81 protein-coding genes and 3 pseudogenes are annotated in these 89,703 nt (G+C 38.9%); 33 read left to right on the forward strand and 51 right to left on the reverse strand.

The annotated features are described in order from the left end of the window. Positions 1-547: 547 nt before the first annotated feature. Complete coding sequence (locus tag IC572_RS04285) at positions 548-1,327, reverse strand: hypothetical protein (RefSeq protein WP_187855185.1); 780 nt, start codon at positions 1,325-1,327, stop codon at positions 548-550. Between the two features lie 124 nt (positions 1,328-1,451). On the opposite strand from IC572_RS04285, the gene IC572_RS04290 reads away from it, so the two are divergent. From IC572_RS04290 to IC572_RS04350, 13 genes are all read left to right on the forward strand, one after another. Continuing rightward, on the forward strand, positions 1,452-1,940 hold the full coding sequence (locus tag IC572_RS04290; RefSeq protein WP_187855186.1) for a peptidylprolyl isomerase: 489 nt from the start codon (positions 1,452-1,454) through the stop codon (positions 1,938-1,940). A 17-nt stretch (positions 1,941-1,957) separates the two neighbouring features. After that, the gene (locus tag IC572_RS04295) at positions 1,958-2,188 is read left to right on the forward strand and encodes a carbon storage regulator (protein ID WP_120883386.1); all 231 of its coding nucleotides are present in this window, start codon (positions 1,958-1,960) and stop codon (positions 2,186-2,188) included. Next, positions 2,188-2,991 (forward strand): 4-(cytidine 5'-diphospho)-2-C-methyl-D-erythritol kinase, encoded by an 804-nt coding sequence (locus IC572_RS04300; protein WP_187855187.1) that lies wholly within the window; start codon positions 2,188-2,190, stop codon positions 2,989-2,991. Before IC572_RS04295 ends, IC572_RS04300 begins: the two co-directional genes overlap by 1 nt. After that, entirely contained in the window at positions 2,988-3,446 is a 459-nt protein-coding gene (gene smpB / locus IC572_RS04305; RefSeq protein WP_000766500.1) for an SsrA-binding protein, read from the forward strand. Before IC572_RS04300 ends, smpB begins: the two co-directional genes overlap by 4 nt. A gap of 2 nt (positions 3,447-3,448) precedes the next feature. Beyond that, complete coding sequence (exbB, locus tag IC572_RS04310; protein WP_000659259.1) at positions 3,449-3,901, forward strand: TonB-system energizer ExbB; 453 nt, start codon at positions 3,449-3,451, stop codon at positions 3,899-3,901. Between the two features lie 10 nt (positions 3,902-3,911). Beyond that, positions 3,912-4,313: an ExbD/TolR family protein gene (locus IC572_RS04315; RefSeq protein WP_000755082.1), complete on the forward strand. Its 402-nt coding sequence runs from the start codon at positions 3,912-3,914 to the stop codon at positions 4,311-4,313. A gap of 71 nt (positions 4,314-4,384) precedes the next feature. Next, complete coding sequence (gene rpmH, locus IC572_RS04320; RefSeq protein ID WP_001847286.1) at positions 4,385-4,519, forward strand: 50S ribosomal protein L34; 135 nt, start codon at positions 4,385-4,387, stop codon at positions 4,517-4,519. After that, positions 4,479-4,964 (forward strand): ribonuclease P protein component, encoded by a 486-nt coding sequence (gene rnpA / locus IC572_RS04325; RefSeq protein ID WP_187855188.1) that lies wholly within the window; start codon positions 4,479-4,481, stop codon positions 4,962-4,964. The genes rpmH and rnpA overlap by 41 nt, the downstream gene beginning before the upstream one ends. Then, positions 4,951-5,304, forward strand: coding sequence for a membrane protein insertion efficiency factor YidD (gene yidD / locus IC572_RS04330; RefSeq protein WP_187855189.1), 354 nt, complete (start codon positions 4,951-4,953; stop codon positions 5,302-5,304). Before rnpA ends, yidD begins: the two co-directional genes overlap by 14 nt. Before the next feature lie 5 nt (positions 5,305-5,309). Then, a complete protein-coding gene (gene yidC, locus IC572_RS04335; RefSeq protein WP_187855190.1) occupies positions 5,310-6,959 on the forward strand; it encodes a membrane protein insertase YidC in 1,650 nt (549 codons plus the stop codon). 13 nt (positions 6,960-6,972) lie between these two features. Further along, positions 6,973-7,770 carry a Jag N-terminal domain-containing protein gene (locus IC572_RS04340; protein ID WP_187855191.1) on the forward strand — a complete coding sequence of 266 codons (798 nt, stop codon included), beginning with the start codon at positions 6,973-6,975 and terminating at the stop codon, positions 7,768-7,770. Next, positions 7,763-9,115 carry a tRNA uridine-5-carboxymethylaminomethyl(34) synthesis GTPase MnmE gene (gene mnmE / locus IC572_RS04345; RefSeq protein ID WP_187855192.1) on the forward strand — a complete coding sequence of 451 codons (1,353 nt, stop codon included), beginning with the start codon at positions 7,763-7,765 and terminating at the stop codon, positions 9,113-9,115. Before IC572_RS04340 ends, mnmE begins: the two co-directional genes overlap by 8 nt. A gap of 202 nt (positions 9,116-9,317) precedes the next feature. Then, entirely contained in the window at positions 9,318-11,552 is a 2,235-nt protein-coding gene (locus IC572_RS04350) for an outer membrane beta-barrel protein (RefSeq protein WP_187855193.1), read from the forward strand. Between the two features lie 16 nt (positions 11,553-11,568). Here the strand turns inward: IC572_RS04350 and IC572_RS04355 are convergent, their stop codons facing one another. The 8 genes from IC572_RS04355 to dnaE form a co-directional block, all read right to left on the reverse strand. Further along, on the reverse strand, positions 11,569-11,739 hold the full coding sequence (locus IC572_RS04355; protein ID WP_187855194.1) for a hypothetical protein: 171 nt from the start codon (positions 11,737-11,739) through the stop codon (positions 11,569-11,571). Positions 11,740-12,375: 636 nt separating this feature from the next. Continuing rightward, complete coding sequence (locus IC572_RS04360; RefSeq protein ID WP_187855195.1) at positions 12,376-13,287, reverse strand: LPP20 family lipoprotein; 912 nt, start codon at positions 13,285-13,287, stop codon at positions 12,376-12,378. 9 nt (positions 13,288-13,296) lie between these two features. Further along, positions 13,297-13,641: a hypothetical protein gene (locus IC572_RS04365; RefSeq protein WP_187855196.1), complete on the reverse strand. Its 345-nt coding sequence runs from the start codon at positions 13,639-13,641 to the stop codon at positions 13,297-13,299. Positions 13,642-13,648: 7 nt separating this feature from the next. Beyond that, positions 13,649-14,176 (reverse strand): LPP20 family lipoprotein, encoded by a 528-nt coding sequence (locus IC572_RS04370; protein ID WP_000795968.1) that lies wholly within the window; start codon positions 14,174-14,176, stop codon positions 13,649-13,651. 23 nt (positions 14,177-14,199) lie between these two features. Next, positions 14,200-14,832, reverse strand: a complete 633-nt coding sequence (lpoB, locus tag IC572_RS04375) for a penicillin-binding protein activator LpoB (RefSeq protein WP_000925190.1) — start codon at positions 14,830-14,832, stop codon at positions 14,200-14,202. A gap of 402 nt (positions 14,833-15,234) precedes the next feature. Next, a complete protein-coding gene (locus IC572_RS04380) occupies positions 15,235-15,549 on the reverse strand; it encodes a thioredoxin family protein (protein ID WP_050842016.1) in 315 nt (104 codons plus the stop codon). 55 nt (positions 15,550-15,604) lie between these two features. After that, a complete protein-coding gene (locus IC572_RS04385; RefSeq protein ID WP_187855197.1) occupies positions 15,605-16,393 on the reverse strand; it encodes a pseudouridine synthase in 789 nt (262 codons plus the stop codon). Next, positions 16,375-20,010, reverse strand: a complete 3,636-nt coding sequence (gene dnaE, locus IC572_RS04390; RefSeq protein ID WP_187855198.1) for a DNA polymerase III subunit alpha — start codon at positions 20,008-20,010, stop codon at positions 16,375-16,377. The genes IC572_RS04385 and dnaE overlap by 19 nt, the downstream gene beginning before the upstream one ends. A 148-nt stretch (positions 20,011-20,158) precedes the next feature. On the opposite strand from dnaE, the gene IC572_RS04395 reads away from it, so the two are divergent. Further along, the gene (locus IC572_RS04395; RefSeq protein WP_187855199.1) at positions 20,159-21,211 is read left to right on the forward strand and encodes a cytochrome-c peroxidase; all 1,053 of its coding nucleotides are present in this window, start codon (positions 20,159-20,161) and stop codon (positions 21,209-21,211) included. A 297-nt stretch (positions 21,212-21,508) separates the two neighbouring features. Here IC572_RS04395 and IC572_RS04400 read toward each other — a convergent pair whose 3' ends face one another. The 5 genes from IC572_RS04400 to IC572_RS04420 are packed head-to-tail and all read right to left on the reverse strand — an operon-like array spanning position 21,509 to position 25,506. Next, the gene (locus IC572_RS04400; RefSeq protein WP_045003238.1) at positions 21,509-22,096 is read right to left on the reverse strand and encodes an META domain-containing protein; all 588 of its coding nucleotides are present in this window, start codon (positions 22,094-22,096) and stop codon (positions 21,509-21,511) included. Between the two features lie 11 nt (positions 22,097-22,107). Beyond that, positions 22,108-22,785, reverse strand: a complete 678-nt coding sequence (locus IC572_RS04405) for a hypothetical protein (RefSeq protein ID WP_187855200.1) — start codon at positions 22,783-22,785, stop codon at positions 22,108-22,110. 2 nt (positions 22,786-22,787) lie between these two features. Further along, complete coding sequence (locus IC572_RS04410; protein ID WP_000439506.1) at positions 22,788-23,603, reverse strand: MlaD family protein; 816 nt, start codon at positions 23,601-23,603, stop codon at positions 22,788-22,790. Then, positions 23,588-24,373, reverse strand: coding sequence for an ABC transporter ATP-binding protein (locus IC572_RS04415; protein WP_101025040.1), 786 nt, complete (start codon positions 24,371-24,373; stop codon positions 23,588-23,590). The genes IC572_RS04410 and IC572_RS04415 overlap by 16 nt, the downstream gene beginning before the upstream one ends. Continuing rightward, positions 24,373-25,506 (reverse strand): ABC transporter permease, encoded by a 1,134-nt coding sequence (locus IC572_RS04420; RefSeq protein WP_187855201.1) that lies wholly within the window; start codon positions 25,504-25,506, stop codon positions 24,373-24,375. Before IC572_RS04420 ends, IC572_RS04415 begins: the two co-directional genes overlap by 1 nt. Positions 25,507-25,639: 133 nt before the next feature. Here IC572_RS04420 and IC572_RS04425 point away from each other — a divergent pair, with 133 nt between their 5' ends. Next, a complete protein-coding gene (locus IC572_RS04425) occupies positions 25,640-26,335 on the forward strand; it encodes an outer membrane protein (RefSeq protein WP_187855202.1) in 696 nt (231 codons plus the stop codon). 4 nt (positions 26,336-26,339) lie between these two features. Here the strand turns inward: IC572_RS04425 and ilvE are convergent, their stop codons facing one another. The 25 genes from ilvE to IC572_RS04545 all read right to left on the reverse strand — a co-directional run bounded on the left by ilvE (position 26,340) and on the right by IC572_RS04545 (position 53,634). Continuing rightward, complete coding sequence (ilvE, locus tag IC572_RS04430; protein WP_187855203.1) at positions 26,340-27,362, reverse strand: branched-chain-amino-acid transaminase; 1,023 nt, start codon at positions 27,360-27,362, stop codon at positions 26,340-26,342. Between the two features lie 51 nt (positions 27,363-27,413). Then, positions 27,414-28,160 (reverse strand): outer membrane protein, encoded by a 747-nt coding sequence (locus IC572_RS04435; RefSeq protein WP_120884609.1) that lies wholly within the window; start codon positions 28,158-28,160, stop codon positions 27,414-27,416. A gap of 114 nt (positions 28,161-28,274) precedes the next feature. Further along, positions 28,275-30,944, reverse strand: coding sequence for a DNA polymerase I (gene polA / locus IC572_RS04440; RefSeq protein ID WP_187855204.1), 2,670 nt, complete (start codon positions 30,942-30,944; stop codon positions 28,275-28,277). Between the two features lie 65 nt (positions 30,945-31,009). After that, positions 31,010-31,651, reverse strand: coding sequence for a restriction endonuclease subunit S (locus IC572_RS07920; RefSeq protein WP_415751474.1), 642 nt, complete (start codon positions 31,649-31,651; stop codon positions 31,010-31,012). Continuing rightward, positions 31,596-32,216 (reverse strand): restriction endonuclease subunit S, encoded by a 621-nt coding sequence (locus IC572_RS07925; RefSeq protein ID WP_332246572.1) that lies wholly within the window; start codon positions 32,214-32,216, stop codon positions 31,596-31,598. The genes IC572_RS07920 and IC572_RS07925 overlap by 56 nt, the downstream gene beginning before the upstream one ends. Next, positions 32,213-34,252, reverse strand: a complete 2,040-nt coding sequence (locus IC572_RS04450) for an HsdM family class I SAM-dependent methyltransferase (protein WP_187855205.1) — start codon at positions 34,250-34,252, stop codon at positions 32,213-32,215. The genes IC572_RS07925 and IC572_RS04450 overlap by 4 nt, the downstream gene beginning before the upstream one ends. Before the next feature lie 32 nt (positions 34,253-34,284). Continuing rightward, positions 34,285-34,860, reverse strand: a complete 576-nt coding sequence (locus IC572_RS04455; RefSeq protein ID WP_187855206.1) for a ComF family protein — start codon at positions 34,858-34,860, stop codon at positions 34,285-34,287. Further along, entirely contained in the window at positions 34,848-35,423 is a 576-nt protein-coding gene (gene tmk, locus IC572_RS04460; RefSeq protein ID WP_187855207.1) for a dTMP kinase, read from the reverse strand. The genes IC572_RS04455 and tmk overlap by 13 nt, the downstream gene beginning before the upstream one ends. Position 35,424: 1 nt before the next feature. Continuing rightward, positions 35,425-35,898 carry a pantetheine-phosphate adenylyltransferase gene (gene coaD / locus IC572_RS04465; protein WP_165535938.1) on the reverse strand — a complete coding sequence of 158 codons (474 nt, stop codon included), beginning with the start codon at positions 35,896-35,898 and terminating at the stop codon, positions 35,425-35,427. Beyond that, a complete protein-coding gene (locus IC572_RS04470) occupies positions 35,898-36,461 on the reverse strand; it encodes a UbiX family flavin prenyltransferase (protein ID WP_000780111.1) in 564 nt (187 codons plus the stop codon). The genes coaD and IC572_RS04470 overlap by 1 nt, the downstream gene beginning before the upstream one ends. A gap of 9 nt (positions 36,462-36,470) precedes the next feature. Continuing rightward, positions 36,471-37,103, reverse strand: coding sequence for a flagellar basal body P-ring formation chaperone FlgA (flgA, locus tag IC572_RS04475; protein ID WP_232263337.1), 633 nt, complete (start codon positions 37,101-37,103; stop codon positions 36,471-36,473). Positions 37,104-37,123: 20 nt separating this feature from the next. Next, a complete protein-coding gene (gene uvrD / locus IC572_RS04480) occupies positions 37,124-39,169 on the reverse strand; it encodes a DNA helicase UvrD (RefSeq protein ID WP_187855209.1) in 2,046 nt (681 codons plus the stop codon). Beyond that, positions 39,169-41,703, reverse strand: coding sequence for a tetratricopeptide repeat protein (locus tag IC572_RS04485; protein ID WP_187855210.1), 2,535 nt, complete (start codon positions 41,701-41,703; stop codon positions 39,169-39,171). The genes uvrD and IC572_RS04485 overlap by 1 nt, the downstream gene beginning before the upstream one ends. Positions 41,704-41,712: 9 nt before the next feature. Next, a complete protein-coding gene (gene serS, locus IC572_RS04490; RefSeq protein ID WP_187855211.1) occupies positions 41,713-42,960 on the reverse strand; it encodes a serine--tRNA ligase in 1,248 nt (415 codons plus the stop codon). After that, complete coding sequence (locus IC572_RS04495; protein ID WP_187855212.1) at positions 42,961-43,758, reverse strand: carbon-nitrogen hydrolase family protein; 798 nt, start codon at positions 43,756-43,758, stop codon at positions 42,961-42,963. Positions 43,759-43,761: 3 nt separating this feature from the next. Continuing rightward, positions 43,762-44,022, reverse strand: coding sequence for an exodeoxyribonuclease VII small subunit (locus IC572_RS04500; protein WP_187855213.1), 261 nt, complete (start codon positions 44,020-44,022; stop codon positions 43,762-43,764). A gap of 9 nt (positions 44,023-44,031) precedes the next feature. After that, positions 44,032-44,772 carry a bifunctional demethylmenaquinone methyltransferase/2-methoxy-6-polyprenyl-1,4-benzoquinol methylase UbiE gene (gene ubiE, locus IC572_RS04505; protein ID WP_187855214.1) on the reverse strand — a complete coding sequence of 247 codons (741 nt, stop codon included), beginning with the start codon at positions 44,770-44,772 and terminating at the stop codon, positions 44,032-44,034. A 26-nt stretch (positions 44,773-44,798) separates the two neighbouring features. Then, positions 44,799-45,245 carry a protoporphyrinogen oxidase HemJ gene (gene hemJ, locus IC572_RS04510; RefSeq protein ID WP_000506448.1) on the reverse strand — a complete coding sequence of 149 codons (447 nt, stop codon included), beginning with the start codon at positions 45,243-45,245 and terminating at the stop codon, positions 44,799-44,801. A gap of 10 nt (positions 45,246-45,255) precedes the next feature. Beyond that, on the reverse strand, positions 45,256-45,828 hold the full coding sequence (locus IC572_RS04515; protein ID WP_187855215.1) for a YigZ family protein: 573 nt from the start codon (positions 45,826-45,828) through the stop codon (positions 45,256-45,258). After that, positions 45,815-46,945 carry an ABC transporter permease gene (locus IC572_RS04520; RefSeq protein WP_187855216.1) on the reverse strand — a complete coding sequence of 377 codons (1,131 nt, stop codon included), beginning with the start codon at positions 46,943-46,945 and terminating at the stop codon, positions 45,815-45,817. Before IC572_RS04520 ends, IC572_RS04515 begins: the two co-directional genes overlap by 14 nt. Next, on the reverse strand, positions 46,942-48,039 hold the full coding sequence (locus IC572_RS04525) for an ABC transporter permease (protein ID WP_187855217.1): 1,098 nt from the start codon (positions 48,037-48,039) through the stop codon (positions 46,942-46,944). Before IC572_RS04525 ends, IC572_RS04520 begins: the two co-directional genes overlap by 4 nt. An 11-nt stretch (positions 48,040-48,050) precedes the next feature. After that, a complete protein-coding gene (locus IC572_RS04530; RefSeq protein ID WP_120809055.1) occupies positions 48,051-49,040 on the reverse strand; it encodes an HlyD family secretion protein in 990 nt (329 codons plus the stop codon). Between the two features lie 11 nt (positions 49,041-49,051). Beyond that, positions 49,052-50,584 carry a TolC family protein gene (locus IC572_RS04535; protein WP_187855218.1) on the reverse strand — a complete coding sequence of 511 codons (1,533 nt, stop codon included), beginning with the start codon at positions 50,582-50,584 and terminating at the stop codon, positions 49,052-49,054. Further along, positions 50,581-51,930 (reverse strand): hemolysin family protein, encoded by a 1,350-nt coding sequence (locus tag IC572_RS04540; RefSeq protein WP_038418193.1) that lies wholly within the window; start codon positions 51,928-51,930, stop codon positions 50,581-50,583. Before IC572_RS04540 ends, IC572_RS04535 begins: the two co-directional genes overlap by 4 nt. A gap of 102 nt (positions 51,931-52,032) precedes the next feature. Continuing rightward, complete coding sequence (locus IC572_RS04545; protein WP_187855219.1) at positions 52,033-53,634, reverse strand: inorganic phosphate transporter; 1,602 nt, start codon at positions 53,632-53,634, stop codon at positions 52,033-52,035. Positions 53,635-53,774: 140 nt separating this feature from the next. Between IC572_RS04545 and IC572_RS04550 the strand changes: the two genes are divergently transcribed. The 10 genes and pseudogenes from IC572_RS04550 (at position 53,775) to IC572_RS04595 (ending at position 62,735) form a co-directional block, all read left to right on the forward strand. After that, positions 53,775-54,044 (forward strand): NifU family protein, encoded by a 270-nt coding sequence (locus IC572_RS04550; RefSeq protein WP_000569296.1) that lies wholly within the window; start codon positions 53,775-53,777, stop codon positions 54,042-54,044. 11 nt (positions 54,045-54,055) lie between these two features. Continuing rightward, entirely contained in the window at positions 54,056-54,667 is a 612-nt protein-coding gene (locus IC572_RS04555) for a hypothetical protein (RefSeq protein WP_060473700.1), read from the forward strand. A gap of 3 nt (positions 54,668-54,670) precedes the next feature. After that, the gene (locus IC572_RS04560; protein WP_187855220.1) at positions 54,671-56,014 is read left to right on the forward strand and encodes a UDP-N-acetylmuramoyl-L-alanyl-D-glutamate--2,6-diaminopimelate ligase; all 1,344 of its coding nucleotides are present in this window, start codon (positions 54,671-54,673) and stop codon (positions 56,012-56,014) included. 2 nt (positions 56,015-56,016) lie between these two features. Beyond that, positions 56,017-56,967 carry a transaldolase gene (gene tal, locus IC572_RS04565; protein ID WP_187855221.1) on the forward strand — a complete coding sequence of 317 codons (951 nt, stop codon included), beginning with the start codon at positions 56,017-56,019 and terminating at the stop codon, positions 56,965-56,967. A gap of 54 nt (positions 56,968-57,021) precedes the next feature. Further along, complete coding sequence (locus IC572_RS04570; protein ID WP_000889304.1) at positions 57,022-57,558, forward strand: 50S ribosomal protein L25/general stress protein Ctc; 537 nt, start codon at positions 57,022-57,024, stop codon at positions 57,556-57,558. A 9-nt stretch (positions 57,559-57,567) separates the two neighbouring features. Next, a complete protein-coding gene (gene pth / locus IC572_RS04575) occupies positions 57,568-58,128 on the forward strand; it encodes an aminoacyl-tRNA hydrolase (RefSeq protein ID WP_163498357.1) in 561 nt (186 codons plus the stop codon). Positions 58,129-58,137: 9 nt separating this feature from the next. Beyond that, positions 58,138-59,205 carry an LptF/LptG family permease gene (locus IC572_RS04580; RefSeq protein WP_127922120.1) on the forward strand — a complete coding sequence of 356 codons (1,068 nt, stop codon included), beginning with the start codon at positions 58,138-58,140 and terminating at the stop codon, positions 59,203-59,205. Positions 59,206-59,261: 56 nt separating this feature from the next. Further along, a pseudogene (locus IC572_RS07775) lies at positions 59,262-59,336 on the forward strand (type II methylase); the annotation flags it as partial. Continuing rightward, positions 59,321-61,543: a DNA cytosine methyltransferase gene (locus IC572_RS04590; protein ID WP_332246573.1), complete on the forward strand. Its 2,223-nt coding sequence runs from the start codon at positions 59,321-59,323 to the stop codon at positions 61,541-61,543. The pseudogene IC572_RS07775 and the gene IC572_RS04590, both read left to right, overlap by 16 nt. After that, complete coding sequence (locus IC572_RS04595) at positions 61,536-62,735, forward strand: AlwI family type II restriction endonuclease (protein WP_415751475.1); 1,200 nt, start codon at positions 61,536-61,538, stop codon at positions 62,733-62,735. Before IC572_RS04590 ends, IC572_RS04595 begins: the two co-directional genes overlap by 8 nt. Positions 62,736-62,796: 61 nt before the next feature. On the opposite strand, the gene IC572_RS07875 is transcribed toward IC572_RS04595, so the two are convergent. Then, positions 62,797-63,960 (reverse strand): outer membrane protein, encoded by a 1,164-nt coding sequence (locus tag IC572_RS07875; protein WP_187855222.1) that lies wholly within the window; start codon positions 63,958-63,960, stop codon positions 62,797-62,799. A 181-nt stretch (positions 63,961-64,141) separates the two neighbouring features. On the opposite strand from IC572_RS07875, the gene IC572_RS04605 reads away from it, so the two are divergent. Further along, the gene (locus tag IC572_RS04605; protein WP_187855223.1) at positions 64,142-64,579 is read left to right on the forward strand and encodes a CopD family copper resistance protein; all 438 of its coding nucleotides are present in this window, start codon (positions 64,142-64,144) and stop codon (positions 64,577-64,579) included. On the opposite strand, the gene IC572_RS04610 is transcribed toward IC572_RS04605, so the two are convergent. Genes IC572_RS04610 through gltS form a run of 4 tightly spaced genes read right to left on the reverse strand, consistent with a single transcriptional unit; the run spans position 64,576 to position 69,908 of the window. Next, positions 64,576-66,927, reverse strand: coding sequence for a heavy metal translocating P-type ATPase (locus IC572_RS04610; RefSeq protein WP_187855224.1), 2,352 nt, complete (start codon positions 66,925-66,927; stop codon positions 64,576-64,578). The two genes, IC572_RS04605 and IC572_RS04610, sit on opposite strands and share 4 nt — an antisense overlap. Positions 66,928-66,952: 25 nt before the next feature. Next, the gene (locus IC572_RS04615) at positions 66,953-67,669 is read right to left on the reverse strand and encodes a tRNA1(Val) (adenine(37)-N6)-methyltransferase (RefSeq protein ID WP_000375233.1); all 717 of its coding nucleotides are present in this window, start codon (positions 67,667-67,669) and stop codon (positions 66,953-66,955) included. Continuing rightward, entirely contained in the window at positions 67,651-68,685 is a 1,035-nt protein-coding gene (locus tag IC572_RS04620) for a bifunctional diaminohydroxyphosphoribosylaminopyrimidine deaminase/5-amino-6-(5-phosphoribosylamino)uracil reductase (protein ID WP_187855225.1), read from the reverse strand. The genes IC572_RS04615 and IC572_RS04620 overlap by 19 nt, the downstream gene beginning before the upstream one ends. Further along, the gene (gene gltS / locus IC572_RS04625; protein ID WP_187855226.1) at positions 68,682-69,908 is read right to left on the reverse strand and encodes a sodium/glutamate symporter; all 1,227 of its coding nucleotides are present in this window, start codon (positions 69,906-69,908) and stop codon (positions 68,682-68,684) included. The genes IC572_RS04620 and gltS overlap by 4 nt, the downstream gene beginning before the upstream one ends. A gap of 84 nt (positions 69,909-69,992) precedes the next feature. On the opposite strand from gltS, the gene IC572_RS04630 reads away from it, so the two are divergent. Next, complete coding sequence (locus tag IC572_RS04630; protein ID WP_187855227.1) at positions 69,993-71,192, forward strand: saccharopine dehydrogenase family protein; 1,200 nt, start codon at positions 69,993-69,995, stop codon at positions 71,190-71,192. A gap of 9 nt (positions 71,193-71,201) precedes the next feature. On the opposite strand, the gene ccoG is transcribed toward IC572_RS04630, so the two are convergent. Beyond that, a complete protein-coding gene (ccoG, locus tag IC572_RS04635; RefSeq protein WP_187855228.1) occupies positions 71,202-72,578 on the reverse strand; it encodes a cytochrome c oxidase accessory protein CcoG in 1,377 nt (458 codons plus the stop codon). Positions 72,579-72,683: 105 nt separating this feature from the next. On the opposite strand from ccoG, the gene plsY reads away from it, so the two are divergent. The 6 genes from plsY (at position 72,684) to nusA (ending at position 79,490) form a co-directional block, all read left to right on the forward strand. Continuing rightward, positions 72,684-73,346 carry a glycerol-3-phosphate 1-O-acyltransferase PlsY gene (gene plsY / locus IC572_RS04640; RefSeq protein WP_000446716.1) on the forward strand — a complete coding sequence of 221 codons (663 nt, stop codon included), beginning with the start codon at positions 72,684-72,686 and terminating at the stop codon, positions 73,344-73,346. Then, on the forward strand, positions 73,343-73,696 hold the full coding sequence (locus tag IC572_RS04645; RefSeq protein WP_187855229.1) for a dihydroneopterin aldolase: 354 nt from the start codon (positions 73,343-73,345) through the stop codon (positions 73,694-73,696). The genes plsY and IC572_RS04645 overlap by 4 nt, the downstream gene beginning before the upstream one ends. Next, on the forward strand, positions 73,680-74,006 hold the full coding sequence (locus IC572_RS04650; protein WP_187855230.1) for a Plug domain-containing protein: 327 nt from the start codon (positions 73,680-73,682) through the stop codon (positions 74,004-74,006). Before IC572_RS04645 ends, IC572_RS04650 begins: the two co-directional genes overlap by 17 nt. Before the next feature lie 170 nt (positions 74,007-74,176). Beyond that, positions 74,177-76,810 carry a TonB-dependent receptor gene (locus IC572_RS04655; RefSeq protein ID WP_187855231.1) on the forward strand — a complete coding sequence of 878 codons (2,634 nt, stop codon included), beginning with the start codon at positions 74,177-74,179 and terminating at the stop codon, positions 76,808-76,810. Between the two features lie 227 nt (positions 76,811-77,037). Continuing rightward, positions 77,038-78,210, forward strand: a complete 1,173-nt coding sequence (locus IC572_RS04660; RefSeq protein WP_187855232.1) for an aminotransferase class V-fold PLP-dependent enzyme — start codon at positions 77,038-77,040, stop codon at positions 78,208-78,210. A 92-nt stretch (positions 78,211-78,302) separates the two neighbouring features. Further along, positions 78,303-79,490 carry a transcription termination factor NusA gene (gene nusA / locus IC572_RS04665; RefSeq protein ID WP_187855233.1) on the forward strand — a complete coding sequence of 396 codons (1,188 nt, stop codon included), beginning with the start codon at positions 78,303-78,305 and terminating at the stop codon, positions 79,488-79,490. A 231-nt stretch (positions 79,491-79,721) separates the two neighbouring features. Here nusA and IC572_RS04670 read toward each other — a convergent pair whose 3' ends face one another. The 6 genes and pseudogenes from IC572_RS04670 to IC572_RS04690 all read right to left on the reverse strand — a co-directional run. Then, complete coding sequence (locus tag IC572_RS04670; RefSeq protein ID WP_187855234.1) at positions 79,722-80,495, reverse strand: MFS transporter; 774 nt, start codon at positions 80,493-80,495, stop codon at positions 79,722-79,724. Then, positions 80,485-80,922, reverse strand: a complete 438-nt coding sequence (locus tag IC572_RS04675) for a Panacea domain-containing protein (protein ID WP_187855235.1) — start codon at positions 80,920-80,922, stop codon at positions 80,485-80,487. The genes IC572_RS04670 and IC572_RS04675 overlap by 11 nt, the downstream gene beginning before the upstream one ends. Positions 80,923-81,147: 225 nt before the next feature. Further along, a pseudogene (locus IC572_RS04680) lies at positions 81,148-82,771 on the reverse strand (RNA-directed DNA polymerase). A 427-nt stretch (positions 82,772-83,198) separates the two neighbouring features. Further along, the gene (locus tag IC572_RS08005) at positions 83,199-85,919 is read right to left on the reverse strand and encodes an Eco57I restriction-modification methylase domain-containing protein (RefSeq protein ID WP_462936848.1); all 2,721 of its coding nucleotides are present in this window, start codon (positions 85,917-85,919) and stop codon (positions 83,199-83,201) included. Next, a complete protein-coding gene (locus IC572_RS08010; RefSeq protein WP_462936849.1) occupies positions 85,886-87,016 on the reverse strand; it encodes a DUF7149 domain-containing protein in 1,131 nt (376 codons plus the stop codon). Before IC572_RS08010 ends, IC572_RS08005 begins: the two co-directional genes overlap by 34 nt. A gap of 118 nt (positions 87,017-87,134) precedes the next feature. Beyond that, positions 87,135-89,579: pseudogene (locus tag IC572_RS04690) on the reverse strand (restriction endonuclease); the annotation flags it as partial. Between the last annotated feature and the right edge of the window lie 124 nt (positions 89,580-89,703).

Below are 89,703 nucleotides of genomic sequence, written 5' to 3' on the forward strand. Positions count from 1 at the left end.
GCCAGCGTTCACTCTGAGCCAGGATCAAACTCTCCATAAAAGTGTTTGTCCTAAAGCTCTTTTGTTTTTTGATAGGCTATCATTATTTCTAACAATAGCTTTAGCGTATCACAAGAACTCGTTTTATACTTTATTGAATAAAACGGGTTGTGTTCTTAAGTATTACAACAACAAAACAGAAAGAAACTTTTTAAAAAGGTTTAGCCAAACGCTAACCTAAAAATACTCTCATGCCATTCAGTCATCAATCATAATGATATAAATGATATGATCATCATAATCAATGAAATTGATTGGCACTGGTTGGATAAGAATTTCTTCTTATAAAAGAATGGGAATTGTTCAAACCCTCACTCTTTATAATAAGTTATCCTTAAATCATTTTAGAATATCCCTTTAAAAAGAACTTCTATCAATTTGCTTAGTTTTCAAAGATCGTTTGCTTTTAAACAGCTATCCTTGTAAGGTATCAAGCGGCTTTTTAAAAGCCCTTGCTGAAACAAGGAAATGAAAGTATAGTCATAGAAAGCTTAAGGTTTGCTTAAATCTAGGGAATGTTTGGGAAAATATTTTGATTTTTTAGAGCGCTTAAAAATTGCACGATCTTTTCTTTAGGGATAATCACTAAACTTTCTTGGTTTCCTAAAGTGCTACTAGCCATTCCCATAAACTCCCCCACTTCGCTAAAATAAGGCCTCCCTCCCCACAACACGCTCCCCTTTTTAAAAGAAGCATCAAGCGAAAGAAACTTTTTAGATTTCAAAAGTTCAGCCACAGAAATGCCCGTTATCTGTATAGAAAAATAATTCCCCTCATTCAACGCTGGGTAGTAGAGATCAGAATTGGGTGTTTTTTGATTGGTATAGGGATTTGAACGAAAAGTTTGAGCGTATTTTGTGTAAATCCTTGCATGATAATAGCTCTCTTCTCTTTTATGGCAATAATCGTCTCTAAAATCGGCGGTTTTTAAGAGCGAAAGCCCTTGATTCCTATCCATCGCCTCAAGGTGCAAACTGGCTATACAAATCAGTTCTTTAGCGCTGCTGTCTTGCATTTTGGCTAAAATCATTTTAGGGTACAAGCCATTAGAATAAAGCGTTTCAGAAGAAGCGATATAACGCCCGTTTTTGAGCAAAGTCGCATAGCCTTCTTTATAAGTCCCATCGCTAAAATACACTTTCAATAACGCAACAGAATAAACCCATGCAGGGAGCGTTGGATCAAGGGGCGGATCGTCTCTAACGATTTGAATGTTATTAGCGTTCATTACGCATGAGAATAAAACGATACAACAACTAACCGCTAATCTTTTATGCCAAAACGCCATTATCCAACTTACCGCTTAAATTTCAAAAGTATCCCACGACACTATCGGCTAAAATACCATTTGTTTTAATTTGTTGCTATAATAGATCATTTGAATGACAAAAAGCTTATCGCAAAGGTTTATGATGGATCCAATTAAAACTTATGAAATCAAAGAAGAAGAGCTTGCAAAAACCGCTTACGCCACGATCAAAACCAATAAAGGCCATGTCGCTCTAGAGCTTTTTTACAAAGACGCACCCCAAGCGGTCAGTAACTTTGTAACTTTGGCTAAAGAGGGTTTTTATAACGGGCTTAACTTCCATCGTGTGATCGCCGGCTTTGTGGCTCAAGGAGGTTGCCCTTATGGCACAGGCACAGGCGGGCCAGGACACCGCATTAAATGCGAAGTGGCCCACAACCCCAACAAGCACAAAAGAGGCTCTATCTCTATGGCGCATGCTGGGAGAGACACAGGAGGGAGTCAGTTTTTCTTGTGTTTTGTGGATTTGCCCCATTTAGATGGCGAACACACCGTATTTGGTAAAATCACTAGTGCAGAAGGCCTTAGCGTTTTGGATAAAATCAAGCAGGGCGATATTATAGAAAGCGTTGTGTTTAGCCCTTCTCTATAAGGAACAAGAGATTAAACATGCTCATACTCAGCCGCAAAGTTAATGAGGGGATTGTCATTGATGATAATATCCACATTAAAGTCATTTCCATAGATAGAGGGAATGTGCGTTTAGGGTTTGAAGCGCCTGAAAGCACCCTTATTTTGCGCGCTGAACTCAAAGAGGCCATTGTGAGCGAAAACCAAAAAGCTTCTGTGTGCGTAGATGAAAGCGTGTTAGAAAACATCAAAAAGGTCATTAAGCCTTGATGCATGTCTTTGAAGTTTATCCTAAAGTCAATATTTTTTTAAAGATCCTTCACAAAGAAGGGGCTTATCATAAGCTTATTTCTCGCATGTGTTTGGTCAAAGACAAGCTCAAAGACATTATCAGCGTCAAAAGCGCGCTTTCCTTTTCGCTAAAAGGGGATTTTGACTGCCCTTTAGAAGAAAACTCGCTCTTTAAAGCCCTCCAAATTTTAAAGAATTTTTTAAAATCAAAAAATTCCTCTCATTCTGCCATCAAATCCCTAGACACCCTGGCGATTGAAGTGGAAAAAAACATCCCCACTCAAGCCGGATTAGGCGGTGGGAGCGCTGATGCTGGGGGGCTATTGTATCATTTAAATCAGATTTTTGACTGGCGTTTGAGTTTAGAAGAGCTTTATAGCATGGGATCTTTAGTGGGCGCGGACACCAATTTTTTCATCTCACAATACAAAAGCGCTAACGCTACTTCTTATGGCGAAGTCATTGAAAATTTTGAAGAAGAGCCTTTAGAAAATCGCCTAGAAATCTATGCACCAAATCATGTTTTTTGCAGCACCAAAGCCGTTTATCAAGCTTATAAACCTGAAACTTATTTTTCCCAAGCTAAAGAGTGGCTTAAAAAGCCGAGTTTGGAATGCCTAAAGACTTATGATAGAAACGGATTAAACGATCTTTTAAAGCCGGCTTTACGTGCTAACCCTGCCCTCAAAGATATAGAAAGCGAATTAGGCAAGGAGTGGTTTTTTAGCGGGAGCGGGAGCGCGTTTTTTAGACTCAAGCCTGCGCTAAAAGGGGGCGAATGAAACTCATTGCCAGCAATAAAAAAGCCTATTTTGATTATGAAATTTTGGAAACTTTAGAAGCGGGATTAGTGCTTTTAGGATCTGAAGTGAAGGCTTTGAGGCAAACTAGGGTGAATTTAAAAGATAATTTTGTTAAAATAATCAAAGGAGAAGCTTTTTTATTTGGTGTTCATATATCATATTTAGATACAATCCATGCGTATTACAAGCCCAATGAAAGGCGAGAGCGTAAGTTGCTTTTACACAAAAAGCAATTATTGAAATGGCAAATTGAAGCGTCTAAAGAACGCTTGAGTATTGTAGGATTGAAATTGTATTTTAACCAAAGAAATAGAGCTAAAATCCAAATTGCTTTAGTGAAAGGAAAAAGATTGCACGACAAAAGACAAAGTCTCAAAGAAAAAGCACTCAATAAAGAAATTCTTGCCGATTTAAAACACCACTTTAAAGGATAATAATGAAAGAAATAGTAGATTATGGGATTATAGGGTTTTTGATCTTTTTATCAGTCATCGTTATAGCGATCGCAATAGAAAGGTTGTGGTTTTTTGCCACTCTTCGTGTAGATGATTACACAGACAGGCGTAAATTAGAATTAGCCTTACACAAACGACTGACTTTAGTGGCCACGATTGGCTCAAACGCCCCTTATATCGGTCTTTTAGGAACGGTTATGGGGATCATGCTCACTTTTATGGACTTAGGATCCGCTTCTGGCATTGACACTAAAGCGATCATGACTAATTTAGCCCTTGCTTTAAAAGCGACTGGCATGGGGTTATTAGTAGCGATCCCTGCGATTGTGATTTATAACTTGTTAGTGAGAAAAAGCGAGATTTTAGTCACTAAATGGGATATTTTCCACCACCCGGTTGACACGCAATCCCATGAGATTTACAACAAAGCCTAAGGATTGAGCGGTGAAAAAAGTAGAATCCATGAATGTGGTGCCTTTCATTGACATCATGCTTGTGTTGTTAGTGATCGTGCTTACAACGGCGTCTTTTGTGCAAACTTCAAAGCTCCCTATTAGCATTCCTCAAGTGGATAAGGATAGCACTGATTCTAAAGACGTGTTGGACAAAAAACAAGTTACGATCGCCATTTCTAATAAGGGTTCTTTTTATTTTGACGATAAAGAAATCAGCTTTGAAAATTTAAAACACAAGGTTTCCACTTTGGCTAAAGACACCCCTATTGTCTTGCAAGGCGATAAGAAAAGCAATTTGGATAATTTTATCAAAGTCGTGGATTTATTGCAAACGAACAATCTGAAGCAGCTTTACATTCTTGTTGAAGATAAAAAGAATCAAAAAAATTAGTTTTAGTCAATTTTTAGCATTCTTTAGCTAAAATCTACACTTATGTTTAATTTTTATCAAGGGAGTTTTAAATGAAACGCACTTACCAACCACATAACACACCAAGAAAGCGAACCCATGGCTTTCTTGTGAGGATGAAAACCAAAAACGGGCGCAAGGTGATTAATGCCAGACGAGCTAAGGGCAGAAAAAAGCTTTCCGTCTAAACCCTATGACTCTTTAAAAAACAAGAGTGAGTTTGACAGGGTTTATCAAAAGGGGTTTAAAAAACACAACCCTTTTTTTTCGCTCTTTGTTTTGGATTTGTCAAAAGAGCCGCCAAAAGGAAAAGAGGGTTTTAAAGATCCGCTCTTTTGTAGGTTTAAAGACAAAAAAACGCTTTATTTATTGGGCTTGAGCGTGTCCAAAAAAGTCGGCAACGCCGTGAAACGAAACCTTATCAAACGCCGTTTGCGTTCGCTTACATTAAAGCATGCCGCTCTTTGTCAAGGGCTTGCTTTGGTGTTTGTGCCTAGAAGCGATTGTTGCCATTTAGATTTTTGGGCTTTAGAAAAACATTTTTTAGAAATGCTAACTTCCATTAAAAACTATATGAACAAAGCCTTGAAAGACTTGAAAAAAGGAATAACTCATACCTATGCGAAACAATAAAACGCCTTTTTTGAGCGCGATTTTTACGGCATCAATTAAGGGTTACCAACGCTTTTTTTCGGCTTTCACCCCTTCAAGCTGCCGGTTTTACCCCACTTGCTCCAACTACGCTCTGTGGTTGCTCTGTTTTGAAAGCCCTTTGAGCGCTATGGGTAAGATCGCTATAAGGATACTCTCATGCAACCCTTTTTGCTCTGGGGGCATTGCTTATCCTACCACTCGCTTGAAACGCCCAAGCCTACTCCAATCCCATAAAGATTTTAATCGTAATTTTAAAACCATTACTTTTTGGCTCGTTCCCACAAAAAGCCGCACAACTTATTACATCATTAAGGTTTAATCACAATGGATAAAAACAACAATAATAATCTCCGCTTGATTTTAGCGATCGCTCTTTCTTTCTTGTTTATCGCTCTTTATAGCTATTTTTTCCAAAAACCAAACAAACCAACAACCGAAACCACAAAGCAAGAAACAGCCAATAATAACGCAGCTCCAAGCCCCACCGCGCCCAATACCATCACCCAAGATTTTGGCGTTACTCAAACCATCCCCCAAGAGAATTTGTTAAGCACGATTTCTTTTGAACATGCCAGGATTGAAATTGATTCTTTAGGGCGTATCAAACAGGTTTATCTCAAGGATAAAAAATACCTAACCCCCAAACAAAAGGGCTTTTTAGAGCATGTGGGCCATCTTTTTAGCTCCAAAGAAAACGTGCAACCCCCCCTAAAAGAGCTCCCCCTTTTAGCAGCCGATAAACTCAAGCCTTTAGAAGTGCGTTTTTTAGACCCCACGCTCAATAACAAAGCGTTCAACACCCCTTATAGCGCTTCAAAAACCACCCTTGGGCCTAACGAACAGCTCGTTTTAACCCAAGATTTAGGCGCTCTTACTATCATTAAAACCCTGACTTTTTATGATGATTTGCATTATGATTTAAAAATCGCCTTCAAATCGCCCAATAACCTTATCCCTAGCTATGTCATCACCAATGGTTACAGGCCGGTGGCTGATTTGGACAGCTACACCTTTTCAGGCGTGCTTTTAGAAAATAACGACAAAAAAATTGAAAAAATTGAAGATAAAGACGCTAAAGAAATCAAACGCTTTTCTAACACCCTCTTTTTATCCAGCGTGGATAGGTATTTCACCACCTTGCTTTTCACTAAAGATTCTCAAGGTTTTGAAGCCTTAATTGATTCAGAAATCGGCACTAAAAACCCCTTAGGCTTCATTTCCCTTAAAAATGAAGCGGATTTGCATGGTTATATTGGCCCTAAGGATTACCGCTCTTTGAAAGCGATTTCACCGATGCTCACTGATGTGATAGAGTATGGCTTAATCACTTTCTTTGCTAAAGGCGTGTTTGTTTTACTGGATTATTTGTATCAATTCGTGGGTAATTGGGGTTGGGCTATCATTTTTTTAACGATTATCGTGCGCATCATCCTTTATCCTTTAAGCTATAAGGGCATGGTGAGCATGCAAAAGCTCAAAGAATTAGCCCCTAAAATGAAAGAACTCCAAGAAAAATACAAGGGCGAACCCCAAAAGTTGCAAGCCCACATGATGCAGCTTTACAAAAAACATGGGGCCAACCCGCTAGGGGGTTGTCTGCCCTTAATCTTACAAATCCCGGTGTTTTTTGCGATTTATAGAGTGCTTTATAACGCTGTGGAATTGAAAAGCTCAGAGTGGATCTTATGGATTCATGATTTATCTATCATGGATCCGTATTTTATTTTACCGCTTCTTATGGGAGCGTCTATGTATTGGCACCAAAGCGTTACGCCAAACACCATGACCGATCCCATGCAAGCAAAGATTTTTAAACTCCTACCCCTATTATTCACAATCTTTTTAATCACTTTCCCTGCAGGGTTAGTCTTGTATTGGACCACGAACAACATCCTTTCGGTGTTGCAACAACTCATTATTAATAAAGTCTTAGAGAACAAAAAACGCATGCACGCTCAAAACATAAAGGAATAATAAAGGAACATTGATGCAAAATCCTATTGAAATCAAAGCCAAAACCTTAGAAGAGGCTCTCATTCAAGCTTCTATCGCCTTGAATTGCCCCATCATTAATTTGCAATACGAAGTCATTCAAACGCCCTCTAAAGGGTTTTTAAACATCGGTAAAAAAGAAGCCATCATTTTAGTGGGCGTTAAAGAAAGCGTTAAAGAGGTTAAAGAAGAGGGCGTTAAAGAAACCAACGCGAAAGAAAATCATCAAAACAATATAGAAGAAAAAAAACAAAAATTAGAAACAGAAACACCGCAAGAAGAAATCATTACCCCTAAACCCCCTAAAAAAAACCTTAAAGAAGAATCTCATAATGGAGACAAACTTCATGAAATTAAGCAAGAATTGAAAGACTTATTCTCTCATTTGCCTTATAAAATCAATAAAGTGGAAGTTAGCCTTTATGAACCGGGGGTGTTATTGATTAATATTGATGGCGAAGATTCCGCTCTTTTAATTGGCGAAAAAGGTTATCGCTACAAAGCCCTTTCTTACTTGCTCTTTAACTGGATCCACCCTGCTTATGGCTATAGTATCCGCTTAGAAATTTCCACTTTTTTACAAAACCAAGAAAAGGTTATGGAAGCGCAACTCCAAAGCGTGATCATGACCGTGCATGAAGTGAGTAAGGGGCAGATGAAAGCCCCTGATGGCGTTTTAACCTATATCGCTTTAAAGAAATTACGAAAAGCGTTCCCTAATAAGTATGTTTCTATCAAAACCAACTTAAACGATGAAAAATACATCGTCATCAACGACTTTAACAATGAATGACACCATCGCCGCTATCGCTACCCCTTTAGGCAAGGGAGCGATTAGCATCATTAAAATCAGCGGCCATAACGCTCTAAACGTCCTCAAACAACTCACCCAAAAACAAGACTTCACCCCCAGATACGCTTACGTGCGCGATATTTTTTCTAATGGCGTTTTATTGGACAAAGCGTTAGTCATTTATTTCAAAGCCCCTTATAGTTTCACTGGTGAAGATGTGTGCGAAATCCAATGCCATGGAAGCCCCCTTTTAGTGCAAAATATCTTACAAGCTTGTTTGAATTTAGGGGCTAGGCTTGCTAAAGCGGGGGAATTTAGCAAAAAAGCCTTTTTAAACCATAAAATGGATTTGAGTGAGATTGAAGCGAGCGTTCAACTCATCCTTTGTGAAGATGAAAGCGTTTTAAACGCTCTGGCCAGGCAGCTTAAGGGCGAGTTGAAAATCTTTATTGAAGAGGCCAGGAACGATCTTTTAAAGCTTTTGGCGAGCTCAGAAGTTTTGATTGATTATAGCGAAGAAGACATTCCTAGCGATTTTTTAAAGGAAGTGTCTTTTAATTTAGAAAAACAAATCGCCTCTTTTAAAGATTTATTGGATTTTTCTAACGCGCAAAAACAAAGGAATAAAGGGCATGCCTTAAGCATTGTTGGCAAACCTAATGCTGGCAAAAGTTCTTTATTAAACGCCATGCTTTTAGAAGAAAGGGCTTTAGTGAGCGATATTAAAGGCACGACAAGAGACACCATAGAAGAAGTCATTGAACTAAAAGGGCATAAGGTGCGCTTAATTGATACGGCTGGCATCAGAGAGAGCGCGGATGAAATAGAGCGTTTAGGGATTGAAAAAAGCCTTAAAAGTTTAGAAAATTGCGACATTATTTTGGGCGTGTTTGATCTTTCTAAACCCCTAGAAAAAGAGGATTTTAACCTTATGGACACCCTCAATCGCGCCAAAAAGCCTTGCATTGTCGTTTTGAATAAAAACGATTTAGCCCCCAGACTAGAGCTTGAAATTTTAAAATCTTATCTTAAAATCCCTTATTCTATCCTAGAAACCAACACCTTAAATTCTAAGGCTTGTTTGAAAGATTTGAGCCAAAAAATCAGTGAGTTTTTCCCCAAACTAGACACTCAAAACAAGCTCTTGCTCACTTCCCTAGCCCAAAAAACCGCCCTAGAAAATGCCATTACTGAATTGCAAAACGCTAAAAACCATTTAGAAACTTTAGAGCTTTTTTCTTATCACATTTTAAGCGCGATAGAAAACTTGAACCTGCTCACCCGCCCTTATGAAACCAGCCAAATGCTTGATAGCATGTTCAGCGAATTTTGCTTGGGCAAATGAAACCGCTTAAAGAATGGGTTAAAACCCTTTTTAGCGCTGCTTTTTAAGACTTTTTTACCCATTAGCGCCGTTTAATACCCATATTTACAAAAAACAATACTGCCATTTTTCAAAAAGGGGTAAAATAAGCTAGTTTAAAATGTATACATACCTATAAGCTATTTTTGAGTAAAAATGTTAAAAAAGACAATAAGGAGATTTCATGTTAAAACTCGCTAGTAAAACGATTTGTTTGTCCCTAATCGGATCATTCACCGCTTTAGAAGCCTACCAAAAGCACCAAAAAGACGGCTTTTTTATAGAAGCCGGGTTTGAAACTGGGCTATTGCAAGGCACACAAACCCAAGAACAAACCATAGCCACCACTCAAGAAAAACCCAAACCCAAACCCAAACCCATTACCCCTCAAAGCACCTATGGGAAATACTACATCTCCCAAAGCACCATTTTAAAGAATGCGACTGAGTTATTTGCAGAGAACAATATCACCAACTTAACCTTTTATTCTTTAAACCCTGTGTATGTAACCGCTTATAACCAAGAAAGCGCTGAAATAGCAGGCTATGGCAATAACAGCGTGGTCGTGATACAAAACTTCTTGCCTTATAATTTAAACAACATTGAGCTTAGTTATACAGACAATCAAGGCAATGTAGTCAGTTTGGGCGTGATAGAGACTATCCCTAAACAATCTCAAATCATTCTGCCCGCGAGCTTGTTTAACGATCCGCAACTTAACGCTGATGACTTCCAACAGCTCCAAACCGCCACCACAAAATTTTCTGATTCCAGCACGCAGAATCTGTTTGATAAGCTCAGTAAGGTTACAACCAATCTTCAAATGACCTATATCAATTACAACCAATTTTCTAGCGGTAACGGCACTGGTTCTAAACCCCCATGCCCCCCATACGAAAATCAAGAAAATTGCGTGGCTAAAGTGCCGCCTTTCACCTCTCAAGACGCCAAGAATTTGACCAATTTAATGCTGAATATGATGGCGGTGTTTGATTCTAAATCTTGGGAAGATGCCGTTAAAAACGCTCCTTTCCAGTTTAGCGACAACAACCTGTCAAAGCCATGTTATTCTAATTATTCTACATGCGTGAACCCTTACAACAACGGGCTTGTTGATCCTAAATTGATCGCTAAAAATGCTGGAGATGAATACAATATAGAAAACGGGCAAACAGGCTCAGTGATATTAACGCCGCAAGATGTTATCTATAGCTATAGAGTTACGAATAATCTTTATGTGAATCTCTTGCCCCCAAGAGGAGGGGATTTAGGGCTAGGGTCTCAATATGGCGGCCCAAATGGCCCAGGTGATGATGGCACCAATTTTGGCGCTTTAGGGATATTGTCTCCTTTCTTGGATCCTGAAATACTGTTTGGCAAAGAATTGAATAAAGTCGCCATCATGCAATTAAGAGACATCATCCATGAGTACGGGCACACTTTAGGCTATACGCATAACGGGAACATGACTTATCAAAGAGTGCGCATGTGCGAAGAAAACAATGGGCCAGAAGAGCGCTGTAAGGGCGGGAAAATAGAGCAAGTGAATGGGCAAGAAGTGCAAGTGTTTGACAACGGGCACGAAGTGCGAGATACCGATGGCTCTACCTATGATGTGTGTTCTCGTTTTGGCGGCCAAGGTCAGCCCGCTTTCCCTAGCAATTACCCCAATTCCATTTATACTGATTGCTCTCAAGTCCCCGCCGGGCTTATAGGCGTTACCAGTGCGGTTTGGCAGCAACTCATTGATCAAAACGCCCTACCGGTGGATTACACTAATTTGAGCAGCCAAACCAACTATTTAAACGCTAGTTTGAACACGCAAGATTTTGCGACCACTATGCTTAGCGCAATCAGTCAAAGCCTTTCATCTTCTAAATCTAGCACTACCACTTACCGCACTTCAAAAACCTCACGGCCCTTTGGAGCCCCCCTATTAGGCGTTAATCTTAAAATGGGCTATCAAAAATACTTTAATGATTACTTAGGGTTGTCTTCTTATGGCATTATCAAATACAACTACGCCCAAGCCAATAACGAAAAAATCCAACAATTAAGCTATGGTGTGGGAATGGATGTGTTGTTTGATTTTATCACCAATTACACTAACGAAAAGAACCCTAAAAACAATCTAACCAAGAAAGTTTTCACTTCCTCTCTTGGGGTGTTTGGGGGGTTAAGGGGCTTATACAACAGCTATTATTTGTTGAACCAATACAAAGGGAGCGGTAATTTAAATGTGACCGGTGGGTTGAATTACCGCTACAAACATTCTAAATATTCTGTAGGCATTAGCGTTCCTTTAGTCCAGTTGAAATCTAGGGTCGTTTCTAGCGATGGCGCAACTACCAATTCTATCACCCTGAATGAAGGGGGTAGCCATTTTAAAGTGTTTTTTAATTACGGGTGGATTTTCTAGGGGTTAAAAATTGGCTTTAGCTCTCTATTGGCTCTAAAACGCTCTTTTTAGGTTCTCTTGTAGGCGTTTTTAGTTCTGTTTTGCGCGTGAGCGTTAGCGTTATAGATCGCTCTTTTTGTTCTCGCATCGCTTGCGTGATTTTTTTAAGCTTACTGGAGCTTTTTTCTGTCTCATTTGTTTGTCTCATGTTTTTGTTCTCCTTTCGCATTCAAACGCCCCTTTTTAAGCGTTTGTTTGGTTTAAAATTGCGTTAGCTTTTAAAAAAGTTTGTTAAGTTTGTGGGGCAAAAAGATAGACCCTAGCTTGGGGGTTTGAAAGCCCAAAGTCATTGGGTTTTTTCAAACAATCTCGCTTGTATAGGCTCGTGAAGCACCCAAACGCTAAAGCGATTGGGCTTCCTGATGTTGGGGGAAAGTTTGGTTCTCACTCTGTGCCCCTAATCATAGGGATTTTACAGAGTTTGATCTCCAACGCATTCCCTACAGGTCTCACACATCATATCTCCAAAGGCATAACTTTGTGCACTTCCTACGCTAGATACAAATGTATGGGGGTATTATACTACAAAGATGTTTGGGATTTCTGCTTGGGTGGTTTTAAAAAGATTTTAGTTTTTGTTAATTTTAGTTTTTAGCGGGTGTGGTTTTAGAGGAGTTTGTGGGATAAAGAGTATTGAATGATGTTTTAGTTTATTTGGCAAGAACAAAAGCCACAAACCTTTAGAGGGTTATTTTAATGGGTGCGAAAACGCCACGCCAAACAAAATGATAACGCTACCAAACTGAATCAATAACCAAAAGTGCAAGCAAGATTAATATCCTGCTTATAGCCCCGTATTGCCCTGCCCTTCTTTATTGGCATAATCTTTCAATTCTTTATAAAGCAAAGATTGCAAGCGCGTGATAGCAAAATTCTTATTCTTTTCATCCACTTCAAGGCTTCTATTCAATACGGGCGTGCCTTGACAATCGCTCGCGCTAACAACAACTCTAATGCGTGTGGTGCCATTAGCGCTGTCTGTGAAAACTTCATTTTTGATTTGATAGAGTTTTTCTTCATCGCTAGGGGTTAGCACTCTAGCATAAGCGCTTATGAGAGCGTTTTTAATCTCTGCATCGCTGTTGTTATCAAAAGTGATTTGCACTTTAGGTTTGAAAGCGTTTTGGTAATAGATTTTTTCATAATTTTCTAACGAACCCACCGGGACAGAATACGCTTTTAAAATCCTTTCTATAGGCATCGCCTTAGCCAATAAATCCCCCATGCTCTTAGATTGCTGTAAAAAAACCCCTTTACAAACTTTAGGCATTAAGGTGGAAAACTGCCCATAAAGAGCGTTATACTTATCCCTTAAACCCTGCAAAAACAAGTTTTGATTGATCCTTGCTCTGGTGTAGTAGATCCCTTTTTGCACTTCTTGATTGACAATTTCTACATTATTCAATTCCAAGTCATCGGTTTTTAAGTTGATCGTTTGTGAATCGCTGGATTTTAACTTATTATCCACACGACTTTTTTGGATATGGATTTGGGAATTAACCACCACGCTAATAGACGCCACTAAATCCGCTAACGCTTTTTGTTTAGAAGCCTCTTTAGAAGTGGCTGAACCACTCCCATAAAGATAGCCTTTTTGGGTGTTTGTTTTGTTATAGGCCTTGCTATACCACTTAGGCTCTGCGCTTAAATTCGCACCCACAAAAGCCATAAGGCATGCAAGAATAATCTTTTTCATTATTAATCCTCACTCATTCGTTAAAGCAACATGCTTCTTAGTGATCTTTAGAAGCACATAAACTTTATCCGTATCAATAAAAGTGGCCTTTAGCTCACTAGCCTTAATCTCTATTTTATCCCCCTTGAAAGCTTCCATCACTTTCTCTAAGGCGTTTTGTCTGGCTGAGGACAAGCTATAATCCATATCATCTGAAAGCAATATATCGCTCATCCCACACACTAAAAATTTTTCATCTTTGGTTTGGGTCTTTTCAATCTGCACTCCTTTTGAGCAATCCCTCGCCCACTTAGGCAAGGACTTCCCCCACACAACCCCCAACACCAAAGCAAGCACAATAGCAAGGCGTTTCATCAAAACCCTACTTTTTAACCATGCCTAGCTCTTCGCGCACTTTATCCACAATTTGCTTATCCAAGCCCACTAAAACAAAAACCCTATCTTTACCGACATAGCGGGCAAGCATTTTAGAAGCGATCAATTCCTTATCCACCAATTGAGAAATTTTTTCAGTATCAGTGCCGCTGATGGACCTTTTACCAGAAGCGTCTACCGTTCTAGTTTTTTCATTTTCCAAATCTTTTTGTAAAGTGGATTTTAAATTCGCCGCTAAATTAGCCCTAGCCTTCGCTGTTGCCTGATTCGTAGAATAATCCACATCGTTATTGGTGATCAAATCTTCAGCCCTTCCTAAAAAGACCCCTGAATATTTTTCATACTTCGCCACTTTTTCTAAATCCCCTACTACCCAATCAGGAGCGCCTTTAGTCGCTTCTTTGTATGCCTTATTGCTTTTACTGATACCTGATTTTGGGGCATGGCTGCAACCTACGATCACCATCGCTGCTATCACACTCATCCCTAAAATTTTTTTAACTTGATTTTTCATCGCTCATCCTTTCAAATATAAATTTAAAACATACGCTTATTGCTAGCATTTTTCACAATAGGCTTAACATCGCTCCATACCTCTTCACCCGTTTTCCTGTTGGTAAGGCTTAGGGTGAAGTCGTAGTCCAAGCGCTGCCTAGAACTACTAATAGAGGCTGCGATACTAGATACTTTACCACTTAAAGATAAATCAGCGGCTTTCAAAGTGCCTTTTTCTACAGTGGTGTCTTGATTATACTCTTCACTCTCTCGTTCTTTTTCGCGCTGTTTCACCATTCGGCTATCCGCTGCAATGCCACTTCCCCCGCTCGCCCTTGTGATATTGAACCTCCCATTAGAACGCAACCGCAACTGCCGCGCGATTTCGGTCGTCAAAAGATTCATGTCCAAATTGGGTTGCGTGGTGTCGTTAATCACATCTGAAACTTCAATCAAATGCCTGCCCTTGAGTTGCTCAAAATTAGGGTCGCTAAACATGGAATCTAACATCGCGTTAGCGGTTAGTAATAAATCCGTGCTATTAATGCTTGCAGTCGTATTTTTAGTGGCATCATTCACATTTTGATAAGTTGCCATTTCGCTTGAGCAACCCACCCACAATAAAGCACTCAAAATCACCGAGCTTATAATTTTTAATTTTGTTTTCAATAACATAATGATAGAAACTCCCTATTCAAAATTTAAAACAGATACTTCCGCTCCTAATTTTAAACTTCTAATCTAAACACACAGTGTTTTTGCGGATTTTAGCATTTTATGTGTCTTTTTTTTCACATTTTACAAGTTTTAGCCCTACAAATTTCACACTGCAAGCACTAATACCACAAATTCGCTCATTTTTAGCTTAATTAAAGAAACTTTTTTAACAAACATGCTGATTTAAAAACGATAAAAACGATTTTTTGAGATAAAGAAATAACATAAAAGCTATTTGAAGTTAGCCCCCTATCAAAAAAGGGGCTAAAAAAAGGGACTATAGAAAAAAAGACTAAATAAAAAAAGAGTTAAAAGATTTTTAAACTCTTATTTTTACAATAACGCCCTTTATGATACCCCTTACAATAACGCTTTTAGAGCGTCTTCAATCGGTTTTTGAGAGCTAGGTTCTACAAGCCTTTCACCCACTTCTTTGGCGTTTTTGTAAAAAATCAAAGTAGGGATCTTATGAATGCCCAAACTCTCTTTTAAATCCTGGCTTTCATCAAAAGAAACCTTAAAAAATTCCACCTTGCCTTTGTAAGTTTTGGCTAAATTTTCCATGATCGGCTCAATCTTCCTGCAATCCGGGCACCAACTCGCCCCCACATTGACCACTACCGCTTGATGAGCGGTTTTTTCTGCGTAATTCTTCCCGTTAATCACTTCTAACATGATAATCCTTATTTTTTATTTCCCCCAACCGCCGAAGTATAGCGCAACTCAAGCGCTAATCCCTTTTAGTATTAGCCCTATTAGCCATAAATGCATGCAATTCATTGTATTCTTGGCGGTTTAAAAACCGCATTTTCCCTACCGGCAAGGCATTCAAATTCACAAAACCATAACGAACGCGCCTTAAATCCAACACTCCAGCGTTAAAAAACGCAAAAAAACGCCTCAATTCTCTGTTTTTCCCCTCATTGATAATAACTCTCAGTTTAGAATATTTGGCATGGTTTTTGATGATTTCATAACCAATAAAGGGGGCAAATTCCATGCTTTTAATGGGGGTTTTTTGGTGTGCTCCCTTAGTGGCGTTTTCTAATTTCAGACCCTCTTGCATCGCGCTCTCCATCTCTCTTGTAACAAAGCCTTGAATTTTAATGAGATATTCTTTTTCTAAATTCGCATGCATTAAAGCGCTCACCACCGCCTTACTATCGCTCAATAATAACACCCCCTCACTCGCAAAATCCAAACGCCCCACCGGCGCAAAATGGGCGTATTTTTTCTCCAAGCTTTCATAAATCACGCGCCGTTTTAAGGGATCGGCTTTACTCACTAGTTCGCCCTTTGGCTTGTGATAAACCAGCACGCTGAATTTTTTGTTTTTTAAGGGCTTGATGAGTCGCTTGTCTAAAAACACCCTGTCGTTTTCTTTAACCACGCTAGCGAGTTGGGCATGCTCATGATTGATTTTCACCCGCCCTTCTAAAACCAATTTTTCAGCCTCTCTTCTGGAATGCTTGGTGTAATGGGCTAAAAACTGGTTGATCCTCAAGCTAAATCCCTCCACTCTAATTCTTTAAAATCGTCCTTAATCTTTTCATTTACCATTAAATCGCTTTGGATTTTGAATTGCTTATCCTTATCTTTGATGATCAAATACAAGGGGCGTTTGCCCTGGTGTTTTAAAGCACTCTCTTTGATCTGTCTTAAAAACTCTTTTTTCACATCGTTTTCTAACACGATCGCTAAAGAGCAAGAACTAGAAGCGAGTATTTCCATGGGGGGGATTTCACGCACGTCTTCTTTTTGCTTTTCAGGGTCTTTATAGCGGGCTTTAGGGATTTTAACCTCCCTAGCGCTCTCTAAATCCAAGATTTCAAAAAGCCTCAATCGTGCCACTTCTTCTTGCTCTTCAATCTTGCATTTAAACACTAAAGGCTTATTAATATCTAACTCTTCTAAAGCACTCAATTGCTTTTCAAACAGCATGAGCTCAAACTTGCCGTATCGATCCAAAATGTCCGCTGTGCCATAAGGCTTACCGCTTCGTTTGCCAATTTTCTTTTTAACTTCCATGATTTTGCCCAGCAAATAAGCCTGCGAGCCGATTTCTAATTCTTCAATATCAATGCTTTTGACTAAATTTTTAAAGCCCTTAATCTCTTCTTTAAACTCGTCTAAGGGATTGCCTGAAACATGGATGCCTAAAGTCTCGTATTCGCATTCTAAAAGCGTTTTAGCGTCATGCTCGCCCAAATCAATCATGTCCAAAATAACCTGCTCTTTGGTTCCGCCCTCCATGGCTCCAAAAAGGGAGTTGCCTCCTTGCATCATTTCATTAGCCTTGTCTTTAGCGCGCCCCGCATCACAGATCAAATCCAAGTTAGCGAGCATGGTTTTTCGGGTGTAGCCTAAATTATCCAAGCTCCCTGATTTCACTAATGGCTCTAAAGATTTTTTAGTGAGTTTAGAAAAATCCACCCGTGAAATAAAATCTTCTAAACTCTTATAATCCCCTTTAGCCCTTTCTTCAATGATGTTTTTAATCGGCTCACCCCCAACCCCTTTAATCGCCCCTAAACCAAACACGATTTTCTTTTCTAATTCGCCCTTTTGATTTTTAAACTCCGCCACGCTGAAATCTTGCATAGAAGAATTGATGTGCGGAGGCATCACTTCAATTTCTAAAGCCCTGACCTCATCAATATAGCGCGCTACGGATTCGATCTTATTGGATTCGCTAGTGAGCATCGCTGCCATGAACTCATGCTTGTAATAAGTCTTTAAATACGCCGTTTGGAAAGTGATCATCGCATAAGCGGCTGAATGCGATTTGTTGAAACCATAGCCGGCAAATTTAACGATCAAATCCCACAAATTAGCCGCCTTTTGGCCATCATGCCCTAAATTTTTAGCGCCTTCTACAAACTTAGCCTTATTGTCCGCCATGATCTGAGCGTCTTTTTTCCCCATAGCGCGGCGGATGAGATCCGCTTCGCCCAAACTGAAACCACCGATAGTTTGCACGATTTGCATCACTTGCTCTTGATAGACGATCGTGCCGTAAGTGGGCTTTAAAATCGGCTCTAATTCTTTAAACGCATAAGCGATAGGCTCAACGCCATGCTTTCTATTCACAAAATCATCTACCATGCCTGATTCCATAGGCCCCGGTCTGCCTAGCGCAATAATGGCGATAATGTCTTCAAAGCTTGAAGGCCTTAAGCGCTTGTTAAGCCCTTGAAACATTCCGGATTCAATCTGGAAGATCCCCACCGTATCCCCACTTTGGATCGTTTTATACACTTTCGGATCGTCCATATCCAACGATAAAAAATCCACATCAATGTTATGCTGCGTTTTAATGATTTTAAGCGCATCATCAATCACGGTCAAGGTTTTAAGCCCCAAGAAGTCAAACTTAATCAAATCCACCGGCTCCAAATACTTCATGGAATATTGCGTAACGATACCGCCGGTTTTTTCAGAGGCAAACAAGGGGGTTTTGTGCCACAACTCTTTTTGGCTATCCACCACTAAGGCTGCGGCATGCACGCCTGCGTTGCGGTTTAAATTCTCTAAGTTGAGCGAATACTCCCACACTTGTTTGGCTAATTCATTACTCTCCACTAATTCCTTGATTTTAGGCTCTAATTCCCACGCCCCCTCTATGAACTCGCCATTTTTTTCATAGCCCTTGAGCGTGATGCCTAAGCGATTAGGGATGAGTTTGGCGAAATCATCGGCTTCTTTATAAGGCATGTCCAAAACCCTTGCGACATCTCTGATCACGCCCTTAGCCAACATTTTATTAAAGGTGATGACTTGTGCCACATTGTATTTGCCGTATTTTTCAATCATGTATTCTATGATTTCCTTACGCCGGCGCTGGCAAAAATCCGTATCAATATCAGGCATGCTGACTCTTTCAGGGTTTAAAAACCTTTCAAAGAGCAAATCGTATTTCAAAGGGTCAATATCCGTGATTTTTAACGCAAAAGCCACCAAACTCCCGGCCGCACTCCCCCTACCAGGCCCTACAGGAATGCCCATTTCTTTAGCGTAACGGATAAAATCCCACACGATCAGCATATACCCTGGGAATTTCATGTTCGTGATGACTTCAATTTCTTTTTCTAAGCGTTCTTGGTATTGATCATGCTTTTCTTTTGGCACTAAAATTAAGCGCTCTTTCAAGCCCTCTCTGGCCTTATAGGCGAAATAAGAAGCGTCATCTTCAAAATCCAGCCCCTCATTTTGAGCGTAAGCTTTAGTGAATTTGAAGCTTGGGGGGGTTGGGGGGTTCTTTTTATCGTCTTTTAAATCAATCTCTAAAACGCATTTATCAGCGATTTCTTGGGTGTTTTCTAAGGCTTCTGGAATATCTGCAAAGAGCTTTGCCATTTCTTCAGGGGATTTAATGTAAAACTCATGCACGGAGTGTTTCAAGCGCCCCTTATCGTTTAGGGTTTTACCCATCGCTACGCACATCGCCACTTCTTGAGTCTTAGCGTCATTAGGCATGGTGTAGTGGGTGTCGTTGGTGGCAATGATTTTTAACCCTGTTTCTAAGGACATTTTAATGACTTGCTCATCAATGAATCGCTGATCCAAAATGCCATGACGCATGATTTCTAAATAAAAGTCGTCTTCAAAAATCTCTTGGTATTCGCAAGCGATTCTTTTAGCTTCATCATAGCCTTTAGCCCCATACTTGCGGTTTCTCTCATTATGAGTATTCAAATGGTAATTGACTTCCCCTTGCAAGCACGCGCTAGAAGCGATAATGCCCTTAGAATGCTCCCTTAGAAGCTTTTTATTGATGCGCGGGAAGTAATAAAACCCCTCTAAATACGCCATAGAGCTTAAGAACATCAAATTTTCATAGCCCTCTTGGTTTTTAGCGAACAGGCACAAATGGAAACGCTGCTTGGTTTCTTTGCTAGAAAGGTTGTCATCATTATGGATATACGCTTCCATGCCGATAATAGGCTTAATGCCTTCTTTTTTCATGCTCGTATAAAAATCAATCGCTCCAAACATGTTCCCATGATCAGTTACGCTCACGCTTTTCATGCCCAATTCTTTAATGCGTTTGGCTAGAATTTTAATCTTGTTCGCCCCGTCTAAAAGCGAATATTCTGTGTGCAAGTGCAAATGCGTGAAAGTTTTATTCTCTTTCATTGTATAACCCCTATTTTGATTTAACGCCATTATACCTACCGCTCTTTAAAAAACTCTTTATCGGATCGTTTAGTGGTGAATTATTTTAAAATGGTGGTTATAATAAGAAAATTTTGTCTTATTTTTAACGCTATTTTAGGAGTTCATCATGAAAAAATCCATTTTGTTGGGCGTTTGCCTGGCTTTTTCTTGCGTTTATGCCTTGAACGATTTAGAATTGATCAAAAAAGCGAGGGAAAGCCAGTTAGAACCCATGCCTATGGGCAAAGCGCTCAAAGAATACCAAATCAAAAAAACCAGAGATGTGGGTATTGGCACCAAAAACAGCGAAATCATGACCTCCGCTCAAGTGGAATTAGGCAAAATGCTCTATTTTGACCCTAGGATTTCCACTTCCTATCTCGTGTCTTGCAACACATGCCATAATCTGGGCTTAGGCGGGGTGGATTTAGTCCCAAGTGCGGTAGGCTCTCAATGGAAGAAAAACCCCCACCTTTTAAGTTCCCCAACGGTGTATAACTCTGTGTTTAACGATGTGCAGTTTTGGGATGGTAGGGTTACGCATTTAAACGAACAAGCGCAAGGGCCGATCCAATCTTCTTTTGAAATGGGTGCTGATCCTAAAGTGGTGGTAGAAAAAATCAATTCCATGCCAGGCTATGTCAAACTCTTTAGAAAAGCTTATGGCTCTAAAGTCAAAATTGATTTTAAATTGATCGCTGATAGTATCGCTATGTTTGAAGCCACGCTTATTACCCCAAGCCGCTACGATGATTTTTTAAGGGGCAATCCTAAAGCGCTCAGTAAAGCCGAAAAAGAGGGGCTGGATTTATTCATTTCTAAAGGCTGTGTGGCTTGCCATAACGGCATCAATCTTGGGGGGACAATGCAGCCTTTTGGGGTGGTCAAACCTTATAAATTCGCTAATGTGGGCGATTTCAAAGGCGATAAAAACGGGCTTGTGAAAGTGCCTACTTTAAGGAATATCACCGAAACGATGCCTTATTTTCATAACGGGCAATTTTGGGATGTTAAAGATGCGATTAAAGAAATGGGCTCTATCCAGTTAGGCATTGAAATCAGCGATGAAGAAGCGAAAAAAATTGAAACCTTCTTTGAAGCCTTAAAGGGTAAAAAACCTAAAATACTCTATCCAGAACTCCCCATAATGACAGACAAAACCCCTAAACCCTCTTTTTGATTTTAAAAAGTCCTTTTTAAGGGGGCTTTTGGTGCTAAATCTAAAAAACGCTCAAAGCATCTTTTGCGATCAAAATAATAAAAAGCTTTCAAAAAACAAGCGATAATCCCTTAAAAAGCGATCTTTGTGGGGTTTAGAGGGATTTAGTTGGAGGGTTGTAGGGGGAGAATTGTTTCAAAATACCCCTATCCCCTTAAAAGAATGAGTTTTACTCCTATTTTTTAAAAATTTTTTAATCTCTTTATCATTTAGAATGTTTTTTGATTTTAGATCGCATTTAAAACACAAAACATAAACTCAAGGCGTTTTCAAATAAATTTTCATTTTTTGGTTGTCTAAAATAAGCGTGTCCTTGCCCTTAGTTACCGTAAAATTACCCTTAAAATTCTCCATAAATTCCAATTCAAACGCCATCAAATGCTCATCTCTACACACTTTTCTTGAAATCCCGCTATCTTCAATCCCAATGTGCCTATCGCCCTGCCATACATAGCTGGCAAAATACCGGTTGCAATAGCCTTTGCCATAAATACGATTTTCTTTTTGATCAAACACAAACTCTCCCATAGAGCTTTTGGGCTTTGGTTTCTTTTTAAAAAGCTCATACCAGTGTTTCCTTTTTTCTTTTTGCTCTTGCTCTTTGGCCTCAATCGCTGCTTTATCTTCAGGCAAAGCGGTATTTAGAGAGGAATCTTGCTCTTCTTCATGCTCTCTAAAAGCGCTATCAGCGAGCATGGTTTCAATGTCATAGACTTGATGGTTCATTTCTACTTTTTGGATATGCCAATCGTTACTAGAAAGTTTTTTATCAAACATTTTTAAAAAAAAACACCCCGAAAAGACACAAGCCGTTAAAACGCTTGCTCCAGCCAATCGTAAATTCAAACAATTCCTCCTTATTTTTTTAACGGGCTTACGCTTTGCGCTTCAATGGCTTTTTTAATCAAAGAGATCGCTTCTTGCATCGCTTGCGTGCTGACATGTTGGAGAGATTGTATCGCGCTTTCTTGAAAATCTTGATTGCCATTTTTACTCGTTTTGGTCGTTTTATTTTCCAAGCTAGAAATATTTTCATGCTTAATGATCACTCCAGAATGCGAATCGCCTTTCACGCTAATATCATAGCCTAGCGCAAATTCCGCCCTATAGGTAGAATTTTCTTTTTCTAAAAGAGAAAACGATAAAATCGTAAAACGAACCGCATAAGTGGGCGTGCCCGCGCCATAAGGGGGCAAAGCCACGCCTAAGCATGCTTTTTGCGCTTCTTGCATGAACATGGTTTTTAACATGTTGCGAGGCAAGTCTATCCATTTTTGGTGCTTCCCATGCGTGATCTGCCCGTCTTGCGCTTTAAAAACGATCTCTTTAGTGTTGAATAAATCCGCGCTCAAAATGCTAATGAGCCTCACTTCAGTCAAAGGTTTAGGGCATTGCGTGATTTCAAAAGAACTCGCGTTCAAATCATAAGTTCTGATCTCTGGTAGCATTTGTTTTAAATTGATGCTCAAACAACCCTGAAGCAATAGGGCGAGTGCTGATGAGAATGAAAAGATTTTTATCGCCGTAGCTCTCATGGTTATTTCCTTTCTCCAAAAATCGTTTTATAGGGGTTAGCGTCAAATTTATCTATCAAAGCAGAGCCTTTTTCCACAAAATTATCAATGTTTCTTAAGCTCAACTGCGCTTGCATGATTAAAGGAGTGAACATCGCCTTAAAGTCGTATTGCCCCTGTTTGACGCGTTTATCCACATCTAAAGCCACATTATTGACATTAGAAACAAGGTTGTTAGCGTTATTAATCAAAGAATCAAATTGAGTCTTTCTTGAATCCAAGTTAGCGATGAGATCATCCACTGAAGCGAGAATGTGCTTGAATTTTTCCACATTTTCATCGTCTAAAATCCTATTCACATTCCTGATCGCTTTCATCACTTCTTGCACCACTTGATTAGCATCACCGCTCAAGCGATCCATAAGCCCTTCTTTAAAGATTAAAATCCGCTCCCCTTTATCGCCACTACCATAAAATTCTTCATTGTGGCTTTGCTCTAAGGCTAAAAATTTTAACCCCATAAACCCTCTAGAAGAAACCGCCACTTTGGAGTCTTTACGGATTTTAACGCTGGATTTAATCATCAAATCCAAACGGACCACCCCCACTTTATCCTTTGCAAAACCCACCTTAATGACATTCCCCACTTGAATCCCTTTGTAATTTATGGGCGAGTTGGTCGCAATGCCTCCCAAGTCTTTGTCCGTATAGACCACATATTCATAATACTTCCCATCATCTAATCCCAAATGGCCTAGCCATAAAATAAAACCCACCATGCAAACCAAGCATAAAAAGAAGAGCCCGCCGATTAAAGTGTAATTCACATGCCTTTCCAAAATTTCTCTCCTCGTGTTGAATTGAATAAATTGCCTTCATCTAGCCCTTGAGTTTGAGCTTTTTTAATAAAATCTTTTAAATCCCCATTAAATTCTAATAGCCCGTCTTTGAGCATGATGAATCGATCCACGCAATCATGCACGGAGTCCAAATCATGCGTGATCATCACCACCGTAAGCTGCAAGCTCTCTTTGAGCGTCATGATGAGTTCGTCAAATTTGCCCGCGCTATAAGGATCCAGCCCGCTTGTTGGCTCATCTAAAAATAAGATTTCTGGGTTAGTCGCCATAGCCCTTGCTATACCCACGCGCTTTTTCATCCCCCCACTCAATTCATAAGGGTAAAGGTGGTAAGCCCTAGGGGGCAAACCCACTTTTTCAATCCACATTTTAGAAATTTCTTCAACAATTTTTTTAGAATAAGCGCCGTATTGCTCTAGCATGACACCCACATTTTCTAAAACCGTTAAAGAGCTATACAACGCCCCAAACTGGAAGCAAATGCCGCAGCGGTTAAAAATCTTTTGCTGCTCTGTTTCTTTGAGTTTCCATATATCTTCCCCAAAAAGCAACACTTCCCCCTTTGTAGGGCGATTGAGTAAGATCATGCACCTTAAAAGCGTGCTTTTACCGCTCCCTGAACCCCCTAAAATCGCCATCACTTCGCCCTTATGCACGCTAAAACTCACGCCCCTATGAATAATGGTGCTTCCAAAAGCACTATGGAGATCCTTCACTTCAATTAAGACTTGATTGTTAGTAGCGTTCATTATATGTTCAACTTAGAAAAGAGAATAGAAAAAATAGCGTCTAAGAAAATGATCCAAAACAAAGCGTTCACGACGCTAATAGTGGTCAAGCGCCCAATGCTCTCGGTATCCCCCTTGACTTCAAACCCGCGCATGCACCCTACCATCGCAATCGCAAACCCCCAAAAAGGGGCTTTGACAATCCCTACTAAAAAATGATTCCAACCTACTGTGTCATGCAGTCTGTCTATATAGCTTGGAAAGCCTAAATCCAATTGGTATTTAATCGCAAACATGCCCCCAAGAATGGCGAACGCATCAGCGATAAACACCAATAAAGGCAAAACAATCACTAAGGCCAACACCCTAGGCAACACTAAAAATTCAAAAGGGTTAAAGCCCATGGTTTTCATCGCGTCTAATTCCTCAGTGATCTTCATCACCCCAATTTGCGCGGTAAAACTGCTCGCGCTCCTCCCGGCCACCACGAGGGTTAAAATGAAAGGGCCGATTTCTCTTAAAGCGAGTTTAGCCGTCATTTCCACCGACATTAAAGGCGCACCCATGTCTTGTAATTGTAAAGCCCCTTGTAAAGCAACGGCAAACCCCACGATAAACACCGTTAAAATACTCACCGGCAAAACCTTAAACCCGGATTCATTGATATGATAGAGCAAAGGAGTGATACAGAAGCGTTTGGGGTTGAAAACGCTTTTAATGAAGTAGAATAAAATCATGCCGCAAAAATTGAACGCGTTTAAAAAGGTGTTATAAGTCTCTACAAGACTCTTACCCAATTTAGTGATCATGAGTTCGTATTTTTTGCCCACTTTTTTAGATTCCAAATCGTCTTCTTTTTCAAACCAGTCTTTAACCACTTTCAAAGCGCAAGCGTTATTCTCGCTCACGTTGCACAATTCAATGTTTAAAGAACGCTCCTTGATGAGATCAAATAAAAACATGCCAAAAACAAAATCTATTTTTTGGCACCCTGAAAAATCCATTTTTAAAGACCCTTGATGATCCAATAAATTTTTTTTCAACTCATCTAAACGAAACACGCTCGTTTTAAAATCCCAATCCCCTCTTAAAATCAGCACAGAGTTCACCCCATCTTTACGCATCTCTAAAAATTTTTGTTTCTCTGTCTTCATTAAAATATATTCTCTCTCAGATTAGGTAAAATCTATTAACAAAATTTCGTTTGTTAAAACGACTATTTTAACACAATGATAAAACAAAAGGTTAAACAATGCTCTGTTTAATAAAGGATTAATTATTTTTAAAATGTTTAAAAAAATCATTTTTTTGTGCGTTTTTTTGATAGGGGGATTTGTCATTCCACCCCTTGAAGCCATGCCTATTTTGCGCAATAAAACCCCTAAAAAAAATTACCAAGAAGCCCATGAAAAGCTCTATAGAAGCATCATTAACCGCCAAAAACTCACACGCAAAAAAAGCGGGTGGTATTTTTTAGGAGGGTTTGGCGCTGTAGAGGCCATTAAGGACTATCAAGGCAAGGAAATGAAAGATTGGATCGCCACGCTCAATTTAAAAACCGGCGTGCAAAGTTTTTTTAAAAAATACATCGGGATCAGGGGGGTTTTTGCATGGGATCTTGGGTCAGGAAAAGTGAATTATCAAAGCTATAAAGATCCTACAGACTCTTTTTTTACCATGCTTGCGGTGGGTTTGGATGTGATTATGGAATTTCCTCTAGGGAGTTATAAGCATTATTTAGGGGCGTTTGGGGGAGCTAGAGGGGCTTTAGTCGTTTATACAGACAAGCAAAATTTCAAGTTTTTTAAACATTCTGTGGTTTCAGGGGGATTAGCGATTAGTGGAGGGGTCATGCTCACGCTTTTTTTAAGGCACCGCATTGAATTAGGGTTTAAGATCTTGCCCACCGCCAGATTGCTTTCTAGCTCTAGTCGCTTTGAAACTTCGCCCCTATTTTATGCGGCATACAGCTATAAATTTTAACCTTTTAGCCAACTTCAAAAATCCAATCTTTGGGGGCTTCTTGTTCGCCTTGCTGAATGGATAAAAGCAAATCATAAAGTTGTTTGGTAATATTGCCCGGCGCTTCAAAAGAATAAGACTTGTTGTTGTGCGCGATTTCTTTAATGGGCGTAATGATCGCGGCTGTCCCGCACGCTCCGGCTTCTTTAAACGCGCCCAACTCATCCACTAAGACTTCCCTCTCTTCTACTTTTAATTTCAAGTGTTCTTTAGCCAAAACCATCAAGCTTCTTCTGGTAACGCTTGGCAGAATGCTTGGCGAATGCGGGGTGATAAAGGCACTATCATGCGTGATGCCAAAAAAATTCGCCGCCCCCACTTCTTCAATTTTAGTGTGCGTGGTGGGGTCTAAATAAATGCAATCATCATAGCCTTGCTCTGTGGCCATTTTATGGGCTAACAGGCTTGCGGCATAGTTCCCCCCCACTTTCACCCCCCCGGTGCCTTTAGGCGCGGCCCTATCAAACGCCGTAGTGATAAACCTAGCCCCCCCTTTTTCTATACCCCCCTTAAAATACGCCCCCACCGGTGCGCAAAACACGATAAAAAGGTATTCACTGGCCGGCTTTACCCCCAAATTATCCCCCACGCCTATGACAAAAGGGCGCAAATACAAACTCGCCCCGCTTTTGTAAGGAGCGAGCCATTTTTGATTCGCTTTAATCACTTCAGCGCATGCCTTTAAAAACAGCTCTTCGCTCACTTTAGGCATGAGCAGTCTTTCGCATGAAGTTTGCAAGCGTTTGGCGTTTTCTAAAGGGCGAAAAAGAAGAGCTTTCCCCTTTTGAGAGCGATAAGCCTTCAAGCCTTCAAAACAAGCCTGCCCGTAGTGCAAGACCGGCGAGCCTTCGCTGAGCTGTAACACATTTTCGCTAACCAATTCGCCTTGCGACCAAGAGCCGTTTTTATAACTAGCGATGAAGCGAAAATCCGTTTTAATATAGCTAAAGCCTAAATTTTTCCAATCTAAATTTTCTAAATTTGCCATTTTCACACCTTTAAATGGATAGTTTCAAGTGTGATTGTATCTAAAAGGGGGTTAAAAATCCCTCAAGTAACTGATTTGAAACGCATAGACTCTACGAACATCAGCTTGTAAGGTGTATCCCTTTTCGTTGGTAATGGAGAAAAGCCGGTGCGTGATAGTAGGCACTTTAATCCCTAATTCTAGGCTATTGTGTTTAGCGATATGGGTGCGGACCCCAAACTTCCATAAAAACTGGAAATTGGCCGGGCTATAACTGGAATTGCTGTGGTGTTTTGCATAATGAGCGATCTCTTTACTGATGCTCGTTGCCCAACTATCCCCCGCTAATTGGATCCCCACGACAAAACCAAAAACCATGTTTTCTTTATTCACAAAATTCCACAGCGTATCTAACCCCACGCCATAAGTGAATAAATTGACATAGTATTGCCCTTGATAGGAATCCCTTTCGGTTAAAGTCGTCCCACCAAAACTAAAACTATTGTAAATAAACCCGCTCTCGCCCACCGGAATGCCCTTTTTCATCACACCAAAGCGGTTGTGCGCGTAGTCAAAAAACCCATAATAGCGCATGCCAAACCATTTTTTCTTACCAAAAAATTGCTTATAGCCCACTTCAAAACCCGCTCCTGCGTAAGGCGGGAACTTTATCAAAGGCTTTTGCAAGCCGTTGTCATTCACCATTTTAGTCTGATTTTGTATCATGCTCACCTGGTAATTGACTCCCACAAAAGCCGCGCTCTCTTCAGCGTTCGCTAAAACACCCAAAGCCCCTAATAATATAATTCTTTTCAACATTCAGTCTTTTCCCTTTATTTTTTGATAATCGCTCTATATTATATTAGCTTAAAATGGCTAAGTATTACTTATAAAGAAATAATAATATATTTTTTCTTAAACTCAATTAAAAAACTAACCTTTTAGTTCATTCCAACGCTTAGCGATAAACGCGCTCGTTTCTAACGGCACCCTCAAAGGATACACTTCATCATTAAGAATGCGTTGGATTTCTTGTTGCAACGCTGGGGCGTTTTTTTCTTCAATCTCAAAAATCAATTCGTCATGCACTTGCAAAAGCAGCCTCACCGAAGGGTTATTTTTGAAACGCTCGCTCACTTTGAGCATGCCTAATTTCAATAAATCGCTGGCACTCCCTTGAAAAATCGCATTCACGCCCTCTCGCAAATAATTGCCCTTAACATAATCATTCACGCCATTAAAATCAAACACCCGATAACGCCCAAGCAAAGTAAAGGCTTTAGAAGTTTTTAAAATCTCTTCTTTCATGCGGTTTAAATAATCTTTAATGCTAGGGAATCGTTTGAAATACGCTTCTATGTAGCTTTTAGCTTCATTTAAAGAGATGTTTAAAGTTTCGCTCAATTTCTTACTCCCCATGCCATACACCAGCCCAAAATTAATGCTTTTAGCGATGGATCGTTTTTCTTTGGCTAAATCTCCACCAAACAACGCCTTAGAAGTTTCTAAATGGATGTCTCGCCCCTTTAAAAACGCCTCCATTAAATCCTTATCCTGGCTGAAATGGGCCAATAAGCGCAATTCAATCTGCGAATAATCCACCCCTAGCAAACAATATTCTTTAGAGCTAGCGATAAAGCCCTTACGAATGAGTAAGCCTTTAGGCGATCGCACCGGGATATTTTGCAAATTAGGCGAATGCGAGCTTAAACGCCCGGTAGCTGTGCCGGTTTGGATGAAAGTGGTATGGATTTTATCGTCTTTGTCTTTTAAGCGCAATAAGGGGGTGGTGTAAGTGTTAAAAAGCTTATTCAATTCCCTGTATTCTAAAATCAAAGGGATGCTTGGGTGCTTGTCTAGGATTTTTAACAAATTTTTTTCATCGGTAGAATGGCTTTTATTTTTAGGAAGCTCTAATTTTTCATACAAGACTTCGCCAAGTTGCTTGGGCGAATTGAGGTTAAAATCCACGCCGATTAAATCCAAAATTTGGTGCTCTAAAACGTTTAATTCATTCTTAAACTCCTGCTCTAAGCGCTTGAAATAAGGCGCATCAATCTTAAAGCCTTGAAATTCCATGCCCATTAAAACTTTCATAAAGGGCGTTTCAACTTCTCTAGCTAAAGTGAGCAAATCCTCTTCTAGCCCCCCTTTTTCAAAGTATTCGCACAAACGCTTTAAAGCGTTTAATTCCACGCTTAAAAGTTCTGATTTTTCCGCTTTAGCCTTAAAATCTTTGATTTTTTCATGCGGGATTAAATCTTCTTTTAAATATTCCTTTAAAGCTTCATCAAACCCCACTTTTTCCGGATTCTTTAAAAACGCTAAAATTTGAGTGTCCTGGATATGAATATTTTCCAAAGACACCTGGTATTTGGCTTTTAAAAAGCTCAGTAAGGGCTTTAAATCATGCCCAATGATTTGCACATGCTGTAACATTTTAAAAAAAGCGTTTTGCAAAAATTCTAAAGAAAAGGGCGAAAATAACGCCTCTTCTAAAGGCAAAAAATAGCCTTGATTTTCATATAAAAACGCTAGGGCCAAAACTTTTTTTTCTTTATCCAGCACTAAACGCATAAAAACCCTATCGTTAGGATTTTTTAATTTTTCTAAAAACGCACCAAAGAGCGCGGTGTTTTCAAAAACGATCATGCACGATTTTTTAGGGGCGTTGTCTGATGTGGGTGCGTTTTCTAATGCGGGGGCGTTGTCTACAATGAAAGGGGAATTTTCTAAATCCCTTAAAGTGGAAATAAAACCATATTCTTTCAATTCATCTTTAATTTTCAATAAGGGGTTTTCGCTAGGAAAAGCGCAACTCAAAAAATCAAATTCCTTAATACACCCTCTTTCTAAAGTGGCTAATTCTTTGCTTAAAAACGCGCTTCCTTTGTCTTGTATCAAGGCTTGATACATTTTAGGGCTGAGTAAATTCTTCGCCAAGTCTAAATTTTCATAGATTTTTTCCAAGCTCCCCAATTGCTGTAACAATTCCTTAGCGTTCTTGCTCCCAATGCCTTTAATTCCCTTGTAATTATCGCTGCTATCCCCCACAATGCCCTGATAATCCGTGAATTGACTCGGCAAAATCCCGTATTTTTCCACGCAATCTTTCGCCAAAAACTCCGTTTTGCCATCAAAAAGCGCGATTTTATCGCTCAAAAGCTGGTTAAAATCCTTATCTTTAGAATAAATGCGCGTTTTATAAGGGCTTAGCGTGGCCAGGCTTGCGATAACATCATCAGCTTCAAACCCATTCACCTCCACGCAAACAAAACCCATTTTTTGCAACCATTCTAATGCGATAGGGATTTGTAAAAGCATCTCTTTAGGGGCGTCTTTACGATTTTGTTTGTATTCGCCTAATTTTTCAGCTCTTTTAGTTTTAGTCTGGCTTTCTAAAGCGAACACGATAAAAGGCATGTTTTTTCTATCTTTATAAAATTTTTTAACCATGCCCACAAGCCCCGTTAAAAGCCCTGTAGGAAAGCCCTTATCATTGGTTAAAGGCTTATTTTTAGCGCTCATGTAATAGCTTCTAAACAAATACGCAAAAGTATCAATTAACGCTAAAGTCCCCTCTTTAATGACTGGCTCTTCCATGCATCAACCCTCTTCAATCAAGCAAATTTTAAGTTTATTGTAACACAAGCTGGGCCTCATCTCTTTCAAAATAACGAGTCTTTTTGGGTTGGCGTTTCTTGGCTGATGGCTTCTTTTGTAGCCTGTATTTTAGTGCTGCTGTATTGAACCACGCCTTGAATGGTTTGCTTCATTAGGGCGTTTATAAAGGTGCGCATGAAATGAAAATCTATTTCGCCATTTTTTGTGGTGGGGAGAAAGATTGGCATTCCACTAGCAATTTTTCGGTTAAATTTGTTACCATAATTAAAACGCCCACAAGCTACTTTTTTAAAAGCAGTAACGATATAGAGTAAAGTTTTTTCATTCCAAAACTCATGGTATTTTAAAGAATACAGCCCTTGCACATGCGAATACCCTATAAAAGGTCTTTTTTGATAAAAAATACCCTCTGAAGTCGTGGTATCGCTATAAGTGATCTGATTACCCTTTTCGGTGGGTTCTAAAGAAGAATAACCGCTTATCCCATTATTCAAACTAGAATTGGTAACGACTGGATTTTTTGCGTTACTATCAAATAAGTGAGAGTTTGTAAGTTTATAGGCTTTTGTGGGGCGTATTTCAAACAAATCCCCTAATCTAAAGCTTTGCCATGTTAAGCCGCATGGGGTATTACCCCCCCCCCCCAGAATTGTTGCCGTTGAAAAGATTGAGGGCGTTTTCTTCATCGCTAGAAAGGGTGGTGTTTTCTAGCCCTGTAGCTTTTAAATAAGCCTGAAGTTCGGCGAGCCGACACTGCTCAAGTTCGGCTATGAATTTTTCCATGAAAATGAAATCAATATCCTTAAGGGTTTGAGTTTTAGCGGTGGGTTTTAGGGGGAGAGAAATAATCGTTACATTAAAATCTTTTTGGCGGTATTGCTTACCATAAGAAAATTTAGCCTTTAAAACTGCGTTAATTCTAGCGGTAACACACAACCCTATTCTGTAACTCATTGTGAATTTTGGGGTTAAAACCAATATATTATCATCTGCACTATATTCACTATAACGATAAAAAGCGTTTGCAAACATGTCAATAGTAATAGTATTACCTTTAAAAACTTTTTGATCGTGGTTACTGATATATTCCGCAACCCCATAGTTTTCATATCCTGCGGTTACTAATGGTCTAGTCCCCTTAATTCTGTTGGCTTTTGTTAGGCGAGTGCCACGCTCCATTTCAAACAAATCCCCTAATCTGAACTCGCCCCACTTAATAGCGTTGAGTTGGCTACTAAGGGGGCCAATCACTTTGGGGGCGTTTGGTTTTTTAAAATCAAGCCCACTTCATAAGAAAGGTAATCGGCTATCGTTCTTTTAAAATCCTCTAATTCGGGTTTAGTCTCATTCTTTTGATGGGCTTCAAAATTAAAGTCTTTAGCATGCTTGTTTTCATGCGGCTTAGCGATAAAATCTTCAATATAGATGGTTTTTAAATCGCCCCACAGCTCTTTAGAAACTTTAGCGTTTAAGCCGGCTTTGTAAATTTTAATGATTTCTTCGTAGCGTTTGGTGGGGTTAGAGGTTTCATTTAAGCCTCTTTTGGTGCGCTTGAAGCCGTCGTTTCTAAAGTCTATGAATTTAACGGGCTTTTCATAATCGTGTGGCTCATGAGCTTTAAAAATATAAACGCTTGTTTGCACCCCAGCTTGAGGCATGAATAAATCGGTGGGCATTTTAATGCTCGCTAGAAGCGAATGTTTTTTTAAAATTTCAACATTGGATTTTAAAGCTTGCCCGCTCCCTGCGCTATCTTGGATAATGATCGCTCCTAAAGCGCCTTTTTGCATACACTCTAATCCAAACTTGATAAAAGGCATGCCGTTTTCTTCGTAGCTAAAAGGAGGGTTTAATAAAAGGATATTGGGTTTAAAATCTTCATAAATCTTTTTATTGGTTTCAAAAGTGTTGCCTTTGATGATCAAGCTTGATCCATCGCCTCTTAAAATCATGTTAGTGGTGGCTAGCGAAAACATTTCAGCGTTAAGTTCCACGCCTAAAAGTTGCGTGGTTTTTGCGTCTTTTATTTTTTCGTTAGCTTTGGTGGTGTTTTTGCCATAGGTTTTTTCAATGTCTTCAATCATTAGCACCATAGAAGAAATTAAAAAGCCCGCGCTCCCTGTGGCTAAATCCATCACAAAAGACTTTGCATTAACCCCTAAAAGTTCGCTCATCATTTTAGTTACATAAGGCGGGGTTAAAACAATGCCCAATTCCTTACCATCCCCTAAAGCGTATTTTAAAAATTCGCTATAAAGTTCGCCCATGATGTCTAAATGACCGGTATTGTCGCTTTCATTAATGGGCTTATGGACAAACTCATAAAGAAAGGTAAAAATTTGCTTAGTGGTACTTGAATCTTTTTCTAAAAGCATGCTTATGGCTTTATCAAGGCTCGTTTCTTTATCGCGTTGTGGGTCTTTACTGATTTCTTTAAAACTGGCGAGCATTAGATCTCGTTTTTCTTCGCTCAAGTTTTTGGTTTTCAAAAATTCGCTAATTTGGTTAAACACTAAAACACCATCACGGCTAGTATCGGTCAATTCGCCTTTTAAATCGCTTGGTTTTAAGCCCTCTTTTTTGCCTTTAATTTCTTGCATGGATAAAAGCATGCCACTCACATATAACACGCGCTGAGGCGCTGTGATGTTGTGGTTATGCATAAGGCGGTTGAGTTTTTTAGCGGTTTCGTTTAGATCGTCTTTGGTTTTGATTAAGATAGAATGCTTTTCTTCTTCAGTGAGCGTGCATTCTTTATAAAAAGCGTTAAACGATTCTTGATTTTCTAAAAAATGCAGGTTTTTAGCGTTAATGAGTTTGTGCGAATTGATCCCGCTTGCAAAAACATAATACACTTCTATAGAAAGGTTTTCTTCATCATCGCCGGCTATGCCTATGGCGATACATTCTTTATATTTTTCTTTGTTTTTTAGGATATTTTGAGCGTAGTGTAAAGCCCCATTCACGGCGTATTTTGAAATGGAATTGTCATCGTTTTGCAACGCGCTGTTTTTGAGCTTTTTTAAATTTTTAGCGTAGAGTTTGTTTTCTATGATTATAGGGATAACGCTCTCTTTATTTTTAGGGTGCGTGTATTTTTCTAAACTGAAATCTGGCTCGCCATAAGAAGTTTTATCTTTGGTTTTACTCGCATTCAAAAGGGCGTTTTTAAGGCTAGGACTCATTTGGCTTTTAACATTAAAATCCTTATTTTTCATAAGCCCTAATTTTGTCAATTCTTTTTTAACATAGTCATCAACATCATCTTCTAACCGAAAAGCTTGCATGGTTTTATCCTTTTAAAAAATAAAATTATAACTCATTCATCCGCGCTGCAAAGCGCGATCGCAAAGTGCGCTTTGATGTTTAGGGTTTTAAGGTATTTTAGGGCTTCTTTTAGGGTGGTGCCGGTGGTGATAATATCATCTAATAAAAAATAATCTAAATTTTTATCGCCTTTGAAGGTGAAATTCCGTGGGTTATTGGCGCGAAATTCTAAGCTTTTCCCGGCATACGAAACAGCATTAGTAGCCCTTAAACGCCCGTAAGTGGCTTTTAAATTGCCTTGACAAAAGCCTTTTAAAAGCGCGGCTGAATGCGAGTAAAAGGATTTGATTTTATCATCAATGGCGATGCCATAAAGGGGGGTAGTCAAGCCTTTTTCTTGCAAGATTTTCACAAATTCCGCACCGGCTTTTTGAGAAAGCAAGGGCAAAATGCGAGAGCCAATCAGCGCGTATTTGCTTTTAATGAGTTCTTCTATTTCGCTATAAGCGTAAAAACTATACACGCTCACGCCCTCTAAAACCCTTACCTTTAAGCTTAAGGGCAAATCGTTCAAGCAATTTGAGCAAAGGGGCTTAAAAGAAAGCTTCAAACAGGTTAAACAACGCATTTTATAAAAGCGGCGATTTGTTCGTGCAAGTTTTTAACGCTTTCTTTGGCGTTTAATTCCAAAACTTCGCACCCGAATTTTTCTTTTAGTGCGTAAGCATGAGCTTTGAGCTTTTGCTGGATTGTGAGTAATTTTTCTATGCCTTGGTTTTCTATTTTGTCTAAACTTTTAAGGCTTAAGCGCTGTTTTAAGCCCTCTTTGTCTATGAGTAGCAGAATGATTTTTTCAGGCAAAATGCTTTGAGTGGCAAGCAGGTTTAATTCTAGGCTTGAAAATTGGCTATAAGCCATGCCAGAAATCAAACTCCTATCGCTAATGATGAGCTTTTTTTCTTTCAATGCCGGTTTTATCACGCTTTCTACATGCTCAGCCCTATCGCTTAAGAATAAAAACGCTCTAGCCAATTCGCTGATACTTTCATTTAAAGCGATATGCCTTAAATATTCGCCCATTCTCGTCCCCCCTGGCTCTTTGGTAAAAAGGGCGTTTTTAAACCGGTCTTTTAATAATCCTACTTGAGTGCTTTTGCCCGCGCCATCAACGCCTTCTAACACCACATACATTTTAAGCCTTTGAAATCAAAGGATAAATTTCTTTAGGCACTAAATGGCTCGCATCGCCCTTATGCGCGATAATGGATCGCACGATAGAAGAGCTGATGAAAGCGTTTTGTAAAGTGGGCATGAAATACAAGGTTTCTAATTCGTGGTTTAAGGATTTGTTCGCATAGCCCATTTGCAATTCGTATTCAAAATCGCTCACCACCCTTAAGCCCCTAACCAACACCTTACAACGGTATTCTTTAGCCAAATTGGCCAACAGCCCTTCAAACGCAACGCATTCTACATTTTTAAAACTTTTAGTGGCCAGTTGCATCATTTTTAAACGCTCTTTTAAACTAAACATGGGGTTTTTAGCGCTTGAATGCGCCACAGCGACAATGAGTTTTTCAAACAATTCGCTGGATCGGTGGATAATGTCTATATGCCCGTTAGTGACCGGATCAAAAGTGCCCGGGTAAATACCGATTTTTTGCATCAGTTCATTCCCCATCGTGGGTATAAGTCATTTTCTATCCCTAAGCTGTCAAACCACTTCCCCACTAAAAAATCTTGCATCGCTTCTAAAGTCTTGCTCTGGGTGTAATAAGTCATCATCGGCGGCGCGATGATCGCATTAGAATGGGCGAGTTTGAGCAAATTTTCTAACATGATAGCGCTTAAAGGCATTTCTCTAGGGGCAATGAGTAAGGGGCGCTTTTCTTTAAGCATGACAGAGGCGCTCCTAGAAATCAAATCCCCCCCAAAGCCATGCGCGATTTTAGCCACCATGTCCATGCTCGCTGGAATGATCGCCATTTTATGGATGCCATAACTCCCTGAAGCAATGCTCGCATGGATGTCTTGCTCGTTAAAAAAAGTCGCGCTAGGCCGTAAATCTTTCATGGCGTTTTTAAGGTTGATGTTAGACTCTTCTAACGCCACGACATGCGCGTTTTTAGACGCCACGACAAAAACTTCAATTTCTTTGGGTAATTTTTCTAAAAACCGCAAGGCTAGGGGTATCCCGCTCGCCCCGCTGATGCCTAAAACTAATTTCATGAATATCCTTTATAAAATTTGCGCTTTAGAGCTGCTCAACACTTTTGCTTTGAGTATTTTATTGCTTTCTAAATTTTTCGCTTGAATGATTTGATTAAGCGCGCCATTTTCTAGGGCTTTTAGGCTTATTTCTATGCTGATTTGCCCCTCTTCATACACCCCGGTGATGATGTCGTTTTTACGCACAATGATTAAGGCTTGGGTTTTATCTGCGCTTAAAAGCGTGTCAGGGGGGATAAAATGTTTCGCGCTCACTTTATCGATCGAGCCCTCTAATAAAGGGTTAGAAAGCGCGCCAAACAAAACGCGCTCTTTTTGGGTATTGTTAGCGGTGATGCTTTCATCTTTTTTAATCGCGCTAGCGCTTTTAAAAGCCTGCATGCTGCCTATCACGCTATAACGCACCGGCAAGCGTAAATTAGGCTCATTCTCCAATCTTAAAAACACGACCCCATCTTTTTTAAGCTTATTGGAAGCGTTCAATTCATAGCTTAAAATGGAAGCGTGAGAAAAACGCTCTGGGATTTCTAAGTTAATGGTTTCAATTTCCAATTTTAAGTCTTTGTATTCTTTGAGGTAAATTTCTTTAATCTCTGTTTTAAGCATGTTGGTATCCATAGCTAGTAGCGTGCGTAAAACCATGAAAAAAAGGGTTAAAATTTTCAAAACTCGTTATCCACTTTTTCTACAAATTTTTCTGAGATTTTATCATAGACATTCCCTCCGCAATTGATTTTCAAGCACAAACCGCTTAAGCCTTTTTCTACGCCTAAAACCCTACCGGTGCCAAAAATCTTATGTTTGATCAAATCCCCCACTTTAATGGGCGTGTCTTTTTGGTGATCGTGTTTAGGGGTTTGATCGCTTTTGAGTAACTGGGCTTCTTCTAAAAACACAGAGGGCGAGCAAGAGATTTTCCTCCCAAAATACGAACGCTCTTTGACATAAGAGAGCTGCAATCCTTCTTTAGCCCTAGTGATCGCCACGTAAGCCAAGCGCCTTTCTTCTTCCAAATCGCTTTCTTGATTGAACCCCCTATGCGGGAAAAACCCCTCTTCTAACCCGATCACAAACACATGCTTAAACTCTAACCCCTTACTCATATGCACGCTCATGCAACTCACTTTTTGCGCGTTTTCTGTATTATGGACATCCAGCGCGCTTTCATTCAAAAAATCCAATAAAGAACGCGTGGGGTTAGTTTTAAAATGCTCTTTCACTAAACTTAAAAGCTCTTTAACAAAACCCTCTCTTTCTTCGTAATTGTCTTCTTTTTCATAGCTTTTTAAAAGGTTAGTCTCTTCTAAAAAACGCTCGCAAAACTTCTCTACTGAAATTTCAAAAGCCTCCCTCAATCGCCCTATCATAGCGGTGAATTTCTTTAAAGCGTATTCGTTTTTAGGGTTGAGTTTGTCTTTAAACGCCCCAAGTTTTAGCGCTTCTTCTAAATTCAAACCCTCTTCATCTAAAAGAGAAAAAATCCATTCTTGAGTGATCTTGCCAAGGCCTCTTGGGGGTTTGTTTAAAACGCGCCTGATAAAAAAACGATCGTCTTTTTTCGCCACCACATGCATGAACGCTAAAGCGTCTTTAACCTCAGCTCTTTCATAGAAACCCACCGCCCCAATGAGCCTATAAGGGATATTCAAAGCGTTCAAGCTCTCTTCAATGCTGCGGCTAAGCCCGTTTAGGCGGTACAAAATAGCGATATTTTCTAAATTTTCGCCCCTCTTTAAAAGGGCTTTGATTTGATAAGCCACATCCAGGCTCTCTTCTTTTTGCGTGGGGTATTCTTTACAAACCACGCTTTTATGCGAGCCTTTGAAACTTTGAAGCGTTTTAATGTGGCGGTGTTGGTTATGGCTGATGAGGGAATTAGCGCACGCTAAGATTTCAGCGCTAGAGCGGTAGTTGGTCTCTAATTTCACTATTTTAGCCCCTTTAAAATGCTTGGAAAAATTTAAAATGTTAGAAATATCAGCCCCCCTAAACCCATAAATGCTCTGATCGTCATCGCCCACCACGCACAAATTATGGTGCGTGCAACTCAATTGTTTTAAAAATTCCAGTTGCAGGGCGTTCGTGTCTTGATACTCATCTACCATAATGTAATGGTAGCGTTCGCTAGTCTCTTTGGCGAGTTTTTCATTATCTTGTAAAATCTTAAGGCTTAAACAAAGCAAATCGTCAAAATCCACTAAATTGTCTTTTTTGAGCGCGTTTTGATAAAGTTCATACGCTTTATAACATTCGCTATCTTGCATGCTCAAATCCACCATGCCGTTTTTGATTTGAGAAATGCTCGCCCTGAAGTTTGAAATTTTGAGCTGTTTGCACAGCGTTTTGACTTCATCGCTATCTAGCACCGAAAAATCGCACGCTCTTTTTAAAAGGCTCATGTGTTGCCTTAAAAACAGCAAACCAAAACGATGGAAAGTGCAAAGCAAGGGGGGGATAAGGGTTTGGTTTTTCAATAATTTCAAAGCCCTTTCTTGCATTTCTTTACTCGCTTTATTGGTGAAAGTGAGCGTTAAAGTGTTCTCGCTAGGCACGCCACAAGCGCCAATCAAATACGCTAAACGGCTCGTTAAAGTCTTAGTCTTACCGCTCCCAGCTCCCGCTAAAATGAGCAATGGCCCTTGAATGTGGCTTGCAGCGATTTTTTGCACTCCGTTCAAATTGTCTAAAATGTTTTTTTCAAAACCCATTATTCTAAAAACTCGCCCTTTTCTTCTTGGTTCAAACGCTCTTTTAAAAGGTTGGTGTCAATTTCAAAATCAAAATAAGGCGACGAAAAATCAGAGGTTTTAATGGCTAAAAAATGGTTTAGCGCTGATTTCAAGTCCCCCTTTCTTTGATACAACAACCCTAAAGCGTAACGGATATTTTCATTATTCGGATCGTCTAATTTCCCAAGCTCTAGCCATAAAGCGGCGTTATTGTAATTGCTTTGCGCGATATAAGTCAAACCCGCTAGGATTTTTAAACGCGTCTCATTATCCTTAAGCCCGCTAATTAAGTTTTGATACAACGCGCTCGCTTTTTCATACTGGCCTTGAAACAAACTCACTAGCGCTAAATTTTCCAACCAATCGTTAGGGGCTTCTCTCTCTTCTAAACTGGCGATTTTTTGCTCTAATAATCTTTCTTGATGATCCAAATCATTGACCATAAATCCCATGTAAGTGTAGAAATGACGCCCTAAAATGGGCCCTTGCATGGTTTGATCCCAGCTGATTTTACGCGAATCTAAAAGGGTGTAAATGCTTAAAGTGTGGCGGATACTCGCATCATAATACGAAACGATTTCATAAAAAATATTAGAGATGAGATCTTTAGGGAGCATTTTTTTTAAATTCCCAAAAGATTGCACCATCAATTTTTTATCCTTGCTCTCTTTAGCGAACACCGCTTCTAGCGCGTAATAAAAAGGGAGCTTTTTAGGGGCGTTTTTAAGCCAGTCCATATCCCAATTGGTGCGGTAATTCAAATAAGCGATGAGCGAAGAGAGTAAAGCTTTTTGCGTGGGGCTAGAAAAATCCTGGCTATAAAAATTCTCTGTGATTTCTCTTAAAAACTCCGTGGTGTCTTCGTGGGTGAAATGCGAGGCTAAAATTGCAAAAACCGCGCTCAAGTAATCCGCAGAGTTCAAATGAAAAGCCCTTAAAAAATGGAAATAGGCTTTGTGGTAATTTTCCAATTGCGCATAAATCAAGCCCATATTATAATGGAGGAGCGCGTTATTGGGGCTGTTTTTTAAAGACAAATCAAAAAAAGAAAGGGCTTTTTTTAAGCGCTTCTTTTCTAATTCTTTCAACCCTTTGAGCGCGTTTTTATCCGCTATCGCCATCAAACGCCCTCTTTTAAAAGCAAGGCTTGCCCCCTCTAAATCCTTTTTTGCATCAGAGTCTAAAAGAAACAGCCCCTCTTCAATCACGCCTAAGGTTTCTTTAGAGTCTAAAACCTTAAAAGGAGCGTAATAAAACAGCAAGCGGTAGATAAAATCCCTTTTACCTTCAAAATATTGCGTGTTCCAAAAACGCTCTTTGGCTCTTTCTTTGTCTAAAAAAACAGGGTTTATAGTGGGCTTGATGGGGTAAAAAGAGTTGGCTAGCGCGCTATATTCTTTGGTGTGGCTGGCTAATTTTAAGGCTTCGCTCGCTTTAAGGGTGTCGCCTTTTTTCAAACTCACCAATTCCAAAGCCATCAAAGCGTTTAAATCTTTAGGGTAGTTGTGCAAATAATGCTGCAAATGCTCCAAAGCCTGCTTGTAATGGCCCAAACGCGCCTGCAAAAGCCCTAAAGCAAGCTCATCTTGAGCGTTTGCACTTTTTTGTAATTGCTTATAAGCGTTGGTTTCATCTTTAAACATCAAAAACAATTTAGACGCCAATCGCGCGTTAGGCTTTAAAAAGGCGTTGGAATTAGGGTGCATTAAAGGCGAAAGGGCTTCAAAATACTCCCCGGCGTAATAGGATTTGAGCGCGTAAGCGTAGGAATAAAAAGACTTTTTATAGTCTTTATACAAAGTGTCTCTCACAATTTTTAGATAATGATAATACAAATCCTCATCTTGCAAATGATAAGCGCTCACTAACGCATCAATCGCGCTCACGCTCGCGTTTTCTTTAGAAGCGATGCTAGAATCAAACAAATCCAACGCCCCGTTAAAATCCTTTTCTTTAAACTTGATCACCCCTAAATTATGGCTCGCAATCCCTTGCGAAAAAGAAGCGGCTTTGTCAAATAGGTGTAAGGCTTCATCTTTCTGCCCTTGCTCATACAAAAGGCTCGCTTTTTTCATTATCGCATCCACTTGATTTTCATCGTTTCGTTTGAGGGAGTCCTTGCCGATTAGATCGGGTAAGTCTAAATTCTCTATTTGCCCCTCGGCTTGTGCGCTGTTAGCGTTATTGGTATCGTTAGGCGTTTCGTTATTGGTGGTGGCGGTATTAGTTTGTAAAGAAGTTTGTTGGTTTTCTTTTTTATGCCCTAGTAACAAACTCAAAGCCACAATGAGCGCGATGAGTGAAAGCAATATCCCAAGCGCGATATAAAGCTTTTTTTTATTGCGTGAAAGCTGTTTGAAAAACTCTTTAGAGCTTTTGATTTTACTAATCGTTTGCTCTAAAGCCTGCTTCAAAGAGGGGATTTTAGAATGAATGCCCTTTAGGGGGGTTTCTTTTTCGTTTTTGTTTTCGCCCCCTTTTTCTTCTAATGAATTTTGCTCTTCATTCAGCACGAACTAGCCTTAAAGGTATTTTTCTAACGCCTTAGGAATATGGATGCTCCCATCCGCTTGCTGGTGGTTTTCCATTAAAGCGACCATCGTCCTGCCTACCGCTAAAGAAGAGCCGTTTAAGGTGTGCGCTAATTGGTTTTTTTGATTTTCTTTGAAGCGGATTTTGGCGCGCCTGGCTTGAAAATCCCTCGTGTTAGACACCGAGCTGATTTCTCGGTAGCAATTTTGCCCGGGCAACCACACTTCAATATCTATCGTGTTGCTCGCGCTAAAGCCTAAATCCCCACTGCACAATTGCACAAACCGGTGCGGCAATTCCAAAGCCTTTAAAATTTCGCTCGCGCTCTCTAGCATGCACTCTTGCATCGCATCGCTTTCTTTAGGGTGCGTGATAGCCACTAATTCTACTTTATCAAACTGGTGCTGTCTTATCATCCCCCTTGTGTCCTTGCCCGCACTCCCTGCTTCGCTCCTGAAACAAGGCGTGTGCGCGGTCATTTTAATGGGGAGGTTTTCAACGCTAATAATGGTGTCGTTGTATAGATTGGTGAGCGTTACCTCAGCGGTAGGGATCAAATACAAATTTTCATTTTCTATTTTAAAAACATCTTCTTTGAATTTGGGTAATTGCCCAGTCCCAAAAAGCATTTTTTCATTCACTAACGCCGGCGTGTAGATGATTTCAAAGCCATTTTTTTCATTAAAATCCAACATTAAATGAATGAGCGCGCGATAAATTTTCGCCCCAAAACCCCTAATGACCGAAAAACGGCTTTTGGCGAGTTTCACGCCACTTTCAAAATCAATCCAGCCATTTTGTTGAGCGAGTTCAAAATGCTCTTTGGGTTTGAAATTAAAAACCCTTGGGGTTAAGATTTTTTTAATTTCTATGTTGTCTTCTTCATTCGCGCCTAAAGGGGTTTTTTCATCCACTAGATTAGGGATTATGGAAAGCTTCAAATCCATTTGTTGCTCTGCTTCGCTCACGCTTTTGGAAAGCTCATTCAGTTTGATTTTATTGTTTTCTAGCTCTTTTTTGAGATCGCTTGTATCCATTTTTTGAGCCATTTTGATACCAAACTCTTTAGAAACCTTGTTTTGAAAGGCTTGCAAGCCTTCTAACTCAATGAGCTGTTTTTTATAATGCGTGATGGCTTCGCGCAAACGCTCTAATTCATCGTCCATCGCATGGTTACGCTTTTTTAAAGAAAGAGCCACCTTGTCAAAATCTTGCAACAAAAGTCTTTTATCAATCATTCAACCCTCTTTAATCGTTCTAAAATGCCACAATTTAGCCCATTCGTCTATATCGTTTTTATTTATTTGAGCGCTCAAAGCCCCCATTTTACCCTCTAAAGAATCTTCAATAGCGCCATTAGGCAAGGCCACAAAACTATCCCCATAAAATTTCCACAAGAATTCGTTTTTTTGATCTCCTTCTACAAGGATTTGGCGATACGCCCCGATCCTATTAGCCCTAACCACCACGCAAGAAGCGCAAAAAGCGCGCATCTGGCACAAAAGCCGCCACCTTTCATTGGATTCAAAAGTGGCCACGCTGCTTAAAAGCACCACATCCACGCCCTGATTTTTAGCCTGAACCCATATTTCATCAAAATGCGCTTCAAAGCCAAACAAAGGGGCGATTCTTAAGCCGTCTCTTTTAAAAACTAACAATTCTTTAAAAGCGCTTTTCTCATTGTCAAAAAAGCTTTCTTCATCCCAGTGAGGATAGGGGATTAGGCGTTGTTGCGTGTAATACTGGATATTTTCTTTAGAAATGAGGGCGATTTTTTTATAGATTTTAGAATCTTCTTCTAAAAGCACCGGGGCTGAAACGATCAAATCTAATTCTTCGCATTTTTGCGACAAAAACCCAATCGCTCGCGCAGACTGCGCGTTAATCTCATTCAAATCCAATCCCATGTTATGGTGGAAAAAGGGGTTGATCACGTATTCAGGCAACACCACCACGCTTTTCTTGGGTATGGAGTTGAATAGGGATTGCATGAGGTTTTCTTCAAAAGACTCTAATTGCAAAGCAAACACTCGCATGCTTTAAGCCTTTTTGTCTGGCGTTTGGAGTTTTTCATACTCTGAATAAGCGTTTTCTAAAAGCTTTTGAGCCAAAAACAACTCTTGCATGGCCGTTTTATACAAATCCATCCCGTCTTTTAAAGACAAGTTAGGATCATTCAAGCGATCTATGGCTTGCTCTAGGGAATGAACATGCTCTTCAAAGCTTTTTTTAGGGGCGTTTTTAGTGTTTCTAGTGTTTTTTGGGGGGGCTTTTTCGGTTTCAAATAATTCATCTTGCATAACATTCCTTTAGCTTTTTTTAACAAGCATGGTCGTTGAAATTTGAGCGATAGAATCTTCAGTCCTTACAATCTCAAACCCTGCGTTTTTCAATTCATTCTTCAAGCCCTCCAAACTCAAAAACCCCTCAATGGATTGCGGTAAATAAGAATAAGCGCCATAATTCTTACTGATAGCCCCTCCCACTAAAGGCAAAACCTTATTCGTGTAAAACCCTGAGATTTTATCCAGCCATGTGGGGTTGTCTTTTTTTAAAAATTCTAAAATCACCAAAACGCCCCTAGGCTTTAACACCCTAAAAAACTCTTTTAAAGCTTCTTGTCTTTCCACGATATTACGCAAGCCATACGCAATGGAAAGGATATCCACGCTGTTATTTTCAACGCCCTTTAAATCTTTAGCTTGAGCCTGGATAAAAGAAATTTTGTTTTCAAGCTCTTCACATTTTTTAATAGCCAATTCAAGCATGTTATTAGAGGGGTCAATCCCCAAACATTCCTTAAACTCTATGCCGCAATTCAGAGCGCTTTTTTGCCAAGCCACAAGCATATCCCCCGTCCCGCATGCCACATCCACAAGCCTTAACGCTTTCTTATTTTCCAAAAACAAAAACGCATGCTCGCAAGCCCTTTGGCGCCATTTAACGTCTAAGCCAAAACTCATCAAGCGGTTGGCTTGATCGTAAGAGCTGGCTATATCATCAAACATGTTGATGATTTTTTCTTGCTTGAGGTGCTTTTCTTTTTTCATGACTTTTCTTTTTTCATGGCTTGTCTTTAAAAAGGCTTGACAACCACTAAGATCACAATGAGAATCATTAAAATCGTGGGTATTTCATTAAACACGCGATAAAACCTTGCGTTTCTTCTTGTAGGGTCTTTTTCTAGCTCGCGCATGCATTTCTTGCAATAAAAATGATAGGCTAAAAGTAAGATCACTAAAGCCAATTTAGCATGCAACCAACCCCCGCTTTTAAAGAGCGTGGGCTCTATCAACAGCATTAAAATCCCTGTGATAAGCGTGAAACCCATAGCCGGCGAAGCGATAAAGGAATAAAGCTTTTTTTCTTGGATTTTAACCACTCCTACAAACTCTTTTTTATGCGCGTTTTCTGCATGATAGACAAAAAGGCGCGGCAAATAAAATAACGCCGCCATCCACGAAATGACCGCTATCACATGGAAAGCCTTAACCCATAAAAAATACCCATTCAAAAATCCCATACCACTCTCCCTAATTTATCTTATTTTGTTGTAAAAACGCTTGCAAATTTTCTCTTTCGCCGCTGATTTCCACTTCCACGCTTTGGTTTGAAAAATTCTTTTTGCTTAATTGTAAGCTAAATTTCTTAATTTCACGCTGAAGAGCGTCTAATTCTTTGTAAGAATAATGAGCGCTTAAAGTTTCTAACTCCACAAAATCCTTCAAAGCGTTTTCTTTTTGAGCGTTTTCTACGCACAATAACGCGCTCTTAGCATAAGCTTTCATCAAGCCTCCCACCCCTAAAAGCGTGCCTCCAAAATAACGCACGCTCACTAATCCTATATTGATCAAATCTTCTCGCCTCAAAACGCTAAGCATAGGCATGCCTGAACTCCCTTTAGGCTCGCCATCATCGCCAAAACCCTCCGTGATTTTACCCTCTAAAGAATAGCGAAACGCCGTTACAAAATGTGCGGCTTTAAAATGCTCTTTTTTCAATTGCAAAAGGGTTTTTTCAAAATCGCTAAAAGGCATAAGATACCCTAAAAAGCGAGACGCTTTAGTTTGGTGCTTGGAGGTGATGAGGTGTTTAAGCGTTTTCACAAGCTTTCTTTAAAGAACTGAGTTTGAACACGCACCCTATAAAACTCACGATAAAAATCGCAATAAGCGCGTAAAAATGGATGGAAACATCTATAAATTCCGCATGCATTTGATTCAATCGCCCGAGCAAACTGATCCCATGATAAGCAGGCACTATTTGAACGAAAGCCTGTAAATAAGAGGGCAAGGATTCAAAAGGCCACACAAAACCCATCATAAAAATCAAGGGCAAAGAAGAAATTAAAACGATTTGAGTGGTGTGGGCTTCATTTTTGATCCATGCCCCTAAAAACGACCCCAAACTCAAGGTCGCAAGCATGAAAATCAAACTGTTCAAAAACACCATTAAAGCGCTCCCATGCCGTTCGATCCCATAAAAAGAAAACAGCGCCCCAAAATACAACAAAACAAAAACGCTAAACGCTCCCATGAACACCAAGAGTCTTGCACACAGCCTTAAAGCGATTTGTTTCTTGCCTAAAAGGGCCAATTCCAAACGCCTGGAGCTAGTAAACATGCTGCTTGCAATGAGCATCACCTGGTGTAAGATGAAAATAAACACGCTAGAGAGCGCGTAATTCAAATACCCCTCACTAGGGTTATACAAAGCGATAGGCCTGATTTTAATCCCATCTGTCCCTAATTCAGCTTCTTCTATTTGGGCGTTGCGTTTGAATCTTATCTCATCATTTAAAGCGTTGATGCTCTCCACCACCGCATTCGCTAACGCGCCATAAATCAAAAAGTAATTGGAATTCGCATAAAAATCTATCGTTACAGGCACTTGCTTATGGATATTGGCTTCAAAATGCGAAGGGATATGCAAGATCCCATAAATTTTTTCTTCTTTTAAAAGCTTTTTGGCTTCCAGCATAGAGGGGCTAAAAAAAGCGATTTCTAACTCGTTGGAGCTTTGCGCCATGAAGGCTAATTGCCTAGAAAGAAAGGAGTTGTCTTCATCTACAAGGGCGATTTTTTGCTGCGTTACGATGTCTCTTAAATAAGGCAAAGGGTATAATAAGCCATAGATTAAAGGAGCGCCTATAAGGATCAATAAAACGCCCTTATGAGAAACAATGGCTCTTAACTCCATTAAAAGGATTTTAAAAAAATTCATGCGCTAGCCTTGTCTTTTTTAAAAGAAAAATAAAAAACCAAAAGCCCTAAAGCTAAAAAAATCAAAAAGAACACAAGGGGCATTAAAGAATTTAAAGATTCCGTTAAATCCGTCTTATAATAGGCCTCTTGTAAAAAGAACTTCATAAAATGGCTAATAGGCAAGCAATGGCTCCAAAAATCCCCAAAAATTTCCATGTTGTTTTGCGGGTAAGTAACCCCAGCAAACGCAAAGCTTGGAGCGGTATAGACCCCAATCGCGCCCGCAGTTTCAATAACGCTTTTTGAAATGCCATAAACTAGCACCACAAACCCGCTCATAATGAGCGCCATTAAAACTACCGCCAAAAAGACCAACAACAAATGCGCATAATTCCCCTGCATGCCAATGAAATTAAAATAAAACGCCATACCCATCCCCCAAAAGCTAAACACGCACACATTCGCTAAAATACTGATCAAAAGCTCGTGCATGTTAGAGGTTTTTTGAATGAAATTGAGCATGCCAATCGCAATGAAAATAAGCCACATGCAAGGCAGCATCACGCTTAAAAGGTATTGCGTGTAATTGTTTTCTTCATTGTATAGGGCATGCAATTGCAAAACAATAGGCATTGCTTGGGCTTTAGCCAAAATCAAATTAGAATCTCGCACTAAAGCTTTGGTGGCTAAAGTTTTAGCGTCTAAAGTCAAAGCGGTTTGCAAGAAGGCGTTTTTGAGCGTTTTCCCCACTAAAACATACTCAGCGTTATAATAAAAGGGCAAATCCACCTTTCGCCCCATTTTGATTTTTTTCTCTAAATCTCTAGGCAAAACTAACGCCCCATACGCTTCAGCGGAATTTAAAAAGCGTTTGGCTTCTAAAAGGCTAGCCACTTGGTGTTTGATTTGAAGCGCGCTCGTTGCGCCTAATTCAAACGCTACCTGATGGCTTGTCGTGGTCTTATCCAAATCCACCACCACGATAGGGAGCTGTCTTGGGATTTCTTGTTTAAAGATTTGCGTGCCTAAAACCCCTAAACAAAAAGGCAATATAAAACACACGACAAACAAGAACTTGTCTTGTAAAACCCATGCGCTTATCAATCTGAACAAAACAATCCTTTTTAAGGTTTAATGGTAACTAACACGCTCATCCCTACCCTAAAATTTTCCAACTCTTCTAAGGGTATGGCCTCCACTTCATAGCTTTTCATGTCGTAAGTGTTGGAATTATTTGTCGCTTTCCAAGTCGCAAAATCCCCCATCACGCTCAAATATTTGACCCTGAATTTCGCGCTTCTTTTCAACGCTGGGATATAGCCTTCAAATTCTTTACCCACTTTAAACTCGTTCAAATACTTTTCAGGCACGCTGATTTTTAACCAACTATCCTTTAAATCTATCATGAGCACCACAGGAAAACCCTTAGGGCTAAGCTCGCCACCGCTTAAAAGCACATTACTCACTTCCCCATCAATTGGGGCTGTAGCTTTGACGTCTTTTAAATAAGACTCCACTTCATTCACTTGCCCTAAAGCCGCGCTCTCTTTAGCCTTAGCGGCAATCTTACTTTCAGAGCTCGCCCCCCCTAAAGCCATTTTATACTTTTGGTAAGCCGCGCTCTCGTTGTATTTAGTGCTTTCATAGGCCGCATAGGCTTCATCGCGCTTTTGCAAGCTCGCCACGCCGTTATCATACAAATCTTGAACGCGCTTATAAGTCTCTTTGGCTAAAGTGGCTTGAGATTTTGCCGCTTGCCAAACATCTCTCGCAGAATTGATCGTTTCATCTCTTGAGCCTCTTTTGACTTCATCGCTGAGCGCTTTAGCGGCTTTATGCCCGGCTTCAGCTTGAGCGAGCTTGGCTTCTAATTCAGGGCTAGAAATGCTAAAAACCAAATCGCCTTTTTTAATGTGATCGCCTTTTTTAACAAACACCTTTTCAATGCGGCCAGGGACTTTGGAGCTCACGCTGTATTCTCTGGCCTCCAAAAACCCTTGCAACACTTCAGCCTTAGGGCGATAAGCCAAATAAAAAAGCACGATTAGCCCTAATAATAAAGCCCCACCCCCTGTAAAAATCGCTTTATTTTTATCCAACATGCTATTTGACATGATTTTTTCCTTTAATAAACAAATTCATAAAATAAATCAATGTGATCGCTTAACGCCATTAGATTCGCTAATGAAACGATGTATTTATAAGCCACGCTTTTTTGCTCCACGATGATAGAAGAAAGCGTGTTCCTCGCATCAATGACCTGAGCGTTGGTGCTTAAGCCTTGCAAGAAAGCCTGCTCTTGGAGCTTTAAATTTTCCTTGGCTAATTCCACGCTAGAAAGCAAGCTTTTGTATTCTTTCAAATAAGAAAGCGTCTCTTTATAAGTCTTATTCACTAATAATTCCATGTTTTTTTTAGCCTGGATTTGTTCGCTACTGGCTTGCAACTCCGCTAATTTGCTCGCTTGGTATTTTTGGATACGCCCTGTGGGAGAAAGAATAGGCATGCGCCCGGCCACGCCCACAAACCAACTAGGGATCATGTCTTCAAACACCGAATTGTTTTGTTTCATGATATAAGAGCCAAAAAAACTCACTTGGGGCAAGAATTTAGCGATCTGAAGTTTTGTGTTTTCTTTAGAAATTTGAACCTGGTTTTCTAAAGTTTTTAAAGCCGGGTAGGAATTGAGCGTGGAAGAAACAAAAAAGCTCAAATCGGGCAGATTTTTCTCGGTGTGGATCTCCAATTTGCTTGAAGGCGCTAGATCATCCTTGCTAGATAAAATGGAATTGAACGAGAGCTGCGAAACTTCTAACACGTCTTTAGCCTTAACGCTAGCGATATGGGCCTTATCATAAGCCACTTGAGCGCTCAAGGTTTCCACTCTAGCGATTTGCCCCACTTTTTGCATTTTCAAAGCGTTTTGGAAATGCTTATAATGGCCTTTTTCCACTTCTTCTAAAGTTTCAGCCACTTCTGCGTTTAACACCATGCCATAATACACGCTCACAAGCTCTTGAAAAGTGGAAAGCTTTTTCAAACGATACACTTCATTAGCGTCTTTTTGCATCAAATCCGCAATGCGCACCATCGTGAATCTTGCCCCACCCATATAAAGGGGATAAATAATGCTCAAAGCCCCAATCACCACATTTTGCTTAGAAAACAATAAGGGGGCTTCTAAAGTGCTGCTCAAAGCCCCAAAACCTTGCATCACCCCTTGCATGCCCGCTTGGATTTGAGGGGTTAATACTTGAGGGGGGATATTTTGTTGGATGTTTTGCAAGCCTTGATGGATCTGGTTGGTGGCTTTTTGCACGCCCGGTTGTTTTTGGCTGGCAAAATCCATTTTAATAGGGTTAGAGAGGTACACGTAAAAAGCGCTCAAATCAATTTGAGGCAAAAAAGAAAGTTTAGCCGCTAATTTCATTTTACTCGCTCTTTTAATGGCGTATTCTTGTGCATGCAAGCCTTCATGGTTGGATAACACCCTAGTCCATGCGTTTTTTAAAGAGAGCTTTTGAGCGTTAGGATGGTTCAAAGGCGCGCTATCTTCAGCCAAATTCAAAGAAGAAGGCTCGGTTTTAGGAACTCCATCAACAGCGCTTAAAGAGCTATTGAATAATAAGCCCAATACAAAGAGGGTTGTTTTTTTCATGCTTCATTTTCTCCCTGATCTTGTTTAACCGCTTTTAAGCGTTTTATCCTAGCCCCATCCACGCTTAAGACTTCAAAAGAATACCCATGCGAAACGATTATATCTCCCTCCATAGGCATGCGCTCTAGCAAGCTAAAAACATAGCCCCCAAGCGTTACCTGCTCGCATTCTTTGTCAAATTCAATGTGAAGCACTTCTTCTACGCTCTCTAAATCCAGCATGCCCTCTAATTCAAACACGCCCTCTTCAAGCTTGTTCACGCCCTCTTGTTTCAAATCGTATTCGTCGCTAATCTCGCCCATGATCTCTTCAATAATGTCTTCCATCGTGAGCAACCCAGCCGTGCCGCCGTATTCATCAATCACCAAAGCGGTATGGATTTGCTCTTTTTTCATTTTAATAAGGATTTGAGAAATGGAAGCGCTCTCAGGGACGATGATCATTTTTCTAACGATTTGATTGAAATCATGCATTTTGGGGGTAAAAATAGAGCGAGAAAGCAAGTCCCTAATATGCACCATGCCGATAATGTTATCCTTAGAACCCTTACAATAAGGGTAGCGCGTGAAATGGCCTTTTAAAACAATGTCTATATTTTCTTCATAGCTGTTTTCTTCGTCCAAACACACCATGTCTTTTCGTGGGGTCATGATTTCTTTAGCGCTCGTGTCAGAAAAATCCACCGCGTTTTTAATGATTTCGCCCTCCACTGAATCAATAATGCCCTCTCTTAAGCTCTCGCCCACAATGATTTTTAACTCTTCTTCAGAATGCGTGCCATCATGCTCTTTAGGATTGATGCCCACTTTTTTTAAAAAGAAATGAGCGATCACATCAAACAAGCGCACCACCGGGTAAAACACGACCCAAAACACATGCAAAGGGCGTGCGGCAAAAAGAGCGGCTTTTTCAGATTTAGCGATCGCTAAAGATTTAGGCACAATCTCGCCCAACACGACATGCAAAAAAGTGATGCTTAAAAACGCTATGACCACGCTCATTGAATGGATAAAAATAGGATTTTCTCTCAAATCCATAGACTCAAACAGCGCGGCTAACAATTTTGCGATAGCGGGCTCACCCACCCAGCCTAAAGCTAATGAAGAAAGGGTGATGCCTAACTGCGTAGCGCTCAAATAAGTGTCTAGTCTTTGACTCATCTTTAAAGCGAGTTTAGCGTTGGAATTACCGATTTTAACCAACTCTTCTAAGCGGGTTTTACGCACTTTCACAAGGGCAAACTCTGAAAGCACAAAAAAAGCGTTCAACAGCACCAATAAAAAAGCAACCATCAACATCAAAATCGATTCAGACGGATCCAAATAAGCTCCTTGATTCCTCCCCATGATTTAAACCTAAAACCTAACGATAAATATAAAATATATAAAATCTCAGAATTTTAACATAAAAGATTAAGCCTAACTTTAAAAATCAAGCCTTCAAAAACCCTAGAAATAATTTTCTATAAAACCAAGAGCCACAAAAAGAAGCGCGCCTAAAAGTGCAGAAACCGGCACGGTTACCAACCAAGCGGTAACAATCTTTTTTAAAATGGAGCGTTTGATCACTTCTTCTTTATACACTTTTTTAAGCGACTTTTTTTCTTTCTTTTTCAATTCCAAAGCGATAGCGGTGTTCTTGCTTTTTTTCAAGCTCTCTAGCATGAGCGATTTTTCTTTCAAATTGGCTTTATCAAAGCGCTCTAAAAAGCCTTCAATTTCTTCTAAATCTTCCCCAAAGTGCGCCGCTACAATGTTGTCTCTGATTCTAGCAAAACGCCTTCTGGATTGCTCCCTCAAACGCTCCCTTAAAAAGCCCACCCCAAACACCGCGCCCACCACAATATGCGTAGAGCTCACCGGTAAGCCTAATTGAGAGGCTAAAAGCACGGTAATGACTGCAGAAAGCGCGATGCAAAAAGCTTGCATTTTGTCTAATTCTGTGATTTCAGACCCCACCGTTTTAATGAGCTTTGGCCCATACAAGCTCAAGCCTAAAGCAATCCCAGCTGCCCCTACCACCATAATCCACAACGGCACAGAGCTTAAAGTATTCCCTATAGGGCTATTTGCATCTTCTAAAGTTTGACTGATAGCCGCTAAGGGGCCTATAGCGTTAGCTACATCATTAGCCCCATGCGCAAAGCTTAAAAGCGCGGCGGCAAAAATCAAAGGGACATTGAAAAGCTCATTAATGCTTTCATGGCTGTTTTCTAATTGCGGGGCTTTTTTTAACACAAATCTTTTAAAAAGGATAAAGATTAAAAGCGCAAGGATGCAGCCGCAAGCCAGCTGGATTTCAAAATTCAGCGCATAGAGGCGTTTTAAAACCTTAACCATCAAATACCAACTGAATGTTAAGCTCATCAACGCTACCAAATAAGGCACGACCTTTAAAGCCGCACTCTTTTTATCTTCTTTATAAGCGATAGTCTTTTTAATGAGCATTAAAAAAAACATGGCTATCAAAGCCCCCATTAAAGGCGAGATTACCCAACTAGCCACAATGCCTGATAAAAAATGCCAATTGACAGCTGCCATTCCAGCTGCTGCCATTCCAGCCCCCATAATCCCCCCCACCACAGAGTGTGAAGTGGAAACGGGAGCACCAATTAAAGTGGCTACATGCAACCACAACGCCCCACTGAGTAAGCTAGCCAACATGACATTGATGAAAACATGCGCATCATTAATAAATTCAGGCGAAACGATACGGCCCTTAATCGTAGAAACCACTTCCCCCCCAGCAATGATCGCTCCAAGCATTTCGCAAATCGCAGCGATCAAAATCGCCCCGCCCATGCTAATGGCTTTAGAGCCTACGGCAGGGCCGACATTATTAGACACGTCATTCGCGCCAATATTCATCGCCATATACCCCCCAATCACGGCCGCAAAAATAAGCAACAATCCCTTAGAATTAGCCTGCCCAAAAATGAGAGCGAGCAAAGCGACACCGATGAGGAACAAAAGAGCGAGAGCGATCTTTAAAGTGTCTTTTTGGAGTTTTTTGGAAGCTTTTTCAAACTCTTTGATGTTTTTAATTTCCATATCGTCATCAAAACCTTATTCTAATAGTGGTCTTATTCTATCCAATTAGCCCTTGAGCCACTCTTAAAAAGCGTTGTTTGATAAAAATGGCTCATTATATGGTATCTTAAAGTAAAATTTTAAAAATAAGGTTTTTAAAAATGATAGAATTTAGCGATGAAGATTTACAAAAACCGGTGCGTATTGTGATAGAAAAAATCCGCCCTTACTTGCTCAAAGATGGCGGCAATATTGAAGTGCTAGGGGTGAAAAGCATGAAAATTTATGTGGCTTTAGAGGGAGCGTGCAAGACTTGCTCTAGCAGTAAGATCACTTTAAAAAATGTCATTGAAAGGCAACTTAAAATGGATATTCACCCCAACTTAGAAGTGGTGTGCTTAGAAAACGCCAAGGAGTTTGATAAGCTTTAAGGATTATAGGCATGCAAAAGTTTGATTACGAATTTAAAAAGCGCGCGTTGATTAAAGAGGGCTTTTTAGCGTTCAAGCAAGCCCATTACGCTGAAGCGTTACGCCTTTTTTCTGAAGTGTTGTTTTTGGATAAAGACAACCAAAAAGCCAGAGTGGGGGCGTTATTAAGCGACATCGCTAAGGATTTCCCTAAAGAAGCCCATAGCTTTTATGAATTGTATCAAAGCTTGATCGCTATGCAAAAGCGAAGCTTAAAAAACCAGGCTGAAGAGCAAATCATCAATTTGATCGCTTCTTTTGATGAAGGGCTAAACCAAATGACTGAAAAGATTGACGCGCAAATTTCTCAAAAAGGCGAGGAGTTGAACGGCATTTTGTACGCGGATTTCAAACGCTTGAGCTTGGAGCGCGGTTTTAAGGAAGCGTTTGAAGATTTGATGTTCAGCTCTAGGGTGATTTTTGACAATAAAGAGGATTTTTATGAATTTTTGAAAGAATTGAACCACTATGGCTATTATGAATTAGCAATCAATTACATTGAAAACATGCATGAAGATTCTTTTATTTACGATAAATTTTTGCGTTCTCTTTTAGAAGACGCTCTCAAATCCAATAAGGCTTAAAAAATGAAACTTAAAAAAACCCTGACTTATCGCAACCGCGCCTATTCTTTTTTAAGCGATAACACGAATGAAGTTTTAGAAAACCCCAAAGAAATCCTTTTTGTCAAAACGCCTTTAAACGAAAAATACTCTCCTTTAATTGCAGAAAAAAACCTGGCTATTTTAGATTTTAACGAGCTTAAAAACTACTTTGATTTTAAGATTAAAATTGTAGGGATTACTGGCACTAATGGTAAAACGACCACAGCGAGTTTGATGTATTCCTTGCTCTTAGATTTGAATAAAAAGACCGCTCTTTTAGGCACAAGAGGGTTTTTTATCAACGACAAACAAATCAAAGAAAAGGGCTTGACTACGCCCACTCTTTTAGAGCTTTATAGCGATTTAGAAGAAGCGATGCGTTTAAAATGCGAATACTTTATCATGGAGGTGAGCTCCCATGCGATCGTCCAAAAGCGCACCGCCGGGCTTGATTTCGCTCTTAAAATTCTCACCAATATCACAAGCGATCATTTAGATTTCCATCAAAATATAGAAAATTACAGAGATATTAAAAACAGCTTTTTTAAAGATGAGGGCTTGAAAGTGATCAACAGAGATGAAACAAACGCCCTTTTTAACCCCATTAACGCGCACACTTACGCGCTGGATAAAAAAGCGCATTTAAACGTTCAAGCCTTTTCACTCACCCCCTCTATTAGCGCGTCTTTATGCTACCAACAAGACTTAAGAGATCCCAATCTTAAAGAAATCGCTCTCATCCATTCCCCCCTTTTAGGGCGTTACAACCTTTATAATATTTTAGCGGGCGTTTTGGGGGTTAAATTACTCACTCAATTACCGCTAGAAGCAATTGCGCCGTTATTAGAAAACTTTTATGGGGTTAAGGGGCGTTTGGAAATTGTGCATTCTAAACCTTTAGTGGTCGTGGATTTTGCCCACACCACAGATGGCATGCAACAAGTCTTTGAAAGCTTTAAAAACCAAAAAATCACCGCTCTTTTTGGAGCAGGGGGCGATAGGGATAAAACCAAGCGCCCTAAAATGGGAGCGATAGCGAGCTATTACGCGCATCAAATCGTCTTAACTTCAGACAATCCCAGAAGCGAGAATGAAGAAGACATTATTAAGGATATTTTAAAAGGCATCAATGATTCTTCTAAAGTGATTGTAGAAAAAGACCGAAAAAAGGCCATTTTAAACGCTTTAGAAAATTTAAAAGACGATGAGGTGTTGTTGATTTTAGGCAAGGGCGATGAAAACATTCAAATCTTTAAAGACAAAACGATTTTTTTTAGCGACCAAGAAGTCGTTAAAAGCTATTACCAACATTTAAAACAAGGATAAACATGCAAGAATTCAGTTTGTGGTGCGATTTTATAGAAAGGGATTTTTTAGAAAACGACTTTTTAAAGCTCATCAATAAGGGGGCTATTTGTGGGGCGACGAGTAACCCTAGTTTGTTTTGTGAAGCGATCACAAAAAGCGCGTTTTATCAAGATGAAATCGCTAAACTCAAGGGCAAAAAAGCTAAAGAAATTTATGAAACTCTGGCACTAAAGGATATTTTACAAGCCTCTAGCGCGTTAATGCCTTTGTATGAAAAAGACCCTAACAACGGTTACATTAGCCTAGAAATTGACCCTTTTTTAGAAGATGATGCCATTAAAAGCATTGATGAAGCCAAGCGGTTATTCAAAACACTAAACCGCCCTAATGTGATGATTAAAGTCCCGGCGAGTAAGAGCGGTTTTGAAGTCATTAGCGCTTTAACTAAAGCTTCTATTCCTGTTAATGTAACTTTAGTCTTTTCGCCTAAAATTGCCGGTGAAATCGCTCAAATCTTAGCCAAAGAAGCGCAAAAAAGAGCGGTCATTAGCGTGTTTGTCTCACGATTTGACAAAGAAATAGACCCATTAGTGGCGCAAAACTTGCAAGCTCAAAGCGGGATTATGAACGCTACCGAGTGCTATTATCAAATCAGTCAGCATGCCAATAAGCTAACAAGCACCCTTTTTGCATCCACCGGCGTTAAATCCAACGCTTTAGCTAAAGATTATTACATTAAAGCGCTGTGTTTTAAAAACTCTATCAATACAGCCCCCCTAGAGGCTTTAAACGCTTATTTGCTTGCCCCAAACACCGAGTATCAAACCCCTTTAAAAATCACAGAAATTGAAGCGTTCAAAAAAGAATTAAAAATGCACGACATTGATTTAGAAAACACCGCTCAAAAACTCCTTAAAGAAGGCTTGATAGCGTTCAAACAATCCTTTGAAAAGCTTTTAAGCAGTTTTTGATTTTTAAGGGTTTTTTGGATAGAATAAGCCCTTATTTTATTTTAAAGGATTGACATGTTAGAAGGCGTTATTAGAGAGAGTATTACTAAAGCTAACGCTAAAGCTTTAAAAAAAGATGGCTATCTAATCGCAAACATTTATGGCAAGGGTATTGAAAACGTGAACTGCGCGTTCAAATTAAACCCTTTCATTAAATACCTTAAGGAAAAAAAGCATTTGATTTTCCCGGTGAAATTAGGGGATAAGACTTTTGAGGTCGTGGTTCAAGAATACCAAAAAAACCCTGTTACTAACGAGCTTATCCATGTGGATTTACTCGCTGTTACTAAAGGCGTGAAGTCTAAGTTTAAAGTCCCTGTTAAACACCAAGGCACTCCAGTGGGCTTGAAAAATAAAGGGATTTTGATGCTCTCTAAAAAGCGTATCAGCGTGGAATGCGCTCCAGAGCATTTGCCCGATCACTATTTAGTGGATGTGGCCCCTTTAGATGTGAATGAGTCTATTTTGGTGCGCGATTTAGAAAAACACGAAAATGTGAAGATCTTAGATCATGATTCTATCGCTGTGATCGGTGTGATTAAAGCGAAGTGATTTCAGGTGATGACGCTTTTAGTGGGTTTAGGCAACCCTACTTCGCGTTACGCTCACACCAGACACAACGCTGGTTTTGATATTTTAGATTCGCTCGTTAGCGAGTTGGATCTTTCTTTCACTTTTTCTCCCAAACACAACGCTTATTTGTGCGTTTATAAGGATTTTATCTTACTCAAGCCCCAAACTTACATGAATTTAAGCGGCGAGAGCGTTTTAAGCGCTAAAAATTTTTACAAACCCAAAGAGCTTTTAATTGTCCATGACGACTTGGATTTACCTTTAGGCGTTGTGAGGTTTAAAAAGGGTGGGGGGAATGGAGGGCATAACGGCCTAAAATCCATTGATTTATTGTGTTCTAATTCTTATTATCGCTTGAGGGTGGGGATTTCTAAAGGGATTGGTGTGATTGAGCATGTGCTTTCAAAATTCCACAAAAACGAAGAGCCTTTAAAAAACGCTGTGTTTGAACATGCCAAAAACGCCCTAAAATTTTTTATAGAAAGCCATGATTTTAACGCCATGCAAAATCGTTTCACGCTTAAAAAACCTTTAAAAATAGAAAGTTAGGGGTTTAAAGTGCGTTTGTTTAGATTTGTGGGGTGGTATTATTTCAAATACTTTTTAATCGTGCTTTTAGCTTTGGAATTGTTTTTTGTAGGCATTGACAGCCTGAAATACGCCGATAAAATGCCCGATTCTGCGAACATGATCATTTTATTTTTCACCTATGACATCTTATTCGCCCTCAATTACACCTTGCCCATTTCCTTGCTTTTGGCGATGGTTTTATTTTATATCACCTTCATTAAATCCAACCAATACACCGCCCTGCTCTCCATTGGCTTTTCCAAATGCCAGATTTTAAGCCCTATTTTTTTGATTAGCTTGTTTTTCACGGCTGTTTATGTGGGGTTGAACGCCACTCCTTTTGTGTATATGGAAGAAAAAACGCAAAATTTGATCTACAAAGACAATTCTTTGAGCGTTTCAGAGCATTTGTTAGTGAAATATAACGATGATTACGTGTATTTTGATAAGATTAATCCCTTATTGCAAAAAGCCCAAAACATCAAGGTTTTTCGCCTAAAAGATAAGACTTTGGAATCTTATGCTGAAGCTAAAGAAGCTTTTTTTGAAGACAAGTATTGGATTTTGCATGACACTACTATCTATGAGATGCCCTTAAATTTTGAACTGGGTGCGAACGCTTTAAACACCACGCGTTTAGAAACCTTTAAAACGCTCAAAAATTTCCGCCCTAAAGTTTTAGACACCATTTATCAAAACAAGCCTGCGGTTTCTATCACAGACGCTCTTTTATCCTTGCATGCTTTAGTGCGCCAAAACGCGGACACGAAAAAAGTGCGCTCGTTTTTGTATGTGTTTGCGATTTTGCCCTTTTTTGTGCCGTTTTTAAGCGTTTTAATCGCTTATTTTTCGCCCAGTCTCGCCCGCTATGAAAACCTGGCTCTTTTAGGGCTAAAGTTTATCATTATCACGCTCGTTGTTTGGGGGCTATTCTTTGCTTTAGGGAAGTTCAGCATTTCAGGGATACTCATTCCTGAAATAGGCGTGCTATCGCCCTTTTTTGTATTCTTAGCCCTCAGTCTTTGGTATTTTAAAAAGCTTAATAAGAGGTTGTGATTTTTAAATCTTATATGTTACTAAGTGGTTTTATTCTCTTAGTTTAAAGGTGGCTAGTGGAAAGATTTAATCTAAAAAACCGCCGGTATATCGGCTCAAAAACCAAGCTTATAGAGTGGGTATTTGGGAATTTTATAAAAGACTTGTTTATTGCGATCATGTTGATTTTTATAGCATTTTTGCTATAGTATTTACCAAGAAATCAAAATTTTATAGGAATGCTTGTTTGTTAACTTATGCAGATTTATTTGCAGGTATCGGTGGCTTTAGACTTGCTTTAGATTCTTTGGGCTTAAAATGTGTTTTTAGTGCAGAGAATAACCCCCATGCTATAGCCATGTATAAAGCGAATTTTAATGATGACTCCACTTGTGATATTACTATTTTAAATCCAAATACTATGCCAAATTTTGATATTTTATGTGCAGGGTTTCCTTGTCAAGCATTCTCAGTATGCGGCAAACAAAAAGGTTTTGAAGATACAACAAGAGGAACGCTGTTTTTTGATATTTGTAGAATTCTAGAAAATAAAAAGCCAAAAATTTTTATCTTGGAAAATGTAAAAAATCTCTTAAAACACAATAAAGGCAACACACTATTTGTAATGTTACAAGCCCTTAGTAATTTAGGTTATAGTGTTAGTTATAAAATTTTAAACGCTAAAGATTTTTCAGTCCCACAAAACAGAGAAAGAATTATCATTGTAGGATATTTGGGTTCTCAAGTATTTGATTTTAATCCTATCAAAAAAAATCCTATTATTAGCATGCAAAATTTTTTAGATAAGAGTGGTTATTTTGAAATTTTAAAACCCCATGAATACACATTGTTAGATAGCCAATTGCTCAAAAGACAAAATTCAGGACTCATTTTTTGTGGCTATCGTAATAAGAAAATCCGCACTAAGGGTACAAGAGAAAATACGGAACACTTAAGTAGGGTTCATAAACAGCCTAATAGAATTTATCATGCAGGGGGAATACACCCAACACTTGCCAGTCAAGAACAAAGCGGTCGCTACTTTATCTATATTAATAATTTAGTGAGAAAATTAACCATAAATGAATGTTTTTCTTTTATGGGGTTTCCTAAAGATTTCAAAAAAATCGGTACAAATTCACAGCTTTATGAACGCATTGGTAATAGCATATGCGTTCCTATGGTTAAGGCTATTATAAAAGAAGTGTTAAATCAATTTTACAAACAACCCCTTAAGGAAAATAACATGCAAAATAAAACTTTGGAATTTTTAGAAAAAATTTATAAAGAATGCGTGAGCTTAAAAAATTTAGACAGCTTGGGTTTAAGCGAAATACAACTCCAAAAAACCCAAACGATTGTTGAAAAAGAAGAAACATTTAAGGGTGTTTATACGGTTTTAATTACGAGTTTAGTTTATAAGAGCAACTACCCCAATCAAGATATTAGATTTCATCAAGCAAATATGGATAATGGGTATAGTGGTAGAAGTTTTGATACTAAATTTATCACACCTTTTTTAAAACAAAAACAATTTCTAGGGGCTATGAAAGAGAGTGGATGGCTCACAAGAAGTTTGGAACAAAATTTGCCATATACACTAGACTATCCGGGAAAAATTTCAAATATTGCTGTTAAAAAAGCGTTTTTAGAAATCTTAGATGATATAGAAAAAAATCCAAACTTATCTATACTATACTTAAAAGCCCTATTTTATTTAAGCATTAGGGAGAAAACTAAAAAAGCCATTATTCTTGTTAAACCCACCATAAAGGAATCTAGTTATACTATAGACTTTATTATCAATACCTTGCAAAAACATTTTAACTTCACTTATAAAAGTAGGGGAGCTTCTATACTGCCTGTGGTAGCTTTGTTTAGTCTATATGAATGTCTAATTTTGGAATTAGAGCGTTTTACTAATAAAAGCTTAAAACCTTTAGATTCTCATTATAGTTGTGATAAAAGCAGTGGCAATGCCGGAGATATTGTAATTTTAGATGAACAAAAACAATTGTTTGAAGTTATAGAGATTAAATTTAATATTGCTATAGACAGCATTATATTACAAGATTCTTATAAGAAAATTGCTCAAACACCTATTAAAAGATATTATATATTAAGCACTTTACCTATTCAAAATAAAGCAGAATTACAAAAAATTACAAATAAAATTGAACATGAACATGGTTGTCAAGTAATTGTTAATGGGATTTATGATACTTTAAGGTATTATTTAAGACTGATTAAAAACACAGAAAATTTTATAAACAATTATCTTAAAAATATCTCACAAAATACGGAAATCAACGAGGAACACAAGCTTGCATGGAATAGTGTTATTGACTTAAATAAATAATTTTTTTAACAAGCCCAACAATGAACTTTTAAAAAACAAAATAGTTGGGGCTATATTTTTAAACGCTCTGTCTAAATATGAAGTAAGAAACCCTTACAAAAAGAATTTAAACCATAACAACCCTTTCAAACTATTGCTCTCGCTTTTAAAACGACTCAAAAATGCCAATCTGACTCCCCTATCTGTCAAAGAAATCCCTGTTTTACTTTGTTGGAAAGATGATAACGCTAAAGGGCTTTATGACTACATTATTCGTTTAAGACAAGAAATTGTTGCTATCAATAAAACAGAATTCAGCTACTCAGATGAATTTATCTATGAAAAATGCCTAAAACTTTTAGAAAGTGTTAATAAAACACGATTTAAAATGAGCCAAATCACTAATGAAGCCGTTGATGAATACATTAGAAAAATGCGTATTACAGGACTTATTTCATTGCGTGGTAATGGTAGGTTTATTGATATTAATACTAATGAAAATAATAAGATAGATTACATTTTACAAACTCATAAGGCTTTTAAAGGGGATTATTTAAACGACACTCAAGCTAACAGACTCGCCTTTTTTAACTACATGGCGATCGTGGATAGCTTTCTTGTTAGCGTTACTCCAATCAGTGCTGATGAGAGCGTTAAATCAAGTAAATTGAATGAACTAGCAACCACTTATACTAAAGATTTTATCAAGCAAGAATTACTCATTACTTGCAACAAGCAAGAATCAAAAGATAGTTTTTTAAGACTCATTGATAAACCTTTACGCTTAGAATTTTTAAGCGCTATTTTCTTGAAACAACATTTTGAAAATTTAAGCGTGATGCCCAATTATAAAAGCGATGATGAAGGCTTACCCGTATACACAGCAAGCGGTAATAAACCTGATATTGTAGCTATGGACACAAAAGCCCAAAGTTATATAGAAGTGAGCTTGATTAGAGACAGAAGTCAAAGCGCCTTGGAAATGATACCTATTGCCAGACACTTAAAAGAATTGATTAAAAATAGCGCTGATATTAGAGAGAAATTTAGTGTTTTTGTGGCTCCAAATATCCATGATGATGCCAAAGAATATGCGGGATTTGCCCATTTCAAAGACAATATTAATATACGCTGTTATGCTATCAATGATTTTATCAAAAAAGTAGAAAACAGCGCAGAGTTATTGCAACTCAATGACAACCCAAAAGCTTGACAAATCAAGCTTTCATATATTAAGTATAAGTTATAAGCCTTACCCCAAAACCCTACCAAACTTAAAAAGTATAAACATAACGCAAATACATAGAATACTGACGGCGTAAGGTTTGGGTCAAGCTGAAATTGGTTTCTGCTCCGGTGATAGTAGTCGGGTTCCCATTCTCTAGCGGGCCTTGTTTTTTCGCTCTTATGGTAGTAGAGCCTTTGAAAAAGTAGTTAGGGAGCGTGGGGATTTTGATACCAAACTCAATACCATGGTGTTCAAAAATATTAGTCCTAATGCCCACATTCACTAAAAATTGGAAAATCGTGTGATTCACTTTAGCGTTTAATTTTCCTGTGGCATAGACGCTATTAGGGTTAATCCCCACATCACAACTCGCCGGCGTCGTGTCCCCACAAGTGATTGTGCCATCAGCGTTAGTCATGTAAGCGTCAGCGTCGGTATTGACGCCATAAACATACCCGTCCTTAAAATACCCCACACGATTATTGGTCCAAGTGTTACCCGCAAAATTCACGCCTAGAAAAAACCCGGCCGTGGCTTTAGGCTTATCTATAATATTAAAAAGCATGTCTGTGCCAAAACCATAAGTATACATGTCCGCTTTTTGATCGCTCAAATAAAAAGGCGATATAGCGTTAGCGGCCCTGGAGTTAGAGAAATTGGTATGCCCATAATCAAAAAAGCCATAATAACGCAACCCAAACCACCTTTTTTTACCGATAAAATGCTTATAGCCTGTCATCACGCCTAGCCCATACATCGGTTGGTTACGGCCAGGAATGTTTTTATTGGTGCTTAGCATGGTGCGAGAAGTCCAATTGACCACGCAGTTAGCTTTAGTATAGCCTGGCGTTCCTGGCGTCCCTGAAGCTGGCTGACAGCCACCGGTCTGCCCGTCAGGGACTTTACCATTATCATTGGCTGAAACATCGCCAAAAGGCACTTGAAACAACTCGCCGTTTTTATAAGCGTTGGTCTTTTGATCAGCCCTACCCACTTCCAAGCTAATCCCCACAAACGCGCCATTCTTTTCATGGGCATTTAAGGGGTTTGTCAGCCATAACGAACTCAAAAGAGCGCCTAAAATTATCGAGCCTTTTTTAGAAATATCTAAAGATTGAGCTATCAAAACAGATTCCTTACGATTAAAATTTTTACAAACCATTTTGCAATCTTGCATTCTATTTTTCTTCTTTGTCATAAAATTGAGCATCACTCTCTAGGGTCTCCACTTAAGTATTACTTTTTTAATTATTTTATTATAGCTAATTGCAATCTTAAAAGTCAAACAAAAACCACCCCTAAAATTCCCATAATAGTGGGATACTTGACAATAAAACCCTTTTATAGTAGATTAAAAACTCTTTAATTTTCCCATGAATAAAGGATTTTAAATGGATGCGATTTATCCTTATGTGTTGGTTGTTCATTTATTGTGTGCCATTATTTTTATTAGCTACTTGTTTTTTGATATGGTAATTTTCCCCAATGTGAAGAAAATGTTTGGCGAAGAGTTTGCCAATAAAGCGAATGCAGGAATCACTCAAAGAGCGATCAAAATCATGCCCTTATGCGTTTTAGGGCTTGTTTTAACAGGGGGCATGATGCTTAGTCAATACATGGGGGGCGATAAAGGCTTGTGTGAAACCCCTTTTCAAAAAATACTCATGCTTAAAGTGATCTTAGCGTTAAGCATTTTTCTTTTGGTGCTTTTTTCTTTATCGTGTAAGTTTTTGGGTAAGAAAAACCCTATTGGTAAATATATCCACCCTATCGCTCTAACTTTTGGCTTTTTAATCGCTATTTTGGCCAAAACAATGTGGTTTGTTTAAGAGCGTTTCAATCTCAAAGAATTTAAGACCACTAAGAGCGAGCTAGCACTCATGCTCAAACTCGCTATTAAAGGGTTAATGTATCCTAGCATAGCGACCGGGATTAAAACAGCATTATAAATCAAGCTCAAAACAATGTTTTGCAACACCACTTGATAGACTTTTTGAGCGTTATCAAACGCTTTTTCCAACAAACTCAAATCCTCTTCTAAAAGCAAAATATCGCATGCGCTTTTACTCAAAGCGCTTTTTTCAAACCCTAAAGAAACGCTCGCTTGTTTTAAGGCTAGCGCATCATTATTGCCATCGCCTACCATCGCGCACACACCCTGATAAGAGCTGATGATTTGAGCCTTATCTTCAGGGGTCAAATTAGCATGATACTTAGAAATCCCTAATTTTTTCGCGCACTCCTTAACCGAGCTTTCATTATCCCCGCTTAAAATTTCTAATTCCAAGCCTTTATTTTGTAAAGCCTGAATGACTTCTTTAGCGTTAGCTTTCAAACGCTCTTCTAAAATGAATAACGCGCATAAGGTCTTGTTTTTCGCAAAGCCTACCATGATATTAGCGCTCTCTTTAACCTTTAAATCAACCCCCATAGCGTTTAAAAATTTCAAACTCCCCACTAGCAGGGTTTCGTTTTGATAGCTCGCTTTCAGGCCATGAGCGAAAAACTCTATCTTTTCTAAATCAACCTCATCGCCATGTAATGATTTAAGAATCGCATTATGGGCTAAATGCTCCCTGGTTTTTAAAAGGCTCTTCAAAAGCCTTTCATCAAATTCTTCATGAATGATTTTTTCTTTTAAAAGGACTTCTTTTTGCGTGAGGGTGCCGGTTTTGTCTATAAAGATTTTTTTCACTTTAGCCAGGGTTTCTAAAAACAACGCTTCTTTAAACACGATCAAAGGGTTTTTAAACACCCCTATCACTAACGCAATGGGCGTAGCCAGAGCGAACGCGCAAGGGCAGCTGATGACTAACACGCTAACACACACCATTAAAGCTTTTTCAAAATTACCCCCCAAACCAAATTGCCATAATAAAAAGCTTATAAAGGCTAAAAACAGCACCGCTTTAGAAAAAATATCCGCAATTTGATTCGCGCTGCTCTCAATTAAGGGCTTTTCTAAAAAACTCTTTTTTAAAGTTTCTAACAAACTAGAAAGGCGTGAGTTTTGGAAAGTCGCGCTCACTTGATAGCTAAAAGGCACGCCCACATTCACATAACCCCCTAAAATTGGATCATTAACCCCCAATTCCAAAGGCTTAAACTCCCCGCTGATCAAAGACGCATCCACGCTCGCATTATTTAAAAGCACGCCATCTAAAGCGATTTTAGCCCCACTTGGCACCCAAACAACAGAGCCTATCGCCACATCTTTAGGGTGTTTTTCTATCTGCTTGCCATTTTCTACAACAATCACGCTATGGATTTCATGCGATTCTAGAGCCAGACATTTTTCATTCGCAAACAGCCTGGCCTTTAATTCCAAAAACTTAGAGCCAAAAACAAGCGTTAAAATCGTGCTGCTCGCTTCAAAATAAGTCTCTTGAGACACCAACATCGCATAAACGGAATAAACAAACGCCGATAACGCCCCAAAAGACACGCTCAAATCCATGCCCAAAACGCCATTTTTTAGCCCATAAAACGCCCCCTTAATGAAAAAACGCCCCACCACCACTAGCACCAACAAGCTTAAAAAGAGCGACACGAGATCCAAATTCCTTTGCATGAGTTTATCCATGCCAGTGCCATGATTCGCACCGCCATAACTCGCGTATTTGGCAATTGCAATAAACATCAAATTCATGGTGGCAAAAAACCCCACGCTCAAAGTGAGCAAATAGGAGCGTTGCTCTTTTTGCGCTTTTAGAGCGTAATTTTTTGCGTTATAGATTTTAGCCCCATAGCCCAAACTCTCAATTTTTTGAATAATCTCTTTAGGGTCTAAGGACTTGTCAAACACGATTTGTAAATGGTGGGTGGTGAAATTCACGCTCACTTTTTTAACCCCACTTAAACGCTCTAAAACCTTTTGATTGAGCCACAAGCAAGCGTTGCAATGCGTTTTTTCTAGCAAAAGATTGAGGATTAATTCGCTTTTATTGTTTTCTTCAAGGGCCTGTTCTAATTCCAAAGCGTTCATTGAATCCTGGGGCGTTACGGGGGCTAAAGTGGAATCGTTTAATTTGTCATAAAAGCTCTCTAAATTCAAATCTAACAATAACGCATACACCCTAGCGCACCCCGTGCAGCAAAAATGCGATTCTTTATGATGGATCACTTCTTTAAAAAGCTCACTTTCTTTAAACTCCAACTGGCAATGCGAACATTTCATTTTTTAATCCTTAATTGATGAGGCGCTAATTGAGAAGCGCTTTGATAGAATAAGTGTTACAAATTTGATAGATGCTTAGAACTTCTTTGGTGTTGTCGCTTTGGTTTTTGGAATTATGCGTGATTAAAGGGGGCAAAACTTTTAGAGCGCTTTTGGAATTATTCCTAGCCGCTCCAAGCATCAAATGAGCGTTTTTGTCTTTAAAACTTTGGACAAACCTTAAAGTCTCTAGCGTGAGCTTAACGCTTTTTAAACTCTCTATCACCAAGCAAAGCGACAAGGCTTCATAGCAAAAAATAAAATACCCTTTAGGTTTTAAGCATTTTTTCACTTTAGCCACTAAAGAAGCGAAGTCTAATTCGCTCTGGTGCCTCGCATGCCCTTTAATTTTGGATTTGATAGAGCCTAAGGCATAAAAAGGAGGGTTGCACACGATCGCATCATACAAAATCGGGGGGTTAAAATCTAAAAAATCGCCCTCAAACACTTGAGCGTTAGGGAATTTAAGGGCGTTTTTTTGGGAGCAAAACGCCATTTTGCTATCCTTTTCCACTAAATGAACGCTCGCTAGCGGGTTATCTCTTGCGCAGAGCAAGCCTAAGATCCCACACCCTGATCCTATGTCTAAAATCGCGCCGCTATTTTTGATAAAAGGGCGTGAAAAATCGTATAAAAAAAGCGAATCGCTATTGTAAGCATAAGCGTTTAAGGGCTGGTATAACCTTAAGAGTTTTCTATCCATAAAAGGGCTTCATTTTCTAAGATTTGTGCATGCAACAACCGCCCCTTAAAAGGGGTTTTTAAAGCGAATGCGCTAAACGCTTCGCCAATCATAGACGCATGCGAATGCAAAAGCAATACATCAATTTTGTCCCTCAAGCTCTCAAACAATCCCCACCCCCCTTCAATGAAATTAAACCCTTTCTCTAGGGGTAAATCTTTAGGGTTGTTGAAAATATTAACCAAACGATTGGGTGCAAAAAAAACTTTTGAATTAGGATTAATTGAACGCTTGGATAAAATAGCGATATTGGGGTTTTTATTGTGATAAAAGCTGTCGCAAAAGCGAGCGTCTAATAAGGGGTTGTCCGTTCTTATGGTTTTCCCAGAAATGATGAGCGTGTCGCATATTGCTCGCTGGTTGTGCGTAAAAATAACGCTTTTTTGCCCGGTGATCTTGCCATGGTAATAATCCCCATTCATCCTTAAAGCGAGTTTGAACAAATTAAAACGCCCCTTTTGTTCCATTACTCTAAAAGGCAAGAGCAAGTCTTTAGCCTTGTTTTCTAAATTATGACAAATTATTGTTTCAATACGAGCCTTTTGTAGCCTTGCTAAACCCCCTTTTTTAGCTTCGTTTTCTTCTGCGGCAATGATCACTCTTTTAGGTTTTAAGATTTCTAGCAATCCGCTGCACGCCGGGGTTTTGCCATAAGAATTGCATGGCTCTAAGGTGATTAAAAAAACGCAGTCTGTAAAAGCGTTATCATGGCGCGTTTTTAAAAAATCGCTTAAAGTTTTAGGGTCTTCTAATTTTTCTAAATCGTTTTTCAAACTGGGGCGTAAAATCTTTAACGCTGATTTAGCGGCTAAGACTTCTGCATGCGGGGTTTTGGCTTTTTTGTGGGTTTCTAAACTCAAGATCTCATGGTGTTTATCTAGCACCATGCAGGCCACGCTCGGGTTTTCTAAGGCTAGGGTTTGACATTCCCACGCCTTATTCAAGCAAGTTTCTAATAAACTCTCATAAAGTCTCATGATGGGAAAAAAGGCAAAAGCAAAAAGCCTTTAATCGCTAAAGCGTTAATAATATCAACAAAAAACGCTCCCACTAAAGGCACGACGATAAACGCCACATGCGATGGCCCATAGTGGTTGGTGATGGTTTGCATATTCACCATAGCCGTTGGGGTCGCTCCAAGCCCAAAACCGCAATGCCCCGCGCACAACACCGCCGCATCATAATCCTTCCCGCATATCCTAAAGGTTACAAGCACCACATAAAGGATCATAACCGCCACTTGAACGCTCAAAATAACCGCTAACGGCACAGCGAGTTTTAACAATTCTAACAAATTCACGCTCATTAAAGCGTAGGCTAAAAACAAACTCAAGCTCACGTTCCCTATAACTGAAACCTCTCTGTCAAACACGCTATGGATTTTAAAAAACGACAAAGCGTTCCTTAAGATAACCCCCACAAACAAGCACCACACGAAAGTCGGTAAGGTGAAACTTTTAGGCATTAAGTGCGATAAAAAAGTCCCCACTAATAAAGCTATTGCAATGAGAGCTAAGGTTTCTACAAAGCTGGATGCGGTGATTAGGCGCTGCTCTTTAGGGGTTTCAAAACCTTTAGACACCACGCCCTCTAAGGTATCTTTTTCTTTAGTGTCTTTAGGCTCTAGTTTGTATCTTGAAATCAAATATTTAGCGACAGGTCCTCCAATAATCCCCCCACTCACCAAGCCAAAAGTCGCGCATGCCATGCCCACTTCTAAACTGGAGCTAAAATTATAAGGCGCTTGGGTGAAAAAATTAGCCCATGCCGCGCTAGTGCCATGCCCTCCCACTAAAGCGATAGACCCCCCTAAAAGCCCCATTAAAGGATTGACCCCTAAAAGGCTAGCGATAGAAATCCCCACTGCATTTTGACACACCACAAACCCCGCCACAGCCAGCAAAAAAACCGCAAGCATTTTCCCGCCTTTTTGTAAAGATTTGAAATCCGCGCTCAAACCAATGGTGATAAAAAAAGTCAGCATTAAAGGATCTTTTAAAGAAGAATCAAATTGCAAGCCAAAATGATAAAATTGACGCGCTAACATGATAAAAAAAGCGACTAAAACCCCACCCACAACAGGCTCTGGAATATCATAATCGCGTAAAAACTTGACTTTAGAAATCACATAACGCCCCAAGAGTAACACTAAAACCATGCACACTAAAGTGGCATAAATGTCTAATTTAATTTCTTGCAAGCCTGTATCCTTGTTATCAAATTTATCTTATTATAATATAATAGCCCCCTAAAAGAACGAGATTAGTTAGAAAGTAGGTGTTCCTTGCATACAGTATTACAAATTGGAGCTGGTGGCGTAGGCAGTGTCGTGGCGCACAAAATGGGCATGAATAGAGATGTTTTTAAAAATATCATTTTGGCGAGCAGGAGCTTAGACAAATGCCATGCGATTAAAGAAAGCATGCTCAAAAAGGGTTTGGGGGAAATTGGCGTTGAGCAAGTGGATGCTGATGATACGCAAGCCTTAGTCGCTTTAATCCAAAAACACAAGCCCAAAGTCGTTGTTAATGTGGCTTTACCCTATCAGGATTTAACGATCATGCAAGCATGTTTAGAAACTAAAACGCATTACATTGATACCGCCAATTACGAACATCCGGATTTAGCGAAATTTGAATACAAAGAGCAATGGGCGTTTGATAAGGCTTATAAAGAAGCAGGGATTTTAGGGGTTTTAGGGGCTGGGTTTGATCCGGGCGTTACTAACGCTTATGTCGCTCACGCTCAAAAACACCATTTTGACACTATCCACACTTTAGATATTTTAGATTGCAACGCTGGGGATCACAAACGCCCTTTTGCCACGAATTTTAACCCTGAAATCAATTTAAGGGAAGTCAGCTCTAAAGGGCGTTATTATGAAAATGGCAAATGGATTGAAACTAAGCCTTTAGAAATCAAGCAAGTGTGGGCTTACCCACAGATTGGCGAAATGGATTCGTATCTTTTATACCATGAAGAATTGGAATCGTTAGTCAAAAACGTTAAAGGCTTGAGGAGGGCGAGGTTTTTTATGACTTTCTCTCAAAACTATTTAACCCACATGAAATGCTTGGAAAATGTCGGCATGCTAGGCATTAAGGAAATAGAGCATCAGGGCGTGAAAATCGTGCCGATACAATTTTTAAAAACCTTGCTCCCTGATCCAGCGTCCTTAGCTAAAGACACTACCGGCAAAACCAACATCGGGTGCTATATGACTGGCATTAAAAACAACCAAGACAAAACGCTCTATATTTACAATGTGTGCGATCATAAAAAATGCTATGAAGAAGTGGGTTCGCAAGCCATAAGCTACACCACCGGCGTGCCAGCGATGTGCGCGGCTAAAATGATTTGTAATGACACTTGGAGCGCGGAGCATTTTAGAGCTGGGGTGTTTAACATAGAAGAATTAAACACCGATCCCTTTATGGAAGAATTGATCAAACAAGGCTTGCCTTATGAAGTGATTGAGCGCTAGTTTTAGGCTTCAATCTTCACTTGGTGCGATAAACACCGATTCCCTTTCTATCGTAATATTCTTATCATCCGCGCTATAAGCTTGTATGGCAATAGGGATTAAAGCGTCTTTAGCGCGTTTGTATTCTGTGGCGTTACTCTTTAGGGGTTTTCTTAAAATCACTACCGCTTTGATCTTTTGTCCGGCTTTAATGGCGATAGGGTTTAAAGGCTTTTTGATTTGGATGTCTTTTTGCCCTAAAATTTTGAAATAAAACTCATGGTCTTTATTGTCCGTGTTGTGGAATAAAAACACGTAATCGTTATCCACATACCCACTAGATCGCAATTCATACAGATCGCTATTGCGGTTAATGTCTAAGAGCATGCGTTCTTTTTTAAACGAAGTGATGACTAAAAGAGCTATCACAACAGCGATAACCCCCATGTAAGCGATCGTTTTTAAACGCACTAGGCGCACTTTTTGGCGCGTATTAATGGCGTTGGTTGAAGACCATTGGATGAGTGAAGGGCGGTTGAATTTAGCCATGGTAATCGTGCATGCATCCACGCATTCTAAGCAATTGATGCATTCTAATTGCAAGCCCTTCCTGATGTCAATATGCGTGGGGCAAACCTGCACGCAATGCAAACAATTCACGCATTCGTTTTCTGGGCTGCGTTTTTTGGGGGGTAAGGGGAAGAGATGGCCCTGATTATTATAAAGCGCTCCGCCACGCTTTTCATCATAAATGGGGTTTAAGGTGTCATTGTCATACAACACCGATTGCACCCTAGCGTAAGGGCATAAATAGATGCAAAAACGCTCCGCAACCACCACTATATCAAATAGCACCACAGCCGTGCTAAAAAGCCAAAAACCCATAGCGATAGGGTGATCGCTAGGGTTTTTAAGATACATAAAAAAGTCTTCAGGGGCGATGAAATAAAAGAAAAACAACATCACTAGCCCCGCCACAACAGGAGCGAACAATAAAACGCTCAACGCTTTACGGATCTTATAGCTTGGGGTGTTTTTAGGGCTTTCTTGTTTGTTGCTGATCTTTTTATGGAGTTTGAAAATCTTGGTTTCAATCACATCTCTATAAAGCACCCTTAAAAAGGTTTGCGGGCAAGCCCACCCGCACCACACACGCCCAAGGCTAGTGGTGATGAAAAAAATCCCTATAAAAAGCAAAATAACCATAAAAGGCATGACTTGCAATTCTTCAGCGCTAAAGATCTTGCCTAAAAAATGCAGTTGCTTATGCTCAAAGGAGATCAAAAACAAATGCGCCCCATCAATGCGAACAAAGGGCGTGACTAGTAGCACTAAAGAAATCAATAAAAACCCTATATAACGCTTCAAACGAAACGATTTTAAAAAATGGCTAGAAGATTCAAGCATTCTCAATATCCTAAAATTTTTAAGCCACTATACCCTAACAACTTAACGCTTTCACTTAAAAAGCAACATGTTATAATGATCGCTATTTTATTTGAAAGGGTATTTATGGAAAGCGTTTTAAATTTCCTAACCAATATCAATGTGATTTTCACCCTTTTGGGTTATTTGATTGGGGGGATTCCTTTTGGCTATGCGTTAATGAAAATCTTTTACGGCATGGATATTACTAAGATCGGATCGGGGGGCATTGGCGCAACGAATGTCTTACGCGCTTTACAAAGTAAGGGCGTGAGTAACGCTAAACAAATGGCCTTATTAGTCTTAATCTTGGATCTATTCAAAGGCATGTTTGCGGTGTTTTTGAGCAAATTGTTTGGGTTGGATTACAGTTTGCAATGGATGGTCGCTATCGCGAGCATTTTAGGGCATTGCTATTCGCCTTTTTTGAATTTCAACGGAGGCAAGGGCGTTTCTACGATCATGGGCTCTGTGGTGTTGCTCATCCCTATTGAAAGCCTCATCGGCTTGACGGTGTGGTTTTTTGTGGGTAAGGTGCTTAAAATCTCTTCACTCGCTAGCATTTTAGGGGTAGGCACAGCGACTGTTCTTATCTTTTTTGTGCCTTATATGCATATCCCAGATAGCGTCAATATCCTTAAAGAAGTCGGCACGCAAACGCCGATGGTGCTTATTTTTATTTTCACCCTTATCAAGCATGCGGGCAATATTTTTAATTTATTAGCCGGTAAGGAAAAGAAAGTCTTATGAAAACTAAACAAGGCGTTCATATCCATAACTTGGTGTTTGAAACGATTTTAGGGATTTTAGGATTTGAACGCTTAAAACCCCAAAAAATAAGCGTGGATTTGGATCTTTTCTACACGCAATTACCCAATAAGGCTTATTTAGACTACATGGAAATCCAAGAGCTTATTCAAAAGATGATGCAAGAAAAACAATACCTTCTCATTGAAGACGCCCTGAAAGATTTGAGCCATGCTTTAAAAACGCGCTACAATGAAATCTCTGAGCTTTATTTGAAAATCAGCAAATTAGAAATTTCTCCCAATTCTCAAGTGGGAGCGAGCGTGAAAATTTGCTATGAAACCAATCTTTAGCCTCTTTTTCCTCCTTATTGCTTTAAAAGCAAACCCCATAAACCCTTTATTAGAGCCGTTATATTTCCCCAGTTACGTGCAATTTTTAGATTTAGAACCTCATTTTATCATTAAAAAAAAGCACGCTTATAGACCCTTTCAATGGGGGAATACCATTATCATCAAACGCCATGACTTAGAAGAACGCCAGAGCAACCAACCAAGCGATATTTTCCGCCAAAACGCTGAAATCAATGTGTCTTCTCAAATGTTTTTAAAAGGAATGAGCAACGCTTCTTCACGAACAGCACTTGATTCAACCGCTCAGTAATCAACCGCTCAGTAAAATGCTAAAGCTTTTTTTAATCACATTTTTCTTGGTATTTTCTTAATCCTAAAACAAATTTAAGGTATTATTAAATAGAATAATGTAATAATAACCTTAGGTTTAAAACTTGACTAAATTTTTTTAGAAAAAAGTAAATAAAAAGGCTAAAAGAAATGCTTAGAAATCAATTTCGTATCGTGTTTGTCTCTTGTATTGTCGCTAGCAATTTGCAAGCTCAAGAAAATACCCACACTTTGGGTAAGGTAACCACTAAGGGTGAAAGGACTTTTGAATACAACAATAAAATGTATATTGACAGAAAAGAGCTCCAACAACGCCAAAGCAACCAAATCCGTGATATTTTTAGGACTCGAGCGGATGTGAATGTGGCTAGTGGGGGCTTAATGGCGCAAAAAATCTATGTTAGGGGGATTGAGAGCCGTCTCTTAAGGGTAACCATAGATGGCGTCGCTCAAAATGGTAATATTTTCCACCATGACGCTAACACCGTGATCGATCCTAATATGATTAAAGAAGTGGAAGTGATTAAGGGAGCGGCGAACGCTTCAGCAGGCCCTGGTGCGGTGGCGGGTAAATTGTCTTTCACCACGATTGACGCTAACGACTTCTTAAGAAAGAATCAAACTTATGGGGCTAAAGCGGAAGCGGCCTTTTACACCAACTTCGGGTATCGCATGAACGCCACTGCAGCCTATCGTGGGAAGAATTGGGATATTCTAGCCTATTACAACCATCAAAATATTTTTTACTACAGAGACGGGAACAACGCTTTCAGGAATGTCTTCCACCCTAACTATGATTTACAAGATCCAAGCAATAGCGAAATGAGTGTAGGGACTCCTAGTGAAGTCAATAGCGTTTTAGCTAAAATCAATGGCTATATCAACGAAACCGATAGCATTAGCGTGAGCTACAACCTCACACGAGACAATTCTACAAGGCTTTTACGCCCTAACACCACTTCAGCCCTCTCTAAAGCCAATGACCCAGGAAGCCAGCCAGCCCCTTTTGTGATTGACTTTGGGAAAGAATTAGCCCATACGATCAACTTCAACCACAATTTGAGTCTGAAATACAAGCATGAAGGCGGCCCTAATTTTAACCAGCCGCGCGTTGAATCCACCGCCTTTTTAGGGGTAAGGGGGGGCAATTATAACCCTGTGGTGAATCCTTTCGCTTACAATTCTAACGAGCCGGCTAACCCGGATTACATTCCTGAAGTGAAAGAGTGGTGTAACAATCCGGATAATATCAGCCAATGCACGCAAGGGGCTATCAGGCCTTCTAATGGAGGCTATCAAATAGGCTATGGCGCGCCTAACTCTATTAATTGGCAAGGGGATAGCGATTCTAGTGGAGGGGCGCAAGCAGGATATGGGCAACTTAGCACTATTTCTACAAGTGCGAACGTTTATCATGGGCTTGTCCCTAAAAATCCTGATTATGACATGACCCCCCCTAACGCTCAAAACCCTAGCGCAAACGATTGGACTTTAGGGAATGCGGACGCTGAGGGGACTTTAGCCAGAAGGATTTTCTTGATCAACTCAGGCGTTAATTTTAAAGTAACCCACCCCATTAGCGAAGATTATGGGAATGTGTTTGAATACGGCATGATTTATCAAAACCTGAGCGTTTTCTCTGGATTGGACAAAGGCAAAAACGGCTATTATAAAAACAACATTGACCCTAACGACCCTAACGGGCCGGGCTTGCCTTACCGCCATTACTACACCGATCAAAGCTCTCAATACCCTCAAAATCTCAACGCCCCTAACCCGCTCTATCGTAACATGCCCCAAAATTCGCATGCGATTGGGAATATCATCGGAGGGTTTATGCAAGCGAACTACAATATTTTAAGCAATGTGATCGTGGGTGCGGGAACTCGTTATGATATTTACACCTTGCTAGACAAAAACGGCCGCACGCATGTAACTTCTGGCTTTTCGCCTTCTGCGACCGTGCTTTATAACCCCATTGAAAGCATTGGCTTGAAAGTGAGCTATGCGTATGTAACTAAGGGGGCTTTACCGGGCGATGGCGTTTTGATGCGCGATCCTACGGTGATTTATCAAAGGAATTTGCGCCCTGCGATCGGTCAAAACGTGGAATTCAATGTGGATTTCAACAGCAAGTATTTCAATGTGCGCGGGGCAGCGTTCTATCAAGTCATCAATAACTTCATCAACAGCTACGGGCAAGACACTTCTAAAAATGGAGGGGGTAATGCGACCGCAAAAAACATGTCAGGGAATTTACCCGAAACCATTAATATTTATGGTTATGAAGTTTCAGGGAACGTGAGGTATAAGAATTTCTTAGGGACTTTCTCAGTGGCTCGCTCTTGGCCTACGGCTAGGGGGCATTTATTAGCGGACACTTACGCTCTAGCTGCCACGACTGGGAATGTGTTTATTTTGAAAGCCGATTATGATGTTCGCAGGTGGGGGCTTACTTTAACTTGGCTCTCGCGCTTTGTAACTAACATGTATTATGAAGGCTATTCTATCTATTACCCGCAATACGGCTTGATCAAAATCCATAAACCCGGGTATGGCGTGCATAATATCTTTATCAATTGGACTCCGCCTTCTAAAAAATGGCAGGGTTTAAGGATTTCAGCCGTGTTTAATAATATTTTAAACAAGCAATATGTGGATCAAACTTCTGTGTTTCAAGCGAGCGCGGACGCTCCAGCGAGCGATATGATCCCTAAAGGTAAGCGCATGGCGCTCCCAGCTCCTGGATTTAATGCGCGTTTTGAGGTATCCTATCAGTTCTAAAATGAAAGGAATCTTAGGATTTCTTTTTGAATTTTGAACATGGAAACAAACATGAAAAAGCCCTATAGAAACCGCCAAACTCTATGGAAAAAGTTCCGCTCCCTCAATAAACTCATTAAGACGCTCTTAAGGATTTTAAAAAAGTAGTTTTATCAAAAATTTAGCGGGTTTAGTTTAAAATAACGCTTTATTTTAAATTTCAAAAAGGAAAAGCAAACACGCTTATCATGGCTAACATCACGACTAAAGAAACGCCCGAAATAACCCCGGATCTTTTGAAAAACCCTTATCAAAAAATCATCAATGCGAGCGCGAGCGTTTTTGATGAAAAGCATGGGCGATCGTTTTTTAGCCCGCAATTTTATGAAAAAATTGAACCTTATTTAAAAGAAGTTTTAACCCAACCCATTGATTTAGAATGCGATCTCAACACCGCTAAAAAAAAGAACCGCTTAACCCCTTTAAAACAACTTTTTAAGGCGTGTTTTAACGCTGAAGAGGTTTTGATTGTGAATAATAACACCAGCGCGGTATTCCTCATCGCTAACGCTTTAGCGCAACAAAAAGAAATCGTTGTTTCTTATGGCGAATTAGTGGGGGGGGATTTTAACCTTAAAGATATTTTATTAAATAGTGGGGCTAGGCTGCATTTAGTGGGGAATACCAATCGCGCTTATTTAAGGGATTACCGCTTGGCCTTGAATGAAAACAGCAAAATGCTCTTTAAAACCCACAACCCTACTTTTAAAAAAGACACGCCCTTTAAAGATTTGCAAGCCCTAGCCAAAGAGCATGATTTGATTGATTATTACAATTTAGGGGATGTGGATTTGTTAAATAGAACGGCTTTAGAAGAAATTTTAGCTCTAAAACCATCGCTTTTGAGCTTTAGTGCGGATAAATTCTTTAACAGCGTTCAAGCCGGTATTATTATGGGGCAAAAAGAATGGGTTGAAATGTTAAAAAACCACCCCCTTTATAGAGCCTTGAGGGCGGGTAAAATCACGCTCACCTTGCTTTTTTGCAGCCTAAACGCATGGGTCAATCATCAAGAAGAAATTGCAATTCATGCGTTATTGAACCAAACTAAAGACGCCTTATTGCAAAAAGCCTTGAAACTCTACGCCCTTTTAAAGCCTTTAGAATTGAACGTGAGCATAGCCTCTAGCTTTTCTAAAATAGGGAATTTGTTTGGTAGGGAATTGGAATCCTTTTGCGTGAAAGTCCAGCCCAAAAACACCCAGAATTTAGATTGCGAGAAACTTTATTTAAAGCTTTTCCAAAAAGGCGTTATCGCAAGGATTTCATGCGAATTCGTGTGCTTGGAAGTCTTTAGCCTGAATGAAAAAGATTTGGAAAAAATCGCTCTGGTTTTAAAAGAAATCCTTAACAAGGCTTAAAAATTCGCTATAATAAAATCTCTTTCAAAAACGCCATCTCCCCCCATAAAATGACAGAGAATGATAGAAAATCAATTTAAAGGAACTCAAGAATGGAAAAAATCAGCGACCTTATAGAATGCATTGCGTATGAAAAAAATTTGCCTAAAGAGATGATTTCAAAAGTGATTCAAGGCTGTTTGTTAAAAATGGCGCAAAACGAATTAGACCCTCTAGCGCGTTACTCGGTAATTGAAGAAAACAAGCAGCTCCAGCTTATCCAGTTGGTAGAAGTTTTAGAAGATGATGATGAAAGGTTGATTAACGATCCTTCTAAATACATCAGTTTGTCTAAAGCAAAAGAAATGGATCCAAGCGTTAAGATTAAAGACGAATTGTCTTACAGCTTGAGTTTGGAGAGCATGAAGCAAGGAGCGATCAACCGCCTTTTTAAAGATTTGCAATACCAGTTAGAAAAAGCGTTAGAAGACAGCCACTTTGAAGCGTTTCAAAAGCGTCTTAACAGCGTTTTAATGGGGCAAGTGATTTTAGTGGATCACAATCAAAACACTTTTATTGAGATTGAGCAGCAATTTCAGGGCGTTCTTTCCATGCGCCATCGCATCAAGGGCGAGAGTTTTAAAGTGGGCGATAGCATTAAAGCGGTTTTAACGCAAGTCAAACGCACAAAAAAAGGCTTATTGTTAGAGCTGAGCCGCACCACCCCTAAAATGCTTGAAGCTTTGTTGGAATTAGAAGTCCCTGAAATTAAAGATAAAGAAATTGAAATCATTCATTGCGCTCGAATCCCAGGCAACAGAGCGAAAGTGAGCTTTTTTTCCCATAACGCTAGGATTGATCCCATAGGCGCGGCTGTGGGGGTTAAGGGCGTGCGCATCAATGCGATAAGTAACGAATTGAATAAAGAAAACATTGATTGCATAGAGTATTCTAATGTGCCTGAAATTTATATCACTTTAGCGCTCGCTCCAGCCAAAATTTTAAGCGTTGAGGTTAAAAAAATCCCTATAGAAGAATTGAATGCTGAAGAAAAAGAATCCATTCAAGAGCGTTTTATTGTCAATAACCATTTGCAAAAGGCTAAAGTGCGTTTGTTAGACATTGAAAAATCTAAGGCTATCGGTAAAGGCGGGGTGAATGTGTGCTTAGCGTCCATGCTTACAGGCTATCACATAGAGTTTGAAACCATTCCTAGCGTCAAAGAAAACGCAGAAAATGAAAACGAAAAAGAAACGCCAAAAGTAGGGGTAGAAGCTTTAGAGTCTTTGTTTAAGAATTGAAATGATTTCTGTGAAACTTATTGAGTTCTTAATCAAAAGGACTTTAAGCTAAAAGGCTTGCGGTGTTAAATAAGCGCGTGATTGAATTTCTTAAGGCTAAATTTGAAAGAAATAATTCAGGTTTTTCAATGAATGAGTATTGAGATTTTCAAAATTGCAAAAAACACTCAATTAAGAAAAATTTGCATCAAATTTTATTGGAATGGACGCAAAAAATGGGTTGGGTTGAATTTAAAGATATTTAGAAACTAATCTTTGTATTATATGCAATTCTCCCACAAAACCAATCACAAATAGAATTGTAACCATCAGATTAAACCAAAAAATAGGTTTTTTAGGCTTTTTGAAAAAATTTTCTTGTTTATCTTTTTCCTCTTTTGATAAGGATATTTTTGATAAAAAAGAAAAAAGCAGATACAAAATATTCCCAAAAAATAAAGCTATAAAAGCCATAACAAAAACCAAACGATAGGCGTTCGCTTTGTCAATATTTGATAAAACAGAAGTGGAAAACGCCAATCCCCCAACAAATGTTAAAACAATAGAGGCAAAAATACCTAAAATGGTTATGTATTGCGTTTGTTGCTTATTCAATTCTCCGCTTAATTTTTTATAGTTTTTATTTAGATCATCTTCTAACTTGATAGAAACATCTTTAACTCTACTCATTTTCTCATCAAAATCTTGCAGTCTGATACACTCTAAATTCATGTGATCATAAAGCTTTTCTAGTTTTGGTTTAATGCTTTCAACTTCTTTATTATCTTGAATCTCTTTGAGTGTCCTTATATTTTGTGTGAGCGTCATAAAGGCTTGCTCTCTATCCCTTGTGGAATTTAAAATAATAGTTGTAATTTTTGAGTATTTATGCCTGTATTCTCCTTGATAGATTTCTTTGAGATCTTTGATGATTTGATCTGTTTGGCTAGACAAATCCCCCTTTTCACACAGCGATACAATCATTTCTTCTAGCTTTTTATCTTTATCTTCTTCTTTAGTTTCCATTTGTTTGTTTGGCTTCTTGTCTGATCAAATCTTTACTAATGATTTCTTTTCTATCTTCTTTGAAGCTTTTATGCCAAGCGCCATCTTCTTTATGACTCTCTTTCACTAAATCCCAATAGGATTTTTTATTGCATTTTTCTATGGAACAATTGATGGTTTCAAGTTCATCTTTTCTAAGATTTTGTGAGAGCGATTCTTCTTTGGGTTTGTCAATGGAATTGGCACCATAATTGCGGTATTCATAATACACTTCCCTTGCAACAGGCCCGTATTTCCAAGCTTCAAAATCATCAGAAACTAGGTGTTTGTCAAACTTTTTGATATAATCAAGCTCTGTGAAATACAAAGTTTTTTGCAATTCTAAGTTACTCAATTCTTTGTTTGAATGCTTAAGAATATATTTTGCTAGTTCCAAAGTATTGACCATCAATATCTCCTAGTCAGTTTTTGCTAATTTTAACTAAATATTGTTAACTTTCTAACCATTCCTTTTTCAATGATTTTAATCTCTTGAATTTCTTAAAGCTAATTCTAGAGAAATAATTCAAGTTTTTTTCAATGGATATTTAGCCTTTCAAAATAGCAAAAATCAATTGATGGTTCAACTAATGAGCTATTTCACATATTAAGGGAATTTAGTAACCTTTTTAATTTATTTTTGAAATTCTTTTTTGATGAATGAAACCCCTTTTTTTGACAATTCACTCCAACCATTGCAATTTTTTAGTGCATTTTCGTTTTCAACTCTCAATACTTCATATGCAAAAAGCCAAAATTCATCATCTAATATACATATTCTACTTTCTAACTTAATCATTGTTTCAGCTCTTTTTAAATATTTATCAATGGCAAAACCCTCTGAATCTTTTCTTGCTCTCAAATATCCTAAAAGCATAAAAATACAATCATTACTTTCAAGGACCATATTATGGCAAGTTTTTTCCATCTCAAAATCATATTTTAGAGAGAAATACAACGCATAAGAACAAGCTTCATAATTATTGTTTTTTGACCCTGCCTTAAATATATCCTTAGAAATTTCTTGAATTTGATTGGTTTGGATCGGATAGTTATTGTTATCAAACACTCCTTCAATACAAGGGATTAAATAGGGGTAGAGCAAAACTAAATGGTGCAAGGTGCTAAAATAATATTCTCTTGCGTTATATGTCATCTTCTTTTTGTTGAGCATTTTTATAGCATATTTTAAAATAGAAGCCTTATTATCATTTTGCCTTATCAATGCAATAGATTTATCTAAAAAAGCAACAACGCTAGGGTATTTAATTTTCCCTTTATACTCATCCATTTTAAAAATTTTTAACTGATTGATCCATTCTTCTTCATGCATCAAAGGGAGTTCAAAAATTTTTGTTTTTTTGTGGTTGAGTGAAAGGTTATATTTTTTAAGACACTTTGCGAGATCGATTGTAAATTGTTCTGCCTCATCTCTTGAATTCACATAGCAAGTATAATCATCAATATGCCTAATATATCTATATTCTGTTTTATTTTGCCCTTTTCTTAAATTTTTTAAATCCCCATCAACGGCGACTAAAATAATTTCTGAAATCAAATTGGAACTATGCGGTCCAATAAGAATCCCCGTAGTTTCCTTATGATTCATGTTTCTTGTTTGGGTATCAATCTCATCGCTCCAATGATTTTTGTCTTTTTTAGCAATTTCTTTACCTCTTATTGCCCAAGGAATTGAATGCGTATAAATGCTTGGGAAACAAGTGGATATATCAGCCTTTAGCTTGTATCTAGCACCAATACGAATACTTCTCTCTAATTTTCCCTCACAAAAAATATCTTTATGACCCATATCAAAAATACTTTTTCTCATAGCAACTCTATCTTTAGAATAATCGTTTTGAAAAACTTTTTTATTTTTAGGGATTTTTTGAATGTGGATACGGCTGATCTTATGGGTATTGCCATCTGTCTTTTCTTTAAAATACTCCTTTAATTTATCCCAATTATCGAATTTTGCACTGATTATAATAAGCCAAAGGATTAGGGATAGCAAAATATCTGGGCGTTCCAATATCTCTTATTCCCTCATAAGTAATATGTTGATACCCCATCTTGCGTTTGGGGAATATCTTATCTTTATTATTCTTGCAATATCTGTAAAAAAGCTTTGATGTCAGAAAATTAGGAATCCTTTCTGCAAACATCCCGTATCCTAACAATCCCTTAAAAAGTTTATTTTGAGAAATCTCATTAAGACATTCAAAATAAGTCTTTTCTTTCACTTTTTTCACTAACATTACTCTCTTTTTGAAAGTTTTCCTAGCCAATATACAGATTTAAAAGCAATTTTATCGTATTTTTTAGTTTTTAAGGCGTTTGCTTTAAACATCACGATCCCTACTATTTATGGTTTTAGTCCAAAGCCATGCGTTAGAAAAAGCTTTTTTAATCTTTAAATTGCACTTGATTGTTTTTGCTTGTTTTAAGGGTTAGGGTAAAATCACGCTCACCCCCTAGTTTTTATTACACTAGAGATTAGGGGGTAAAATCCACTTTTAGGAGCTTACTATGAAAAATCATCGTAGTAAACACTCTTCTCAAAGAATTATACCTAAAAATCAGTTTTTTAGGTTTAAAGTTTGATCTAGTGATTAAACGCTAATTCTTAAAAAGAGTTGCCCCCTAAATTAGGGGGTTATCCTTAAGTGGGAAATCAGCTTTTTACTACCCGTCTTCAATAATTTTAATTTCTTCATCGGTGAGGTGGTAGAGCTGATAGACTAAGGCGTCAATTTCTTTTTCTAATCCTTGGGTGTTGGCTTTGGGGTCTTTTGCTTTTAGCACTAGGATTTGCTTCGCGCCATCGGTGATTTTATCGGCTAATTCTTGGTTTTTGGTGGTGATTTGGGGAATGGGGAGCCGTTCTATAAAAGCCTTTTTATAGCGATAGCCACTCTCGCCTAGTCCGCCGCCTGCATAGAAAGTTTTGAAAGCAAAAGTGATCAATTTAGAATGTAACATTCCTAAAAGATAGCGCAAATGCTCTCCTGTGAGAATGAAGCTCGTAGCTTCTGCATAAAAATGCCCTAATTTGCATTCTCCATTATCTAAATAAAATCTTGGCTCTTGCACGATCTCGCCATACACAATTTTCTCTTTTTCAAAATCTTGCAAATAACTATCTTTTGGATTATTGTCAAGTTCCAACCAATGATGTTGACCTGGATATGGCTTATTGCTGTTCTGTGGGCCTCTGGAATAACGACATTGTCCCCTTTGCTCCAATTGATCTTTATATTGTAATAGGTGATTATAGATTGTAGGATATTCAACTTCTAAAAATTCATGGCTACCAAATTTTGCGATAATCACCCACAAATCCGCCCACTCATAAGAATACCTTTTAATGTCTTTCCCTCTTAAAATGGGCTTGATAAGCTCAATTGTCCTTTCTCTTTCGCTCATTCCCCTTTCGTCTTTTTGCACATCGTCGCAGTTTTTTAAGATTGCGTCTCTTTTTTCAGTGGGAATGATAAAGGCTTCGTTAGCGCCGGTTTTTATCCCGTAATTGATTTGAATACCCCAATCTTTAAGCGGGGTGCCGATGTTTTCCATTTTGTCCCTTAAATCCAAAAGCGTGGTGTTGGCAAAAATAAAGCTTTCTGTTTGAAGCGCGTTTTGCCTCATCAAAAAAGAGGGGGTGTTTTTCAAATTTTCTTTATCGTTTGGGGTGGGTTCGTAATAATTAAAAACGCTCTCTTTAAGGGGCGCTTGCTTGATGAAATGAATGATGCTGGTATCCACTGTAGCGCTTTCAAAGACTTTTAGGGCGTTTAATTCCATGTAGCTGACAAGGGTGGTTTTTTTGAGTAATAACTCTCTCAATTTAGCGCCGTATTTAGCGCGCGCGTATTTGTTGGAAGTGATGAAAGCGTTAAACCCCTTTTCTTTTAAAAGGTTGAAAGCCAGGGCAAAAAAGTAGGTGTAAATGTCGCTTGAGCTGTTATAGAAATCCTGGTATTGCTTTTCTAATAAAGGCTTTAAGTCTTTGATGTGTTCTTGGCGGATATAAGGCGGGTTGCCTATGATGCAATCAAAACCTAAAAAATCCCCCTCATCGTCTAGCACTTCAGGGAATTCAAAACGCCATTCAAACGCATTTTGATACTCTCTACCACTTAAGGCATCATCAAGCTTTTTCCTTAAAGCTCTAATACGCCCATAAGAAGCAAAAGCCTCTTCCTCTTCTTTGGGGCTTAGTTTAAGCGTGCCAAAAAGGCTTGGGATAAAATAATTTAACCCATCTAGCAAACTTTTATCGTCTAGGGCAAAGAAATTGTATTTTTTGATGTGTTTTTCAATAGCCTTTTCAAGCTCTGCTTTGGTTTTAGGATCTTTAAGCGTGAGGGAAAAAGTGTTTTTTAAGTCTTGGATTTTGTTGATCAAATCTTGCTTATTTAAGGGGTAGAGAGGGTTTGGGTCTTTGTATTGAGCGACTAGATCTTTGTATTCTTGGATTTTTTGCTTGATATTGGGGATCTTTTTGAGATCATCATTCAAATTAAAGCGTGAAATCAAGCTGTTAGCGCACTTGATGTTAATGTCAATGTTGGGGAGGGTTTCAAGCGCATTAGTGTTCTTGCCCTCTTCAAAAATATAATAGCTGTATTTTAAAAGCTCTATCCACAGCCTGAGCTTGGTGATTTCGCAAGAATTGGGGTTAATATCCACGCCAAAAAGGCAGTTTTCAATGATGTCTTTTTTAAGCTCAAAAAGTTCTTTTTGGATTTGGTGGTGGGGGTCGTTTTCGCTATGCGGTATGGTGTAGTTAAAGACTTTATCCTCTGGCGTGTGAATGATGATTTCATCGTTTTCTAATCTAAGCTCGTGGCGATACAAGGAAGCAATAAGCCCTAGCTCATAAGCAATTAACACCATTTCATTGAGCGCTGAGACTAGAAAATGCCCGCTCCCCACCGCCGGATCGCAAACGCGTAGAGTTAAAAGCGTGTTTAGGTATTCTTTAGCTTTTTCATTTGAAAAATTTCTGTCTATTTTTTCTCGCAACGCTTCTAAATCTTTGCAGCCCCACTGATAAATAGCGTTGAACTTATCCAACACGATGGGCGTGATACTCTCTTTGCACATGTAGCTTGTGATGAAGCTTGGGGTATAAAAGCTCCCCTCTTTATAGCCGTTGAGTTTTTCAAAAACAAGCCCTAAAACGCTAGGGTTAATCAAACAGCTTCCGCTGGTATCGGTATTATCTTTAATGTCTTTAGGGGTGGTGGTGAATTTATAAAGACGCAAAAATTCAAAAAGATATTCTAGCAAGGTCCAATCTTTTTGTTCTTGGTAATTTTCGTGTTTTTTAAGAACGGAATTTTTATAGATTTCTAGCTTTTTATTGTCTAAAAGCTTGATTTCATACCCCTTTGATTCCAAAGGCGTTTTTTATCAAACAAACTGGAATTCAAATAAGGGATTTTTTCTAAAATCTTGTCTTCTTTAATTTCTGGTAAACGCTCGTTATTTTTCTTGGCTAGGATTTCAAAAAAGAGATCGTTTAGAGCGTTGAAATTTTTAAAGTTTTCTGTGGTTAAAAAAGATTTTTTAGAATGATTAAAATGATTGAAAGAAATCAAAAGGCTTTCTAAAAGCCGTAAAAACAAGATGCGGTTATTCCAAGCGATGAGTAACGCCATGACTTCTTCATCGTCTAAATTTTTGTATTTCTTTTTTAAAGCATCGCTTAGGGAGTTTTGGGTGCGACTGGGTTTGATTAAAATTTTCCCTTTTTCATTTTTCTCTTCTAACCCTAAAATATAGAGCAATTCTTCATAAAAATCTTTGTTAAGCGTGTTAGCGTCAAGGGTTTTCTTTTGTTTTAAAAGGACTTCTTGGCTTAAAACTTGATAAATCAAAGGAAGTTCTTTAAAATCATCGTTTAAATTAAAGTAAGTATAAGGGAGTTTGCCTTGAAAATCTTTTTGCAAATATTGTTCTAAATCTTCGTAAAATTTTGGTTTTGAAGAGTCTGTGCCTTCTTTTTGAGCGTAATTTTTATAGAATTTTTTGATGCGTTTATCTTCGTTTAAAAAAAGCAAATCCTTACAATCAAAGAGAAAAAATTCATGCGCGTTGCAAATAATGGTGTGTTTTAGGGAATTGTTTTTTTCTTTTTCTCTCTCTTCTAAAAAATACAAAATCATTTGACAAAAGGCTTTACTGATCGGGTTTTCTTTGTCTTTAGGGAATTCTGTCTTTTTATTTAGGGCTTTGACTTCAATAAGCACCCAAGCTTCTTTATCCACATAGATCGCACTATCCACTTTTTTATGGGTGTTGCAGCGATAGCCATAAGTGTTTTTTAAAAAAGAATTGATTTCATTTTTTTGAAACTCTTCATCATCTTGTCTTGGCGCGTTTTCTAATAAGCTGTTTATTTCTTTTTCAAAATTTTCTATAGTTTCTTTTGTGGGTGTTGGGGGATTGTATTTTTTAATGAAATCTTTGAGTAAAATGCGAGTGAAACTCATCATAAAACGCCTTTAAAATGGGATAAAAACGATTATAACAAAAGCGCCATGAATTTTAAATAAAACGCTTTTCTTTAAAATTGTTCCATGTGAAACATTAGGGTAATTGAACTTATTGACTCTAATCTTTACGATTTAAAACTTCATTGATCAACGCACTCAATTGATCATTACTCAACTTGGTTTGGCATTCAATATTCACGCCTTGCTTTTTTAAAGCTTCAAAAAATTTCTTAGCGGTTGAAATTTTCCGCTCTTCTTCAGGGCGCAATTCGCTTTTTTTATCAACCCCCTTAGTTTCCACCACTAACAACACTTTTTTATCGTTATTTTCAACCACATACCCAAAATCAGGGCTATAAGTTTGATTTAACCCTATTGGGATTTTAACCCTAGGGAGCTTGCCAAAAACAATGATTTTAGTGTCGTTAGATTCTTCAATTGTGTCTTTTTCAATCTCGCTATCCACTTGCATGAAATTTTCATACAGGCATTTTTCTTGGGCGCTTGAATTTTTAATTTCATATTTGTTCGCCCCCAAACTCCCGTCTAAAAACTCTCTAATCTCTCCCTTTTCATCATAAAACGCATCGTTTTTTCTGTTTTTAATCGTCGTTTCGCGCATTTGATAGGAAATTTTATCTTCAATATTTTGATAAATGATTTCCAAAAACAGCTCTTCTAAGCGCTTTAATCCCTCTTGTTCGTTTTTTTTAATTTCATTAAACTTGTTTTCATCAATGTTTTCTAACACTTTAGCCACGCTTTTAAAACTCAATTTCACCTTATTGGACAAGGCGCTGATAAATTCATGCAGACTCCACACGCATGCGCTTTCTCGATCAATAGTCTTTTTCTTGGCGTTATTTCCCATCGTTTCTACTTTTTTATGCATCGTAACCGAAACGCTTTTTGAACTGACCTTAAAAGAAGCATTGATCTTTTTGACAATCTCATCAATCAAGCTCTCGCTATCAATGGCATAAGCGATCCGGGCTTGATGATTCAAACCCGCCCATAAGGTTTCAAATTTTTTAAAATTTTCTTTATTGATTTTGATTTTTTCAGTTTTTCGCTCGTTTTTGTTTCTCACTCTAAAATGGCCAACTAATCGATCTTTTAAAAAATCTTTTAATTTTTCAAAATCCAAGTATTTTTCATTTTTTAAATTTTCTAGTTCCGGCTCTTTTTTTAAAAATTCGTTTTGATTGAGGGTGAGTTTAAAGTTTTCATCATCTGTTCTTTCTCCAAAACCCAAACCCTCTAACTTTTCAAATAAAGCTCCGTAATACCCTTTTTTAACCATGCCGCTTTTTTCTAGCTCTCCCCCACTGAATGCTTGTTTGATCAAGCTGTGTTCGCTTATCTCTTGCTGGATCGCTCCCACAAAATCCCCCTCCACTTGCGGCACGATCACGACTAATTCATTGACAAAATCAAAATCATCATGCTCTTTAGTGATGCGTTCGCCCTTATCATTCACAGCGAGCCTTAGCCCCCTACCGATTTGTTGCAATTTAGTGATATTGGAATGGCTAGGGGCTAATTTGCAAATCGTCATCACGTTAGGGTTATCCCACCCCTCTTGCAACGCCCATTGCGAAAAAATAAACTTGAGATCGGAATCAAAACTCAGCAATTTTTCTTTTTCTTTTAAAATGAGTTCGATCGCTTTAGCTTCATCGCCCTCTTTCTTGCTTTTAGCGAAATACCCTCCATGCACTTTGTAAATAGCGTCTTTGGTGCGCTCTAAATACGCTCTATAATTTTCATCTAAAGGCTTTTTTAAGACCTCTTCAAGCTCTTGTTGGTAAAGTTTTTCAAATAAAAGGGCTAATTTGGCCGGCTGTTCATTTTCGCTTAAATAGCTATTCACCCCGCTAATAAACACCATGCACAAGGCTTTAATCCCCTTTTTAAAAAGCCCTTCTTCTCTTTCAAAATGGCTTTTTATCGCTTCTTTCAGCATCACTTCTTGCTCGCCCTCTACAAAATAAGAAAAAGGCTCTTTTTGATCCAGCAACAAATTAACGCCATTGAGAAAACGAATTTCTTTTTTAGTGATGTTTTCTACAATGTAATCTTCTAAAGCGCTGATACGAGTTAGCGCGCCTAAATTATCATGCGTTTTGACTTTGACGCTTTTGATTTTATTTTCTAAATTCGTGTAATTGATCGTCGCTTCATTTTGTTTTTTGTTAGCCTCTTTAAGCTCTAAAAAATACTCATCGCTCTCCCCCACAGACGCCACGCTAATGCTTTTCACTAGGGCGCAATCAAACGCTTTTTTGCTGTCTAGCACGTAAATCAAATTATGATAATCATCTTTAAAAGTCGCCCCAAACCTGAGCGTGATTAAAGCGTTTAATTGTTCCAAATATTTTTTTGTTTTATCGCCTAAAAACCGGTGCGGTTCGTCCATGATTACGATAGGGCGCATACTCGCTAAAGCTTGCATGTAACTTTTTGCGCCATTGAACAGATTCGTGTTCTCTAAGCATGATTGATTGATAGTGTTTTTCTCTTTATTAAAAGCAGAAAAAGTCATCACCAACACACAGCATTTATCCCACTAGCACGAAAAACTCCGTCCTTTAGGGCGGAGATGTAAGTGCTTAGCCGTTAGGTATTTGAATGTAATTCTACCTAATCCATTCGCTTTTTAGCGCATTCTATTAAAAATCAAAGTT

It is taken from the genome of Helicobacter pylori, from assembly GCF_014496485.1.
Classification (GTDB): domain Bacteria; phylum Campylobacterota; class Campylobacteria; order Campylobacterales; family Helicobacteraceae; genus Helicobacter; species Helicobacter pylori_DD.

What these genes read in the sequence shown, in the direction of transcription:
- IC572_RS04285 (WP_187855185.1), bottom strand. Translation starts at nt 1,327, where the DNA reads ATGGCGTTTTGGCATAAAAGATTAGCGGTTAGTTGTTGTATCGTTTTA.
- IC572_RS04290 (WP_187855186.1), top strand. Translation starts at nt 1,452, where the DNA reads ATGGATCCAATTAAAACTTATGAAATCAAAGAAGAAGAGCTTGCAAAA.
- IC572_RS04295 (WP_120883386.1), top strand. Translation starts at nt 1,958, where the DNA reads ATGCTCATACTCAGCCGCAAAGTTAATGAGGGGATTGTCATTGATGAT.
- IC572_RS04300 (WP_187855187.1), top strand. Translation starts at nt 2,188, where the DNA reads ATGCATGTCTTTGAAGTTTATCCTAAAGTCAATATTTTTTTAAAGATC.
- smpB (WP_000766500.1), top strand. Translation starts at nt 2,988, where the DNA reads ATGAAACTCATTGCCAGCAATAAAAAAGCCTATTTTGATTATGAAATT.
- exbB (WP_000659259.1), top strand. Translation starts at nt 3,449, where the DNA reads ATGAAAGAAATAGTAGATTATGGGATTATAGGGTTTTTGATCTTTTTA.
- rpmH (WP_001847286.1), top strand. Translation starts at nt 4,385, where the DNA reads ATGAAACGCACTTACCAACCACATAACACACCAAGAAAGCGAACCCAT.
- rnpA (WP_187855188.1), top strand. Translation starts at nt 4,479, where the DNA reads ATGCCAGACGAGCTAAGGGCAGAAAAAAGCTTTCCGTCTAAACCCTAT.
- yidD (WP_187855189.1), top strand. Translation starts at nt 4,951, where the DNA reads ATGCGAAACAATAAAACGCCTTTTTTGAGCGCGATTTTTACGGCATCA.
- yidC (WP_187855190.1), top strand. Translation starts at nt 5,310, where the DNA reads ATGGATAAAAACAACAATAATAATCTCCGCTTGATTTTAGCGATCGCT.
- IC572_RS04340 (WP_187855191.1), top strand. Translation starts at nt 6,973, where the DNA reads ATGCAAAATCCTATTGAAATCAAAGCCAAAACCTTAGAAGAGGCTCTC.
- mnmE (WP_187855192.1), top strand. Translation starts at nt 7,763, where the DNA reads ATGAATGACACCATCGCCGCTATCGCTACCCCTTTAGGCAAGGGAGCG.
- IC572_RS04350 (WP_187855193.1), top strand. Translation starts at nt 9,318, where the DNA reads ATGTTAAAACTCGCTAGTAAAACGATTTGTTTGTCCCTAATCGGATCA.
- IC572_RS04355 (WP_187855194.1), bottom strand. Translation starts at nt 11,739, where the DNA reads ATGAGACAAACAAATGAGACAGAAAAAAGCTCCAGTAAGCTTAAAAAA.
- IC572_RS04360 (WP_187855195.1), bottom strand. Translation starts at nt 13,287, where the DNA reads ATGAAAAAGATTATTCTTGCATGCCTTATGGCTTTTGTGGGTGCGAAT.
- IC572_RS04365 (WP_187855196.1), bottom strand. Translation starts at nt 13,641, where the DNA reads ATGAAACGCCTTGCTATTGTGCTTGCTTTGGTGTTGGGGGTTGTGTGG.
- IC572_RS04370 (WP_000795968.1), bottom strand. Translation starts at nt 14,176, where the DNA reads ATGAAAAATCAAGTTAAAAAAATTTTAGGGATGAGTGTGATAGCAGCG.
- lpoB (WP_000925190.1), bottom strand. Translation starts at nt 14,832, where the DNA reads ATGTTATTGAAAACAAAATTAAAAATTATAAGCTCGGTGATTTTGAGT.
- IC572_RS04380 (WP_050842016.1), bottom strand. Translation starts at nt 15,549, where the DNA reads ATGTTAGAAGTGATTAACGGGAAGAATTACGCAGAAAAAACCGCTCAT.
- dnaE (WP_187855198.1), bottom strand. Translation starts at nt 20,010, where the DNA reads ATGAAAGAGAATAAAACTTTCACGCATTTGCACTTGCACACAGAATAT.
- IC572_RS04395 (WP_187855199.1), top strand. Translation starts at nt 20,159, where the DNA reads ATGAAAAAATCCATTTTGTTGGGCGTTTGCCTGGCTTTTTCTTGCGTT.
- IC572_RS04405 (WP_187855200.1), bottom strand. Translation starts at nt 22,785, where the DNA reads ATGAGAGCTACGGCGATAAAAATCTTTTCATTCTCATCAGCACTCGCC.
- IC572_RS04415 (WP_101025040.1), bottom strand. Translation starts at nt 24,373, where the DNA reads ATGAACGCTACTAACAATCAAGTCTTAATTGAAGTGAAGGATCTCCAT.
- IC572_RS04420 (WP_187855201.1), bottom strand. Translation starts at nt 25,506, where the DNA reads ATGAAGACAGAGAAACAAAAATTTTTAGAGATGCGTAAAGATGGGGTG.
- IC572_RS04425 (WP_187855202.1), top strand. Translation starts at nt 25,640, where the DNA reads ATGTTTAAAAAAATCATTTTTTTGTGCGTTTTTTTGATAGGGGGATTT.
- ilvE (WP_187855203.1), bottom strand. Translation starts at nt 27,362, where the DNA reads ATGGCAAATTTAGAAAATTTAGATTGGAAAAATTTAGGCTTTAGCTAT.
- IC572_RS04435 (WP_120884609.1), bottom strand. Translation starts at nt 28,160, where the DNA reads ATGTTGAAAAGAATTATATTATTAGGGGCTTTGGGTGTTTTAGCGAAC.
- polA (WP_187855204.1), bottom strand. Translation starts at nt 30,944, where the DNA reads ATGGAAGAGCCAGTCATTAAAGAGGGGACTTTAGCGTTAATTGATACT.
- IC572_RS07920 (WP_415751474.1), bottom strand. Translation starts at nt 31,651, where the DNA reads ATGAAGAAAACGCCCTCAATCTTTTCAACGGCAACAATTCTGGGGGGG.
- IC572_RS04450 (WP_187855205.1), bottom strand. Translation starts at nt 34,252, where the DNA reads ATGCAAGCTTTTCGGTTAGAAGATGATGTTGATGACTATGTTAAAAAA.
- IC572_RS04455 (WP_187855206.1), bottom strand. Translation starts at nt 34,860, where the DNA reads ATGCGTTGTTTAACCTGTTTGAAGCTTTCTTTTAAGCCCCTTTGCTCA.
- tmk (WP_187855207.1), bottom strand. Translation starts at nt 35,423, where the DNA reads ATGTATGTGGTGTTAGAAGGCGTTGATGGCGCGGGCAAAAGCACTCAA.
- coaD (WP_165535938.1), bottom strand. Translation starts at nt 35,898, where the DNA reads ATGCAAAAAATCGGTATTTACCCGGGCACTTTTGATCCGGTCACTAAC.
- IC572_RS04470 (WP_000780111.1), bottom strand. Translation starts at nt 36,461, where the DNA reads ATGAAATTAGTTTTAGGCATCAGCGGGGCGAGCGGGATACCCCTAGCC.
- flgA (WP_232263337.1), bottom strand. Translation starts at nt 37,103, where the DNA reads ATGGTTTTACGCACGCTACTAGCTATGGATACCAACATGCTTAAAACA.
- uvrD (WP_187855209.1), bottom strand. Translation starts at nt 39,169, where the DNA reads ATGGGTTTTGAAAAAAACATTTTAGACAATTTGAACGGAGTGCAAAAA.
- serS (WP_187855211.1), bottom strand. Translation starts at nt 42,960, where the DNA reads ATGATTGATAAAAGACTTTTGTTGCAAGATTTTGACAAGGTGGCTCTT.
- IC572_RS04495 (WP_187855212.1), bottom strand. Translation starts at nt 43,758, where the DNA reads ATGCGAGTGTTTGCTTTGCAATTAGAGTCTTTTGAAGAAAACCTCATG.
- IC572_RS04500 (WP_187855213.1), bottom strand. Translation starts at nt 44,022, where the DNA reads ATGCAAGATGAATTATTTGAAACCGAAAAAGCCCCCCCAAAAAACACT.
- ubiE (WP_187855214.1), bottom strand. Translation starts at nt 44,772, where the DNA reads ATGAAAAAAGAAAAGCACCTCAAGCAAGAAAAAATCATCAACATGTTT.
- hemJ (WP_000506448.1), bottom strand. Translation starts at nt 45,245, where the DNA reads ATGGGATTTTTGAATGGGTATTTTTTATGGGTTAAGGCTTTCCATGTG.
- IC572_RS04520 (WP_187855216.1), bottom strand. Translation starts at nt 46,945, where the DNA reads ATGAATTTTTTTAAAATCCTTTTAATGGAGTTAAGAGCCATTGTTTCT.
- IC572_RS04530 (WP_120809055.1), bottom strand. Translation starts at nt 49,040, where the DNA reads ATGTCAAATAGCATGTTGGATAAAAATAAAGCGATTTTTACAGGGGGT.
- IC572_RS04535 (WP_187855218.1), bottom strand. Translation starts at nt 50,584, where the DNA reads ATGAAAAAAACAACCCTCTTTGTATTGGGCTTATTATTCAATAGCTCT.
- IC572_RS04540 (WP_038418193.1), bottom strand. Translation starts at nt 51,930, where the DNA reads ATGGGGAGGAATCAAGGAGCTTATTTGGATCCGTCTGAATCGATTTTG.
- IC572_RS04545 (WP_187855219.1), bottom strand. Translation starts at nt 53,634, where the DNA reads ATGGAAATTAAAAACATCAAAGAGTTTGAAAAAGCTTCCAAAAAACTC.
- IC572_RS04550 (WP_000569296.1), top strand. Translation starts at nt 53,775, where the DNA reads ATGATAGAATTTAGCGATGAAGATTTACAAAAACCGGTGCGTATTGTG.
- IC572_RS04555 (WP_060473700.1), top strand. Translation starts at nt 54,056, where the DNA reads ATGCAAAAGTTTGATTACGAATTTAAAAAGCGCGCGTTGATTAAAGAG.
- IC572_RS04560 (WP_187855220.1), top strand. Translation starts at nt 54,671, where the DNA reads ATGAAACTTAAAAAAACCCTGACTTATCGCAACCGCGCCTATTCTTTT.
- tal (WP_187855221.1), top strand. Translation starts at nt 56,017, where the DNA reads ATGCAAGAATTCAGTTTGTGGTGCGATTTTATAGAAAGGGATTTTTTA.
- IC572_RS04570 (WP_000889304.1), top strand. Translation starts at nt 57,022, where the DNA reads ATGTTAGAAGGCGTTATTAGAGAGAGTATTACTAAAGCTAACGCTAAA.
- pth (WP_163498357.1), top strand. Translation starts at nt 57,568, where the DNA reads ATGACGCTTTTAGTGGGTTTAGGCAACCCTACTTCGCGTTACGCTCAC.
- IC572_RS07875 (WP_187855222.1), bottom strand. Translation starts at nt 63,960, where the DNA reads ATGCTCAATTTTATGACAAAGAAGAAAAATAGAATGCAAGATTGCAAA.
- IC572_RS04605 (WP_187855223.1), top strand. Translation starts at nt 64,142, where the DNA reads ATGGATGCGATTTATCCTTATGTGTTGGTTGTTCATTTATTGTGTGCC.
- IC572_RS04610 (WP_187855224.1), bottom strand. Translation starts at nt 66,927, where the DNA reads ATGAAATGTTCGCATTGCCAGTTGGAGTTTAAAGAAAGTGAGCTTTTT.
- IC572_RS04615 (WP_000375233.1), bottom strand. Translation starts at nt 67,669, where the DNA reads ATGGATAGAAAACTCTTAAGGTTATACCAGCCCTTAAACGCTTATGCT.
- IC572_RS04620 (WP_187855225.1), bottom strand. Translation starts at nt 68,685, where the DNA reads ATGAGACTTTATGAGAGTTTATTAGAAACTTGCTTGAATAAGGCGTGG.
- ccoG (WP_187855228.1), bottom strand. Translation starts at nt 72,578, where the DNA reads ATGCTTGAATCTTCTAGCCATTTTTTAAAATCGTTTCGTTTGAAGCGT.
- plsY (WP_000446716.1), top strand. Translation starts at nt 72,684, where the DNA reads ATGGAAAGCGTTTTAAATTTCCTAACCAATATCAATGTGATTTTCACC.
- IC572_RS04645 (WP_187855229.1), top strand. Translation starts at nt 73,343, where the DNA reads ATGAAAACTAAACAAGGCGTTCATATCCATAACTTGGTGTTTGAAACG.
- IC572_RS04650 (WP_187855230.1), top strand. Translation starts at nt 73,680, where the DNA reads ATGAAACCAATCTTTAGCCTCTTTTTCCTCCTTATTGCTTTAAAAGCA.
- IC572_RS04655 (WP_187855231.1), top strand. Translation starts at nt 74,177, where the DNA reads ATGCTTAGAAATCAATTTCGTATCGTGTTTGTCTCTTGTATTGTCGCT.
- IC572_RS04660 (WP_187855232.1), top strand. Translation starts at nt 77,038, where the DNA reads ATGGCTAACATCACGACTAAAGAAACGCCCGAAATAACCCCGGATCTT.
- nusA (WP_187855233.1), top strand. Translation starts at nt 78,303, where the DNA reads ATGGAAAAAATCAGCGACCTTATAGAATGCATTGCGTATGAAAAAAAT.
- IC572_RS04670 (WP_187855234.1), bottom strand. Translation starts at nt 80,495, where the DNA reads ATGGAAACTAAAGAAGAAGATAAAGATAAAAAGCTAGAAGAAATGATT.
- IC572_RS04675 (WP_187855235.1), bottom strand. Translation starts at nt 80,922, where the DNA reads ATGGTCAATACTTTGGAACTAGCAAAATATATTCTTAAGCATTCAAAC.
- IC572_RS08010 (WP_462936849.1), bottom strand. Translation starts at nt 87,016, where the DNA reads ATGATGAGTTTCACTCGCATTTTACTCAAAGATTTCATTAAAAAATAC.